Source organism: Chelativorans sp. YIM 93263, assembly GCF_028767125.1.
Classification (GTDB): domain Bacteria; phylum Pseudomonadota; class Alphaproteobacteria; order Rhizobiales; family Rhizobiaceae; genus Chelativorans.
The window spans coordinates 732988-846355 of record NZ_JAKCWP010000001.1 but is presented as its reverse complement, the minus strand read 5'-3'; the positions used below and the strand labels follow the sequence as shown (position 1 = coordinate 846355).

The 113368-nt window shown below is 61.7% G+C and carries 108 protein-coding genes, 2 tRNA genes, 1 other RNA gene and 1 pseudogene (2 of these 112 running past the window's edge); 60 read left to right on the top strand and 52 right to left on the bottom strand.

The features are described from left to right. The 7 genes in view from LY631_RS04135 to LY631_RS04105 are tightly spaced (at most 29 nt apart) and all read right to left on the bottom strand, a layout consistent with a single transcriptional unit that may run on beyond the window. Window positions 1–27, bottom strand: partial view of a phosphoenolpyruvate hydrolase family protein gene (locus tag LY631_RS04135; protein ID WP_274423833.1) — the 5' end (the start) only. It extends 816 nt beyond the left edge of the window; the window shows 27 of its 843 coding nt (coding positions 1–27); it begins with the start codon at window positions 25–27; the stop codon falls past the left edge of the window. A gap of 11 nt (window positions 28–38) precedes the next feature. Beyond that, window positions 39–1244, bottom strand: coding sequence for a Tm-1-like ATP-binding domain-containing protein (locus tag LY631_RS04130; protein WP_274423832.1), 1206 nt, complete (start codon window positions 1242–1244; stop codon window positions 39–41). Window positions 1245–1261: 17 nt separating this feature from the next. Further along, window positions 1262–1978, bottom strand: coding sequence for an ABC transporter ATP-binding protein (locus LY631_RS04125; protein ID WP_274423831.1), 717 nt, complete (start codon window positions 1976–1978; stop codon window positions 1262–1264). Beyond that, window positions 1968–2738 carry an ABC transporter ATP-binding protein gene (locus tag LY631_RS04120; protein ID WP_274423830.1) on the bottom strand — a complete coding sequence of 257 codons (771 nt, stop codon included), beginning with the start codon at window positions 2736–2738 and terminating at the stop codon, window positions 1968–1970. Before LY631_RS04120 ends, LY631_RS04125 begins: the two co-directional genes overlap by 11 nt. Further along, window positions 2735–4006 carry an ABC transporter substrate-binding protein gene (locus LY631_RS04115; protein WP_274423829.1) on the bottom strand — a complete coding sequence of 424 codons (1272 nt, stop codon included), beginning with the start codon at window positions 4004–4006 and terminating at the stop codon, window positions 2735–2737. The genes LY631_RS04120 and LY631_RS04115 overlap by 4 nt, the downstream gene beginning before the upstream one ends. Window positions 4007–4035: 29 nt before the next feature. Beyond that, window positions 4036–5067 carry a branched-chain amino acid ABC transporter permease gene (locus tag LY631_RS04110; protein WP_274423828.1) on the bottom strand — a complete coding sequence of 344 codons (1032 nt, stop codon included), beginning with the start codon at window positions 5065–5067 and terminating at the stop codon, window positions 4036–4038. Then, window positions 5064–5948 (bottom strand): branched-chain amino acid ABC transporter permease, encoded by an 885-nt coding sequence (locus tag LY631_RS04105; protein ID WP_274423827.1) that lies wholly within the window; start codon window positions 5946–5948, stop codon window positions 5064–5066. The genes LY631_RS04110 and LY631_RS04105 overlap by 4 nt, the downstream gene beginning before the upstream one ends. Window positions 5949–6133: 185 nt before the next feature. On the opposite strand from LY631_RS04105, the gene LY631_RS04100 reads away from it, so the two are divergent. Beyond that, window positions 6134–6832 (top strand): phosphoenolpyruvate hydrolase family protein, encoded by a 699-nt coding sequence (locus LY631_RS04100; protein ID WP_274423826.1) that lies wholly within the window; start codon window positions 6134–6136, stop codon window positions 6830–6832. Here LY631_RS04100 and LY631_RS04095 read toward each other — a convergent pair. After that, complete coding sequence (locus LY631_RS04095) at window positions 6817–8658, bottom strand: phosphoenolpyruvate hydrolase family protein (RefSeq protein WP_274423825.1); 1842 nt, start codon at window positions 8656–8658, stop codon at window positions 6817–6819. The genes LY631_RS04100 and LY631_RS04095 overlap by 16 nt on opposite strands. A gap of 415 nt (window positions 8659–9073) precedes the next feature. Between LY631_RS04095 and LY631_RS20430 the strand changes: the two are divergent. The 3 genes and pseudogenes from LY631_RS20430 to LY631_RS04085 form a co-directional block, all read left to right on the top strand. Beyond that, window positions 9074–9451, top strand: a pseudogene (locus tag LY631_RS20430) (integrase); the annotation flags it as partial. A gap of 17 nt (window positions 9452–9468) precedes the next feature. After that, a complete protein-coding gene (locus LY631_RS04090; protein WP_274423824.1) occupies window positions 9469–9642 on the top strand; it encodes a hypothetical protein in 174 nt (57 codons plus the stop codon). A 587-nt stretch (window positions 9643–10229) separates the two neighbouring features. Further along, a complete protein-coding gene (locus LY631_RS04085) occupies window positions 10230–10574 on the top strand; it encodes a hypothetical protein (protein WP_274423823.1) in 345 nt (114 codons plus the stop codon). 384 nt (window positions 10575–10958) lie between these two features. On the opposite strand, the gene LY631_RS04080 is transcribed toward LY631_RS04085, so the two are convergent. Further along, entirely contained in the window at window positions 10959–12971 is a 2013-nt protein-coding gene (locus LY631_RS04080) for a DUF6538 domain-containing protein (RefSeq protein ID WP_274423822.1), read from the bottom strand. Window positions 12972–13068: 97 nt separating this feature from the next. Further along, window positions 13069–13158, bottom strand: a tRNA-Ser gene (locus LY631_RS04075). A 160-nt stretch (window positions 13159–13318) separates the two neighbouring features. On the opposite strand from LY631_RS04075, the gene LY631_RS04070 reads away from it, so the two are divergent. Then, window positions 13319–13645: a hypothetical protein gene (locus tag LY631_RS04070; protein ID WP_274423821.1), complete on the top strand. Its 327-nt coding sequence runs from the start codon at window positions 13319–13321 to the stop codon at window positions 13643–13645. A 14-nt stretch (window positions 13646–13659) separates the two neighbouring features. Beyond that, complete coding sequence (gene msrA, locus LY631_RS04065) at window positions 13660–14316, top strand: peptide-methionine (S)-S-oxide reductase MsrA (protein ID WP_274423820.1); 657 nt, start codon at window positions 13660–13662, stop codon at window positions 14314–14316. Between the two features lie 10 nt (window positions 14317–14326). Here the strand turns inward: msrA and LY631_RS04060 are convergent, their stop codons facing one another. Next, window positions 14327–15415, bottom strand: coding sequence for an NAD(P)/FAD-dependent oxidoreductase (locus LY631_RS04060; protein ID WP_274423819.1), 1089 nt, complete (start codon window positions 15413–15415; stop codon window positions 14327–14329). Window positions 15416–15486: 71 nt separating this feature from the next. Here LY631_RS04060 and LY631_RS04055 point away from each other — a divergent pair, with 71 nt between their 5' ends. Together LY631_RS04055 and LY631_RS04050 are read left to right on the top strand one after the other, a co-directional pair. Next, on the top strand, window positions 15487–17085 hold the full coding sequence (locus tag LY631_RS04055; protein WP_274423818.1) for a peptide chain release factor 3: 1599 nt from the start codon (window positions 15487–15489) through the stop codon (window positions 17083–17085). Window positions 17086–17561: 476 nt separating this feature from the next. Then, window positions 17562–19481 (top strand): glucose/sorbosone family PQQ-dependent dehydrogenase, encoded by a 1920-nt coding sequence (locus LY631_RS04050; RefSeq protein ID WP_274423817.1) that lies wholly within the window; start codon window positions 17562–17564, stop codon window positions 19479–19481. A gap of 171 nt (window positions 19482–19652) precedes the next feature. Here LY631_RS04050 and LY631_RS04045 read toward each other — a convergent pair whose 3' ends face one another. Then, window positions 19653–20072 (bottom strand): HIT family protein, encoded by a 420-nt coding sequence (locus tag LY631_RS04045; protein ID WP_274423816.1) that lies wholly within the window; start codon window positions 20070–20072, stop codon window positions 19653–19655. 113 nt (window positions 20073–20185) lie between these two features. Between LY631_RS04045 and ffs the strand changes: the two genes are divergently transcribed. From ffs to LY631_RS04015, 6 genes are all read left to right on the top strand, one after another. Next, an RNA gene (gene ffs / locus LY631_RS04040) (signal recognition particle sRNA small type) lies at window positions 20186–20283 on the top strand. Window positions 20284–20388: 105 nt separating this feature from the next. Next, window positions 20389–22200, top strand: coding sequence for a DNA polymerase III subunit gamma/tau (locus LY631_RS04035; protein WP_274423815.1), 1812 nt, complete (start codon window positions 20389–20391; stop codon window positions 22198–22200). A gap of 18 nt (window positions 22201–22218) precedes the next feature. Beyond that, on the top strand, window positions 22219–22542 hold the full coding sequence (locus tag LY631_RS04030; protein ID WP_274423814.1) for a YbaB/EbfC family nucleoid-associated protein: 324 nt from the start codon (window positions 22219–22221) through the stop codon (window positions 22540–22542). Window positions 22543–22927: 385 nt separating this feature from the next. After that, window positions 22928–23533, top strand: coding sequence for a recombination mediator RecR (gene recR / locus LY631_RS04025; protein ID WP_274423813.1), 606 nt, complete (start codon window positions 22928–22930; stop codon window positions 23531–23533). A gap of 19 nt (window positions 23534–23552) precedes the next feature. Beyond that, the gene (locus LY631_RS04020) at window positions 23553–24791 is read left to right on the top strand and encodes a lytic murein transglycosylase (RefSeq protein WP_445082828.1); all 1239 of its coding nucleotides are present in this window, start codon (window positions 23553–23555) and stop codon (window positions 24789–24791) included. Between the two features lie 72 nt (window positions 24792–24863). Continuing rightward, window positions 24864–25412 carry a Kazal-type serine protease inhibitor family protein gene (locus LY631_RS04015; protein WP_274423812.1) on the top strand — a complete coding sequence of 183 codons (549 nt, stop codon included), beginning with the start codon at window positions 24864–24866 and terminating at the stop codon, window positions 25410–25412. A gap of 221 nt (window positions 25413–25633) precedes the next feature. Here LY631_RS04015 and LY631_RS04010 read toward each other — a convergent pair whose 3' ends face one another. Then, on the bottom strand, window positions 25634–26155 hold the full coding sequence (locus LY631_RS04010) for an A24 family peptidase (RefSeq protein WP_274423811.1): 522 nt from the start codon (window positions 26153–26155) through the stop codon (window positions 25634–25636). 153 nt (window positions 26156–26308) lie between these two features. After that, on the bottom strand, window positions 26309–26488 hold the full coding sequence (locus tag LY631_RS04005) for a Flp family type IVb pilin (RefSeq protein ID WP_274423810.1): 180 nt from the start codon (window positions 26486–26488) through the stop codon (window positions 26309–26311). Window positions 26489–26950: 462 nt separating this feature from the next. Between LY631_RS04005 and LY631_RS04000 the strand changes: the two genes are divergently transcribed. The 12 genes from LY631_RS04000 (at window position 26951) to LY631_RS03945 (ending at window position 38966) form a co-directional block, all read left to right on the top strand. Further along, a complete protein-coding gene (locus LY631_RS04000) occupies window positions 26951–27382 on the top strand; it encodes a pilus assembly protein N-terminal domain-containing protein (RefSeq protein ID WP_274423809.1) in 432 nt (143 codons plus the stop codon). 131 nt (window positions 27383–27513) lie between these two features. Continuing rightward, the gene (locus LY631_RS03995) at window positions 27514–28047 is read left to right on the top strand and encodes a TadE/TadG family type IV pilus assembly protein (RefSeq protein ID WP_274423808.1); all 534 of its coding nucleotides are present in this window, start codon (window positions 27514–27516) and stop codon (window positions 28045–28047) included. A gap of 10 nt (window positions 28048–28057) precedes the next feature. Continuing rightward, window positions 28058–28669 (top strand): TadE/TadG family type IV pilus assembly protein, encoded by a 612-nt coding sequence (locus tag LY631_RS03990; RefSeq protein ID WP_274423807.1) that lies wholly within the window; start codon window positions 28058–28060, stop codon window positions 28667–28669. Between the two features lie 74 nt (window positions 28670–28743). Beyond that, the gene (locus LY631_RS03985; protein WP_274423806.1) at window positions 28744–29964 is read left to right on the top strand and encodes a phosphopentomutase; all 1221 of its coding nucleotides are present in this window, start codon (window positions 28744–28746) and stop codon (window positions 29962–29964) included. Between the two features lies 1 nt (window position 29965). After that, window positions 29966–30859, top strand: a complete 894-nt coding sequence (gene mutM, locus LY631_RS03980) for a bifunctional DNA-formamidopyrimidine glycosylase/DNA-(apurinic or apyrimidinic site) lyase (RefSeq protein ID WP_274423805.1) — start codon at window positions 29966–29968, stop codon at window positions 30857–30859. Window positions 30860–30895: 36 nt separating this feature from the next. Further along, window positions 30896–31669 (top strand): enoyl-CoA hydratase, encoded by a 774-nt coding sequence (locus tag LY631_RS03975; RefSeq protein WP_274423804.1) that lies wholly within the window; start codon window positions 30896–30898, stop codon window positions 31667–31669. Between the two features lie 156 nt (window positions 31670–31825). Further along, window positions 31826–32092 carry a 30S ribosomal protein S20 gene (rpsT, locus tag LY631_RS03970; RefSeq protein ID WP_274423803.1) on the top strand — a complete coding sequence of 89 codons (267 nt, stop codon included), beginning with the start codon at window positions 31826–31828 and terminating at the stop codon, window positions 32090–32092. 761 nt (window positions 32093–32853) lie between these two features. Then, on the top strand, window positions 32854–34380 hold the full coding sequence (dnaA, locus tag LY631_RS03965) for a chromosomal replication initiator protein DnaA (protein WP_274423802.1): 1527 nt from the start codon (window positions 32854–32856) through the stop codon (window positions 34378–34380). 224 nt (window positions 34381–34604) lie between these two features. Further along, a complete protein-coding gene (gene dnaN, locus LY631_RS03960; RefSeq protein ID WP_274423801.1) occupies window positions 34605–35723 on the top strand; it encodes a DNA polymerase III subunit beta in 1119 nt (372 codons plus the stop codon). Then, the gene (recF, locus tag LY631_RS03955) at window positions 35720–36901 is read left to right on the top strand and encodes a DNA replication/repair protein RecF (protein ID WP_445082827.1); all 1182 of its coding nucleotides are present in this window, start codon (window positions 35720–35722) and stop codon (window positions 36899–36901) included. Before dnaN ends, recF begins: the two co-directional genes overlap by 4 nt. Before the next feature lie 35 nt (window positions 36902–36936). Then, entirely contained in the window at window positions 36937–37749 is an 813-nt protein-coding gene (locus LY631_RS03950) for a molybdopterin-synthase adenylyltransferase MoeB (RefSeq protein WP_274423894.1), read from the top strand. Window positions 37750–37811: 62 nt separating this feature from the next. Then, complete coding sequence (locus tag LY631_RS03945; protein ID WP_274423800.1) at window positions 37812–38966, top strand: Mrp/NBP35 family ATP-binding protein; 1155 nt, start codon at window positions 37812–37814, stop codon at window positions 38964–38966. Window positions 38967–38970: 4 nt separating this feature from the next. Here LY631_RS03945 and LY631_RS03940 read toward each other — a convergent pair whose 3' ends face one another. Next, a complete protein-coding gene (locus LY631_RS03940) occupies window positions 38971–39444 on the bottom strand; it encodes an SRPBCC family protein (RefSeq protein ID WP_274423799.1) in 474 nt (157 codons plus the stop codon). A gap of 122 nt (window positions 39445–39566) precedes the next feature. Here LY631_RS03940 and LY631_RS03935 point away from each other — a divergent pair, with 122 nt between their 5' ends. After that, window positions 39567–41369 (top strand): IlvD/Edd family dehydratase, encoded by a 1803-nt coding sequence (locus LY631_RS03935; RefSeq protein WP_274423798.1) that lies wholly within the window; start codon window positions 39567–39569, stop codon window positions 41367–41369. Between the two features lie 4 nt (window positions 41370–41373). On the opposite strand, the gene pdxR is transcribed toward LY631_RS03935, so the two are convergent. Beyond that, window positions 41374–42867, bottom strand: coding sequence for a MocR-like pyridoxine biosynthesis transcription factor PdxR (pdxR, locus tag LY631_RS03930; RefSeq protein ID WP_274423797.1), 1494 nt, complete (start codon window positions 42865–42867; stop codon window positions 41374–41376). Window positions 42868–43032: 165 nt separating this feature from the next. On the opposite strand from pdxR, the gene pgi reads away from it, so the two are divergent. Beyond that, complete coding sequence (gene pgi, locus LY631_RS03925; RefSeq protein ID WP_274423796.1) at window positions 43033–44670, top strand: glucose-6-phosphate isomerase; 1638 nt, start codon at window positions 43033–43035, stop codon at window positions 44668–44670. A gap of 39 nt (window positions 44671–44709) precedes the next feature. Here pgi and LY631_RS03920 read toward each other — a convergent pair whose 3' ends face one another. Then, window positions 44710–46767 (bottom strand): long-chain-fatty-acid--CoA ligase, encoded by a 2058-nt coding sequence (locus LY631_RS03920; RefSeq protein ID WP_445082826.1) that lies wholly within the window; start codon window positions 46765–46767, stop codon window positions 44710–44712. Between the two features lie 78 nt (window positions 46768–46845). Beyond that, window positions 46846–47397 carry a DUF924 family protein gene (locus tag LY631_RS03915; protein ID WP_274423794.1) on the bottom strand — a complete coding sequence of 184 codons (552 nt, stop codon included), beginning with the start codon at window positions 47395–47397 and terminating at the stop codon, window positions 46846–46848. Window positions 47398–47629: 232 nt separating this feature from the next. Between LY631_RS03915 and LY631_RS03910 the strand changes: the two genes are divergently transcribed. The 5 genes from LY631_RS03910 to LY631_RS03890 all read left to right on the top strand — a co-directional run bounded on the left by LY631_RS03910 (window position 47630) and on the right by LY631_RS03890 (window position 52912). Next, window positions 47630–49225 (top strand): ABC transporter substrate-binding protein, encoded by a 1596-nt coding sequence (locus LY631_RS03910; protein ID WP_274423793.1) that lies wholly within the window; start codon window positions 47630–47632, stop codon window positions 49223–49225. Window positions 49226–49288: 63 nt separating this feature from the next. Beyond that, the gene (locus LY631_RS03905) at window positions 49289–50293 is read left to right on the top strand and encodes an ABC transporter permease subunit (RefSeq protein ID WP_274423792.1); all 1005 of its coding nucleotides are present in this window, start codon (window positions 49289–49291) and stop codon (window positions 50291–50293) included. A gap of 84 nt (window positions 50294–50377) precedes the next feature. Next, window positions 50378–51232, top strand: coding sequence for an ABC transporter permease subunit (locus tag LY631_RS03900; protein WP_274423893.1), 855 nt, complete (start codon window positions 50378–50380; stop codon window positions 51230–51232). A 1-nt stretch (window position 51233) separates the two neighbouring features. Next, on the top strand, window positions 51234–52085 hold the full coding sequence (locus LY631_RS03895) for an ABC transporter ATP-binding protein (RefSeq protein WP_274423791.1): 852 nt from the start codon (window positions 51234–51236) through the stop codon (window positions 52083–52085). Further along, on the top strand, window positions 52085–52912 hold the full coding sequence (locus tag LY631_RS03890; protein ID WP_274423790.1) for a dipeptide ABC transporter ATP-binding protein: 828 nt from the start codon (window positions 52085–52087) through the stop codon (window positions 52910–52912). The genes LY631_RS03895 and LY631_RS03890 overlap by 1 nt, the downstream gene beginning before the upstream one ends. Before the next feature lie 20 nt (window positions 52913–52932). Here the strand turns inward: LY631_RS03890 and LY631_RS03885 are convergent, their stop codons facing one another. From LY631_RS03885 to LY631_RS03865, 5 genes are all read right to left on the bottom strand, one after another. Continuing rightward, window positions 52933–53838, bottom strand: a complete 906-nt coding sequence (locus LY631_RS03885) for an alpha/beta hydrolase (protein WP_274423789.1) — start codon at window positions 53836–53838, stop codon at window positions 52933–52935. A 114-nt stretch (window positions 53839–53952) separates the two neighbouring features. Next, the gene (locus LY631_RS03880; protein ID WP_274423788.1) at window positions 53953–54876 is read right to left on the bottom strand and encodes a DMT family transporter; all 924 of its coding nucleotides are present in this window, start codon (window positions 54874–54876) and stop codon (window positions 53953–53955) included. Window positions 54877–54981: 105 nt separating this feature from the next. Beyond that, entirely contained in the window at window positions 54982–55782 is an 801-nt protein-coding gene (locus LY631_RS03875) for an FAD binding domain-containing protein (protein ID WP_274423787.1), read from the bottom strand. Between the two features lie 88 nt (window positions 55783–55870). Next, a complete protein-coding gene (locus LY631_RS03870; RefSeq protein ID WP_274423786.1) occupies window positions 55871–58219 on the bottom strand; it encodes a xanthine dehydrogenase family protein molybdopterin-binding subunit in 2349 nt (782 codons plus the stop codon). A 123-nt stretch (window positions 58220–58342) separates the two neighbouring features. Beyond that, window positions 58343–58831 carry a (2Fe-2S)-binding protein gene (locus tag LY631_RS03865; RefSeq protein WP_274423785.1) on the bottom strand — a complete coding sequence of 163 codons (489 nt, stop codon included), beginning with the start codon at window positions 58829–58831 and terminating at the stop codon, window positions 58343–58345. A 213-nt stretch (window positions 58832–59044) separates the two neighbouring features. On the opposite strand from LY631_RS03865, the gene LY631_RS03860 reads away from it, so the two are divergent. The 3 genes from LY631_RS03860 (at window position 59045) to LY631_RS03850 (ending at window position 60838) form a co-directional block, all read left to right on the top strand. Further along, window positions 59045–59120, top strand: a tRNA-Thr gene (locus LY631_RS03860). Window positions 59121–59254: 134 nt separating this feature from the next. Then, the gene (locus tag LY631_RS03855) at window positions 59255–60058 is read left to right on the top strand and encodes an aldo/keto reductase (protein ID WP_274423784.1); all 804 of its coding nucleotides are present in this window, start codon (window positions 59255–59257) and stop codon (window positions 60056–60058) included. Window positions 60059–60133: 75 nt separating this feature from the next. Beyond that, window positions 60134–60838 carry an HAD family hydrolase gene (locus tag LY631_RS03850; protein WP_445082825.1) on the top strand — a complete coding sequence of 235 codons (705 nt, stop codon included), beginning with the start codon at window positions 60134–60136 and terminating at the stop codon, window positions 60836–60838. 17 nt (window positions 60839–60855) lie between these two features. Here LY631_RS03850 and LY631_RS03845 read toward each other — a convergent pair whose 3' ends face one another. Next, window positions 60856–61857, bottom strand: a complete 1002-nt coding sequence (locus LY631_RS03845) for a 2-hydroxyacid dehydrogenase (protein WP_274423782.1) — start codon at window positions 61855–61857, stop codon at window positions 60856–60858. A gap of 201 nt (window positions 61858–62058) precedes the next feature. On the opposite strand from LY631_RS03845, the gene LY631_RS03840 reads away from it, so the two are divergent. Continuing rightward, window positions 62059–62622, top strand: a complete 564-nt coding sequence (locus LY631_RS03840; RefSeq protein WP_274423781.1) for an SH3 domain-containing protein — start codon at window positions 62059–62061, stop codon at window positions 62620–62622. An 18-nt stretch (window positions 62623–62640) separates the two neighbouring features. Here the strand turns inward: LY631_RS03840 and LY631_RS03835 are convergent, their stop codons facing one another. The 5 genes from LY631_RS03835 to LY631_RS03815 all read right to left on the bottom strand — a co-directional run bounded on the left by LY631_RS03835 (window position 62641) and on the right by LY631_RS03815 (window position 68782). Next, window positions 62641–63390 (bottom strand): SDR family NAD(P)-dependent oxidoreductase, encoded by a 750-nt coding sequence (locus LY631_RS03835; protein ID WP_274423780.1) that lies wholly within the window; start codon window positions 63388–63390, stop codon window positions 62641–62643. Window positions 63391–63464: 74 nt separating this feature from the next. After that, a complete protein-coding gene (locus LY631_RS03830) occupies window positions 63465–65591 on the bottom strand; it encodes a transglycosylase domain-containing protein (RefSeq protein ID WP_274423779.1) in 2127 nt (708 codons plus the stop codon). Window positions 65592–65696: 105 nt separating this feature from the next. Then, a complete protein-coding gene (locus LY631_RS03825) occupies window positions 65697–66314 on the bottom strand; it encodes a ribonuclease D (protein ID WP_274423778.1) in 618 nt (205 codons plus the stop codon). After that, complete coding sequence (locus LY631_RS03820) at window positions 66311–67705, bottom strand: dipeptidase (protein ID WP_274423777.1); 1395 nt, start codon at window positions 67703–67705, stop codon at window positions 66311–66313. Before LY631_RS03820 ends, LY631_RS03825 begins: the two co-directional genes overlap by 4 nt. Before the next feature lie 81 nt (window positions 67706–67786). Next, window positions 67787–68782 (bottom strand): BMP family lipoprotein, encoded by a 996-nt coding sequence (locus LY631_RS03815; protein ID WP_274423776.1) that lies wholly within the window; start codon window positions 68780–68782, stop codon window positions 67787–67789. A 253-nt stretch (window positions 68783–69035) separates the two neighbouring features. Here LY631_RS03815 and dut point away from each other — a divergent pair, with 253 nt between their 5' ends. From dut to LY631_RS03785, 6 genes are all read left to right on the top strand, one after another. Next, window positions 69036–69503 (top strand): dUTP diphosphatase, encoded by a 468-nt coding sequence (gene dut, locus LY631_RS03810; protein WP_274423775.1) that lies wholly within the window; start codon window positions 69036–69038, stop codon window positions 69501–69503. An 84-nt stretch (window positions 69504–69587) separates the two neighbouring features. Next, a complete protein-coding gene (locus tag LY631_RS03805) occupies window positions 69588–70415 on the top strand; it encodes an isocitrate lyase/PEP mutase family protein (protein ID WP_274423774.1) in 828 nt (275 codons plus the stop codon). 145 nt (window positions 70416–70560) lie between these two features. Then, on the top strand, window positions 70561–71517 hold the full coding sequence (locus LY631_RS03800; protein WP_274423773.1) for a TAXI family TRAP transporter solute-binding subunit: 957 nt from the start codon (window positions 70561–70563) through the stop codon (window positions 71515–71517). Between the two features lie 154 nt (window positions 71518–71671). Then, window positions 71672–73792, top strand: coding sequence for a TRAP transporter permease (locus LY631_RS03795; protein WP_274423892.1), 2121 nt, complete (start codon window positions 71672–71674; stop codon window positions 73790–73792). Continuing rightward, on the top strand, window positions 73789–74148 hold the full coding sequence (locus LY631_RS03790) for a DUF1850 domain-containing protein (RefSeq protein ID WP_274423772.1): 360 nt from the start codon (window positions 73789–73791) through the stop codon (window positions 74146–74148). Before LY631_RS03795 ends, LY631_RS03790 begins: the two co-directional genes overlap by 4 nt. 591 nt (window positions 74149–74739) lie before the next feature. Further along, window positions 74740–75246, top strand: a complete 507-nt coding sequence (locus LY631_RS03785) for a YciE/YciF ferroxidase family protein (RefSeq protein WP_274423771.1) — start codon at window positions 74740–74742, stop codon at window positions 75244–75246. A gap of 90 nt (window positions 75247–75336) precedes the next feature. Here LY631_RS03785 and LY631_RS03780 read toward each other — a convergent pair whose 3' ends face one another. Further along, window positions 75337–76017 carry an ArsR/SmtB family transcription factor gene (locus LY631_RS03780; RefSeq protein WP_274423770.1) on the bottom strand — a complete coding sequence of 227 codons (681 nt, stop codon included), beginning with the start codon at window positions 76015–76017 and terminating at the stop codon, window positions 75337–75339. Between the two features lie 65 nt (window positions 76018–76082). Here LY631_RS03780 and LY631_RS03775 point away from each other — a divergent pair, with 65 nt between their 5' ends. The 3 genes from LY631_RS03775 (at window position 76083) to LY631_RS03765 (ending at window position 77113) form a co-directional block, all read left to right on the top strand. Continuing rightward, the gene (locus LY631_RS03775; protein WP_274423769.1) at window positions 76083–76298 is read left to right on the top strand and encodes a DUF1127 domain-containing protein; all 216 of its coding nucleotides are present in this window, start codon (window positions 76083–76085) and stop codon (window positions 76296–76298) included. Window positions 76299–76370: 72 nt separating this feature from the next. Beyond that, window positions 76371–76703 (top strand): NIPSNAP family protein, encoded by a 333-nt coding sequence (locus LY631_RS03770; protein ID WP_274423768.1) that lies wholly within the window; start codon window positions 76371–76373, stop codon window positions 76701–76703. Next, window positions 76700–77113 (top strand): antibiotic biosynthesis monooxygenase family protein, encoded by a 414-nt coding sequence (locus tag LY631_RS03765; RefSeq protein WP_274423767.1) that lies wholly within the window; start codon window positions 76700–76702, stop codon window positions 77111–77113. The genes LY631_RS03770 and LY631_RS03765 overlap by 4 nt, the downstream gene beginning before the upstream one ends. Here LY631_RS03765 and mbfA read toward each other — a convergent pair. The 5 genes from mbfA to LY631_RS03740 form a co-directional block, all read right to left on the bottom strand. Beyond that, on the bottom strand, window positions 77053–78036 hold the full coding sequence (gene mbfA, locus LY631_RS03760) for an iron exporter MbfA (protein WP_274423766.1): 984 nt from the start codon (window positions 78034–78036) through the stop codon (window positions 77053–77055). The two genes, LY631_RS03765 and mbfA, sit on opposite strands and share 61 nt — an antisense overlap. Window positions 78037–78108: 72 nt before the next feature. Further along, window positions 78109–79242, bottom strand: a complete 1134-nt coding sequence (locus LY631_RS03755; RefSeq protein WP_274423765.1) for an ABC transporter permease — start codon at window positions 79240–79242, stop codon at window positions 78109–78111. Next, window positions 79239–80156 carry an ABC transporter ATP-binding protein gene (locus tag LY631_RS03750; protein WP_274423764.1) on the bottom strand — a complete coding sequence of 306 codons (918 nt, stop codon included), beginning with the start codon at window positions 80154–80156 and terminating at the stop codon, window positions 79239–79241. Before LY631_RS03750 ends, LY631_RS03755 begins: the two co-directional genes overlap by 4 nt. A gap of 57 nt (window positions 80157–80213) precedes the next feature. Next, window positions 80214–81185 (bottom strand): HlyD family secretion protein, encoded by a 972-nt coding sequence (locus LY631_RS03745; protein WP_274423763.1) that lies wholly within the window; start codon window positions 81183–81185, stop codon window positions 80214–80216. Beyond that, window positions 81182–81850, bottom strand: a complete 669-nt coding sequence (locus LY631_RS03740) for a CerR family C-terminal domain-containing protein (protein ID WP_274423762.1) — start codon at window positions 81848–81850, stop codon at window positions 81182–81184. Before LY631_RS03740 ends, LY631_RS03745 begins: the two co-directional genes overlap by 4 nt. A 126-nt stretch (window positions 81851–81976) precedes the next feature. Between LY631_RS03740 and LY631_RS03735 the strand changes: the two genes are divergently transcribed. The 4 genes from LY631_RS03735 to lepA all read left to right on the top strand — a co-directional run bounded on the left by LY631_RS03735 (window position 81977) and on the right by lepA (window position 87213). Continuing rightward, entirely contained in the window at window positions 81977–82804 is an 828-nt protein-coding gene (locus tag LY631_RS03735; RefSeq protein ID WP_274423761.1) for a lipo-like protein, read from the top strand. A 138-nt stretch (window positions 82805–82942) separates the two neighbouring features. Continuing rightward, window positions 82943–84307 (top strand): cytochrome ubiquinol oxidase subunit I, encoded by a 1365-nt coding sequence (locus LY631_RS03730; protein WP_274423760.1) that lies wholly within the window; start codon window positions 82943–82945, stop codon window positions 84305–84307. A gap of 36 nt (window positions 84308–84343) precedes the next feature. After that, window positions 84344–85348: a cytochrome d ubiquinol oxidase subunit II gene (locus LY631_RS03725; RefSeq protein ID WP_274423759.1), complete on the top strand. Its 1005-nt coding sequence runs from the start codon at window positions 84344–84346 to the stop codon at window positions 85346–85348. A gap of 56 nt (window positions 85349–85404) precedes the next feature. Further along, complete coding sequence (gene lepA / locus LY631_RS03720; protein WP_274423891.1) at window positions 85405–87213, top strand: translation elongation factor 4; 1809 nt, start codon at window positions 85405–85407, stop codon at window positions 87211–87213. Window positions 87214–87344: 131 nt separating this feature from the next. Here lepA and LY631_RS03715 read toward each other — a convergent pair whose 3' ends face one another. From LY631_RS03715 to LY631_RS03705, 3 genes are all read right to left on the bottom strand, one after another. Continuing rightward, a complete protein-coding gene (locus tag LY631_RS03715) occupies window positions 87345–88661 on the bottom strand; it encodes an oligosaccharide flippase family protein (RefSeq protein ID WP_274423758.1) in 1317 nt (438 codons plus the stop codon). Continuing rightward, window positions 88645–89868 carry a GNAT family N-acetyltransferase gene (locus LY631_RS03710; protein ID WP_274423757.1) on the bottom strand — a complete coding sequence of 408 codons (1224 nt, stop codon included), beginning with the start codon at window positions 89866–89868 and terminating at the stop codon, window positions 88645–88647. The genes LY631_RS03715 and LY631_RS03710 overlap by 17 nt, the downstream gene beginning before the upstream one ends. Window positions 89869–90973: 1105 nt before the next feature. Next, window positions 90974–91534 carry a transglutaminase-like cysteine peptidase gene (locus LY631_RS03705; protein ID WP_274423756.1) on the bottom strand — a complete coding sequence of 187 codons (561 nt, stop codon included), beginning with the start codon at window positions 91532–91534 and terminating at the stop codon, window positions 90974–90976. Window positions 91535–91783: 249 nt separating this feature from the next. Here LY631_RS03705 and LY631_RS03700 point away from each other — a divergent pair, with 249 nt between their 5' ends. The 6 genes from LY631_RS03700 to LY631_RS03675 are packed head-to-tail and all read left to right on the top strand — an operon-like array spanning window position 91784 to window position 94531. Beyond that, window positions 91784–92182 (top strand): ArsR/SmtB family transcription factor, encoded by a 399-nt coding sequence (locus LY631_RS03700; protein WP_274423755.1) that lies wholly within the window; start codon window positions 91784–91786, stop codon window positions 92180–92182. Then, window positions 92179–92643 carry an SRPBCC family protein gene (locus LY631_RS03695; RefSeq protein ID WP_274423754.1) on the top strand — a complete coding sequence of 155 codons (465 nt, stop codon included), beginning with the start codon at window positions 92179–92181 and terminating at the stop codon, window positions 92641–92643. The genes LY631_RS03700 and LY631_RS03695 overlap by 4 nt, the downstream gene beginning before the upstream one ends. A gap of 17 nt (window positions 92644–92660) precedes the next feature. Then, window positions 92661–93206, top strand: coding sequence for an SRPBCC family protein (locus LY631_RS03690; protein ID WP_274423753.1), 546 nt, complete (start codon window positions 92661–92663; stop codon window positions 93204–93206). Window positions 93207–93219: 13 nt separating this feature from the next. Beyond that, a complete protein-coding gene (locus tag LY631_RS03685) occupies window positions 93220–93750 on the top strand; it encodes an SRPBCC family protein (protein ID WP_274423752.1) in 531 nt (176 codons plus the stop codon). A 14-nt stretch (window positions 93751–93764) separates the two neighbouring features. Further along, window positions 93765–94154 (top strand): VOC family protein, encoded by a 390-nt coding sequence (locus LY631_RS03680; RefSeq protein WP_274423751.1) that lies wholly within the window; start codon window positions 93765–93767, stop codon window positions 94152–94154. Window positions 94155–94165: 11 nt separating this feature from the next. Further along, window positions 94166–94531, top strand: a complete 366-nt coding sequence (locus LY631_RS03675; RefSeq protein WP_274423750.1) for a VOC family protein — start codon at window positions 94166–94168, stop codon at window positions 94529–94531. 265 nt (window positions 94532–94796) lie between these two features. On the opposite strand, the gene rpsU is transcribed toward LY631_RS03675, so the two are convergent. From rpsU to cysG, 6 genes are all read right to left on the bottom strand, one after another. Continuing rightward, entirely contained in the window at window positions 94797–95024 is a 228-nt protein-coding gene (gene rpsU, locus LY631_RS03670) for a 30S ribosomal protein S21 (RefSeq protein WP_274423749.1), read from the bottom strand. 192 nt (window positions 95025–95216) lie between these two features. Continuing rightward, the gene (locus LY631_RS03665; RefSeq protein ID WP_274423748.1) at window positions 95217–95759 is read right to left on the bottom strand and encodes a DUF934 domain-containing protein; all 543 of its coding nucleotides are present in this window, start codon (window positions 95757–95759) and stop codon (window positions 95217–95219) included. Between the two features lie 9 nt (window positions 95760–95768). Further along, a complete protein-coding gene (locus LY631_RS03660) occupies window positions 95769–96518 on the bottom strand; it encodes a phosphoadenylyl-sulfate reductase (RefSeq protein WP_274423747.1) in 750 nt (249 codons plus the stop codon). Next, entirely contained in the window at window positions 96493–98163 is a 1671-nt protein-coding gene (locus tag LY631_RS03655) for a nitrite/sulfite reductase (RefSeq protein WP_274423746.1), read from the bottom strand. The genes LY631_RS03660 and LY631_RS03655 overlap by 26 nt, the downstream gene beginning before the upstream one ends. Before the next feature lie 18 nt (window positions 98164–98181). Further along, the gene (locus tag LY631_RS03650) at window positions 98182–98490 is read right to left on the bottom strand and encodes a DUF2849 domain-containing protein (RefSeq protein ID WP_274423745.1); all 309 of its coding nucleotides are present in this window, start codon (window positions 98488–98490) and stop codon (window positions 98182–98184) included. 4 nt (window positions 98491–98494) lie between these two features. Then, window positions 98495–99934: a siroheme synthase CysG gene (gene cysG / locus LY631_RS03645; protein ID WP_274423744.1), complete on the bottom strand. Its 1440-nt coding sequence runs from the start codon at window positions 99932–99934 to the stop codon at window positions 98495–98497. A gap of 217 nt (window positions 99935–100151) precedes the next feature. On the opposite strand from cysG, the gene LY631_RS03640 reads away from it, so the two are divergent. Next, a complete protein-coding gene (locus LY631_RS03640; protein ID WP_274423743.1) occupies window positions 100152–100601 on the top strand; it encodes a host attachment family protein in 450 nt (149 codons plus the stop codon). Window positions 100602–100632: 31 nt separating this feature from the next. On the opposite strand, the gene irrA is transcribed toward LY631_RS03640, so the two are convergent. After that, entirely contained in the window at window positions 100633–101058 is a 426-nt protein-coding gene (gene irrA / locus LY631_RS03635; protein ID WP_274423742.1) for an iron response transcriptional regulator IrrA, read from the bottom strand. A 237-nt stretch (window positions 101059–101295) separates the two neighbouring features. Here irrA and fabA point away from each other — a divergent pair, with 237 nt between their 5' ends. Genes fabA through fabI form a run of 3 tightly spaced genes read left to right on the top strand, consistent with a single transcriptional unit; the run spans window position 101296 to window position 103930 of the window. Then, window positions 101296–101811 (top strand): 3-hydroxyacyl-[acyl-carrier-protein] dehydratase FabA, encoded by a 516-nt coding sequence (fabA, locus tag LY631_RS03630; RefSeq protein WP_274423741.1) that lies wholly within the window; start codon window positions 101296–101298, stop codon window positions 101809–101811. A gap of 60 nt (window positions 101812–101871) precedes the next feature. Next, a complete protein-coding gene (fabB, locus tag LY631_RS03625; protein ID WP_274423740.1) occupies window positions 101872–103092 on the top strand; it encodes a beta-ketoacyl-ACP synthase I in 1221 nt (406 codons plus the stop codon). Between the two features lie 7 nt (window positions 103093–103099). Then, window positions 103100–103930, top strand: a complete 831-nt coding sequence (gene fabI, locus LY631_RS03620; protein ID WP_274423739.1) for an enoyl-ACP reductase FabI — start codon at window positions 103100–103102, stop codon at window positions 103928–103930. A 38-nt stretch (window positions 103931–103968) separates the two neighbouring features. Here fabI and LY631_RS03615 read toward each other — a convergent pair whose 3' ends face one another. From LY631_RS03615 to infB, 7 genes are all read right to left on the bottom strand, one after another. Continuing rightward, entirely contained in the window at window positions 103969–104982 is a 1014-nt protein-coding gene (locus LY631_RS03615; protein WP_274423738.1) for a class I SAM-dependent methyltransferase, read from the bottom strand. A gap of 77 nt (window positions 104983–105059) precedes the next feature. Beyond that, the gene (gene pnp / locus LY631_RS03610; RefSeq protein ID WP_274423737.1) at window positions 105060–107198 is read right to left on the bottom strand and encodes a polyribonucleotide nucleotidyltransferase; all 2139 of its coding nucleotides are present in this window, start codon (window positions 107196–107198) and stop codon (window positions 105060–105062) included. Window positions 107199–107451: 253 nt separating this feature from the next. Continuing rightward, a complete protein-coding gene (gene rpsO / locus LY631_RS03605; RefSeq protein ID WP_274423736.1) occupies window positions 107452–107721 on the bottom strand; it encodes a 30S ribosomal protein S15 in 270 nt (89 codons plus the stop codon). Between the two features lie 142 nt (window positions 107722–107863). Continuing rightward, the gene (locus LY631_RS03600; RefSeq protein WP_274423735.1) at window positions 107864–109594 is read right to left on the bottom strand and encodes a sensor histidine kinase; all 1731 of its coding nucleotides are present in this window, start codon (window positions 109592–109594) and stop codon (window positions 107864–107866) included. Window positions 109595–109685: 91 nt separating this feature from the next. Next, the gene (gene truB / locus LY631_RS03595) at window positions 109686–110624 is read right to left on the bottom strand and encodes a tRNA pseudouridine(55) synthase TruB (RefSeq protein WP_274423734.1); all 939 of its coding nucleotides are present in this window, start codon (window positions 110622–110624) and stop codon (window positions 109686–109688) included. 32 nt (window positions 110625–110656) lie between these two features. Next, window positions 110657–111064, bottom strand: coding sequence for a 30S ribosome-binding factor RbfA (gene rbfA / locus LY631_RS03590; protein WP_274423733.1), 408 nt, complete (start codon window positions 111062–111064; stop codon window positions 110657–110659). 412 nt (window positions 111065–111476) lie between these two features. Further along, on the bottom strand, window positions 111477–113368 hold the 3' portion of the coding sequence (gene infB / locus LY631_RS03585) for a translation initiation factor IF-2 (RefSeq protein ID WP_274423732.1). 670 nt of this gene lie beyond the right edge of the window; only the last 1892 of its 2562 coding nucleotides appear in the window; its start codon lies off the right edge, out of view — the gene reads right to left on this strand; the stop codon is at window positions 111477–111479.

The window sequence follows — 113368 nt, the reverse complement described above, 5'->3', positions numbered from 1 at the left end:
GACTGCTTCGCGTGACGGTCTGGACATGAAAGGACACCTCAAACTGCTATGTTTTTTAATTCGACGACGAGCGCCGCCGCGAACTCCGGATCGTTGATGTTGTGCGGCAGGCGGATGACTTTGCGTTGCGGCGTAACATGCACCGTGCTTTCGATCGCTTCGAAAAGCGTCGACCGGGCTTCGGGATCATCGAAGGGTTGCCCCGTGGCGTCGAGTGCGGAGACGCCGCGTTCCGGCAGCAGGAAACATACCGGGCCATTGCAGGCATTGAGTTTCTCGCCGATCCACTGTCCCATGCGGGCGTTTTCTTCCGCCGTGGTGCGCATCAGCGTCACCTGCGGATTGTGCTCGTAGAAGAGCCGGTCGGCATAGCGCCTCGGGATCGTCTCCGGCGCCCCGAAATTGACCATGTCCAGCGCCCCGCAGGAACCGACATAGGGAATGCCGGTGCGAGCAATGGCGCCGAGCCTGTCGTCGGTTGCGGGAAAGACGCCGCCCATCATCAGATCGCAGATTTCCGTCGTCGTCACATCGATAACGCCTGTGACCAGACCCGAGTCGACCAGTTTCTCCATCGACTGACCGCCCGTACCGGTGGCATGGAAGACGAGGCAGTCGAATTCGTTCTCGAGCGCCTCCGTCACCATCTCGACGCACCGCGTCGTCACCCCGAACATGGTCAGGCCGACCGCCGGCTTGTCGTCGACGGGAGACGAGATGGGGGCGGCAGCCATGCCGGCCATCGCACGGGCCGCATTGGCAAGCACCACACGGGAGATCCGGTTGAGGCCAGCAACATCAGTGACCGAATACATCATGCAGATGTCGCTCGGCCCGACATAGGGCGCGACATTGCCCGAAGCGACAGTCGAAACCATCAGTTTCGGCACGCCGACCGGGAGCGCGCGCATGGCCGGCGTTATCAGTGCCGTGCCGCCCGAACCGCCAAGGCCGATGAGCCCGGCAAGGTCCTCACGCCGCGCAATAAAGATCCTGAAGGCCTCGGCCATCGCTGCGATCGCCCGTCCCCGGTCATCACCGAAAACAGCCTGCGGCCCGTCGGGATGGTGAGTGGCTACCTCGCTGGCTGCAAAACCCGCGCCATAGTGGCTATCGGTACGGGTGGAAAGGTCCACGGTCACGGCCTCCATGCCAGTTCCAGCAATCGTCTCAAGCACATAGGCAATCTCGTCGCCTTTGGTGTCGAACGTGCCCGCAATATAGACCCTTTTTCTGTCGGCCATTTCCTCCTCCTCCCGCTTTAATGCGCGTGGCTGCTGACGCCGAGATAGCGGCGCTGCAGGTCCTCGTCGCGCGACAGCGCGCTCGCTGTCGTCTCGAGCGCGACCGTCCCGTTCATCATCACCAGCAACCGCTCGGCCACCGCTGTGGCAACGGCGAAGTTCTGCTCCACAAGCACCAGTCCAACGCCTTCCGACCGAATCGCCTTGAGGATTTCCGTGACCTGATTGACGACGACCGGCGCCAGCCCCTCCGTGGGCTCATCCATGATCAGGAGCGAGGGGTTGAGAAGCAGCGCCCGCGCAATCGCCAGCATTTGCTGCTCGCCTCCGGAAAGCGCACCGCCGCCATTGCTGCGGCGCTCCGCCAGCCGCGGAAAGATTTCGTAGATGCGCTCGATGGTCCAGCGCCCGCGGGTGCGCGCCGTCAAAAGCAGGTGCTCCTCTACCGACAGGGAGGGAAAGACCCGGCGGCCCTGCGGAACGTATCCGAGCCCGGTACGGGCGATCTGATAAGGTCGCAGACCTGTGACCGCACGCCCACGCACCTGGATGGAACCGCTGCGGGCCGGCACGAGCCCCATGACGGCCTTGCACAGAGTCGTTTTGCCCATGCCGTTGCGGCCGACAATGGCGACCGGCTCGGTCCCGGCCTCGAGCGACACCCCGTGAAGCACGTGGCTTGCGCCGTAAAAGACGTGCAGGTCGTCGACCGCGAGTAGCGTTTCAGTTGACATTCTTGCCCATGTAGATGTCGTGGACCGTCTGATTGGCGGAAATCTCCTCCGGCGTTCCGGCAGCCAGCATGCGTCCATTGTGCATAACCGTGACGCGATCGGCCGCCTGGAGCGCGATGTCGAGATCGTGTTCGATGATGACGAGCGTGATCGTTTTCGGCAATGTCTCCAGCATGCCGAGCAGCTGTCGACGCTCGCTGAGTGAAAGTCCCGCCGCAGGCTCGTCCAAAAGCAGAACCCGCGGGTTGCCGGCCAGTGCCATTCCCAGTTCGAGCTGGCGCTGCTCGCCGTGACTGAGTTCGCCTGCCGGGCTGTCGAGCTTCGCCATCAGCGATATGCGCTCGGCGAGCGCTTCCGTTTTTGCATTCTCCTGCTCGTTTCGCGCTGCTGCGAGAACCGAGAAGCGCCGTCCTCGCACGCCGCGCTCGGCGAGAAACAGATTCTCCCGTACACTGAGCCCGTCGAACACCAGCGATTTCTGATAGGTCCGGCGCAAACCCTTCAGCACGCGGCGCTGCGGCGGCAGGCTTGTGATGTCTTCGCCGAAGAGCGCAATGCGTCCCGCACTCGGGGTGATGTCCCCGGATATCATGTTGAACAGTGTCGTCTTGCCGGCGCCGTTGGCGCCGAGCACCGCGTGCCGCTCCCCGGGAGGGATGGCGATCGAGATATCGCTCACCGCCACCAGCGCCCCGAAGCGGCAAACCACGCCCTCGATGTCGAGGGCGTGGGCCGTGTCTATTTGTTCTGCCGGTGTCACGACGGGCAGGACGGGTTGTCGCGCGAAGGAAGACCGAGTTCCATGTAGGCATCCTCGCCGAGTCCCAGGAACTGATCCACGCTTTCGACGCGCATCAGCGGCTCCGTGGTGAGATCGCCCTCCTCGTCCTCGACAATCTCGTTGATGTAGATCGCGGCCGTGGCCTGGCGGTTCTCGTTGATCGTGACCGTTCCCGTCGGGGATTCGAGCTCCAGCGTGTCAAGCGCCTCACGCAAGTCCGCGTGATCGTTAGAGAGATCGCCGCCGACTTTTTGGAGTGCCGTCAGCGCGGCCTTGGTGCTGGTGTAATAATTGTACGCAAAGACTGAAGGCGACGGCAGGCCCTCCTCGCCGAAATGATCGCGATAAGCCTCCACGAATGTTGTCCAAGCTTCGCTGTCGTCATTATCGGAAATGGGGCCCGATGCGAGGACGCCCGGCAGGAGCTGGCGGGCCTGACCGCGGGCGGCAAGGACCGTCTGATCCACTGCGTTCGTGCCGCCGACAATGGGCAGATCGCCGCCCATCTGGGCGTACTGCGTCAGGAAATTGACGGCGTCGGAGCCACCCAGGACGACATACATGCCGTCGACATCGCCGCCGGCCTGCGGCAGTTGGGCAATCACGGAAGAATAGTCGTTATTGCCGACCGGTACGAAGAACTTGTCGCTGACCGTGCCGCCCGCCTCGCAGTAGGTCGCCATGAAGCCGAAGATCTGGGCGTATGGGAAGGAATAGTCTTCCGAGACGATGACGATATTGTCCCAACCGCGCTCTTCGACAAGATATTCACCCAGAGGTGCGGTCCACTGCGCGCCGTCCGTATTGAAGCGGTAGAAGTTTTCGGCCGGGTCGACGAGCGTGGTTTCCACGGCGGCCGATCCACCGTTGAGGAAGGTCGTGCCGGTTTGCTCCTTGGCATATTGCGCAAGCCGGATGCCTTCCGATCCGGAGAGCGGGCCAACCAGTATGTCGACATCGTCTTGCTCGATAAGACGGCGGGCGGACTCCAAAGCGACGTCCGGCGTGCCGTCCGACGATGCGCTGGTGAACTCGATCTCCTTGCCGTCGATTTCCCAGCCGAACTCCTCGAAAGCGAGTTCCATGCCGCGCAGTCCATCCGCGCCTGGCTCGGCAAAAGCGCCTTCCAGCGTGGCCAGTCCTCCGAAATGGATGACATCGTCCTGGGCATAAAGCGCTGTCGAACTCATCAGCGCGGATGCCAGGACGGCAACTCCTGTAAACTGTCTTATCGATCGATGTTTCATTCTGCTTTCCTCCTCTTGTGAAATTTTCACTACGTTTCCTGCCGGCTTTGCATCGGAGATGAGGAGCCAGCATTCCTCCCACGGCGGCGGTTCAGGCGTGCGACCTTTTCTTCAAGCCAAATGCGCCCACGCCTGAGCAGCCCCGTTATGCCATCCGGCGAAAACAGGACTACCGCCAGAAAGACGAGCCCGATCAGCGTGTTGAATCGCTCCCGCGCGATGAAGTTGATGGCGAAGTTATCCACCACCGTGAAGACGAGCGCGCCCACATAGGCGCCGATTGGGTGCAGAAACCCGCCCAGAACAGCCGCCATCAGCACGTCGATCACCGGATTGATGCCGACCGAGGCCGGGGAAATCGAGCCGTTCAGCCAAAGGTTGAGGATGCCGCCCAGGCCGGCGAGCAGGCCGGCAATAGCGAAGGCGACGACTCGCACCCGTGCGACATCGTAGCCGAGCGAACGGAGGCGCCGCGGGTTGTCCCTCACGCCCTGAAGGGCCAGGCCGAAGGGGGTACGGGTGATATGACGTACAGCCCCATAGCAGGCGGCAGCGATGGCCAGGCTGAGATAGTAGAAGGGCAAGGCGCGCGAGAAGTCGACTCCGGCGACGACCGGCGGCTGCACATTGCTGAAGCCCGTGTAGCCGTTGAAAATCGCGTAATTCTGCAAAGTGAGGAAATAAAACGCCATGGCGATGGCGAGGGTGATCATCAAGGTGTAGATGCCGAGCGTGCGCACGGCGAGAAGGCCGATCAGAAGACCGGCCAGGGTCGCCAGAGCCAACGCGATCAACAGCGCGAGCGGCCACGGCAGAAGCAGCCCGACGCCGGCAACCGGCGCGGTGAAATAGGCGACGGCGTAACCTGCAACCCCGGCCACCGTCATCTGTGCCAGGGACAGCATCCCGCCATAGGCCACGAGAAAGACGAGGCTGAGCGCGATGGTTCCGAAGCCCAGCGTCCGTCCGCCGATCTGAACCAGCCAGAAATTGTTCACCAGGAGGGGATAGGCAATCAGCCCCATCCCCGCCGCGCACCATAGAAGCGTTCGCCGGGTCATACCGCCCTCCCCATCAGCCCCTGGGGGCGGAAGGCCAGGACCGCCACCATGATCGCGAAGGTGTAGACGACGCCGTAGGTCGGCGTGTAGGCAAGGCCATAGGTCTCGGCCATAGCAACGAGAAGCGCGCCTACCGCCGCACCGGGGATCGATCCCATGCCCCCGACGATGACGACGATCAGCGAGGAGAGAAGATAGCGCGCATCCTCACCCGGTGAGAGCGACAGCACCGAGCCGCCGACGACTCCGGCCATTCCGGCCAGCCCCGCACCGATGGCGAAAACGCCGACGAAGATCACCGGGACGTTCTTGCCCAACGCCTCGAGCATGTCGCGGTCGTCGACGCCGGCCCGGATCAGCATACCGATCCGCGTGCGGTTGAGGACGACCCACAAGCCGACACCGACAATAACGGCCAGTCCGATCAGGAGAAGGCGAGCCGCCGAGTAGCCGCCGGCCAGCGGGATGGAAACGAAGGAGGAGAAATATGACGGCAGGTCGACCTGATAGGTGGAACCGCCCCAGTATGCCAGCATCTGATCCGCCGCGACGATCGAAATGCCGATAGAAGCAAGCGCCTGGCGCAGATCCTGACCCTGCATCCAGCCGAAGATCGCGATCTGCAACGCCGCACCCGCAAGGGCCATGACCGCGCCCGCGACCAGCAGCGCCACGAGCCAGTTGCCGGTCGCGGCGCCGACCTCGTAACCGATATAGCCCCCCAGCAGGTAGATGGAGCCATGCGCCATATTGATGATGCGCATGAGACCGAAGATCAGCGTGAAGCCACTGGCCACGATGAAATAGAGCGAAGCGAGCGTCAGCCCGTTGAGCGTCACTACTGCGAAAAGGCGCCAATTGATGTCGAGCAGCGTTTCCATCAAAAACGCGCTGCCGTTCCGGCCGCAAACAGGCCCGCATGCGTCTGTGCGGACATAAGCTTTCCTCCCTGGTTCCGCTTTCTCCATTGCAAGCGGCGTGCCAGTTTCCGAACGTGCGATTCTCGGGCTTCACAGAGGAGCGCAGATGAATAATACTGAGTAATATTCGGGAGGAATGCTCAATTTTGCTCAATAATACTCATATGCGCTCCGGCGTGATCCGTTCGCAATCGGACGCGGGGAACGAGGGGGTGGATTTTACGATCCTTTGCCCCCATTTCCGCGGGCTGGAGCCGGAGCTTGCCGATCTGGCGGCGTTGCTTCCCGTTCGCGGAATCAATGCGGAGCTGATCACGCAGGCGCCGGCATCGGCCTCCGATGGAGCGCCCTGCTATGGCGGCGTACTGGCCGTGGATCCCTTCGTGACGGGCGCCCCGCTCTTCCGTGCCGTGAAGCGGCGTGGCTTTACGGGTCTCGTCAACATGCCGACGATCGCTTTTGCCGAAAGCGAGTTTCGGCGCGCGCTACAAGCAGGCGGCATGGATTATGCGCATGAGATAGAATTTTTAGCCGAAGCGCGCGCCCATGGACTCGACGCGATCGCACTCGTGTTTTCCGTGCATCAGGCGATGCAGGCGGCCGAGGCGGGCATTGAGCGGGTCATGGTCCATCCCGGCCTGATCGGTCGTGATCCAGCCGCGCGCCGTCAGTTGTGCGATGGGGTTGCGGCGGTCATCCGCAAATTGAAGGCGCAGACCCCCGCGCTGACCGTCCTGCTTTACCGGCATGCCGCGCTTAAGCCGCTGCTTGACGAGGCCTCCGCTTGCGCCGATGGTGAAGTTGTGTGGGATGTCGCACCGATTGGCGATCAGTCCAGCGCGTAGTCCTTCATCTTGTTGTACAGCGTCTTGCGCGAAATTCCGAGCCATCGCGCCGTATCCCCCCGGCGAAAGCGGTTGCGCCGGAGCCCGTCGAGAATCCATTCACGCTCGTTGGCAATCGTTCGGGCACCTTCCGGCAAATCCGTGCCCACCGGGCGCGAAGGATATTCCACCGGCTGCTCAAGCCGTGGTAGATCCCGACGAGTAATGCGTTCGCCTTCGCAGAGGATTGCCGCGCGTTCGAGGACGTTGCGCAATTCTCGCACATTGCCCGGCCACGCATATCCCATCAGCGCGCGGAGGGCATCGCCGTCGATATTCCGCACATCCGGCCGGATCCGGCGTATCGATGTTTCGAGAAAATGCTGGACCAGAAGCGGGAGGTCTTCCATGCGCGCCGAGAGAGGCGGAACCTCGATCTCGATCCTGTTGAGGCGATAATACAGGTCCGCGCGGAACGTGCCCTCCTCCACCATCGCCTTGAGGTCGCGATTTGTGGCGCAGACAATGCGCGCATCGGTGTGTCGCGCAGCACTGCTGCCGAGCCGGTGAAAGCTGCCCGTCTCCAGAACGCGCAACAGTTTCGCCTGCAACTGCGGCTCCAGATCGCCGATTTCGTCGAGAAACAGGGTGCCCCCCTGCGCTTCCTCGAAGCGCCCCGCCCGGCTCTGGTGTGCGCCGGTAAAGGCGCCCTTCTCGTAACCGAAAAGCTCGCTTTCCAGGAGGTCGCGCGGGATGGCAGCGCAATTGACGGGTACGAGGGGACCGTTGCGCCGCGGACCGGTGTCGTGCAATGCCTGCGCAACCAATTCCTTTCCGGTGCCGTTTGCGCCGAGCACTAGAACGGTCAGATCGACGTCGGCAAAGCGTTCGATGCGGTGGACAACGTCCGTTAGCGCGGCCGAGCGGCCGATCAGGCCGAAGCGGCGCCCGTCTCCGAGCATCTTGTCCTGCAGTGTCTCTATCTTGGCGTTCAGGTCGGAAATCGACTTGTAAGCCGAGGCCGCATCCGACACCGCCGCTTCCAGCGGCAGGCGGTCGATCGTCGAACCGCCGATATATCCGTCGGCCCGCGCGATTTTACAGACATGCGCAGCGTCCTCGGCGCTTTCTATCGGGCCGCCTTCGACCACGCACAGCACGTCCTTTCGCCGCGAACGCAGGCGTTCGAAAAGCGCATAAGCCTCCTCGCCGGCTTCATCAAGGCCGATCAGGCTCGGCAAATTGCTCCAGCCGCCGGCGTTCCAGCCGAAATTGTAGCAAAACACATCCGTGCCGGCGTCCACCATGGCAGTGGCGTGATCGCGTTCGCGGCCATAGGCGACCGTCGCAAGGCCGCGCTTTCGCGCCTTTTCGACCAGCTCGATCTCGCGCGCATAGCCGAGACCATGCACCGCCAGAGCGTCGCGCAAACGGCGGTCGAGATGGATCGAGGAGGGAAAGTTCGTAACGCCGGCGAAGCCGGCTTCGGCAATCGTGTCGAGGAGGCGATCCAGATCGAGTTGCGGATCGAAGACCGAAGCGCCGAAGATGACGGGCACCTTCACCCGATCGAGAATCTCGGCGCGGGCAAAGGCCAGGACAAATCGATTGGCATCGTGGATCGCGAGATGGCATGCGATCGAGGCCGCCCCCATGACGCGGATCCGACCGGCATTCAGGGCCAGCAGAAAATCCGCACCGCCGTTTTCCGCCGCCCGCGCAATCATGCCGGCACCAATGGCGGCGCCGATCAGGAACCGCTGGTCATGAGCGCCCTTCTTCTGTGCGTGGGAAAGGGCACGGAATGCATCCGCCGAAACGCTTTGTCGCTGCAGCTCTTTTGTCATCACTCTCTAGACGCTGAGGGGTGTTCAGATTCACAGTCAAATAGAAGAATAGCTAAAGTTTGGTTCTGGCGCGACAGCGTTGGACCATTTCAGGCGACGCACCGATTGACACCGGCCGTCATGTAGAAGTGACGCAAGCCGAGTAATAGAGCGGGCCCCTTTCCGGCAAGCTTGGACCGCTTGTGACAAGTAGTAGCACGCAGATTCTAGCCTGCGCCCGCTCGTAACGGGTGCACACGTCAGCTGTGGAGATGCTGAGAAGCGTCGGGATGTTCGTTTCGGGTCACACACAGTGCCGGGCGGCAGCTTGCTGCTACCTCGCCCCGATAGCGGACTGGACTGCTTTCGGCCCCTGAGCGGTAGCGCTGGCGATGGTGTTTCTCCATCGGCCAGTCAAGGCCGAGGAGAGACTCACATGGACCATTCTCATTACGATGACGCGAGGCATGAGCGCGCCGCTTGGAATGCCGGCAAGAAGGTAGGAACCAAGCGTACGTTTACACAACAACAGATTTGGGCCGTTCGCTTCTTCCTTGATCGCGAGCGACGCATTCGTGATCGTGCTCTGTTCGATCTTGCAAGCGACAGCCAGCTGCGAGGCTGCGAGTTGGTCAAGATCAGGATTCGCGATCTCGTTGCAGGGCCGGAAATAAGGACCCGCGCGATTGTCGTTCAGCAAAAGACAGGTCGTCCAGTCCAGTTCGAGATAACCAGTGACGTGAGAGCCAGCCTTTTGGCTTGGCTCGAAAGACGCGGGGGCACAGTCGACGATTATGCGTTCCCCAGCCGTATTCGGGGGCACTCGAACTCATGGAAGCAAACCGCAAGTCTCTTGAAGCGCTTGCCAAGGCCCTGCTTGTCTCCGACACGCTGGAAGGCGACGAACTCGATGCCCTCATCGCGACGATCAAACCGCGCCTGGTTCTTCCTGACGAAGAGCCGGCGCATGAACACTTCGGACAGGACAATGTGTTCCGCAATTAATGCCTCCTTCGATTCCAACAGTGGCCGGATTCAAATGCACGAGAGCATCGTCACGGCGGCGGTTGTGGCTGCGGACGCGACGACGAGGGCCCGTAGTTTTCCCGCCGGAGCCGGACACCGCTGGTCGGGAGGAACGATCAAGGCATCGGCGGCACCCCACCGACTCTATCAAGCCGGGATGCCTTGGGGGCACTTCGGATCAAATCCCCGGCACGCTGACACAATTTGCGGCCGTGCGATTCAGACCCCGATACAGCCGATTCTAAGTTCGTGCGTTTCGATTCAGAACTGTGGGAGAGCGATTCAAAGCACGAGATCACCGTAACCATGACAGACGCGGCCAGCAGTAGCCGGAGAACATTGCAGTGCTGGCGTGCTCCGGGGGGCGAGCAAAAACTGAAATGGCCTGCATGCAAGTCATCCCGACTTGCGGATAAATCGAAATGATTTGCGCTGTTCCGATTCAAAACCCCTGGAAACCGATTCAGTGCTCTGGAAAAACGATTCCGTTAACCCGTTTGCCGTTACATTTGCAAACGGCGTTTGCGTGGCAAGCGGACAGGCGGAGACAAGGAAGGGAGACGGCCATGGCACAGTCTCGGAGCGAGAGGCTGGCTCGGCAACGGGAGCGGCAGCGGGCTTTGCGCGCGGCCACGAGGGCGCGGCGCAGGCCGACGCGCGACGACATCGCCCGGGCGCTGCTGCACTTCGCCATCCCCGAAAACGTCCGGCATGGCCGCGAGGAGGAACTCGGACGTCTTCTGGACCGGATCGCCGCCAGTCTTCAGGAACAGGGTTTCGACGGGAAAGAGTCGGAAACCGTGCTCGAGGACCTCGTCGACAAGTACCGCTCGGGGTGGAGCTTTCAGCGCAAGCGGTATCTTCTCGAGGACAGCGACACCGGCAAGAGTGACGACGACGCCGGAGCCTGACATGTCCCGGTTCCCGAGGCCGAAACCGATTCGATTTCGAACCTGTTGCCATGGTTTCAAGTTTCCTGGTGGCGATTTCCTGACAAACGCCGTTTGCCTTGCCCTGTGTTCTCCCCCCATTACTTGGCCAAACGGCGTTTGCAAATGAATCGCGGATACAGAGGGCATCGATTCAATAATGCCGCAGTCGCGATACCCGGCCATAGGTCGGACTAAAGTCTCTGCAACTGCGCCCGCCTGGCCCGGTAATGCCCATGCGGATTGAAAAGATGTGCCGGAGGTCTGAACGCCAAGGAGATGATTTCCGAGGCGGCACTTGAGCAATCCGGTCGCACCGAGCCACTGGACCAACTGGATGCGTTCGAGCGGGAGGCGGCTACGCGGTTACCGTCTGCGCCTGCTCCCATGGATCCGTTTCGCCCTATCCAGCTTGTCGAAGTCGAGGCCCCGGAACATGGAGTAGTCGACATTAGGCATCAGCGGGGCGTGGGCCATTTGCGTGGCTTGGACCTCACCGATCGCGCGGGAGCCGTACAAGTCGTGTTCTTCCTCAAGCGCATGACCCGCCTGCAGCCGGCGGTCGCGGCTGTCAATCTTGTTGTCGCGCATATGGTCGATGTTGCCGCCGCGCAGGGAATGGAACACTTCCCGGCGTTTTTCCGTCACGCCGGCCCGCTCGAACAAACGCGCCATATAGGAACTCGCGCTCTTGGCCGGATCGGCCAGACCCATGAGCCCGGCAAACACAAACCGGTCGCCAAGACCCGCCGCCCATTCGGTAAAGCCGATCTCGCGCAGGAAATCATGCAGCACGAAGTATGTCATCGAGGCTTCGGTCTTGACCGGGACGCGCTTCCAGGCCCCGTCGACATGGATGATGCCGGAGGTTCGGGCAACCCACACGCCCGGAAACTTCTGGCGGAAATCGTTGCCCGTCAAATGGACGAGGAGCCCGAGCCTGCGCCCGGTAAGATGGCCGAGCAGCGGCAGCATTGCTTCGTCGAGAAGACCTCGGTCGACACCGGCGCTGAAGATGCGGCTGATCTGGTTCGATCCCAGCGGCTCGGCCGACTGCTGCCGGGCGGCAGTCGTAGGATAGTTGATGCGTGCGCCGCGGAACGGATCGTCATATTCGTAATCGGTCATGCAGTGGCGCACCATCGCCTTGATCGTGCCGACAAAGCCGTCGCGCACGGTCTTGAAGGCCAGCGGGCGCAGATGCAGGTCCTTGTTCATCGCCACGATCTGACGCGCTGACATGTGCTCGGGCCGATCCGACTGGCGTGCCGGCCAGTAGCGGAGAAACTCGACGAAGGCCTGCAGGTCGGCACTGGTATAGGTGTCGACGGGATGGTCCCCGATGAACTCGATGAAGAGGTCGCGGCGCATGCGCGCGGTCTTGATGTCACGGTGATTTTCGCCGTGCTTGGCTGCCCAGTTCGCCAGATGCTGCTCGGAGACGACGCTGAAGGGCGGCTTGGCGGAAGGCTTGCGTTCCACCTTACGCCGGTCGAGCTTATAGGCTGGGACAAATTTGTCGCTCCCGGTATTCGCATTATCAGAGGGTTTCCGTCTGGCTTCGGCCGGCTCTCGCCTTGCCGGTTCGGTCTTTGGAGGGGGCGTAGTTACAGCGCCGGGGTCGGAGCTGTCAGGAGCGGACTCCGGCGCGGTCGGCTCGGCAGCCTCGGCATTCTCGCGTTTCAGCGATTGCCTCACGCCTGCCGAACCGGAATCCTGGTCCGGCGCAAGCTTTGCGACATACTGCGCCTTCAACATGTCTGCGTTGTCGACGATGACGGGATTACCGGCGGCTCCCTTGTCGATCTCGCGGGCGATGCCGACCAGGCCGCGCATGGCCTCGAAACCGGATTCCTGATGCGGCGGGGTCGGTGGCGGTTCGGACGACACGATGATTTTCATCGCCTTCAGGTAGCCGCGCACTTCGGCGATGGCCTCGCCTGGTGTCTCACCATCGAACTCGGGACCGGTCGGCGCGCCGTCCTTACCTTCACCCGTCTCGTGCTCGTCGTCCCTTCCGTCCGGTTCCTGCATGTCCCGTCTCTGTCTCAGCTGTGCGAAGGCGAAGCGGGCATGGGCTGCCATGAGTTCGGCCTGAACCCGTGCCTCCCGTGCCGTCAGCGCGCCGAGGCTGATGCGAATGACCCGGTTCCGCCCGTCTCCGGCAATATCAGGCGGCATTCTGATCTGGAAGAGGTAAACGGACCCTGAGCGTACGAGATAGCGTCCGGGCGACGCGGTCTTCTGCCTGCCGCCATTCCGTGACCGTGATCCCTTGCCGCCGATTGCAGGAGAAGGCTGATGCCCTTTGCCGGGCGATTCATTGAACGATACTTCGGGCGCTACATCGAGCGATACTTCCAGCCGTGATTCCATCATCGTGAACCTTGTCTTGCCAGGCTCCGGCGGAAAATCATCAGCAGAATTAGTTGTTTGGATCTAGATTGGCGGAGAGTCGATTCGCCTCCGAATCAGATGGCGGAGAGAGAGGGATTCGAACCCTCGATACGGTTTCCCGTATACACGCGTTCCAGGCGTGCGCCTTCAACCACTCGGCCACCTCTCCGCGCGCCGGACCGCATTGCGAACCGGCCAACGCTGTGTTGGGGGGTCATCTAGTCGATATCTTTGCCGATGTGAAGACGCCTTTCGTTTTTCATTGTGCAATCCCGGCGATAGGGTGTTTGTCTATTGAACGTCGGGCCCCTATCTCAGGGTCATCAGCCATGAGCGGTGAGAATATGCGTTTCGTGTTTCGTCTGTTCGCCATATGCCTGCTGTTGCTCGCCGTGACACTGGCGGTGTTCGACGCCACGCGGGTGATCGCGGCCGGGGAGTGGGTATTCACGCCCGTGGGTGAAACCTGGAACGAATACGGGCCCGAGGTCAGTACGTTTGTTCAAAGCCTCGCCGAAAACGAGGAGATCAGGTGGTTGTGGGACATGGCCGTTGAGGCCGTCCTGTCCCTGCCCGGCTGGCTGGTCTTTGCCGTGCTGGCGATCGCGTTTTACGCGCTGGGGCGGCGGCGCACCGATACGTCGCGCTTTGCGTGAGAAGGAGAATACGCATGTTTTTTGGATCCGAAAAGAAGCTCAAGCTTCCCTCGCCGGAGGAGGCCCTGCCGGGCCGCACGGAGGCCATACCCACGGCGACGCATCACTTCGTCAACGGCCATCCTCTCAAGGGGCCATATCCCGAAGGCACCGAGCAGGTGCTGTTCGGCATGGGATGTTTCTGGGGTGCCGAGCGCCTGTTCTGGGAAACGGAAGGCGTGTGGGTGACGGCGGCGGGCTATGCCGGCGGGCACACGCCGAACCCGACCTACCGTGAGACCACGACCGGCCTGACCGGCCATACGGAGGTCGTGCTCGTTGTTTACGACCCTCAGGTCGTCTCCTTCGAGGCGCTGCTGAAGCTTTTTTGGGAAAGCCACGACCCCACCCAGGGCATGCGCCAGGGGAATGATGTGGGAACCACTTACCGCTCGGCGATCTACACGACCACGGATGCTCAGCTGGACGAGGCACGCGCCTCGCGCGATGCATATGACGAGGCGCTGAGGACGGCCGGACGTAAGTCTGTAACGACCGAGATTGCGCCCGCCCCGCCCCTCTACTTCGCGGAGGAGGAGCACCAGCAATATCTTGCGAAAAATCCGGCCGGCTACTGCGGTCTCGAAGGCACCGGCATCACCTGCCCCATGCCGGGGGCAGGCGCGGTATGAGCGGCGGCGCTTACCGCCGCTGCCGCGCGGTAAACCGGGAGAGGCGGTAAGGCTCGAGAAGCGCCTCGCGCTGGCCGTCGAGGATCTCTCCGGCAAGAAATCGCCCAACGGCCGGCGCAAGCGTGATGCCGGAGTGCATGACCGCGAGATAAAGCCCCGGCTGGCTATCGACACTTCCCACGATGGGTACGCCGTCCTCGGGCGTCGGTCGATATCCCACACTGTAGAAGCCGAATGCGAGATCGTCGGCATCGCGCAGCATGCACCGCATCCGCTCGAACACCTCGCGGGCGGCAGAGGCCGGGTCGGCCTTGGGATCGGTTCCGCCGAAACCAGCCCCGACGACGAGGCGCCGCTGCGCCGTCTGGCGCATGTGCAGGTCCGGGGCGAGCACCAGCCCATTGAGAACGCGGCGATAAGGCTGCGAATGGACGAGCAGACCGGGCGGCGTTTCCATCGGAACGTGGACACCCACACTTGCGGCAAGCTGCGGCGTTGCCGCGCCCGCCGCAAGCACAAGTGCATCGGGCGAGAAGGTGCCGCCGTTCGTGATGACCTCCGGCGCGCGGCCGTCGCGGTCCAGCAGGGTAATGACCCTGGTGTCGGGCACGATGCGAGCGCCCAGCCGCGCGGCATCCGCCAGAAGAGCCCGGGCAGCCGGCTCGGGATCGGCCATTCCTTCTCCCGCGGCATGGGCAGCCAGCGCGGGCGGGTTCAAAAGGCCGGGTTCGATGCGGGCGGCCTCGATCCGGTCGACAAGGCGAACATCATAACCCCAGGATGCGTGATTGCCCGCATAGGCGCGGAGTTCATCTTCGGTCATGTCCCAGCAAAGCCCGCCGGGCCAGGAGACAGACAGGTCCGGAACGGCCGCCGACAACCGCTTCCATTCCTCCATCGAGCGGGTGCGCAGGCGGAAATAGGGTTCGGGATTCCCCCGGCTGGCGTTGATCCAGGCAAAAGAACTGGGCGTGGCCTTGCCGCCGCCGGCCCCGGCGTCGAGGATGGTGACCCGCGCCCCCGAGGCGGCAAGGTGCCAGCCGATGGAGGCGCCCACGATCCCCGCGCCGATGACAAGAACATCGTTGGCATTGTTCATCAGTTGATTTCCCTTCGACTCGGAGCCACTTGCTTGATACAAGCCCGGCAAATCAAAGGAAAACCTAAGAAATGGCCGAAAAACTAGCCGACGCGGTGGCGCGGCGACGCACATTCGCGATCATCTCTCACCCGGATGCGGGTAAAACCACCCTGACGGAGAAGCTGCTGCTTTTCGGCGGCGCGATCCAGCTTGCCGGCGAGGTCAAGGCGAAGAAGGATCGTGTGCAGACGCGCTCCGACTGGATGAAGATCGAGCGCGAGCGCGGGATTTCGGTCGTCACCTCCGTGATGACCTTCGAATATGGCAACCATGTTTATAATCTGCTCGACACGCCGGGCCACGAGGATTTCGCCGACGATACTTACCGCACGCTGACGGCAGTGGATGCCGCCGTCATGGTGATCGACGCGGCCAAGGGCATCGAGCCGCGCACGCTGAAACTCTTCGAGGTGTGCCGCCTGCGCGATATCCCGATCGTCACCTTCGTCAACAAGCTGGACAGGGAAAGCCGCGATCCTTTCGAGATTCTCGACGAGATCGAGGAGAAGCTGGCGCTCGACACCGCGCCGGTCACCTGGCCCATCGGGCGGGGCAAGAGCTTTTCCGGCACCTATCACCTGGCCGACAACACGATCCGCCATTCGGACGAGGACGTAAAGCCAATCCCGGTGAATGGTCCTGAATCCGATTCAGTTTCGGGGCTCCTGCCGGAATATGATCGGGACGCTTTCGTCGAGGAAATGCTGCTGGCCAGGGAAGCGTGCCGGCCTTTCGACGTGACTTCATTTCGCGAAGGCCATCTGACGCCGGTTTATTTCGGGTCCGCACTGCGTAATTTCGGGGTGCGCGATCTGATCGAGGCGCTGGGCGATTTTGGCCCGCAGCCGCGCGCGCAGGAAGCCGATTCGCGCAAGGTCGAGGCGACGGAGGAAAAGATGACCTCCTTTGTTTTCAAGATCCAGGCCAATATGGACCCCAACCACCGGGACCGCATCGCCTTTGCGCGCGTGTGCTCGGGCAAGCTGCTGCGCGGCATGAAGGCCAAGCTCGTGCGTACCGGAAAGCCAATCAGCCTCTCCGCACCGCAGTTCTTCTTCGCCAAGAGCCGCATCACCGCCGATGAGGCCTATGCCGGCGATGTCGTGGGCATTCCCAATCACGGCACGCTGAGGATCGGAGACACGTTGACGGAAGGCGAGGATCTGGTCTTCCGGGGCGTGCCGAATTTCGCGCCGGAGATCCTGCGCCGCGTACGGCTTGGCGACGCGATGAAGGCGAAAAAGCTCAGGGAAGCTCTTCAGCAAATGGCCGAAGAAGGCGTTGTGCAGCTCTTCACACCCGAGGACGGTTCGCCCGCCATCATCGGCGTTGTCGGCGCCCTGCAGATCGATGTGCTGCGCGAGCGGCTGAAGAACGAGTACTCCCTGCCGGTGGACTTCGAGACGGCGCGCTTCACGATCTGCCGCTGGATTTCCGCCGACGACGGAACGGAGCTCGAACGCTTCATCAATACGCATCGCGGGGATGTCGCGCGTGATCTGGACGACGATCCCGTCTTCCTCGCCCCGCACGAATTTGGCCTCAAGTACGAAGCTGACCGGTGGCCGGCAATCAGCTTCACGTCAGTGAAGGATTACCAGGTGCGCGACAAGGCGAAGGCGGCGTAGCCCAGCGCTGGCTACAAAAATCGAGTCGCGAAGGGGAGGGCGCATCGCTAATCGCCATTCCCGAAAGACGATTAAACTCCCGTCCCTGGAAAGAACCCTGACCGCAAGCGCGGCGAGCTTCCTGATCTTGGGGTGTCCTTCTGCTGTGCCGGACAGGTCTCTCACAATGCCATAGCAATTGTCTGCCTTCGATCACCATCGGAGGCCGGTCATCCTTCCGCAAGCGCCATGAACGGCTCGAATAAGCCCGGTATGAGGAAGTTTGCAAAGGGCGGCTACGGCTACGGTCTGAGGATCGGCATGAACCTGGGCCGAAATGCAACTTTTCTGCCGGCGTACCGTTAGGCGGATCGAGCGCTATTCACGGCACCCGCTAAGCCCTGGCGCACGTTGTGCGGCAGGGGGAGGCATTCAGGGCCGTTCCCAAGAATCGGCCAAGACCTGTGTGCAGGAAGCGAAACCGAAGGACCAGTTTCATGACCATAGCGACGATCAGACAGGGCACCCGCTTGCAAACGTACATGACCACCCGCCTGTTAGCGGGCTGCGCCCTTGCCACTGCGGTTGTGGCCCCCGCCGGAATGAGTTTCGCTCAAGTCACGCCCGTCGAGATCGAAGCGGGCGAGAACAACCTGTTTGCCGGTCGGGTTCTCACGACCGGGCTGGATAACCCATGGGCAATGCGCTGGGGCCCCGATGACCAGATTTGGGTAACGGAGCGGACCGGCGGTGAAGTGGTCCGCGTCGATCCGATCACCGGCGTCCAGCAATCTGTGCTGACGGTGGACGACGTCTACACGGGGCCACAGCATGAAGGCCTGCTCGGGCTGGCCCTGCATCCGGAGTTGGGCCAGGGTACGGGCAACGACTATGTCTATATCGGCTATACGATCAACAACGGCACGGGGGACGAACCCGATCCGTCGGCCCGGATCGTGCGCTATACCTGGGATGACCAAACCCTGCAGCTCGGCGAGCCGATGATCCTGATCGATGGACTGCCGGCATGGAACGACCACAATGCCGGCCGCGTCGTATTCGGGCCCGACGACAAGATATATTATTCCATTGGCGAACAAGGCGCCAATTTCGGTCGCAATCTGCGCAGGCCAAACCTTGCCCAGGAGCTGCCGACCGAGGAAGAAGTCGCCAACGAGGATTGGCGCACCTATTCGGGCAAGATTCTGCGTCTCAACCTCGATGGATCGATTCCCGAAGACAATCCCGAGATCGAGGGCGTTCAGAGTCATATCTACAGCTATGGCCACCGCAATCCGCAGGGTATCGACTTCGGGCCCGACGGTACGCTTTACCAAACCGAGCACGGCCCTGCGAGCGGTGACGAGCTCAACATCATCGAAGCCGGCGGCAATTATGGCTGGCCCAGAGTCTCGGGCTATATCGACGACCAGGCCTATAGCTACATCAACTGGAGCGAGGCTCCCGAAGACGTTGATCCGAATACCGATCCGCTTCCCGATTCCGTGCCTCAGTTCGAGGAAAGCGAGTTCGAAGGAGAGATGGTGGAGCCGCTCGCGGCCTACTGGGTTGTCGAGGACGATTATCCGATCGGTGAAATCTGCGGCTACATCTGCGATCCTACCATCGCGCCATCTTCCGTTCTCTACTACGAAGCAGGTGAAGACGGTATCGAGGAGTGGGACAACACCGTTCTAATCCCAACACTCAAGCACGGTACGCTCTATGTTCAGCACCTGACCGAGGACGGTCAGGAAGCGGATGGGCTGCCGGAAGCCTGGTTCAGCACGCAGAATCGCTATCGCGACGTGCTCGTTTCTCCCGATGGGCAGACTGTGTTCATCGCCACCGACGCATTCGGATCGGCGGCGCAGAAGTTTGGCGAGGGGCTCAGCACGTCTGTGCTGCACAATCCCGGCGCAATCCTGATGTTCACCTATGGTGAAGAAGGCGGGTCGCTCGGCGTGGTGTCGGAGAATGACTTCGAGGCTTCCCGGGAAGCCTCGGGCGAGGGCAATGTCCAGGAATGGGAAGATCCCAACACAGGCAACGCTCCAGAAAGCGGCGACGCAGCCGAAGACGCAAGTGCCGACGAGGAAGCTGCCAGCGGTGCGGTGACCGAAGACTCCGACGTCCAGGCGGTGTCCAATCGGGGCCTGACCCAGTTCAGCGCCACCTGCGCCAGCTGTCATGGCGCCGATGGTCGGAGTGATGCCGCTGCTGTGCTTGCCGGCAATGAGAGACTTGCCGACGCCGAATTCGTAGCGAACACGATCATCCATGGCTTCGGCTATATGCCGGCCTTCGGCAACCAGCTCAGTGACCAGGAGATCGCCGAGATTGGGACCTATATCCGCAACGCCTGGGGCAATGATTTCGGTCTACTGACCGAAAGCACGGTTACCGACGCGCGCTGAGCCAAGCCGGCACCAGCGCGCTTTGCCGACCGCCCATTGCAGGAGGCGGGTCCTGGGGACCCGCCTTTTTCTTGCCGCCGCCCCCCTGGCCACGGCGAAAGGGCGTCCTGAACATGTCGGCCGAGTGCCCACCCGCGTGCCGCATTTCATTGTGGAATGCGACGGTAGCAGCTACAGCCGCTGCCGGACCTTCTCGGCAAGTTGGTGCAGATCCTCCCGGCGGTAGGCTTCGCGTGCCCCGTTCCCCCAAACAGGGCCGGGCCAACCGGGATCGCCCTCGTTCCGCGCTACAACATGCACGTGGAGCTGGCGCACGATGTTGCCGAGCGCGGCGCAATTGATCTTCGTGCAGTCGGTCAGTTCCTTAAGCGCTTTCGAAACCAGGTTGGTCTCGAAGCTCAGCATAGCCTGATCCAGCGGCGTGAGCTCGTGGAGTTCTTCAACGCCCGGCCGCTGCGGTATGAGAAGGAGCCAGGGCCAGCGCCGCTCGTCGCGAATGCGTAATTCGCAAAGGCCGAGCCACGCGACTGGAAGGCTTTCGCTTTCCAGTCGTTGGTCAAGTTCGAATCCTCCCTTACTGCCCGGCAGCATTGCGTCTCCTCTCAACCCGGAAGAAGGCTAGTGCGCGGCGATTGATGCCGCAAGTGTTTCCTTCTGTTCACGGGGCCTTGCATTCGGCGCCAAGATTGACGATATGGAGCGTGGGAGGTTGGTGGTGGACGCGCCACTCGCCAACCGGGTCAGGTCCGGAAGGAAGCAGCCCCAACGAGCTTCGGCACGGGTCACCGTGCCAGCCTCCCACCTCTTTCCCCTGCTGCCCCATTGACGCGGCCCTGCTTTCGAAGGGAAACTCGGCGCGGGGCAGGAAGGCACGCCTCGGGACCATCCACCACGGGAGCGCTGACGGATGAACGACGCCGGGCATACGGCACAGGAAAAAGCCGGCGCGTACCGGGTTCTGGCACGCAAGTACCGTCCACGCGATTTCTCCGCCCTCATCGGCCAGGAGCCGATGGTGCGCACGCTGACGAATGCGTTCTCCTCCGGGCGCATCGCCCAGGCCTGGATGTTGACCGGTGTGCGTGGGGTCGGCAAGACGACGACGGCGCGGATTCTGGCGCGCGCGCTCAATTACAAGACCGAAACGACCGACCAACCGACAATTGACCTCGGCACCCCGGGTGAGCACTGCGAAGCGATCATGGAGGGGCGCCACGTCGACGTAATCGAGATGGACGCGGCCTCCCATACGGGCATCGACGACATTCGCGACATCATCGAGCAGGTGCGCTACGCGCCCGTCTCGGCGCGCTACAAGGTCTACATCATCGACGAGGTCCATATGCTCTCCAACCAGGCCTTCAACGGCCTGTTGAAGACGCTTGAAGAGCCCCCGCCGCATGTGAAGTTCATCTTCGCCACCACCGAGATCCGCAAGGTTCCGATCACGATTCTTTCGCGCTGCCAGCGTTTTGATCTGCGGCGTATCGATGCCTCGCTGGTCAAGGATGACCTTGCGCGCATCGCCGGGCTTGAAGGCGTGGAAGCCGAAGATGAGGCGCTGGCCATGATCGCCCGCGCTGCCGAGGGCTCCATGCGCGATGCCCAGTCGATCTTCGATCAGGCGATCGCCCATTCTTCCGGCAAGGTGACCGCCGAGACCGTGCGCGACATGCTGGGTCTTGTCGATCGCGCTCGCGTCATAGACCTTTTCGAACATCTGATGAAGGGCGATGTGGCCGCGGCGCTTGCCGAATTCCGAGCCCAATACGACACCGGCGCCGATCCGGCCACGGTGCTGGGCGATCTCGCCGAATTCAACCATCTGGTCACGCGCCTGCGATTCGTGCCGGAGGCCGCGGATGACGCCTCGCTCTCCCAGGAAGAGCGAACGCGTGGGCAGGAATTTTCCAAAACCCTCTCGGTGCGCGTTCTTTCGCGCACCTGGCAGATGCTCTTGAAGGGCATGCAGGAGGTGCAGGGCGCAAGCCGGCCTGTGGCAGCAGGCGAGATGGTGCTGATCCGCATCGCCCACGCAGCAAATCTCCCAACGCCCGACGAAGCGCTGAAGGCGGTGGAGAACTTGTCCGGCGATGCGCCCGGCGCGCAGCCCGCCCTGCAGGGAAATGCGCCGGCCGCGGCGGGCAATGGCGGTGCACAAGCGGTCGCTTCCGCGCAGGTGCCGGCGGGCGGCGGCGGTCAGACAATGCGCCTCGTTCAGCCCTCCGCGAACGGGCAGGTAGCGCCCTCTCCTGCTCCGCAGCAGACGCAAGAAGCCGCGCCGGACGCCGTTCCGCTGAAGTCCCTCGCCGATATTGCCGCGCTTGCCGACGCCAACCGGGACATGGCTTTCAAGGTGCAGTTCAAGCGCTGCGTGCGCCTTGTGCATATCGAGCCCGGGCGGCTCACTGTCAATTTGACCGAGGACGCGCCGAAGACGCTGCTGGGCGATCTGACGGCCCGGCTTGAGAAATGGACGGGCCGGCGTTGGCTCGTGTCCTTTTCCCGCGAGGAAGGCAGCCGGACGCTGGCCGAGGACGAAAACAGCCGGCGCGAAGCGGTTCTGGCCGATGCGCGGGCCGACCCGGCTGTTGCCGCGATCCTGCAACAATTTCCCGGCGCACGGATTGTTGATGTGCGTATTCCCGGTGCCGCGGACGAAGCGGACGCGACGGCGCCAGCACCGGCGCCGGAAGAAGATGACGACGACGATATCTAAGCGCGATTGGAGACGAAAATGCGCGACCTTATGGGCATGATGGGCAAGGCGAAGGAAATGCAGGCCAAGATGGAGGCCATGCAGGAAGAAATCGCCTCGATGGAGGCGGAAGGCCAGTCCGGCGGCGGCGCCGTCAAGGTTATGCTTTCCGGCAAGTTCGAGATGAAGAAGCTCGACATCGATCCCTCCCTTTTCAAGGAGGACGATGTGGAAATCCTCGAAGACCTGATCCTCGCCGCGCACAACGACGCGAAGGTGAAGCTCGAAGCGGAAATGCAGAAAAAGACGCAGGAGATGACGGCCGGTCTGCCGATCCCGCCTGGGATGAAACTGCCATTTTGAGGCTTAACGGTATGCTTCGCTCCATCTCCACGGCGGGCAGAAATACACCCGGCTGACGCATAGAATGTCTCGGCCGGCAGGGTCGATTGGCTTTTCATAACCTTGACACCAGCCCTGGCTGCCTCGGGAGATACAGCGATTGAGGAGCAGGCGCGCAATGTCTTTCCCGGGTGTGCCGGATGAGTCGCAAAGTGACGATGCTCGAAAGCAGCTTTGGAATAGCGCGCGACATGATGGGCGGGGCGGCGGCCAGTTTCTCCGGCTCATAGGAATGCGGCCGGAAAGATCAGTCATGGAACAGTACCGTTAGGTTTGTGGCCCCTATAGTTGAGAACGGCGATATCGCTGCTACCCAATTCTTCTGTTCCCGGTTAAGTCATATCCTATGTCCAAAAGCACCGCCGGCCCCGAAATCGAACGTCTGATACAGCTATTGGCAAAGATGCCGGGGCTGGGGCCGCGCTCGGCCCGGCGTGCGGCATTGCACCTGATCAAGTCGAAGGAACAGCTTTTCGCGCCGCTCGCCGCGGCGATGAACGAGGCGCTGGAGAAGGTGCGCGTGTGCTCGCGCTGCGGGAATGTGGACACCAGCGACCCCTGCACGATCTGCACCGATCCGCGCCGCGACGCCGGGGTGCTGATCGTGGTCGAGGAGGTTGCCGATCTGTGGGCGCTGGAGCGCGCGGCGGCCATGAATGTGCGCTATCACGTGCTGGGCGGAACGCTCTCGCCGCTGGACGGAATCGGCCCGGACGATCTGAATATCAAGGAGCTGGTGAGCCGCGTGGCCGAAGGCGGCATATCGGAAATCATCCTGGCCGTGAATGCCACTGTCGAGGGCCAGACCACCTCGCACTACATCACGGACCAGCTTGCGGGGCTTGACGTGAAGATCACGCGCCTTGCACATGGTGTTCCGGTCGGCGGCGAACTCGACTACCTTGATGAAGGCACGCTGACGGCGGCGCTGAAATCGCGCTCGGCTTTTTGAGGCAACAGGAGGGCAGCAGGTGAAGCAAGGGACGATACGAATTGCCTGCCTTTTCCTCGCCTTTGCTCTCCTTTCATCCGTCCGCCTCGCGGCAGCGCAGGAATTACAGGGCCAGTTCGACAACTGGCTCCGGCAGGACCTCTGGCCGGCGGCGCAGGCGCGGGGTGTTTCGGCCCAAACCTTCAACGCCTCGTTCAACGGCGTCTCGCCCAATCTGAAACTGCCCGATCTCGTTTTACCCGGCGAGAGTGCACCCCGATCTTCGGCCCAGCACCAGGCCGAGTTCCGCGCGCCGGCCGCATACTTCACCCATATCGGCGGCGTGGCCTCGGGCGGGAGAAGCCGGGCAGCGCAACATGCCGGCGTGCTGAATGCGATCGAGCAACGCTTCGGCGTTCCGCGCGGGATCGTGCTCGCCATCTGGGGGCGCGAGTCGGGCTTCGGCCGCGCGGATATCCCGCACAATGCGTTCGAAGTGCTGGGCACCAAGGCGTTCCTGGCCACGCGCAAGGACATGTTCCGCGAGGAAGTGCTGGCCGCGCTCGAGATGGTCCAAAAGCGCGGCATCAAGCCCGCCGCGATGCGCTCCTCCTGGGCGGGTGCCATGGGGCAGCCGCAATTTATGCCCTCATCCTACATGCAATACGCCGTGGATTTCGATGGCAATGGCCGCGCCGACATCTGGAGTTCTGTGCCGGACAGCCTCGCCTCCATTGCGAATTATCTGGCCCGGCATGGCTGGGTGCGCGGGCGCGACTGGGGCTTCGAGGTTACCGTGCCGCCCTCCGTTTCCTGTACGCTGGAGGGGCCGGACCAGGGCCGACCCATCCGCGAATGGGCGGCGATGGGCGTTCAGCGCGTTGGCGGCAAGGCTTTCCCGCAGAACGAATTACAGGGCGCGGGCTATCTCATGATGCCGGCCGGGCGCCTAGGGCCGGCCTTCATCGTCACGCCGAATTTCTACCGGCTGAAGGACTACAACGAGAGCGACCTTTACGCGCTCTTCGTCGGCCACGCCGGCGACCGCATCATGTATGGCGATTTCTCCTTTTCCGCCGCTTGGCAGCCGGTCGACAAGTTCAGCCGGGCAGAGATAGCCACAATGCAAAGCGCGCTGGAAAACAAGGGCCATGATGTCGGCGGCGCGGATGGGCTTGTCGGTTTCAAGTCCCGGCGCTCCATTGGACGGTGGCAGGAAAGCGCGGGCAGATCGGCGACCTGTTTCCCGGATAGGAATGTGGTCAATGATCTTCTATAAATTGTAAGTTGTATTTTTGGAACCACGCGGCCAGTCGACGGTTCGGGGCCGATTGCAATGGAGGTTTTGAGAATGTTTCGCGCGCAACTCGCCAGTTTTGGCGCTGTTCTTCTCGCCGGTCTGTTTCTTTCAAGCTGCGTTGTCGCCGTTGAAGAGGGCCCTATACGACCGTTCCCGCCCGGCGGCCCCGGCCCGCAGGCCTGCACCATGGAATACGATCCTGTTTGTGCCGAGCGCAGGGGCGACCGCCGCACCTTCGGCAATGCGTGCACCGCGCGATCGGAAGGCTATCGCCCGGTCCATTCCGGCCAATGCCAGCGGCAATCGCAAAGGCCGCCGCAGGCCTGCACGCGGGAATACCGGCCCGTTTGCGCCGTTCGCGGCAATGATCGTCGGACCTTCCCGAATGCATGCGAAGCGGAATCGCGCAACTACCGAGTCGCTCGACGCGGTGAATGCGGCCCATCCTCCGGTCGCCCTCCCTCCAGCGAGCCGCCTCAGGTCTGCACGCAGCAATACGCGCCGGTTTGTGCACGCCGCGGGAACCGCACGCGCACCTTCGGCAATGCCTGTGAGGCGCAGGCCGCCGAGTACCGCATCGTCCGCCGTGGCGAATGCTGAGGAAGAGGCACCGGTCGCGCTGACAAACCCCTCCTCCCCCCTCGGGAGGAGGAGCCCTTGCCTGCAACACGCCATGGGAAGCGGCAGATAGACACCAGGCAGTGATGGTAAATTACCAAGCGAGTCCAGCCGCGAAGAAGTGGAGAGCCGGCGGGGAACGGAGGCGATCTGACAGGCTCAGGTGCGATCCGAGAGGGACAAAGGCTGTGGGTTTCTTGCAGCTATCCGGCGGCCAAATGCATCATCGCCCACTGCGCAAGCGGTGTCTGGCCGAAGGTGAATAAGCCGCCGATGCCGAGCGCAACGCCGTAAGGGATGCCGGCTTTTTCGTCGGCGAAATGGCGCAGGAGGAGGTTGTTACCCGCCAGCATGGAGAGGCTGGAATTGCGGAAGATCAAGAGCGCGATGGTCAGCGCGCCGCCCACGAGCGCCGAAATCATCAGATAATTCAACAGCCCCATGCTGAAGCCGAACCAGACGGTCGTCGCCGCCATCAGTTTGGCATCACCCCCGCCCATGCCGCCGATCGCGAACAGTGCGAAGGTAATGGCCAGCACGACCATCCCGGCAGCGAGATGCATGCCGATGTCCGGCCATACCATGCCCGTCAGCGGCGCAAGCACCGCAAAAGCCAGCACCAGAAGCACGGAAACGCGGTTCGCGATGGTCATGGAGATCATGTCCGACACCGCCGCAAAGACCATGCAGAAGGGAAAGATGAGGAGTATCGCCGCTTCAAGCATCGTGCACCCGCAGAAAACGATCGAGCCTAAACATATGGCGACAACTGGCGGTGAAGGTGCTCCTTCATGGGATTGACTGATAGCCGCCTTCCGTCGACCGTCGAAGGAAAAAGGCCGCCTGCTGGCAGGCGGCTCTCCAAAGTCATGCGACTGTTACTCAGTAGGTTGGTCGCCGATAGTGGCACCAAGGTCTCCGAAGAGGGTACCTAGGTTGGTGCCGAGCGTACCAGCACCGACGATAATTGCAACGGCAATGAGTGTGGCAATCAGACCATACTCGATGGCGGTGGCGCCGGACTCATCCTTCAGAAAACGTGCGAACAGTTTGGACATTTGAGAACTCCTATTTAACTCCAGGGTTTGCAGCACTTCCGCCAACGTTTCTTGTGTGTTGATCGGATGCGGGGAAATTATGCCGGGGCTCTTTCAGCCTGCTTAACAAACAGTATTAACAAGTCGTATATCGGGATTTGCCGGAAGTAAAGTTAACGAAGTACAATATGAATCAAATGCAGATCGATAAAATTTTAAATATACTGATTGTCGGCGAACATCTTTTCTATTGCTCATTGGCGCTACGTGTTATCGCCCGTTCTGCCGGCATGGGTGTTGGGTGGAAGCGAAGGCTTGTCCGGGATGGTATCAGTGATGTTTTGCCCGGCTCCAGGGCATGACCTTGGGTGTCCATGCCTGAGCTTGAGAGCGCGATCAGCACCCCGAATTAAAGCCAGCCATTTTAACCGTTGCTTCACCATCCTGGTGCATCATCTCGGCGAGAGATTATGGGGGCATGTCGTGAGGGGCACGATCACTTTCTGGCGCAGAACGGCCGCGGCCGCGCTTGTTGCCGCCGGGCTTTTAGCCATCTCGGCGGCGCAGGCCGCTGAGGGCATCAATGTGATCATGAACCAGGCGAAGGTCATCAAGCTCGCCCGACCGGCGGATACGGTCGTCATCGGCAACCAGGAGATCGCCGACGCCACGGTTCAGGACCCTTCCACTTTGATCCTGACGGGCCGAGGCTTCGGCGTGACCAATCTGCTGGTCCTCGATGAAGACGGCCAGCCGATCGTCGATGAGCAGATCGCGGTATCGCGCCAGCAGGCCGACTCGGTGCGCGTCTATCGCCGGGCCGACGTGCAGACGCTTTCGTGCACGCCCTATTGCGAGGGGGCGTTCCGCACCCCGGCTGAAATGCTGTCCGACCAGCAGGTTTCCACGCCTTGAGCATTGAGCAGGCCGCAGACCTGATCGAGGCTGAACACCGGTGCACGAAAATTTTAATCAAATGAAGAACGATCGGGAAACGGTTCGGCACTATGCTTCCCGCGCCACGCGATAGGTGGGTGGGGGATGAAATGGACAAGAACAGGCGACTGACGTTTTATAATCTGATCAGGCGCTTTCTGCGGGAGAGAAGAGGCGCAAGCGCCGTCGAGTTCGCTATTCTGGCGTTTCCCTTTCTTCTGCTTCTATTCGCCATTCTGGAGCTTTGCATCGTCTTCGCCGCCCAGCAGCTCATGGCGAACGCTACCGACGATCTCGCCCGGCAATTTCGTACCGGCCAGATTAAGCCGGACGATATCAACGAGACGGAATTTCGCACCATGGTGTGCAGCCGCCTGGGAATGCTGTTTCCCGGCGATTGCCCGGAGCTCGTAATCGATCTTCAGAGCAAAGACACCTTCGCCGAGGCCGCAGCCATCTTCAATCAGGAGGGCATCCCGGCCTCGCCTCAGTTCGACCCCGGCGAGGCACTCTCCAAGAATGTCCTGCGCGTCTACTACCGCTGGCCGGTGCTCACCGACATCATGCGCGAACGCATCTCCAACCTTGGCGACGGCAAGACTCTGCTCTTCACCACGCATACCTGGCAGAACGAGCCGTATTGAGGGACCTGGGATGGGCGACGAACCGAATAAGAACAAGGTCGGGCGGAAAAAGCTCTGGCGGCGTTTTCTCTCGGACAATCGTGGCGCGGCAGCACTTGAATTCGCCTTTGTCGTGCCGTTTCTTCTGCTCATTTATCTTCTGGCGATGGAGTTTTCCCTTGCCATTGAGGTGAACAAGAAGGTCAGCCGCGTCGCCAGCCAGATCGCCGATCTCGTCACACAGCAACCCTCGATCTCGACAGGCGATCTGCAATCGATCATGCGGATCGGCGAGTCCTCGCTGCAGCCCTTCCGCGGAGACCCGACAATGACGGTGACCGCCATCGAGGTCACCAAAGATAGCACGCCGCAGGCGCGGGTCGTCTGGTCGCGCATGTGGGACGGCAATCTCATGCAGCAGGCCGTGACTCCCGGCAGCAGAGCGGAGATACCAGACGCGCTGATGGTACCGGGTGCCTTCCTCATCCGCTCAGAAACGAACCTGCAGTACAAGCCGGTGATCGCTCCGGAAGGCGGCAGCGGCATTCTGGGCATCTCCGACAACATGTTCCCCATCGACATGAGCGAACTCTATTACATGCAGCCGCGCATGACGCACTGGATCGAGTGCAAGGATTGTTAGTACACGCCACTCCCTGAAGACGATTGCCAAGCCGGGCGCGCACTTCTATGTCTGGGCCGGCAGGAGCAAGAAGCATGGCGCGGGCATTCTTATTCGTTCTCGATTCCTTCGGCATCGGTCATGCGCCGGATGCGGAGCGTTTCGGTGACGCAGGCGCCAACACGCTGGGCCATATTGAAGCTGTATGCGCCGCAGGAAAGGCGGACCGCGAAGGGCTACGGCAAGGGCCGCTGCACTTGCCAAACATGCGCGCATTGGGGCTCGATGCGGCCGCCGCGCTCGCAGCCGGACGCGAGTTGGACTCTGATGCGATTTCCGGCTTTTTCGGCGCGGCGAACGAGCGTTCCAGCGGCAAGGACACGCCGTCGGGCCATTGGGAGATTGCCGGCGTTCCGGTGCCTTTCGAGTGGGGGTATTTTCCAATTACGGTGCCGACCTTCCCCGACGCGCTCGTAGAGAACCTGATCGCCGAGGCGGCGCTTCCCGGCATTCTGGGCAATTGCCATGCCTCCGGGACGGAGATCATCGCGCGGTTCGGCGAAGAGCACATCCGCACCGGAAAGCCCATCTGCTACACCTCGGCGGATTCGGTTTTCCAGATTGCCGCCCACGAGACGCATTTCGGCCTCGACCGGCTCTATGCGCTTTGCGAGACGGTGCGTCGGTTGGTGGATGAGTACAAGATCGGCCGCGTGATCGCCCGGCCTTTCGTCGGCGAGGATGCGCAAAGCTTCGAGCGCACGGCCTGCCGGCGGGACTACGCCGTGCCTCCCCCCGAACCGACCCTTCTCGACCGGGTCGAGGCCGCGGGCGGACGCGTCATCGGCATGGGAAAGATCGGCGATATTTTCGCGCACACGGGCGTGAGCGAGGTGCGCAAGGCGGCCGGCAACATGGCGCTTTTCGACACGACGCTCGCTGCGATGGGCGATGCGCGCGACGGTGACCTGATCTTCGCCAATTTCGTCGATTTTGACACGCTCCATGGCCACCGGCGGGACGTTGCCGGTTATGCCGCGGCACTCGAAGCCTTCGACCGCCGTCTTCCCGAAGCGCTGGAGCGGCTTCGGCCGGGCGATCTCTTGGTCCTGACGGCCGACCACGGATGCGATCCGACCTGGCACGGCACGGATCACACGCGTGAGCGCGTCCCGATCCTGAGCACGGGTCCCGGTCTTCCCACTGGTTCTGTCGGCCTGAGGAGTACCTTCGCGGACATCGGCGAGACGGTGGCCGCGCATCTCGGCCTCGAGCGCGGCCGCCACGGCCAGTCCTTTCTGCCGGTTGCCGCTTAACATGCCTGAGCTGCCCGAGGTCGAAACTGTCCGCCGCGGCCTTGCACCGGTCATGGAGGGTGCGCGCATACTGGAGGTGGAGCAGCGCCGGCCGGATCTTCGCTTCCCCTTTCCAACCGGCTTTTCCGATCAGCTGCGCGGGCGCGCCGTGGAAGGGCTGGGGCGTCGCGCGAAATATCTGCTCATTTATCTTGAAAACGGCGCCGTCCTCATGTGCCATCTGGGTATGTCCGGTTCCTTTCGCATCGAGGACGGCGCGGATACCTCCCGGCCCGGCACATTCCTCCACGAGCGCTCAAATGCAGAGAAGCACGATCACGTGGTCTTTCAGCTAGAGGGGTGGGACGGAAAGCCGGCGCGCGTCGTCTACAACGATCCGCGCCGCTTCGGCTTCATGCTCCTGGCTGAAGCCGATCAGTTGAACACGCACCCGCTGCTGGCCGGACTGGGGCTCGAGCCGACAGGCAACGAACTCGACGGTGCTGCCCTCGCCGATCGGCTCGCGGGCAAGCGAACGGCCCTGAAGGCAGCCTTGATGGACCAGCGCGTGATCGCAGGTCTCGGCAACATCTATGTTTGCGAGGCGCTGTGGCGGGCCGGCCTTTCGCCCCGCCGCATGGCAGCCACGCTCGCCACGCGCAACGGAGGTGCCACGAGCCGTAGCGAGCGGCTTGCGACGGCCATCCGCGGCGTCATCGGCGAAGCCATCGCCGCCGGAGGGTCTTCGCTGCGTGATCACAGGCAGACAGACGGCTCGCTGGGCTATTTTCAACACAGCTTCAGTGTTTACGATCGGGCGGGCGAGTCATGCCGCAAGGAAGGGTGCTCGGGCACGGTCCGGCGGATCGTCCAGGGCGGGCGCTCCACCTTCTATTGCCCGGCATGCCAACGTTAGAAACAAAGAACCTCACGTGACGGAAGGATGACGAGCATGGCCTACGAGACAATTCTGATGGAAACGCGCGGTCGGGTCGGTCTGATTACGCTCAACCGGCCGAAGGCAATGAACGCGCTCAATTCGCAGATGATGAAGGAGGTCGTGGGCGCCGCAGAAGCGTTCGACGTCAGCGCCAAAATCGGTGCGATCGTCATCACGGGATCGGAAAAGGCTTTCGCCGCCGGCGCGGATGTCAAGGAAATGCAGTCCAAGACCTATATCGAGGCTTATTCGGAGAACCTCTTTGCCGAGTGGGACCGGCTGACCGGGGTGCGCAAACCGATAATTGCGGCCGTTGCCGGTTATGCGCTGGGTGGCGGCTGCGAACTCGCCATGATGTGCGATTTCATCCTGGCGGCCGATACGGCAAAGTTCGGCCAGCCGGAAATCACGATTGGCGTCATGCCCGGAATGGGCGGCTCTCAGCGGCTCACCCATCTCGTCGGAAAGTCCAAGGCCATGGAAATGTGCCTGACGGGGCGTACCATGGATGCCGAAGAGGCTGAGCGCGCCGGACTTGTCTCGCGCGTGGTTCCGGCGGGCGAGCTCATTGAGGACGCCTTGAGAACGGCGGATAAGATCGCGGAGTTCTCGACGCCGTCGGTCATGATGACCAAGGAAGCCGTCAATCGCGCCTACGAGACGACGCTGGACGAAGGCCTGCGGTTCGAGCGGCGGGTCTTCCAATCCCTGTTCGCACTCGAAGATCAGAAGGAGGGCATGGCGGCGTTCTCGGAGAAGCGGGAGCCGCAGTTCCGTAATCGCTGAGACGCGCGGCGCAGGAAAGCGTTGACGCGCCCGGCCCGCTGGATTATAAGCCGCGCGACCGAGGTGGCCTGGCGGCTGCCCTTTTATTGTGTGCCCGAGAGCGCGTTCATAAATCAGCGCTTGTGGCGATGACAGGTTGATAACGAGAGAGGACACATGGCCAACACCACTTCGGCCAAGAAGGCGGTGCGCAAGATTGCCCGCCGCACCGCGGTAAACAAGAACCGCCGCTCGCGCGTCCGCACATTCGTGCGCAAGGTCGAGGAGGCGATTGCCGCCGGCGACAAGACGGCGGCGGAAAGTGCCCTCAAGGCCGCGCAGCCGGAAATGATGCGCGCTGCGACTAAAGGTGCCGTGCACAAGAATACCGCATCCAGGAAGGTCTCACGGCTTTCCCGGCGCGTCAAAGCGCTCAACGGCTGATTCTCCATACAATCTAAAGCAATGCCGGCTCGTCGAGGCCGGCATTTTCCTTTGCTGGACAAGGGTTTGGTGGAGCACGGGTGAGGTATGTCCGAATGACTGGCGAATTTTATTTGCCGGCATTCGGTTTTACGCGCCTAGGAAAACGGTCATATTTCTAGCCAATTCACATCATGTGATTGCGAATTCCTCTTTATAGTCAATGCTTTACGGCAGCTTATCCACAGTCACAAATGCGGGCCCGGTGGCCTTTGCCCGTCCGAAAATGTCAAGCTTTTTTTTTCGTTTTTTTGTCGGACGAGGCATATTCCCCAAAAGCATTTGGAATCCAAGCAGCTTATCCGGTTTTAACCGCCATCCGGTCCGCTGCGGAGCTTCTCCTCCGGCAAAAAAGCCCCTTCTGGCGCTTGCTCTCTGCATCAAGTTTTCGGTAATGTTTCGTCTTGCAGAGGGCGAAAACAAGGTCTGCAAACTAGCCACAGAGGGTAGCTTTTGCAGCGCGGCATTAGTCGCGCGTGGGGGATGTTTTTGCCTAGCATACAGGCGTGGGTCGGCGTTCGGCATGATACTAAGACAATGGCCGGACCGGCCGGCATGACATGCCGGGCTTGAACCGGGGGTGAAGACTTGAATTTTTGAATGGAGGTGCGCGCGCACGGTGTCTGTGCGGGAGAGTTAGACACGCTGCAAGGTCAAAAAAGAATGCCTCTCTTCGGGGCAATCATTGAAATTTATTCAAAAAATTAAACAGGGAAACGAGGATGCAAAGCGGCGTCGAGAGGCAAGCTGAGGGGGCCACGGCTTTAAAGAGCCCCGCAACTCAGAAGGAAGGGGACGAAAGCTCAGGCAGGTCCAGCGAGGTATTCGACCGTGTCCGGGCGCAATTGAAGGCCCGTCTTGGCACCGAGGTTTATTCCAGCTGGTTTGGCCGGATGAAGCTGACGGAACATTCCAAAGGCGTTGTGCGCGTTTCCGTTCCGACCGCCTTTCTGCGTGCATGGATCAACGGTCATTATCTCGATCTCATCACCGATTTGTGGAAGGCGGAGGATTCGTCCGTCCTGAAGGTAGAGATCATCGTACGCACGGCGACGCGCGGACAGACGCACAGGGCCGAGGCAAAACCGGCAACGAAGCGCAAGACGTCCGTCCCACCGCAGCCGTCGGCGACAGCTGGAACCGCCGCACGGTTTACCGGCTCGGCGGCGCCCCGCAGCGACCAGAGCGGACGGCCAAGCATTTTCGGATCCCCGCTCGACAGCCGCTACACCTTCGAATCCTTTATCGAGGGCCCGTCCAACCGCGTTGCCTGTGCGGCGGCGCGCACAGTCGCAGAATCCTCATCGAGCGCAATCCGCTTTAACCCGCTTTTTCTGCATGCCTCCGTGGGGCTTGGCAAAACCCATCTGCTGCAGGCGATCGCGGCGGCTTCCCTAAAACAGCGCCCGCAGTCGCGGGTCGTATATCTGACCGCGGAATATTTCATGTGGCGTTTCGCCGCCGCCATCCGCGACAACAACGCGCTGACGCTCAAGGAGCAGCTGCGCGACATCGACCTGCTCATCATCGACGATATGCAGTTTCTCCAGGGCAAGTCGATCCAGAACGAGTTCTGCCATCTTCTGAACATGCTGCTCGATAGCGCGCGCCAGGTGGTGGTCGCCGCTGACCGGCCGGCGTCCGAGCTCGAGTCACTGGAGCCTCGGGTGAAATCGCGCCTGAATGGTGGTGTGTCGCTCGAGATCGGCGCGCCCGATTTCGATCTGAGACTCGCAATGCTACAGCAGCGTCTGGCCTCCACCCGTGCCGAAGATCCTTCGCTCGATATCTCGCAAGAGGTTCTCGAGCACGTGGCGCGTGCTGTGACTGGCAGCGGCCGCGAACTTGAAGGAGCGTTCAATCAGCTCGTCTTCCGCCATTCGTTCGAGCCACAGATCACGCTGGAGCGCATCGACGAGATTCTCGGCCCCGTCTGCCGGTCCGGTGAGCCGCGGCGCGTGCGCATCGAGGACATTCAGCGCGTCGTCGCACGTCACTATAATGTTTCCAAGACGGAGCTTCTTTCCAACCGGCGCACGCGCACGATCGTCAAACCGCGGCAAGTCGCCATGTATCTCGCAAAGGTGATGACGCCGCGCTCGCTCCCCGAAATCGGCCGGCGATTCGGCGGTCGCGATCACACCACCGTCCTTCATGCCGTGCGCAAGATCGAGGGGTTGTCGGGCGGTGACGGCCAGCTTGCTCACGAAATCGAACTTCTCAAGCGGCTCATCAGCGAACAGGCCTGATACCGCCGGTGCGCGCTGGGCGATATCTCCGGCGCGCCCAAACATGCCATTGCGAAGATCCGTTCAAGGCGTTATCCACCAATATGTCTTGAACGGTATCGGCAGACTTGCCTTTCGGCGAGTTTTGCTGTCAGCTTAGCTGACATTCTGGGCCGGCATCGCTGCAAGACGGGCATATTTCCATGCCGTGTCCGGCTTTTCATTCCAGGCGAGATTGACCGACCATGCGCGTAGTTCTCGAACGCTCCAATCTTCTAAAGTCCCTCAGTCACGTTCACCGGGTCGTGGAACGGCGTAGCACCATTCCGATCCTGTCCAACGTGCTGCTTTCGGTGGATGGCAACAGCCTCGAGATGAAGGCGACCGACCTCGATCTGGAGGTGACGGAAGCCGTCGCCGGTACGGTTGAGCAAGCCGGTGCGACGACCGTGCCGGCCCATCTATTCTACGATATCGTGCGCAAGCTGCCGGACGGCGCGGAGGTCATGCTGAAGCTGGACGAAAACGGCCAATCGCTCTCTGTCGTCTCCGGCCGCTCCAACTTCCGTCTGCAGTGCCTGCCGCAGGCCGATTTCCCTTCGCTGACCGCGGGCGATTTCTCGCACACCTTCCGGCTCGATTCCCAGTCGCTCAACGGCTTGGTCGAGAAGACCCAGTTCGCCATCTCGACGGAGGAAACGCGTTATTATCTGAACGGCATTTACCTCCACACGATGGAGGTGGACGGCGCACTGATGCTGCGCGCGGTGGCGACCGACGGCCACCGGCTTGCGCGGGCGGAAATCGAGGCTCCGGCCGGCGCGGAAGAGATGCCCGGCATCATCATTCCGCGAAAGACCGTGGGCGAGCTTCAGAAGCTGGTGGACGATCCGGACATCGCCGTGACGATCGAGCTTTCGGATACCAAGATCCGCTTCACCATCGGTAGTGTCGTGCTGACCTCAAAGCTCATCGACGGGACCTTCCCGGATTATCAGCGTGTAATTCCGACGGGTAACGACAAGGAGCTCATCGTCGACCGGCAGAGCTTTTCCGCAGCGGTCGACCGTGTATCGACCGTTTCGTCCGATCGTGGCCGGGCGGTGAAGCTCGCAATCGCCGACGGGCAAGTGACCTTTACCGTCAACAATCCTGATTCCGGCAGCGCAACGGAGGAGATTTCGGCCGGTTATGAAGCTGAGGCGGTCGAAATCGGCTTCAACGCGCGCTATCTGCTCGATGTGGCCGGGCAGCTTTCGGGCAATGAAGCCAAATTCCTGCTGGCCGACGCCGGCTCGCCGACGCTCATACAGGACACGTCCGACGAGCGAACGCTGTACGTCCTGATGCCGATGCGCGTGTGACACCGGGTGCGACAGCCGAAGATCGGATTGGAGAAACTGGACGGCCGGAGCAGGTCAGCCTCACCAGGCTGGCGCTGACCGATTTCCGCAACTATGCCGCGCTCTCGCTCGACCTGCAGCCCGGCGCCGTGGTGCTGACGGGCGAGAACGGGGCGGGCAAGACCAATCTTCTGGAAGCGGTATCCTTTCTTTCACCCGGACGCGGCCTTCGCCGTGCCACGCTGAGCGAGGTTGCACGGCTGGGCAGCGATGGCGGCTTCGCCGTGCACGCCCAAATCGATGGACCGATCGGGACCTGCCGGATCGGGACCGGCACGTTGGGCACGGCGGACGCGCCCGAGTCCACCCGCCGCGTGCGCATCAACGGGGAGGCTGCCCGAAGCGCGGATGCCATGTTGGAATGGCTGCGTGTGATCTGGGTGACGCCGGCTATGGATTCGCTCTTCACCGGGCCGGCTGCCGACCGCAGGCGTTTCCTGGACCGTCTTGTCCTGGCGATCGACCCGGCGCATGGGCGCCGCGCGCTGGACTATGAAAAAGCCATGCGTGCGCGCAACAGGCTTTTCGCGGACGAAGTACACGACGACGCCTGGTTCGACGGGATCGAGATGCAGATGGCGGAAACGGGCGTGGCCATGGCGGCCGCGCGAGCCGAGATGGTGCGCCTTTTATGCGCGATGATCGACCGGCTTCCCGCCGAAACACCCTTTCCCAAGGCTCGCCTTGCGCTTGACGGCGCGATCGATGCGGCGGTCACGGCCATGCCGGCCCTCGAGGCGGAGGAGGATTTCCGCGCACGCCTGAAAAGCGAGCGCCCGCGGGACCGGGCTGCCGGGCGCGCGCTCGACGGGCCGCACCGCACCGAGCTTCTGGTCCGCCACGCGCCGAAGGACATGCCGGCCGAAAACTGCTCCACCGGCGAGCAGAAAGCTTTGCTGCTCGGGCTCGTGCTCGCCCATGCGCGGCTGACAAGTGCGCTCTCCGGCATGGCGCCGGTCCTGCTTCTCGATGAGATTTCCGCGCATTTCGACGCCGACCGCCGCGCGGCACTCTTCGACATTCTGGAGGATCTGAACTGCCAAGCCTTCATGACCGGAACCGAGCGGACGCTTTTTTCGAGCCTGGAGGGCAAGGCCCAGTTCCTGTCAGCTTTGTCAGGCACTGTCAGCCAGCAATGACTGACAAGCGCGTCGTCAGTCTCTATGCTCGGCCCATGACGGAACAGCCACAGATCGTTCTTTCCGCTGAAGAATTGGAGCGCTACGCACGGCACATCGTGCTGCCGGAGATCGGCGGCGCCGGCCAGCAGAAGCTGAAGCGCGCCCGCGTCCTGGTGCTGGGCGCCGGCGGGCTGGGTGCGCCCGTATTGCAATACCTGGCGGCCGCCGGCGTTGGCACGCTCGGCGTCGTCGATGACGACACGGTTGCGTTGACCAATCTGCAGCGCCAGATCATCCATGACACAGATGCCGTTGGCACGGCCAAGGCTGAAAGCGCGAAGGCGGCGATCGCCCGGCTCAACCCGCATGTGCGCGTGGAGACCCACCTGCTGCGGCTGGATGCGGAGAATGCCAAGGCGCTGGTGGGCGGCTATGACGTGGTAGTGGACGGCTCCGACAATTTCGGCACGCGCTACGCGTTGGCCGATTCCTGCGCCGAGGCCCGCGTGCCGCTGGTGACGGCGGCGGTCGGCCGGTTCGACGGTTCACTCACCGTCTTGAAACCGTTCGAGATGAACGCCGAGGGCAAAGCCTTGCCGTCCTACCGGGATCTTTTCCCGAGCCAACCGCCGGAGGGGCTCGTGCCCTCATGTGCGGAGGCCGGTATCGTTGGCGCGCTGACAGGCGTCATGGGCACGCTGCAGGCCATGGAAGTCATCAAGCTCATCACCGGGATCGGCACACCGCTGGTCGGCCGGCTTCTGCTATACGATGCGCTGTCGGCCCGCTTCGAGACCATGCGCTACGGGCCGAAAGAGCGAAACGAAATAGGGTCGGATGACGCCCGTCGTGGTGATAAGCCGTAGACGCGCTTGGTATTTGCGCAATACATGACTATGTGGCAGGCGTAAGCCAACAAGAGTTAGCCATGCCAGTCACCCGCGAAGCCGTAATCGAGAAGCTGAAGACCGTCAGGGATCCCGATCTCGAGGGAGATATTGTCTCGCTCGGCCTTGTCTCCGAAATCTTCATTGCCGACGAGAAGGTGTTTTTTTCCCTGACGGTGCCCGCCGAGCGGGCCGGGGAACTGGAGCCCTTGCGCGCGGAGGCGGAGAACGCGGCTCAGTCGGTGCCCGGTGTCAAGGCGGCGATGGTGGCGCTGACCGCGGAAAAACAGGGCGGCGGCATGGGTGCCGCGCCCGAGCCGCGTCCGCAACCGCCGAAACCGGCGCAGCCGCAGGGGCGCCCCGCCGGACCCCAAGGCCAGCAATCGGGCAAGGCCGGCATTCCAGGCGTCGAAGCCATCATTGCCGTTGCGAGCGGCAAGGGTGGCGTCGGCAAATCGACGACGGCAGTGAATCTTGCTCTCGGCCTTTCCGCGCTCGGGCTGAAAGTCGGCATTCTGGATGCCGATATCTACGGCCCCTCCATGCCGCGGCTGCTCGGCCTCACCGGCAAGCCCGAAATGCTCGATTCCAAAACCTTGAAGCCCATGGAAGCGCACGGGCTTCAGGTCATGTCGATCGGCTTTCTCGTTGAAGAGGAAACGCCGATGATCTGGCGCGGGCCGATGGTGATGACCGCGTTGCGTCAGCTCATGCGCGATGTGAAATGGGGTCCGCTCGACGTGATGGTGGTCGACATGCCGCCCGGAACGGGTGACGCTCAGCTCACCATGGCCCAGCAGGTGCCGCTCGCGGGGGCGGTAATCGTCTCGACACCGCAGGATCTGGCATTGATCGACGCTCGCAAGGGGCTCAACATGTTCAACCGGGTGGACGTGCCCGTCCTCGGCATCGTCGAGAACATGAGTTACTTCCTCGCCCCCGATACCGGCAGGCGCTATGAGATTTTCGGTCATGGCGGCGCCAAGGCCGAAGCCGACCGGCTGGGCGTGCCTTTCCTGGGCGAGGTGCCGCTGACCATGGACGTGCGCGAGACCTCGGACGCCGGCACGCCGGTCGTCGTCTCAAACCCGGATGGCGCACAGGCCCAGACCTATCGCGAGATAGCCGGGAAGGTGTATGAACGGCTGAAGGCCGAAGCCGAGACGCAATCGGCTCCGTCAGTCGTGTTCGAGTAAACGCTCAGGCCGTCTGTACTTCTTCCCCCGTCCCGCTCACCCGGGCATTGAAGTTGGAAAAGAATTCACCGGCGAGCTTCTTCGACGTGGACTGGATCAAACGGCCGCCGAGCTGGGCCATCTTGCCGCCCACGTCCGCCTTTGCCTCATAGCTGAGGATCGTGGTGTCCGGGCCGTCCGCTTTCAGCGAGACGTCCGCGCCGCCCTTTGCGAATCCTGCGACGCCCCCTTTGCCCTCGCCTGAAATCGTATAGGAATGGGGCGGGTTCAGATTGGTCAGTTCCACCTGGCCGTTGAACTTGGCCTTGATAGGGCCGATCTTGAGTGAGACCGTGGCGGCAAATTCGGTGTCGGATTTCTTTTCCAGTTCCTGGCAGCCGGGTATGCAATCCTTTAGCACATCCGGATCGTTCAGTGCCTGCCACACCGTCTCGACCGGCGCTTCGATTCGCTCTTCGCCTTCGATAACCATCGCCATGGCGTATCCCTCCGTGGAATTCAGTCTTTGGGTATCGCAGTCGCCAACCGTTGTCCATCCAGCCTTGTCGTGGCCCCGCCGATGCAATATCCATCGGCACACCATCGGAAGGTTTTCACAGCATGACTCAAAGCAGCCAGAAAAAACGCCTCCGTTCGCAAGAGTGGTTCAACAACCCCGACGATCCGGCGATGACCGCGCTCTATCTCGAGCGCTATCTCAACTACGGCTTGACGCGCGAGGAATTGCAATCCGGCAAGCCGATCATCGCAATCGCGCAGACCGGCTCGGACCTCTCGCCCTGTAACCGGCATCATGTCGAGCTTGCCAAAAGGCTGCGCGCGGGAATTGAGGCTTCCGGCGGTATACCGTTCGAGGTTCCCTGCCATCCGATCCAAGAGACGGGCAAGCGGCCTACGGCATCGCTGGACCGGAACCTGACCTATCTCAGCCTTGTCGAAGCGCTCTACGGCTACCCGTTCGATGGTGTCGTACTCACTATCGGCTGCGACAAGACCACACCGGCACTGCTGATGGCCGCGGCGACAGTCGACATTCCCGCCATCGCCTTTTCGGTCGGCCCGATGCTCAATGGCTGGTACGGCGGTCGGCGTGTCGGATCCGGCACGATCATCTGGGAAGCGCGTGAACGGCTCGCCACAGGCGAGATCACCTACGAGCAGTTCATGGAACTTGCCTCCGCATCGGCGCCGTCCGTCGGCTTCTGCAACACGATGGGCACGGCCTCGACCATGAATTCTCTGGCCGAAGCGCTGGGCATGCAGCTTCCCGGATCCGCGGCCATTCCTGCGCCCCACCGCGAGCGCGGCCAGATGGCCTATCGTACCGGATGCCGCATTGTGGAGATGGTTCACGAGGATCTCAAACCCTCCGATGTCATGACGCGCGAAGCGTTCGAGAACGCAATCGTCGTCAATTCCGCCCTTGGAGGCTCCACCAACGCCCCCATTCACCTCAACGCCATCGCGCGGCATCTCGGTGTGCCGCTCGACAATGATGACTGGCAGCAGCTCGGTCACCACATCCCGCTCCTCGTCAATATGCAGCCGGCCGGCGAATATCTCGGCGAGGACTTTCATCGTGCCGGCGGCGTGCCTGTCGTGGTGGCGGAGCTGATGAAGGCGAATCTCCTGCCGCATCCGGAAGCGGCAACAGTGAATGGCCGTACGTTCGAGGAGAACTGCCGGACCGCTTCCAATATCGATACGACGGTCATCCGTCCCGTCTCCGATCCGCTGATGGAAAATGCCGGTTTCATCAATCTCAAGGGCAATCTCTTCGACAGCGCCATCATGAAAACGAGCGTGATCTCGGACGAGTTCCGCAGGCGTTATCTGTCCGATCCGCAGAATCCGGAGGCGTTCGAAGGCAGGGCGGTCGTCTTCGACGGGCCGGAGGATTTTCACGAGCGCATCGACGACCCGGCGCTTGCAATCGACGTGAATTGCATTCTGGTCATGCGGGGCGCGGGCCCGGTCGGCTATCCGGGAGCGGCGGAGGTGGTGAACATGCGCGCGCCGGACTATCTCATCACACAAGGCATACACGGCCTGCCCTGCATCGGCGACGGCCGCCAATCCGGCACCTCGGCCTCTCCATCCATTCTTAACGCCTCTCCGGAAGCCGCGGTTGGCGGCGGTCTTGCACTCCTCAGGACCGGGGACCGCATCCGCATCGATTTGCGAAAGGGCAGCGCGAACGTTCTTCTTGACGAGGAGGAACTGGAGGCACGCCGGTCAGAATTGGCCGAAGCGGGCGGCTACGCCTATCCGGACCACCAGACGCCTTGGCAGGAAATCCAGCGCTCGATGGTTGACCAACTCGCAAACGGAATGGTCCTGAAACCGGCCACCCGATATCAGAAAATTGCCAGCAACAAGGGCACGCCGCGGCATAATCACTGAGGCGCTATGCCGCCTTTGAACGCCGGGAGAGCGCCGAGGCCAGTTCGCGCACGCCTGGTTCGATCTGCTGGGGCCCGATGGAAGAAATGCCGAGTCGCATATAACGTGACGGCGGCTCAATCCCGTCGAAGAATCGCGCTCCTGGCTCGATAATCACGCCCCGTGCCCTGGCCGCGCGCGCAAGCGCGGTCGTGTCCGTGCCCGCCGGTCCTTTGAGCCAGATGGATGTGCCGCCTGGCACGTTCGCAGCCTCCCAGTCGGGCAGATATCTGCTGACCGTCTCCAGAAGCGTCCTGCGACGTTCCTCGAACGCGGCGGAGATACGCCTGACCAGCGCATCATGATGGCCGAGCGAAAGGAACAGCGCCACGGCGCGCTGGTTGTTCGCCGGAGGATGGCGGAGCATGAAACGCCGCAGCGCGCGCACTTCCGAGACGAGTTCGGCCGGGGCGACCATGTAGCCGAGCCGCAAGCCGGGGGCGAGCGTCTTCGACATGGAGCCGAGATAGATGACCCGCCCCGTGTAATCGAGCCCCTTCAGCGCCTCCTGCGGCGTCTCATCGACCAATTGACTGTCATAATCGTCCTCGATGATGATCCAGTCGTTTTCTTCCGCCTTCGCCAAGAGCGCTTCCCGGCGCTTACGGCTGAGCGAGATCATGGTCGGGCAATGGTGGCTCGGGGTTGTGAAGACGAAATCCGCCTCCGGGGGGATGGCGTCGACATCCATGCCGTTTTCGTCCACCGGAACGGGCAGGATCTCGGCTCCGGCGAGCTGAAAGATCGAGCGCGCATCGGGGTAACCCGGGTTTTCCATGGCCACTTTCGCGCCGCGCTTCATCAGGAGCCTGGAAAGCATGTAGAGAGCATTCTGAGCGCCGAGCGTGATGATGATTTCGTCCGGATTGGCAAAAATACCCCGCCGGGGCAGGAGCCGTGCCTGGATCTGCTCGATCAGAAGCGGGTCGTCACGATCGACCATATCCGCCGCCCAGTTTCGGATTTCCAAAACGGCGAGCGCCATGCGGTTGCACTCGCGCCACTCGGCGGTGGGAAAGAGTGTCGGGTCAAACTGGCCATAGACGAACGGATAGGCCGCCTCCATCCAGTTTTCATGTTTCAGCGGCTCGGGCATGTCGCTTGCCGCCGTCTGCCGCCGCGCCTTCCAGTCGATTTGTGCTGCCGGGCGGGAATTCTTGTGCGCTGGCTTCGGCGGACTGGCGAGGATCTCCGGGTTGACGAAGTGCCCCCGCCGCTCACGCGCGACCAGAAATCCCTGATCAACCAATTGCTGAAAGGCAAGCACCACCGTGCCGCGCGCCACGCCCAGCTTCTCCGCCAAGATACGGCAGGAGGGGAGCGGCATCGAGGGCGCGATCTGCCGATCGAGAATCGCCGCCACGATTGCCTGGCGAATTTGCGCCTGCAATGTCTGGCCCGAATCAGGTGATATCTTGAACAGACCTGCCCAAAGGGCTGTATCGTTCCTGGTCGACATGAAAATAGACCTCCAGCGCGGAGAACCTATCCATATGACCTTCGCGCCGCAACCCTGGACCAAGAAATTGCACCAAAGCGCGGCTTTCGCGGCGCTTCACATTCGCCTAGCCCAAGTCCATAACAGTCTTTAAATTCCCGCTTGCCACCCAAGGAGAAGCAGGACATGAGCGCATATGAAAAAGCGCTGGACGCATTGCGCCAGCATCGCCGGGACAATGAGGATTTCGATCTGCGGAAGGCCTTTTCGGCCGACCCCGAGCGCTTCTCCCGTTTTTCCGTCACGTTTGACGACTTGCTTTTCGACTTTTCCAAGTGCGCGGTGAACGAGGAGACGCTGCGTCTGCTCGCGAGCCTGGCGGAAGCGGGCGGTGTCGCCGAGCGGCGGGAGGCCATGTTTGCCGGCGAGCACATTAATACCACGGAGGACCGGGCGGTGCTCCACACGGTGCTGCGCAACGCCCCCGGCAGTTCCGTCATCCTGGATGGCAAGGACGTGGCGGCGGATGTGGAAGCCGTGCTCGCCAGCATGGGCGCGTTTGCCGATGGCGTGCGCTCGGGAGGGCTCAAGAGCGCTACCGGGAAGACCTTCACCGATGTGGTGAATATCGGTATTGGAGGCTCCGATCTCGGCCCCGCCATGGCGACGCTCGCGCTTGCCCCTTATCATGACGGCCCGCGCCTTCACTACGTCTCCAACGTTGACGGGGCGCATATCGCCGACACGCTGAAGGCCCTTGATCCGGAAACCACGCTCTTCATCGTGGCCTCGAAGACCTTCACGACGGTCGAAACCATGACCAACGCCGAGACGGCGCGGCGCTGGATGGCCGGCGCGCTGGGGGCGGAAGCGGTGGGCGATCATTTCGCTGCCGTCTCCACCGCGCTCGATAAGGTGGCGGCCTTCGGCATCGATCAGGCGCGTGTCTTCGGTTTCTGGGACTGGGTTGGCGGGCGCTATTCGCTGTGGTCAGCCATCGGACTGCCGATCATGATCGCCATCGGCCCGGAAAACTTCCGCCGCTTTCTTGCCGGGGCGGAAGCCATGGACCGGCATTTCCGCGAAGCACCCGCCGACGAGAACATGCCGATGCTGCTCGGCCTCATCGGCTTCTGGCACCGCGTCGTCTGCGGCTATCCCGCGCGTGCCGTCATTCCCTATGACCAGCGGCTCGCCCGCCTACCGGCCTATCTCCAGCAGCTCGACATGGAATCGAACGGCAAGCGCGTCACGCTGGACGGAGCACCGGTTTCCACGCCAACGGGACCGCTTGTCTGGGGCGAGCCCGGCACGAACGGGCAGCATGCGTTTTTCCAGCTTCTGCATCAGGGCACCGACGTCATCCCGGTCGAGTTCATCCTGGCCGCGAACGGGCACGAGCCGGACCTGAAGCATCATCACGATTTACTGGTCGCTAACTGTTTGGCTCAGTCGGAAGCCTTGATGAAGGGCCGTACGCAGGAAGAAGCAAAGGCGCTGCTCCTCGCCAAGGGTGCGAGCGAAGCCGAAATCGAAAAGCTCGCGCCGCACCGCGTCTTCCCGGGAAACCGGCCCTCGCTCACAATTCTCTATGGCACGCTCGATCCCTTCGCACTCGGCCGGCTGATCGCGCTTTACGAGCATCGCGTATTCGTGGAGGCGGCACTCTTCGGGATCAACGCTTTCGACCAATGGGGCGTGGAGCTCGGCAAGGAACTGGCCACGGAGCTTCTGCCCATCGTGGAGGGCAAAAAAGACGCCGGCAGCCGGGATTCCTCCACGGCAGGGCTGGTCGCGCGTGTCGACGCATTGAGGCGCTCGTAATCGGAGGATTTGCCCCCTCCTCAAGAGGGGGCTTAAACCCTACCTCAATTCGCGCCTCAGGATTTTGCCCACGTTTGATTTAGGCAGTTCACTGCGGAATTCCACGTGCTTCGGCCGCTTATATCCGGTCAGTTCCTTGTGGCAGTAGTCGAGAATATCCTGTTCCGTCAGCGCTGCGTCTTTCTTGACGATGAAGAGCTTCGGGACTTCGCCGGAATGCTCGTCCGGTACACCCACGGCCGCCGCTTCCAGAACCCCGGGATGGTGCGCGACGACATCTTCGATCTCGTTCGGATAGACGTTGAAGCCGGAGACGAGGATCATGTCCTTCTTGCGGTCGACGATCTTCACGTGCCCGGTTTCGTCCATAACGCCTATGTCGCCGGTCATGAAAAAGCCGTCCTGCATAATGGCCTTCGCCGTCTCTTCCGGCTGGTTCCAGTAGCCGGCCATGACCTGCGGTCCGCGAATGCAAAGCTCGCCCACTTCGCCGAGCTTCACATCGCGCCCTTTCTCATCACGAATCGCCACCTCGGTGGATGGCAGTGGCAGGCCGATCGACCCGGTGAACTCATCGCTGTCGAGGCGGTTGACGGTGGCCACGGGCGAGGTTTCCGACAAACCGTATCCCTCGTGAATGGTGTGGCCGGTCAGCTTCTTCCACCGCTCGGCGACGGAGCGCTGCACGGCCATGCCGCCGCCCAGCGTGAAATCGAGCTTTTTGAAATCGAGCTTATGGAACTCTTCGTTGTTGAGCAGGGCCTTGAAGAGCGTGTTGAGGCCGACGAAAACGTTGAAGGGGTATTTGCCAAGCTCCTTCACCAGTGCCGGGATATCACGCGGATTTGTGATGAGGATATTCTGCGCCCCGAGTTTGACGCCGGTCAATGCGTTCACGGTCATGGCGTAGATGTGGTAGAGCGGCAGCACGCAGATGTAGATCGAGCGCTCCGGCTCCGGCCTGTCGAGATAGGAGGACTTCAGCCAGATCTCGTTCTGCACCACATTGGCGAGCACATTGCGATGAAGCAGCATGGCTCCCTTGGCCACTCCGGTCGTTCCGCCCGTATATTGCAAGAAGGCGAGATCGTCGGGCCCGATGTCGACCGGCGAGAGCTGGGCGGAAGCGCCCTCGCGCAGCGCCTGGTTGAAGGGCACATGGCCCGGCAGAGACCAGGCAGGAACCATCCGCTTCAGATGCCGCACGACCAGATTTACCACATGGCCTTTCAGCCCCAGCATGTCGCCCATGGTGGCGACAATCACATGCTTGACATCGGTCTTCCCGATTGCGACCTGTAAAGTCTTGGCGAAATTTTCGAGGATGACGATCGCTTCCGCGCCCGAATCCTTCAGCTGATGCTCCAGCTCGCGCGCCGTGTAGAGCGGATTGGCGTTCACGACCACATAGCCCGCGCGCAGGATCGCCATCATGGTGACCGGATACTGCAGCACATTGGGCATCATGACGGCCACGCGCGCGCCCTTCTCCAGCCCGAGCGCCTGAAGATAGGCGGCGAAATCCCGCGAGGTCTTCTCCAGCTCGCCATAGGTGATCGTTTTGTCCATGCAGGTGAAAGCCGGCCGCGCCGCGTAGTCGCGGCAGGCCTCGCTCAAAAGGTCGGCCACGGAGTTGTGCTTCAGTGGCCCGATGTCAGCGGGAATTCCCGCCGGATAGCTTTTCAGCCACGGCTTCTTGGGTGTGGCGGAACGGCGCCCGGTGGTTGTCGTCTTGGCGGATGACGCTGCGGGCTTCTTCGCTTTCGTCGCGGCGGTCTTCTTGGCAGCGGTTTTCGTGCCGGGCTTGCTGGTTGTCTTCTTCGGGGTGCTTTTCGAGGCCGCCGCAGGTTTGGTTTCTGTTTTTCGGCTGCTCGAGGTCTTGGACTGGCTTTCGGTTTTCGCCGTTCTGGGCTTGGAACGCGCCGGCGTGGACTGGGCAGCTTTCGTCGTGCTCTTGTCGGTGGCCTTGGCAGCGGCGCTTTTGCCACCCTTCGCCTTGCTTGATTTCGCCGTCTCGGACTTAACCTCGGCGTTCTCGCTCTTGCTTTCGCGTTTGGCCAATTTTCCCTCCCTGCAAATGGAAAAAGGGTTCCGCATCCCCCGAACAATCGCTCCGTGCGGCACCCTTATTCGCGAGTTCTCAGATTACGGTGTGTACGGCCTGCCCGGCAAGGGTCATTGGCCGAATCCCTTGTGCTCTTCAAGAAATGCCGACTCCTCCGGCGTGCTTTTGCGTCCGAGCGCCCGATTGCGATGGGGAAACCGCCCGAAATTCTGAACAATGTCACGGTGCTCTTCGGCATAACGGAGCGCTTCCTCGTCACCGAGCGACTTGAACAGCATGACCGCGCGCTCCTGGTCGGCGTAGACTTCGGAGTGCTCGAAAGGCATGTAGAAAAAGAAACGCTGCCGCGGCTCCACCGCTTCGTCCAGTTTTTTGCTCACCGCCTCGCGTGCGATGCGCGCGGCAAGATCGTCCGTGGCGAAAGCTTTCGCGGAGCCGCGGAACATGTTGCGCGGGAATTGGTCGAACAGAATGATTGCCGCCAATGCGGCGCGCGGATCATCGTCTACCTCTTTCGGCGCATTGGTGCTGAGTTCTTCGTAGAGATCGCTGAACCGGCGGCGTATCGTTTCGTCGAGTTCGCCGTCGCCTCCGAACCAGCCTTCGGGCCCGGTCTCATCAAACCAGAAGGACAGTATCTCTTCGACCCACGCGCTGGACATAAATACCTCCTCGTTTATTCCCGCCACGTTATACGATGATTTCGCCCATGCCATTCCCCATCAAATGTGGGGAGAAGTGCCTGCACCGGCAGGGGACATTTCGACGCAATCGTCGCGGCGAAATTTTCTTGCGTCAACTTCTTCGAAAGAGTTTTCTCACCGAAAGAACTCTGATTATATGGATGTTCCAAGAGCCGGTGGGAACGGCTCATATAAGATCAGGGAGATCCCTATGAAAATGAAACTGACATTTGCGGCTGCGTTGATGGCTGCTACGGCCATGAGCAGTGCCGCCGCCGCGAAAACGCTCGTCTATTGTTCGGAAGGCAGCCCAGAGGGCTTCGACCCCGCGCTTTATACTGCCGGCACGACGTTCGATGCGTCATCCAAGGCGGTCTACAACCGGCTCGTCCAGTTCGAACCCGGCACGACCAACACGGTGCCCGGCCTTGCCGAAAGCTGGGAAGTTTCCGACGACGGGCTGGAGATCACCTTCCATCTGCGCGAGGGCGTGCAGTTCCACTCGACGAATTTCTTCACGCCGACGCGGGAATTCAACGCCGATGACGTGCTGTTCTCGTTCAATCGTCAGCTTCAGGAAGATGCCCCTTTCCACGATTACGTCAGCGGCGCGAGCTGGGAGTACTTCAATGCCATGTCGATGCCGGACCTGATCGAGTCCATCGAAAAGGTCGACGACATGACTGTGAAGTTTACGCTGACGCGGCCGGAGGCGCCCTTCATCGCCAATCTGGCGATGGACTTCGCCTCTATCATGTCGAAAGAGTATGCTGACCAGCTCGCCGAAGCCGGCAATGAGGGCAACCTGAATCAGCAGCCCATCGGAACCGGTCCATTCCAGTTCGTCGCCTATCAGCCGGACGCGGTCATTCGCTATCAGGCTCATGAGAATTACTGGAACGGTCGCCAGCCGATCGACGACCTGGTGTTCTCCATCACCACGGAAGCTTCCGTGCGGCAGCAGAAGCTGCTTGCCGGCGAATGCCACATCATGCCTTATCCGAATCCAGCCGATGTCGAGAGCCTCGAAGAGAACTCCGATATCACTCTTATGCAACAGGAAGGCCTGAACGTCGGTTACCTGGCCTACAACACGCAGCAGGAGCCTTTCGACCAAAAGGAAGTCCGTAAGGCGCTGAACATGGCCATCAACAAGGAAGCCATCATCGAGGCAGTCTTCCAGGGCAGCGGCCAGATCGCCAAGAATCCGATTCCGCCGACCATGTGGTCCTATAATGACGCTGTCGAGGACGATCCCTATGATCCCGATGCGGCGCGCGAAATGCTGGAAGAGGCCGGCGTGACGGACCTGTCCATGAGGGTCTGGGCGATGCCGGTGCAGCGTCCATACAACCCGAACGCCCGCCGCATGGCCGAACTCATCCAGGAGGACTTCTCCAATGTCGGTGTCGATGTCGAGATCGTCTCCTATGAGTGGGGCGAATATCTCGAACGCTCCAAGGAAGAGGATCGCGATGGCGCGGTGCTTCTCGGCTGGACGGGCGACAATGGCGACCCGGACAACTTCCTCGCCGTGCTGCTCGGTTGCGATGCCGTAGGCGGCGCAAACCGCGCCCAGTGGTGCAACGAGGAGTTCAACGATCTCGTTCAGGAAGCCAAGACGCTGCAGTCCCAGGAAGAACGGGCTGAACTCTATGAGCAGGCTCAGGTGATCTTCAAGGAAGAAGCCCCCTGGGCAACCATTGCTCATTCGACAGTCTTCATGCCCATGCGCAACGAGGTTGAGGGCTATAAGATGGATCCGCTCGGCGGGCACGCATTCGAAGGCGTCGATCTGGCCGAGTAGTCCGAGTCAAACTAGGATTGGGAACCGGCGGCGGCGCGATCCGTCGCCGGTCATTGTTGTTTCATGCTCCGGTTCCTTTTGTTCCGGCTGGCGTTGCTGATTCCAACGTTCGTTGGAGTTTCCATCGTCGCCTTTGCCTTTATTCGCCTGCTGCCTGGCGATCCCATCATGATGCTCGCCGGCGAGCGGGGTATTTCGGCAGAACGTTATGCCGAGCTGCAGGCAGCTTACGGCTTCGACAGGCCGATCATCGTGCAGTATCTAGATTATCTCTGGGGATTGCTGCACGGGGACCTGGGAACGTCCGTCGTCACCCGGCGGCCCGTTCTGGACGAATTCTTCACGCTCTTCCCGGCAACGCTTGAGCTGTCGCTCTGCGCGATCACGCTGGCCGTCTTCCTCGGCGTGCCTCTCGGCGTCATTGCTGCGGTCAAGCGCGGCTCGTGGGTTGACCAGTCCATCATGGGCACGGCGCTCGTCGGTTACTCAATGCCGATCTTCTGGTGGGGTCTTCTCCTGATCATCCTGTTTTCCGGCATCCTGGGCTGGACGCCCGTCTCGGGCCGCATATCGCTGCTCTACTTCTTTCCGCCCGTCACCGGCTTCATGCTGATCGACAGCCTGCTGTCGGGCCAGGATGGCGCCTTCAGATCGGCCCTCTCGCATCTCGTGCTGCCCTCTATCGTTCTGGCCACCATCCCGCTTGCGGTGATTGCGCGGCAGACCCGCTCGGCAATGCTGGAAGTACTGGGAGAGGACTATGTGCGCACCGCCCGCTCGAAAGGCCTGCCTCCAGCCCGAGTAATCGGGCTTCATGCGCTTCGTAACGCGCTCATCCCAGTCATCACGACCATCGGCTTGCAGATCGGTGTGCTGATGGCCGGCGCAATTCTGACGGAAACTATCTTCTCCTGGCCGGGCATCGGCAAATGGATGGTCGATAGTGTCTTCAAGCGCGACTATGCGGTGGTGCAGGGAGGCCTGCTTCTGATCGCCGGCATCATCATGCTCGTCAATCTGATCGTAGATGTCCTCTACGGTCTGGTGAACCCGAGAATCAGGCACTGACTCATGGCCCAGACGAATCCGAAACAAGCTGATGCTGCCATAGGCTTGGAAGGCGGCCCCGCGGTCGCTGCCACGCGCCGCGCCATGCTGGCGGAGTTCTGGCATTACTTCAGGCAGAACCGTGGTGCAGTTATCGGTCTCTTCATCTTCACGACGATTGTCATCATCGCCATTCTGGCGCCCGTGCTCGCGCCCCACAGCCCCAGCATGCAGAACCGCGGAGCCCTTCTCGTTCCGCCTGTCTGGGAGGCGGGCGGAACCTGGCAATACGTACTTGGCACGGACGCCATCGGCCGGGATATCCTCTCCAGGCTGCTTTACGGTGCGCGGTTCTCGTTGTTCATCGGCCTCGTCGTGGTGACGCTGTCGGTGACGGTCGGGGTGACCATCGGCGTGTTCGCCGGGTATTTCCGCGGCGTGATCGACGTCGCCGTCATGCGGCTGATGGATGTCATCCTCGCATTCCCGTCGTTGCTGCTGGCGCTCGTGCTGGTGGCGATCCTGGGGCCGGGGCTGATGAACGCGATGATAGCCATTGCATTGGTGCTCCAACCGCATTTCGTGCGTCTGACACGCGCCGCCGTCATGTCTGAGAAGGGGCGGGACTATGTCACGGCTGCGAGGGTCGCCGGCGCCGGGCGCTTTCGGCTGATGTTCAAGACCATCCTGCCGAATTGCACGGCGCCGCTGATCGTGCAGGCCACGCTTTCTTTTTCCACCGCCATTCTCGATGCTGCGGCACTTGGCTTCCTGGGCATGGGCGCGCAGCCGCCAACGCCGGAATGGGGCACGATGCTGGCCGAGGCGCGTGAATTCATCCTGCGCGCCTGGTGGGTGGTCACTTTCCCGGGATTGGCCATATTGATCACTGTGCTCGCCATCAATCTGGTGGGTGACGGCCTGCGCGATGCGCTGGATCCGAAATTGAAGAGGTCCTGAAGTGGCTCTGCTCGAAATCGAAAACCTTACTGTCGAGTTCGACACGTCCGGCGGCACATTGCGTGCGGTCGACGGCGTCTCGCTTTCCGTTGAAGCAGGCGAGGTGCTGGCAATTGTAGGCGAGTCCGGATCGGGCAAGTCGGTTTCCATGCTGGCCGTCATGGGCCTCCTGCCCTGGACGGCGACCGTGAAGGCCGACCGCATGACCTTTCAGGGGCGCGACATCCTCAACCTTTCGCCCTCAGACCGTCGCAGGATTGTCGGCAAGGACATATCGATGATCTTTCAGGAGCCGGTCGCCAGCCTCAATCCATGTTTTACGGTGGGCTTCCAGATCGAGGAGACGCTCAAGACGCACACCGACCTGGACCGCAAGGCGCGCCGCCAGCGCGCTGTCGAGCTTTTCCATTCGGTCGGCCTGCCCGATCCGGAGCGGCGGCTCGGCTCATTCCCACACCAGATGTCCGGCGGCCAGTGTCAGCGCGTGATGATCGCAATAGCGCTCGCCTGCGGCCCCAAGCTCCTGATCGCCGACGAGCCGACAACAGCGCTCGATGTCACGATCCAGAAACAGATTCTCGACCTGCTTCTGGACCTGCAAGCGAAGACCGGCATGGGCCTGATCCTGATCACGCATGACATGGCGGTCGTGGCTGAAACGGCCGACCGTGTCATCGTGCAATATATGGGGCGGCAGATGGAGGAGGCGGATGTGCTCACTCTGTTCGAATCGCCGAAGCACGCCTATACGAAGGCGCTTCTGTCCGCACTCCCCGAGAACGCCACGGGCGACCGGCTGCCGACAGTGGCCGATTTCGACCTCGAGAACACGCCTTCTACGGGAGGGGCCTGATGAGCGAGACCGTTCTGGAAACGAGAGATATCGTCCGCGACTATCACATCGGCGGCGGGCTGTTCGGAAAGACTCAGACCATTCACGCGGTGAAAGGCGTGAGCCTGACACTGGAAAAGGGCAAGACCCTCGCTATCGTCGGCGAGTCGGGCTGCGGAAAATCGACGCTCGCGCGCATGATCACCATGATCGATGCACCGACTGCGGGCGAGCTTCTTATCGACGGCGAGAAAGTTGATATCGCGAAGAAGGGGCTAACGTCCGCGCTGCGCCGCAAGGTGCAGATCGTGTTCCAGAATCCCTATGGCTCGCTCAATCCGCGACAGAAGATCGGCGACGTCTTGATGGAGCCGCTCATCATCAATTCGGATGTTCCCGCGGCGGAGCGGCGCGACCGCGCCATGCAGATGCTGACCAAGGTCGGGCTCGCGCCGGAGCATTTCAATCGCTATCCGCACATGTTCTCCGGCGGTCAGCGCCAGCGCATCGCGATCGCTCGGGCGCTCATGCTGAACCCGCGCCTTCTGGTGCTCGATGAGCCGGTCTCCGCGCTCGATCTTTCGGTGCAAGCGCAGGTTTTGAATCTGCTTGCCGATCTGCAGGAGGAGTTCGGTCTCACCTACGTTTTCATCAGCCACGATCTGTCAGTGGTGCGCTATATCGCGGACGAGGTGATGGTGATGTATTTCGGCGAGGCGGTGGAATACGGCACGCGCGATCAGGTCTTCGCGGACCCGAAGCACGACTACACCAAGACACTTTTCGCCGCCACGCCGCGTGCCGATGTCGAGAGCATCCGCAAAAGGCTCGCCAAGCGGGCAGCGTAAAGGGTCGTGCGCTTTACGGCCTAAAGCGGGCTTGTTCCGCCCTGCGTCGCACCGCCCACGGCAGTCTCGGCTGACTGCTGGCTCGATTCCAGCCCGAACAGGAAGCCGGCGATCGTCTCGCGTGCGCCGTGGCGGATCATGTCGACGTGATTTGCCTCGGGAAAGACGTGCAGCTTGGAGAACCCCTCGCTGAGCGTGGCGAGCACCTCGGCGAAAGCGGGAGGCGTGATCGCGTCCCGCTGGCCGGCCAGCAGCAGGATCGGCACGTCGATGTTGCCGATCCGCGAACGCGTATCGAAACGGCTGCGCACGAGCCACACGGGAACGGAAGCCGCCTGCTGGTGCACAGCGGCCGGGAAAGACGTAAAGGGCGCCTCCAGAATGAGTGCGCGGGGTCGGGCATGCGTCGCCACGTAACTGGCCACCCCGGTTCCCATGGAATAGCCATAGAGAATGGTGCCGTCCGGCGTCAGACCTTCCCTGAAGATTTTGGTTAGCAATGCTGATGCATCGCGGTAGAACATGCTTTCGCTCGGCCACCCCGGATTGCCGCCATAGCCGCGATATCCGGCGAGCGTCAGCCCGTAGCCTTGTTCCGCCAAATCGAACAGATGCGCCGGTTTGCGAATGAGATCGCCAAGGCGCCCGGGAAAATAGACAATAACCGGCTTTCCCGGGGCCGGCGGATGATACCAGGAGCGCAGCTTCAAACCGTCATGTGTGACCAGATCGATGGGTGCAAGCTCGACACTGCTCTCGATCTCCAGAAGGTCCAGGACAAGCCGCTCACGGAAGAGGATAAATTCCGGCACCGTCTGCGTCGCGACCAAGCCGCCCAGAAGGACAAACATGGTGGCGGCGGCGATAAAGTTGCGCAAGCGCACAGAGGGACGGCGGCGACCGTGCCCGCGAATGATATCTTCCATTGTTTAAGAGCCCATGAGCGGCAGCAGCCGCTACCCTTTTGGACCCTTATATCGTAACGGATCATTTCAGTATATATCATTACTTGATCACATTTCATGACAGTTGCCCCTTATTCACAGGCACCGTCGGAACGATTTCGACCGCGCTGACTCTTGTCTCTGTCGGGTTTCGCGCAGGACGATGTAGATGCCGCTTGCGATGATCACGGCAGCGCCCGCATAGGTCCAAGCGTCGGGAAGCTCACCCCAGACCAACCATCCGATAACGCTCGCCCAGAGAAGCGCGGTGTAGTCGAACGGCGCAACGATGGCGGCGGGCGCAAGACGAAACGAATGACCAATCAATGTCATGCCAAGCGTGCCGAATATGGCCATGCCCACGAGATGGGGAATGTGAGACAACGCCAAGCCGCTCCATTGAAAAGGCACAATCATACCGCTGAAAAGCAGCGGAAAGAGCACGACATAGAACATCATCGTCCAGACATTCTCGTCTCGCTTCACCCATCGCGCACTGATCATGAACAGCGCGTAGAACATCGCCGTCGCGACCACGAACAGCGAAGCGGGCTGGAATGCCGCCGCGCCCGGCCGGACGATGATGAGGACGCCGAGAAAGCCCGCAGAGACTGCCGCCCAGCGCCGCCATCCGACGCTTTCGCCCAGGAGCGGGACGGATAATGCGGTGATGAAGATCGGAGCGGCGAAGACGAGCGACGTCGCTTCGGCAAGGGGCAGGATCTTGAGCCCGCTGAAAAACGCAAAGCCCGCCACAACCATGAGAAGCCCGCGCATCGCGTGAACTGCCATATGTGACGAACGGAGCGAAGCGCGACCACCGAGCGACAGTGCGATGACCGTGATCATCGGCAAGGCGAACAGGTTGCGCAGAAAGATTATCTGTAGCGGCCCATAATGGGCGGTCAGCCATTTCGCCAAAGCATCGTTCAGCACAAGGCAAAAGACGCCGAAACAAATGGTCGCGATCGCCTGGCCGTTCGCCGGAACTCCGTCCGTTCTTTTCGAAACAGCGCTCATGCCAAGCCTCAGCACCCTCAAACAGGCATCAGCCTAGTACCGTGACGCCGTTGCATGAAAGGGGCCGCTCGGGCCCCTTTCCACCAGTTCCAGAAGGATGCGGACCTATTCGTTTGCCGCTTGCACAGCGCGCTTGGCCATGACCGCTACCAGATTGGCGCGGTATTCGGCCGAGGCATGAATGTCCGACATCAAAGTGTCCGCCGCGACAGTGATGCCCTCGACGGCGGACGGCTCGAAGGATTTTGCGAGCGCATCCTCGATCTCGCCCGCGCGGAAGACCCCGTCTTCGCCGGCACCGGTTACCGCAACGCGAACCCCGTCTGCGCGCTTGGCCACGAAAACACCGGTCAGCGCGTAGCGCGAGGCCGGGTTGGGGAATTTGGCGTAGCCGGCCTTTTCGGGCGCCGTGAAGGAAACGGCCGTAACGATCTCGTCCTCATCCAGCACCGTTTCGAACAGGCCGGCGAAGAAATCGTCAGCCGGGATTTCGCGCTTGTTCGTGTGAACGGTCGCGCCGAGTGCCAGGATACCCGCCGGATAGTCGGCAGCCGGGTCGTTGTTGGCGATCGAGCCGCCGAGGGTGCCCATGTGGCGCACATGCGGATCACCGATATGGGCGGCCAGATGACAGAGCGCCGGGCAAACGGCGGCGAGAGCCTGGTTCTCCGCCACCTCGGCATGGGTCGCGCCGGCGCCGATGCGCACGTCCTTACCATTCACCTCGATGCCTTTGATCTCGTCGATGTGGCGCAGGTCGATGAGATCGCTCGGCGCGGCAAGACGCTGCTTCATGGTCGGGATCAGCGTTTGCCCACCGGCGACGAGTTTGGCGTCCTCGGCTTCGCCTAGCACTTTCACGGCGTCGGAAACGGAAGAAGCGCGGTGGTATGTGGTCTGGTACATTGATGTCTCCTCTTAGAGGGCAAGTAGCGAGCAGTGCATTAGTCGCAGCGCTTTTCCCGCAGACTTCCTACTCGCTACTCTCTGTTTGCTATTCGCTCTTCTGCATCGCCGACCACACCGCTTGTGGTGTCGCCGGCATGTTCAAATTGTTGTTCCCGATCGCATCGGTGATGGCATTTATCACCGCCGGCGGAGAGCCGATGGCACCGGCCTCGCCGCAACCTTTAAGCCCGAGCGGATTGCTCGGGCAGGGAGTGTTCGTCGTCGAAACCTGGAAGGACGGCAAATCCTCTGCCCGCGGCATCGTGTAATCCATGTAGGACGCGGTGACGAGCTGGCCGGAGGTCGGATCATACCGGCAGCCTTCCATGAGCGCCTGGCCGATGCCCTGCGCCAAGCCGCCATGCACCTGCCCCTCCACGATCAGGGGGTTGATGATGTTGCCGAAATCGTCTGCCGCGACGAACTGGACGATATCGGTCACGCCGGTCTCCGGATCGACCTCGACTTCGCAGATGTAGCAGCCGGCCGGGAAGGTAAAATTGGTCGGATCGTAGAAGGAGGTTTCCTTCAGCCCCGGCTCCATGCCTTCCGGCAAATTGTGGGCGGTATAAGCGGCAAGCGCGACCTGGAACCACGGCACCGTCTTGTCGGTGCCGGCGACCTTCGCCTCGCCGTTCTCGATCACGATGTCGCCCTCGTCGGCCTCCATCAGGTGGGCGGCGATCTTCTTGGCCTTGGCTTCAACCTTGTCGAGCGCCTTGACCATGGCGGACATGCCAACCGCGCCGGAGCGGGAACCATAGGTGCCCATGCCCATCTGGACCTTGTCCGTGTCGCCATGAACGATGGACACGGAATCGATGGGCACGCCGAAGCGCTCGGCCACCACCTGCGCGAATGTCGTCTCGTGTCCCTGGCCGTGGCTGTGCGAGCCGGTCAGGACCTCGATCGTGCCGGCTGCGTTCACCCGTACTTCGCCCGACTCCCACAAGCCGACACCGGCGCCGAGCGAGCCGACGGCCTGGGACGGCGCAATGCCGCAGGCCTCGATATAGCAGCTCATGCCGGTGCCGCGCAGCTTGCCGCGTTTCTTTGCCTCCTCGCGGCGGGCCGGGAAGCCGGCATAGTCCGCCTCGCGCATGGCCGCCTCCAGCGAAGCCTCGTAGTCGCCCGTATCGTAGTTCATGATGACGGGGGTCTGGTATGGGAACTCGCGGATGAAGTTCTTGCGCCTGAGCTCCGCTGGCGAAACCCCGAGCTCGCGTGCCGCCGTTTCCATCGTGCGCTCGAGCACGTAGGTCGCCTCGGGCCGCCCTGCTCCGCGATAGGCGTCCACCGGCGCTGTGTTGGTGTAGACCGCCCGCACATTACAGTGGATCTGCGGGATCACATACTGGCCGGACAGCAGCGTCGCGTAGAGATAGGTCGGCACGGAGGAAGAGAAGAGCGACATGTAGCCGCCGAAATTGGCGATCGTATCCACCTTCAGCCCGACAATGCGATTATCGGCATCGAAGCCGAGCGAGACCTCACTGACATGATCGCGCCCATGCGCGTCACACAGGAAGCTCTCGGTGCGGTCGGCCGCCCACTTCACCGGTACATTGGTCCGCTTCGAGGCCCAGAGGCAGACCACCTCCTCCGGATAGATGAAAATCTTGGAGCCAAAGCCGCCGCCCACATCCGGCGCGATCACGCGCAGCTTGTTCTCCGGTGCCACGTTATAAAACGCGCTCATGACCAGGCGGGCCACATGCGGGTTCTGGCTGGTGGTCCAGAGCGTGAAGTGGTCTTCCGCGCGGTCGTAATGGCCAAGCGCCGCGCGCGGCTCGATGGCATTGGGGATCAGCCGGTTGTTGACGATCCTCATCCGCGTGACATGGGCTGCGCCATCCAGCGCCTTGTCGGTGGCGTCAGCCTCGCCGATCTCCCAATCGTAGATGAGATTGTTCGCCGCTTCCGGGTGAAGCTGCGGCGCGCCCGGCTCCAGAGCTTTCACGGCATCGGTGACCGCCGGCATCTCCTCGTAATCGACCTCCACAGCCTCTGCCGCATCCCGTGCCTGCGCGCGCGTTTCGGCAACGACGATCGCCACGGCATCGCCCACATAGCGCACCCTGTCGACAGCCAGAGGCGACCATGCACCCATGTTCATCGGGCTGCCGTCCTTGGAGTGGATCATCCAGCCACAAATGAGGTTGCCGATGCCGTCATCCTTGAGTTGCTTGCCCGTCAGCACATCGATGACGCCGGGCATCGCCTTTGCCGCGTCGATCTTGATACCGTTGACGGCCGCGTGCGCATGCGGGCTGCGAACGAATGCCGCATGTTTCATTCCTGGCACCACCATGTCGTCGACATAGCGTCCAGCACCGGTGATGAACCTCTTGTCCTCTTTGCGCGCAAGCCGCGCGCCAATGCCTTCAACGCCCATGAATTCCTCCCGATATGCGGGCAACGAGCAATATGGCAGCAAGGTACGAGATCAGCCCGCTCGTTCGTCGCTGTGCCTCACCACCGTACTTCCTTACTACCCTGCCCTAGTTGCCTACTCCCTTTAAGCGGCCCTCGCCGCCTTTCCGCTCATCGTCTCGGATGCCGCCAAGACGGCTTTGACGATGTTATGGTATCCGGTGCAGCGGCAGATATTGCCTTCCAGCTCGGCGCGAACGGTCTTCTCGTCAAGGCCTTCCGGATGGCGGTTGATCATATCGACCGCAGCCATGATCATGCCGGGGGTGCAGAAGCCGCACTGGAGCCCGTGGTGCTCCTTGAAGGCCGCCTGGACCGGATGCAGCTCGCCATCTCCGGCCAGCCCCTCGATGGTCTGCACTTCACTGCCGGAGGCCTGGGCCGCCAGCATGGTGCAGGACTTCACCGCCTTGCCGTCGAGATGCACGACACAGGCTCCGCATTGCGACGTGTCGCAGCCGACATGCGTGCCGGTCAGTTCCAGATTTTCCCGCAGGAAATGGACCAGCAAGGTTCGATCATCCGCCGTCCCCGAGACGTTCCGGCCGTTTACAACCATTGAAATCTCTGCCATGGGGGCCCTCCTCATTCGCGTATTGTCATGGTCCGTCCGTCGCTTGATGCGCGACGGGGTGTGCGCACAGATTAACCCAGCATGCGCCAGAGTCCATCATCCGTTTGGCGAGGCCGAATTTCAATGGACGAGAATGCGCAAGATCACTTGATCTTCGCGCGCGATGCGAGTATCAGGCGAACCGATCAGGGCGCCGGAATTTTCCGGCTGCTGGCCGCTTTAGCTCAGTTGGTAGAGCATCGCATTCGTAATGCGGAGGTCGTCAGTTCGAGTCTGACAAGCGGCACCATTCTTCAACCCTCAGCATAGTTCCATACGGACCCGGCGTCCTTTCCGGGCCGGACGATGGCCATTGCGTCGGCGGGAACATCGCACTGCAGTCATGGTTGGAAGGCAAGTTCCCTGCGGCAGGAGGCAACTTCCATGGATTTGACATCCCGCATTCGGTTGCACACCGGCAGTGAAATGCCCGTTCTCGGATTGGGCACGTGGCAGCTCACCGACAATACGGCGGACGTCATCGCTACTGCCCTGGATCTCGGGTACCCGATGATCGATACCTCCGGCGATTACGGCACCCAGCCGGGGATCGGCGACGGCCTGCGCAAGAAGAGCGCCCAGCGCTCGGATTTTTACCTCGCCACCAAGGTTGAGGAGACGGAGAACGCCTATGAGGCGACGAAAAAGAATCTTGGCGAGCTCGGCTTGGATCATGCGGACCTCATGCTGATTCACCGCCCGCCGAGCACCGGTGCCGGCGAGGAGCTCTGGCGCGGGCTGATCCGGGCGCGCGAGGAAGGCCTTACGCGGGACATCGGCGTCAGCAATTATTCAGCCGAGTTGATCGACCGGTTGATCGAAGCCACCGGAGAGGTCCCCGCCCTAAACCAGGTCGAATGGAGCCCGTTCGGCCACAGCATGGAGCTCAAGCGCCATCACGACGACAAGGGAATCATCATCCAGGCCTACAGCCCGCTGACCCGCACCCGCAGGCTGGGCGATGAGACGCTGGCGGAGATCGGCCGGGCACACGAAAAATCGCCCGCGCAGGTGCTCATCCGTTGGAACTTGCAACGCGGCACCGTGCCAATTCCGAAAGCCAATCAGCGCCAGCACCTGGAAGAAAATATCCAGGTATTCGATTTCACCCTCAGTGAAGACGACATGGCCGCGCTCGATCAATTGAACGAGCATTATTCCTCACTCGGCCGCTTGCCCTATCTCTGACCGGCGAAACACTGCGAAAGCATAGACTTCACCGCTTTCAGCCGCTATGCGAGCGCGGCAAAGAGGGTGAATGTGATGCCGCTTACTACCATCGGTTTCGATGCCGACGACACGCTTTGGGAGAATGAGCACTTCTTCCGCCTGACGGAGGAGCGTTTTACCGAGATCCTGTCCGATCACGCCGAGCAGCGGGATATCAGCGCCCGGCTGCTCGAAGCCGAAAAGCGCAACCTCCAGCTCTACGGCTTCGGCATCAAGGGCTTTATCCTTTCCATGATCGAGACAGCCATCGACGTGACGGGGGGCAAGGTCTCAACACACGCCATCGCCCGTATCATGGAGATCGGGCGCGAGATGCTGCAGCATCCGATCGAGACGCTGCCCCACGTATCCGAGACGCTGAAGCGCCTCGCACCGGAGTACCGGCTTGTACTCATCACCAAGGGGGATCTGTTCGACCAGGAGCGAAAGCTGGCTCAATCCGGCCTCGGCGATTTTTTCGATGCCGTGGAAATCGTGAGCGACAAGACCGTGGAGACCTACCGGCGGGTATTTACACAACATGGCAAGGGACCGGAGAGCGCCATGATGGTCGGCAATTCGATGAAATCGGACGTGCTGCCGGCGCTCAGTGCCGGTTGCTGGGGTGTTTTCGTGCCACACGAGCTCACATGGACCCTTGAGCACGCACAGCACCCCTCAGAGGCGCCACGCTTCCGCGAGATCGCAAATCTTGGTGAGCTGGAAGGTGTGCTGGCAGAGATTCGGCGTGCTATGTGAACATCACGGCAACCACCTCAGGTGTTGCGCGGCAGCACCCGGTCCGGCGGACGATGACCGTCGTAGAAGGTGCGGATGTTGATGATGACCTTCTCGCCCATGTCGATGCGCCCCTCGATGGTGGCCGAGCCCATATGGGGCAGGATCACCACCTTGCCTTCTCCGGCCAGCCGCACCAGGCGCTTGTTCACCGCCGGCGCGTGCTCGAACACGTCGAGTCCAGCGCCGGCGAGCTTTCCGGTCTCTATCATCTCGACCAGCGCGTCCTCGTCGACAATATCGCCACGCGCAGTGTTCACTATATAGGCCGAGGGCTGCATCAAGGCCAACCGTCGCGCTGACAGGAGATGGAAGGTGGCGGGCGTGGACGGACAGTTCACCGAAATGATGTCCATGCGGGCAAGCATCTGGTCCAGGCTATCCCAATAGGTCGCCTCCAGCTCGTCCTCAACCATCGGCGCCACGCGCCGGCGGTTGTGGTAATGGATGGAGAGACCGAACGCCTTGGCACGGCGTGCGACAGCCGCACCGATGCGGCCCATACCGATGATGCCGAGCCGCTTGCCCCAGATGCGCCGCCCCAGCATCCACGTGGGGGACCAGCCGGCCCATTTGCCGCCCTGGCGAAGGATTTCGGCTCCCTCCGTCAATCGGCGCGGCACTGCCAACATCAGTGCCATCGTCATGTCGGCCGTGTCTTCATTGAGCACGTTGGGCGTGTTGGTGGTGGTGATCCCCCGCTTGGCCGCCGCCGCCACGTCGATGTGGTCCACACCGTTGCCGAAACTCGCAATCAGCCGCAGTTGCGGCCCGGCCTCGGCAATCAACTCGGCATCGATGCGGTCGGTGATCGTCGGAACGAGAACGTCCGCCTGCTTCACCGCGGCAACGAGATCGGCGCGGCTCATCGGCCGGTCTTCGACATTCAGCCGGGTATCGAATAGCTCGCACATGCGCGTCTCGACCTGATCGGGCAGCTTGCGCGAGAGAATTACAAGTGGCTTTTTACGACCGGTCATGACGCCCCGATATCTTCCAGCGTTGAGCCCCTATTAACCCAAATCCGTCACACTCGAAAGCGGAGCCATCCTGCTTCCAAATCCGCGAGAGGGATACCAAGCAGGCGCGGCGAAGACAAAGAAAAAGACATCGGCATGCGCCGCAAGAGTTCACATACCGTGATCCGACACCATAAACACCATTTTTTCCGGGGAGGATGAATGTCGCCGTCCGCGTTTTTCCGTGTGATCCTGTCTCTTGTGTTGCTGGCTGCCATATTCTCCCTGCCGGCGCGACCGGCTCTGGCACAAGAGAGCGCAGCCGCGAGCAACGATTTGCAGCGCGGCCCGAGCGGGTTGCCGCTGCCGCGTTTCGTCAGCCTCAAATCCAGCCGGGTCAACATGCGCGTCGGCCCCGGAACGAAATACGCCGTCAAGTGGATGTATGTGCGCTCGGGGCTGCCGCTCGAAATCATCCAGGAGTATGACAACTGGCGCCGGGTGCGAGACGCGGAGGGCGAAGAGGGATGGATTCACCACACGCTGCTTTCGGGCCGCCGCACAGGCGTCGTCGCGCCCTGGTTCGATGCAGATTCGACATCCCTGCCCCTGCTGCGCTCAGCCAGTGAGGGGGCCCGCGTTGTCGCCCAGGTCGATCCCGGCGCAATCGGCGAAGTTACCCAATGCGACGGTCAGTGGTGCCGCATGCGCTTCGGCGAAACGACGGGCTGGATCGTGCAATCCTCGATCTGGGGTGTTTATCCTGGCGAAACGGTCGAGGACTGAGCTGCAGCAACTCTTATATTAAACGTGTTGCCCGCCATTGATGTGGATTTCGCCTCCCGACACGTAAGACGCCTGCCCCGAACAGAGAAAGAAGATCGTGTCGGCAACTTCCGCCGTCTGGCCAAGACGGCGAAGCGGGATCGATTCCACGAGCTTGTCCGTACCCGGCGAAAGGATTGAAGTCTCGATCTCGCCCGGCGCAATAGCGTTGACACGAATTCCGTGCGGGCCGAAGTCGGCCGCCATCTCGCGCGTCAATGCCGCCAGTGCTGCTTTCGAGGTCGCATAAGCCGTTCCGGCGAATGGGTGAACGCGGCTGCCGACGATGGAGGTCACATTGACGATGGAGCCCGTCGCGGTGCCAAGCTCCTTGAACAGACCGCGCGCAAGCATGATGGGCGCGAAGAAATTGACCTGGAAGACATCACGCCAGACATGCATCGGCGTGTCGATGGAATTCATGCGGCTGCCGTCGTCGAGCTTCGGCGAAATCGCGGCATTGTTGACGAGCGCATCGAGCCGTCCGCCATTCGCGGTGAGGCGGTGGCGGATCTCGCCGATGGCAATGCCCACCCCTTCCTGGTCGGAGAGATCGAGCTGGATGTGATCCTCCGGGCCGGCCGGCCACGGACAATCCTCCGCGAAGGGGTGCCGTGAACAGGTGATGACCCGCCAGTTTTCCCGTGAAAAGCGCTTGACCGTCGCGTGGCCAATGCCACGGCTCGCCCCCGTCAGCACAAGGGTTTTTCTTTCGTCGACTTCGCTCACAGCGCGTCCTCCGTCCAGTCACGCCTATTTAGTAGCTGTAGACCGGGAATGCGAGAGGCTTATCTCGGGCGCGCTCAATTGCCCAGAATGATGTCGAGAATGGAAAGGCCGCCCTCACGGCGGTCACCACCCACTGCGGTCGGTGGAACCGGCCTTCGGTTGGCAGCTTGAGTAACTCCCCTCGTTGTGCTGCCAGCAACGGCACGCGGCGGCCGCTCCGGACCGAGGGGATTCCAGTTGCCCGGCAGGGCGGCAACCGGAACGCCCTCGTGCGCCGCCGCCATGAATTCCCGCCAGGCCGCGGCGGGAACACTGCCGCCGGTCGCCTTCGTTACCGAACCGTCGTCGTTGCCCACCCACACACCGGTGACGAGATTGGCCGTGTAACCGACGAACCAGGCGTCGCGAGAGCGCTGCGTGGTGCCTGTTTTTCCGGCCGCAGGCCGTTCGAAAGCAGCCGCGCGGCCCGAGCCCAGCTCTAAGGTCTCGGCCATCATCGCGTTCATCATGCCGACGATCTCCGGACTTGCCACCCGAGGGAGCTGCTGTTGCTGGAAGGTATAAAGCGGATCGCCCGCAGCCGTCGTGACACGGCCGATGACATGGACCTCCGGTCTATATCCGCCATTTGCAAACGGTACATACGCAGCCGTCAGCTCCAGCGGTGTGACCTCGGACGTACCCAGGGCAATCGAGGCGTTCGCCTTGAGCGTGGAATCGATCCCCATCCGGTGCGCGACTTCCACCACGCGTTTCGGGCCGACTTCCATGACGAGCTGCGCCGCGACCGAATTGAGGGAGCGCGCCAGCGCCTCCGAGAGCGTCACCTGGCCGTGATACTTGTCCCTGTAATTGCCCGGCGACCAGTTTCCGATCCGCACCGGAGCATCGTTGCGCACGCTCAGTGGCGTGCGACCCTGCTCGAGCGCAGCCATGTAGAGAAACGGCTTGAAGGCCGAGCCCGGCTGGCGGCGTGCCTCGGTGGCGCGGTCGAACTGACTGCTTGCATAGTCGTAACCGCCGACCAGCGCGCGGATGGCGCCCGCGCGGTCGATCGAGACCAGCGCACCCTGCGACACCTGCAGATCCTGGCCTTTTTCGTCAATCACATGGCGGATTGTTTTCTCCGCCTGCTTCTGCAGGTCGAGATCGATCGTGGTGTGTACGATCACGTCCTTTTCGATGTTGCCGACCAGGTCGGGCAACTCCTCCATCACCAGGTCGGCGACATAGTGTTCGGCGCCGGTCCAGAAGGACGGCGCGCGTGTGGCCGGCGCGCTCATTGCCGCGGTCAGCTCGCTGTCGCCGATCATCCCTTCCTCGCGCATGGCGGTCAGTACAAGCTGCGCGCGCTCTTCCGCCGCATTCGGGTCCCGGGCCGGGGAAAGGCGGGAGGGTGCCTTGAGAAGGCCCGCGAGGAGCGCGGCTTCGGCCAGATTAACGTCGCGGGCGGACTTATTGAAGTACCGTCGTGCGGCCGCTTCCACACCATAGGCACCGGAGCCGAAATAGACGCGGTTGAGATACATCTCCAGGATCTGGTCCTTGGTGTATTTCTGCTCCAGCCAGAAGGCCAACAACAGCTCCTGCACCTTGCGCTCGATCGTGCGTTCGGAGCTCAGAAACAGGTTTTTCGCCAGTTGCTGGGTGATCGTGGAGCCGCCCTGGGCGAGCCTTCCCTGCATGGCGTTTTCGACCACGGCTCGCGCCAAACCCAGCGGGTCCATGCCCCAATGGTCATAGAAGCGCCGATCCTCGATGGCGATGACGGCCTGCGGGACGTAAGATGACACCTCGTGGAGCCCGACTGCCTCGCCGCCCGTCATGCCGCGATTGGCGAGAAGGCGGCCGTCGGCGGACAGGATCTTCACGTTAGGCGGGCGGTCGGGAATGGCCCAGGTGGTGGCGCTGGGCATCTGCGCGCCGTAATAGGCGGCGATCCCCACCCCGGCGATTCCGGCCCACAGGGCAAGCACCAGTGACCAGTACACCAGCCCCCGAAAGAGGCGGCTCAGCCCGCTCCTTCGTGCCCGGCTCGCCCGGCGCTTGCGCGGCTTTCCCCGGCTCTTGCTGGCTTTGCCGCGCCCGGACGGCGGCAAGATTCGGTCGGATTTGCTAACGGACAGCGAGCCTTTGCTCCGGCGGGATGCCGGCGCATCGAAAGTCGGCTCTATCCGCCTTTTTCGTTTGGCCCTGGCCATGTTCCCCAATCCATCCCCGCGCCCGGCTGAAAGCAGGACCGTGCAGACCGCACGCTAATCGGCACGGTTTAAGGGGCCGTTAAGGGCGTTTGACCCTAAGGTCAATCAACTGTGAGCGAAGATATCCTCCGACTCCCAGCCCATGAGGTCGAGCCTGGCGCGAGTCGGCAGGAACTCGAAACAGGCCTCGGCCTCGCGCATGCGCTCCTCGCGCCGCAGCCGCTCGCGCAGCACGTCACGGATCCTATGCAGATAAAGCACGTCGGAGGCGGCGTATTCGAGCTGCTCCGGCGAAAGCTGATCCGCCGCCCAGTCGGAAGACTGCTGGGCCTTGGAAATGCCGACGCCCAAAAGCTCGTTGCATAGATCCTTGAGCCCATGCCGGTCCGTGTAGGTGCGCGTCAGGCGCGAGGCGATCTTGGTGCAGAAGAGCGGCTCCGCCATGATGCCGAATGCTTGATAAAGCACGGCAATGTCGAAGCGGGCGTAGTGAAACAGCTTCGTGATCCCTCGATTGGCCAGAAGCGCGGTCAGGTTCGGCGCCTCCTTCTGCCCGCGCGCGATCTGCACCACATCCGCCGTTCCATCGCCCGGGGAAAGCTGCACCACGCAAAGCCGGTCGCGGTGGGGCTTTAGACCCAGCGTCTCCGTGTCCACGGCGACCGCTTCGACGTCGTAATGGGCAAGATCGGGCAGGTCGTATTGGTGAAACCGGATCGTCATGCCGCCTGCTCCGTTGTTGCCAGGGCGTCCAGGATACGCGCCCAGGAACGCTGCCCCTTCGTAAAGGAGCTGAGCTCGTATTTCTCGTTCGGGGAATGGATCCGGTCATCCGGCAGGCCGAAGCCCACCAGCAGGGAGTCCATACCGAGCGTGCGCTGGAAATCGCCCACGATGGGAATCGAGCCGCCCATGGCAATGCTGACGGCCGGCTTCTGCCATTCTTCCGAAAGCGCGGCCTGAGCCTTCGTGACCATCGGCGAATCGTAAGAGAGCTGGATCGCCGGCGAGCCGCCATGGGGGGAGAATGTGACTTCGCAGTCGGCCGGAACGCGCTCGCGAACGAACGCGCGCAGCGCCTCACGGATTTTCTCCGGATCCTGTTTGTGCACCAGCCGGCAGGAGACCTTGGCGGAGGCTTCCGCCGCGATCACCGTCTTGAACCCCTCGCCCGTATAACCGCCGTGAATCCCGTTGAACTCCACCGTCGGGCGTGCCCAGACGAGTTCCAGCACCGAGCGGTCCTTCTCGCCCGAGGGTTCGGACAGGCCGATGGGGCCTAGCATGTCCTTGGCCGACTGGCCGAGCCCCTCCCAGATTTTCAGAACGTCATCGGGCGTCTCCTCGACACCGTCGTAGAAGCCGGGAATGGTGACGCGCCCGTTCTCGTCATGCATCTCGCCCAAGGCTTTTGCGAGGATGCGGATCGGGTTGGCCGCCACGCCGCCGAAAAAGCCGGAGTGGAGGTCGCGATCGGCAGCCCTGACCGTGATCTCCTCGCCAACCAGCCCGCGCAGTCCCACACAGATAGCCGGGGTTTCGCGGTCCCACATGGTCGTGTCGCAAACCAGGGCGAAATCCGCTTTCAGTTCCTCCGCATTGGCTTCCATGAAGGGCTTGAGTGAGGGAGAGCCCGACTCTTCCTCGCCCTCGAAGAGAATGCTGACGCGGCAGGGCAGCTTGCCATGCACCGCCTTGTACGCGCGGCAGGCCTCGACGAAGGTCATGAGCTGACCTTTGTCGTCCGATGCGCCACGGGCGGTGATCACCTTGCGTCCGGGCTCGACTTCCTTCACCGCCGGCGCGAAGGGATCGTCCTCCCAGAGACCCAGCGGATCGACGGGCTGTACGTCGTAGTGCCCATAGAAGAGGACATGCGGTCCCTCGCCCTCATGATGCGCCACGACCATCGGGTGCCCGGCAGTCTCGCGAACGTCAGCCGTAAAGCCGATCGAGCGCAGATCCTCCACCAGCCACTCGGCCGTTTTGCGGCATTCGGCGGCATACGCCGGATCGGTGGAAATGGACTTGAGCTCGAGCAGCTTGAAAAGCCTTTCCAGGCTCTGGTCGACCGACCGGTCGAGATGATCGAGCACGGGCGCTATGTCGGGCATGGACCGCAGGCTCCTTGTTCTTACTTTATCTAACGAAAAAGGGCCGCGCACGGCCCCTTTCCGGTTCATACACTGCCGATATCAGTATGGGCAGTTGTTGTCATCGAGATAATTGTGGACCTCGATTTCGCCGGCGATAATCTTGGCCTTGGCATCTTCCGCGGCCTCCCGCATTTCGTCGGTGATCAGGCCCTCATTGTGCTCGTCGACGGTGTATCCGACCGCGTCTTCGGCCAGGCCGACATTCTGAACGCCGTAGGTGAACTCATCGTTCATGGCGTCCTCGAACGCATCGTATACGGCCACGTCCACGCGTTTGATCATCGAGGTAAGCACGTTGCCCGGATGCAGGTAATCCTGATTTGAATCGACGCCGATGCCCAGCTTGCCTGCGTCCGCAACCGCCTGAAGAACACCCACGCCCGTTCCGCCGGCGGCGTGATAGATCACGTCGGCGCCCTGGTCCATCTGGGCGCGCGCAATCTCGCCGCCCTTGGTCGGATCGTTCCAAGCGTCCGGCGTATCGCCGGTATAATTGCGGATGACGGAGGCATCCGGATCCGTCTCCGTCACGCCCTGAACATAGCCGCACTCGAACTTGCCGATAAGCGGCACCTGCATGCCGCCGACGAAACCAACCGTGCCGGTTTCGGAGGCCATCGCCGCGAGAAGACCGACGAGGTAAGAACCCTCCTGCTCCTTGAAGGTGACCGAGCGCACATTGGGCTGATCCACCTTGTCGTCGATGATGGCGAAATCGACGTCCGGATATTCGGGAGCAATCTTGTCGAGGAATTCCACCCAGGTGAAACCAGCCATCACGACGGGGTTGTAGCCTCGCTCGGCGAAGCGGCGCAGGGCCTGCTCGCGCTGGGCGTCGTTGGATATCTCGAACTCGACATATTCGATGCCGGTGTCTTCCTTGAACCGCTCGGCGCCCGTATAGGCCATCTCATTGAAAGATTTGTCGAACTTGCCACCCAAGTCGTAAAGGAGAGCAGGAGAGAAGTCCTCCTGAGCCATGGCCGTCGTGCTCATTGCAGTTGCGGCCAGCAGGCCGAGAACAATACGCGTCATATGATCCACACCCTGTCGGTTGCCTTTAGAAACGGGCCGCGCAGCGCGACCCCTGCAGGATTTCTACCTGCTTACTTGGCAGTCTGACATGGCACGCAGGAAAATTCACGTGGAAATTTCGTGTGCAAATGCCATGCGTTCGCTGATCCGGGAGCAAGGGTAAGCCCCGGCCCCGCACGGAAATGCGTTGATAAACCAGGCGGCGGGGAGCGCCCGAGTTGACGCTTTCCGCCCGTCGCGCCAGATAGATGGTATGATGGAATCATCCGCTTCTCCAACGCTCGGCATTGTGCGGCTGCCGCATGCGGCGGGCCTGCCGCAGCCAGAGTACGCCTCTGCGGGCGCGGCAGGGATGGACCTGCGCGCTGCGGTTCCGGAGGACCGGCAGATCATTCTCTTGCCGGGCAAGCGGGTGCTGGTCCCCACCGGCTTCATTCTCGAGATCCCGATGGGCTACGAAGGGCAGGTTCGTCCGCGCTCGGGGCTCGCACTGCGCCACGGACTCACCTGCCTCAACACGCCCGGTACGATCGACAGCGACTATCGCGGTGAGGTGCAGGTTCTGCTCATCAATCTCGGCGAGGAGGACTTCGCGATCACGCGCGGCATGCGGATCGCCCAGATGGTCATCGCACCGGTCACGACCGTCTCTCTCGAAGAGCGGGAGCTCGCGGACACGCAGCGTGGCTCGAACGGATTCGGTTCGACCGGCACGGGCTGAACAATTCCTCCAGATTTTGAGCATCTTGACATTACGGTGGTTAGCGCTGCCTCATGATCTTTGTTCATCAGAAGGACGGGCTCCATGTCAGACATCGGTTCGATCTTTAGCGCGCTGCACGACGCGAAAGCTCCCTTCATACTTCCCAACCCGTGGGATATCGGGACGGCCAAGCTGCTGGCCGGATTAGGGTTCGAGGCATTGGCGACCACCAGCGCCGGCTATGCCCTGTCGCGCGGGCTGCCTGACGGCGCCGTCGATTTCGAGACCATGATGGATCATTGCCGTGAGATCGTCGGCGCCACACCGCTTCCGGTCTCGGCCGATCTGGAAAACGGCAAGGGCGACAGCCCCGACAGCGCCGCCGAGACCATTTTCGCCGCCGAGGCCGCCGGACTGGCCGGCTGTTCCATCGAGGACTACAGCGCCGACCCGGATAATCCAATCTACGAATTCCCGCTGGCGGTCGAACGCATCACGGCGGCGGCGGAAGCCGCCCGGTCGCTCCCGCGCGATTTCGTGCTGACGGCACGGGCGGAAAATTTCCTGCACGCCCGGCCTGACCTCGATGACACGATCGCCCGCCTGCAGGCTTTCGAAAAGGCCGGGGCCGACGTGCTTTATGCACCGGGACTCACGAATATCGAGCAGGTCCGCACCGTCTGCCAGGCGGTTGGTAAGCCGGTCAATGTGCTGGCTGATGCGGGCTTTTCGTTATCCGCATTGGCTGAAGCCGGCGCAAAGCGCATCTCGCTCGGCTCGAAGCTCTCCAATTTCGCCTTCGGCGCGGTGGAACGCGCGGCGCAAGAGATGCTCGACAAGGGAACTTTCGAATTCACTGGAGACGCTATTCCATCCTCTCGAATGCTGGAATTTTTCGCTACGGCGAATCAACGCACGATCTCCCCTTAAAGTCGTATTCAAAACGGTTTCGCCGAATGGCGGTTGACGCTATGTTGTCGCCGGCCGAAGCGGCCACGGTCCGCGACCGGCCAAGAATGCGTGTCCGCCTGCTCGTGCCGGAACACGGCGGAAAAGAACAAGTGTGGAGGAGTTCATGATCGGCATGAAAGCAAAACTTCTGGCTGCCGGGGCAGTGGCGCTCGGGCTTAGTTTCAACCCGGCTGCCGCCAAGGCGCAGGAATTCATCAACATCCTGACCGGGGGGACTTCAGGCGTCTATTATCCGCTCGGCGTCGCTCTCTCGAAGATCTATGGCGACACGATCGAAAACGCGCGCACCCAGGTCCAGTCGACCAAAGCGTCGGTGGAAAACGTCAATCTTCTGCAGCAGGGCCGCGGAGAGATCGCGTTTGCCCTGGGCGACACCGTCAAGGCAGCCTGGGAGGGCGACGAGGAAGCAGGCTTCTCGGAGCAACTCGGAAAGTTGCGCGGTATAGCCGCGATCTATCCGAACTATGTCCAGGTCGTCGCGTCGCAGGAGTCAGGCATCGAAACGTTCGAGGATCTGGCGGGCAAGAGCCTTTCGGTCGGGGCACCTGCCTCGGGCACCGAGCTCAATGCGCGGCGCATCTTCGATGCGATGGGCATGAGCTATGACGACCTGTCGCGAGCCGAGTATCTGCCATTCGATGAGTCCGTCGAACTGATCAAGAATCGCCAGCTCGACGCCACGCTTCAGTCGGCGGGCCTCGGCGTCGCTTCGATCAAGGATCTGGCGCTGTCGGTTCCCATCACGATGGTGGCCGTCCCGGAAAGCGTCGCCGAGACGCTCGGTGCACCCTTCATCGCCGCCGACATTCCGGCGGGCACCTATGACGGGCAGGACGAGGACATCCCGACCTTGGCCATCACCAATATCCTCGTTACCCATGAGGAAGTTTCGGACGAGATGGCCTATGAAATGACCAAGCAGCTCTTCGAGAATCTGGACGAAATGGTCGCCGCCCATTCCGCGGCGAACGACATCTCGCTCGAGAACGCGCCCAACGGCGTGCCCGTGCCGCTTCATCCCGGCGCCGAACGATATTACAAAGAGCAGGGCCTGCTCTAACTGCAAAACGAGCGCCCGCATCTTCGATGAGGATGGGGCGGAATAATCGATCGCGGCGGGCGACCCTACGCCGGTTGCCCCCGCGCATTTTATGGTCCCACCATAAACAACCAGGGGAACGCGGGATCATTACATGACAAACACAAATGCCGACATGACAGCAGAACTGCCGGCAGCGGGAGTGCAGGATCCTTCCCAGAGCCAATTTCGCCAGACCCCGGAGGGGCGGCTGCTCATGTGGATCGCGGTCATCTTTTCTCTTTATCAGATCACGACGGCCGCTCATCTGGTGTCATTGCCCAGCCAAATCGTCCGGGCCTTTCACGTCGGCTTTCTGATGCTTCTCGTGTTTCCGCTGATCGCCTCCGCCCGCGATGCCGGACGGCTGATGAAGATCGTGGCCTGGGGGATGGCGCTGGCAGGACTTTCGGTCGCCATATACCAGTTCGTCGAGTATAAACCGCTCATCCTGCGCGCGGGCATGCCGCTACAGCGGGATATCGTCTTCGGCGTGGTGGCGCTTGCAACCGTTTTTGCCGCCGCCTACGCGCTCATGGGCCCGGCGCTGCCGATCATTTCCGGCACCTTTCTTGCCTACTGCCTCTTCGGCCAGTATCTGCCGGCTCCGCTTACCCATCGGGGTTACGATTTTTCGCAGGTCATCGACCACATGGCCTTTGGGACGGAGGGGATCTACGGCATCCCCACCTATGTCTCGGCCACCTATATCTTCCTTTTCATCCTGTTCGGCTCGTTTCTGGAGCGGGCAGGCATGATCAGGCTGTTCACCGATGTGTCACTCGGCCTTGTCGGCCATGCGCGCGGCGGTGCGGCCAAGGTCTCGGTAATCTCTTCAGGCCTGATGGGAACGATCTCCGGCTCCGGTGTCGCGAATGTCGTCACCACCGGCCAGTTCACGATTCCGCTGATGAAACGCTTCGGCTATCGCGCCGCTTTCGCCGGCGGTGTGGAATCCACCTCCTCCATGGGCGGGCAGCTCATGCCGCCGGTGATGGGAGCCGTCGCCTTCATCATGGCCGAAACGCTGGGCGTCCCCTATTACGAGGTGGTCAAGGCGGCCATCATTCCCGCGCTCCTTTATTTCGGCTCGGCATTCTGGATGGTCCATCTGGAAGCCGGTAAGTACGGGCTTCACGGCTTGCCCTGGGACGAGTTGCCGTCGCCAGCGCGGGCTCTGCGCAAAGGCTGGTATCTCGTGCTGCCGCTTGCCGTGCTCGTCTATCTGCTCTTTACCGGCTACACGCCGCTCTTCGCGGGAACGATCGGCCTGTCGCTGACAGTGCTTCTGATCCTCGGCGGGTCGGTCGCGCTCGGCCTGCCGAACCAGGTTCTGCGGGTGATCTTCTGGGTCGGTCTCGGGCTGATCGCCGCCAGCTTCTTCCAGTACGGCATCAACGTCATCGTGGTCACGGTGCTGCTGCTCATTCTGATCAATGTCTTTGTGGAGGGGGGCCGGAAGACGCTCGATCTCTGCCGCGAATCGCTTGCCGAGGGGGCCAAGACGGCGTTGCCGGTCGGCGTGGCCTGCGCCACGGTGGGCATCATCATCGGGACCATGACGCTGACAGGTGCGGCGAACACCTTCGGCCAGTATATCGTCTCGGTCGGCGAGACCAGCCTGTTCCTGTCGCTGGTGCTCACCATGATCACCTGCATCATTCTCGGCATGGGCATTCCGACGATCCCGAACTACATCATCACCTCCGCCATCGCCGGGCCGGCGCTGCTTGCACTGGGTGTGCCGCTCATCGTCAGCCACATGTTCGTCTTCTACTTCGGCATTCTGGCCGACCTCACGCCGCCTGTCGCACTTGCCTGTTTTGCGGCCGGGCCGATCGCCAAGGAACATGGGCTGAAGATCTCCATGGAGGCCATCAAGGTCGCTGCCGCAGGCTTCATCATTCCCTTCATGGCGGTCTATACGCCCGCACTCATGCTGCAGGACGGCGGGCCGCTGGCCGAAGCCGTGGGCTATCCTGCCGCCGTGGCCTATATCGTCTTCAAGGCCAGTCTGGCGATCGCGCTTTGGGGCGCGGCCGTCATCGGCTATTTGCGCCATTCGCTGGCCGTGTGGGAGCGTTTGCTGGCCGCCGCTGCGGCCTTCACGCTCATTGCCGCTCTGCCGATTACCGATGAAATCGGCCTCGCGCTCGCCGCACTGTTTCTCGTCGCCAATTTCTTCCTGAAACGCGGACAACAGGCCGCCAAACCAGAACGCGGGAGATCAGGCGACACCGGCAGGCCAGCGGAATGAGTCTTTGCATACTTTCTGCCGGCGAGGCGGCCACGCTTGTTGCGACGCTCTTCACCCTTTCCTGGACCCATTCGGTAGAAAAGGTGGAATGGCAGGAGACCTGGCGGGTCACGCAGGAAGGTCTGCAGATTATCGAAGCCCGCGTGAAAGGCTCCGGAGCGGGCATGGAGCCGCCTCCGGATGCACGCTTTGAAGACGGCTGGTGGGTGTACGTGCCACCCCTCGAACCCCGGCCGGAACTGCATCTGGCCGCCTCCGGCGCGACTGGTAGCAGCTGGCAGCTGTGCGCGAACGGCGAATGCAGTGAGCTCGGTTCCGAAGCAGGCAAACCGGTTGTCCTGAAGCCCTGTCCTTAGCTTCAGCGTTAGGTTTTACCGCCGCGCCCGGTATGGGAGAGATGTCCGGCAGCAGGGGACGCGCGTCAGGGCGCTGATCATCCTGAATGTCAGTTCGCAACTGTCATGTTGACGGCGTTCAGATCAGCTCTAAATCCTACGCCCGTGCGGAGGAATTGTCGCTGTTTCGGCGCGCGCAGGCGGGTCCCGGTCCGCGCATATAATGGCGCTCGGGATGATAGCGCGGCGTAAAGAACGCGCGGACGGCATCAATATAGCCCAAGAACACCTTTACCAACCCCATCGTCTTGTACCCGGATTTTTTTACCAGTCCCTCCGAGTTCAAAATACTCGAAAGGCATGAATACTGTGTGAATAGAAGCCACGGCTTCGTGGCGGAAAACGGGCTCGTTCGCGGCACGGACGTGGCCCAAATCCAGTATTTCCGTGCCGTTGCAAAAAAGCCACACGGGAACACCCCCAACGCGCATGCTTACCTAGCCCCTGCATGGAACAGAGCACCCCTCGGCGGGGTTAGGAATCAAGGCCGGGACACGGGTAGAGCAGTCCCAGCCTGCCAAACCGTTACAAGCAAAACAAGAGGACAAAACCATGGGTTTGTTTTCCAGCGAAATTAAGACGATGGACGATCTGTTCGTTCATACGCTGCGCGACATCTACTATGCCGAAAACCAGATCACCAAGGCCCTGCCGAAGATGATCGAGAAGGCGACCAATCCCCAGCTCAAGCAGGGATTCGAGCAGCATCTTCAACAGACCGAGGGCCATATCCGGAACCTGGACGAGGTCTTCAAGATGATGGACAAGGAGGCCAAGGGCGTGGACTGCCCGGCCATAGACGGCATCATCAAGGAAGCCAACGAGGTTGCCGGTGAAGTCGACGACAAAGATGTTCTCGACGCCGCTCTGATCGCCGCCGCCCAGGCGGTAGAGCATTATGAGATCACGCGCTACGGCACGCTGATCACCTGGGCGCAACAGATGAACCGGAAAGATTGCGCCGAAGTTCTGAAGCGCAATCTCGCCGAGGAGAAGGCGACGGACGAGAAGCTGACCCAGATGGCTGAAAGCCGCGTTAACGTCAAGGCTATGCAGTAGCCGGCGTAAACTGCATGAGCATTCTTCCGCCCGGAGCGAGATCGCCGGGCGGAGGGTTTGTACCAAGGAGATAACTATTGTCCCTTGGCATTAATCCCGCAGGAAAAGCTCAAACTCCCGCCGTCCCATTGGCGTGAAACGGATGGTGCGGCTGCCCTTCTCGCGCCGCACCCATCCCTTTGCCTGGATACGATCGAGCAATGCCGCGCCGAGGCTGCCGGCCAAATGTGCCCTGCGCGCGCTCCAGTCGAGGCAGGTTCTGCAAACCGGCCGCCGTTTGCGCTTCATCCCATTCACATCGATTCCCGAATTTTGGAAGAAGGAAGTCCCCGCCTCGCTCAACCGGGGCAGACCATCCTCCAGCCGGATCAGCCCTCGCTCGATGAAACTGTCCAGCATTGCGACGCCCATCTCGCCCGCAAGATGGTCGTAGCACACGCGCGCCTCGCGCATGGCCTGGTCGCGCGGGCCGGGCAGGACGCGCGTCGGACCGAGCTTGGCTGCGACACCCATGATGTTTTCCAGCATCGCCCCCACGTGGTGATCGGCCAAAGTGTAATAGCGGTGCCGGCCCTGCCGCACCACATCAACGAGCCCGGCTTCGGAGAGCTTGGCCAGGTGGGAGCTTGCCGTAGGCAGGCCTACCCCTGCTTCCAGCGCCAGCTCGCTGGCCGTGAGCGCCGTGCCGCCCATGAGCGCCGCCAGCATGTTGGCGCGGGCCGGGTCGCCCACCAGGCTGCCGATCTGCGCAAGGTCCGTTCCTGCTTTCATACTTCGACCATAACCAAACTATATCTGCAAGACAACTGCTATGACCGCTCCTGAAGGAGCGAGACATGCAGAACACCGTTGCCACGCGGCGGGAGCGCCTTGCAGTCCGGAGCAAAGCCCTGTGCCGCCTGGCTGCCGACGCCCTCACATCCCTGCTGAGCGTTGCGGAGCGGCGGCGTCAGCGCCTGCACCTCTCCGAGCTTGACGACCATCTCCTGGCCGACGTCGGCCTTACACCTGAGGAGGTTCGCCGCGAATGCGCGAAACCATTCTGGTGTTAGCCGCTCCGCCCATTTTGCCATCTCGGGGTGGCTGACATTTCGACACAAAACGAACCATGAAAGGACCTGATAATGCCGATCACCTGTTTCATTCGCTATGAGATCGACCCGTTCAAGCGGGAAGCATTCGAGCAGTACGCCCGCAACTGGGGTGAGGCGATTCCGCGCGCGGGCGCGGATCTCATCGGCTATTTCGCACCGCATGAAGGTTCCGCCACCACGGCCTACGGCGTCTATAACATCGATGATCTTGCGGCTTACGAGGCTTATCGCGCGCGTCTTGCGACCGACCCGCTCGGCCGGGAGAATTATGAGTTCGCGCGGCGCGAGCGATTCATCCTCAAGGAGGACCGCCTCTTCGTCAAGCTGGCCTCCGCACCCCATGGTGAAAGGAGCATCCGATGATCGCGGTGATCTTTGAGGTGGAACCGGCAGCCGGAAAACGCGACGCCTATCTTGGGGTAGCGGCCGAGCTTCGCCCACTGCTCGACGGAATCGACGGCTTTATTTCCATCGAGCGCTTCCAGAGCCTCAGCCATCCCGACCGCGTGTTGTCGCTGTCCTTCTGGCGCGATGAAGAAGCAGTGAAAACCTGGCGCAACATGGAAGAGCACCGGGCCGCGCAGTCAGCGGGGCGCAGCGGCATCTTCGAGAATTACCGGCTGCGCATCGCACATGTCATGCGCGACTACGGCATGCGTGAGCGCGCGCAGGCGCCCGAGGACTCACGTTGCGTGCATGATCGTTCTCGCCCTCACGCATTGCCGATCAGCATGCCCGTTGCGAAGACAAGCGCGCCGCCGAGCACCACTTGAAAAGTCGCGCGGCTCCAGGGGGTCTCCATATAGCGGTTCTGGATGAAGGCGATCGCCCACAGTTCGATGAAGACCACGATAATGGCGATGGTAGTCGCCGTCCAGAAATCGGGAATGAGATACGGCAGCGCATGGCCGAGTCCGCCTATCGTCGTCATGATCCCGGTCGCCAGGCCGCGCTTGATCGGCGAGCCGCGTCCGGAGATCACGCCGTCGTCGGAGGCCACCTCGGTGAAGCCCATGGAGATACCGGCGCCCAGCGAGGCGGCAAGGCCGACGAGAAAGGTCTGCCAGGTATCGCCGGTCGCAAACGCCGCGGCGAAGATGGGCGCGAGCGTCGAGACAGAGCCATCCATCAGCCCGGCCAATCCCGGCTGCACATAGGTGAGGATGAACTGGCGCCGCTCGGTCCTGTCCTCTTCCTCGCGGGCTTCCGTGCCGAGGTGCTTTTCCGACAGGTGCTCGGCGAGGCTCTCATGCTGCTGCTCGGCCGCCGCCAGATCGCCGAGCAGCTTGCGCGTCGCCGCGTCCTGCGTACGCTTGGCCGCTTCGACGTAGAAGCGGTGGGCCTGCTCTTCCATGAGGGAGGCCTGCGCGCGCACATTTTCGATCCCCAGCGGCCGCACGAGCCAGTCCGGCTTGCGCTGATAATAGCCGCGCACGTGCTCGCGCCGGATCAGCGGAATGCGTTCGCCAAAGCGCTGACGATGCAGGTCGATCAGCGCGGCGCGGTGCCGGTCCTCTTCCCCGGCCATCTCCTCGAACATCGCCGCGGAATGCGGATACTCCTCGGCCAGACCGTCCGCATAGGCGCGGTAGATACGCGCGTCATCCTCCTCGGAGGAAATGGCCAGCGCCAGAATCTCCTGCTCCGAAAGCGACGAAAAGGAACGGCGGGTGAAACTCAGGAGGCGATTGAACATGACGCACGGAGTCCAGTTAGTTTAGAACTATTCTAAACTATGACGGCGCTTGTGAGGCGTCAAGGCGAGAGCTCAATCCAGCGTCCTGCGGAAGCGCATCAGCGCGATCGCCGCATAGGCAAGAATGAAGAGGGCGAGCACGGACGTTTCGAGAGCGACCGCAGAAAGCTCCGCCCCCTTCAGCATCACGGCCCGGATGACGCGCAGAAAGTGGGTGAGCGGGAAGATTTCTCCGATCCACTGTGCCCATACCGGCATCCCCCGGAACGGGAACATGAAGCCGGACAGCAGGATCGAAGGCAGGAAAAAGAAGAAGGTCAATTGCAGCGCCTGCATCTGCGTGCGGGCGACGGTGGAGATCGTATAGCCCAAGAGCACCAGCGCCATGACGAAGATGAAGACTGCCGAAAGCAACAACGTGACGCTCCCCACGAAGGGAATCCCGAAGAGCAGGCGCGAGGCGGCGAGCACCACGGCGACCTGGACGGCGCCGACAACGAAATAAGGCAGGATCTTGCCAAGCATGATTTCAAGAGGGCTGGCCGGCATGGCGAGCAGGTTTTCCATCGTGCCGCGCTCGCGCTCGCGGGTCAGCGCAATCGAGGTCATCATCACCATCGTCATCTGCAGGATGACACCGAGCAGGCCGGGAACGATATTGTATTGCGAGACGCCGTCGGGGTTGTAGCGGCGATGCACGATGACATCGAGACCCTCGTCCGCATCCGCCTGGCTCGCGGGAACGCCGCGCTCGCGCTTGAGCGCCCGGCTTGCCACCGTGCCGAGAGTCGATATCGCGCCGCTCGCCGCGGAAGGATCGGTTGCGTCCGCCTCGATGAGGATTTGCGCACGTTCCCCACGATCCACCTTGCGGGCGAAATCCGAAGGGATCGTGACGATGAAGAGCACCTCACCGCTTTCGATCAGCGCCTCGGCCTCCGCCGCGCTCCCGACCACATGGTTGAAGCGGTAATAGTCGGTCATCTCCAGCGCCGAGACCATGGCGCGCGTGTAGCGGTCCTGGCTCGTGGCGACGAGGGCGGCCGGTAGTTCTTTTGGGTCGCTGTTGATCGCATAGCCGAACAGCACAAGCTGCATGAGGGGCACGCCCAGCATCATGCCGAAGGTGATGCGGTCGCGCCGCATCTGGATGAATTCCTTCGTGAGCAGCGCACGCAGCCGCACGGGGGAGAAGAAGCGTTTCATGCCATATTGTCCGTCGACTGGGCCATGAACTGGATGAACACGTCCTCAAGGCTCGTTTCGCCGCGGGTGACCGTCATGCCGGGGCGGGTCTCAATTTCCGCAAGGGCCTTGCGCAAAGCGTTCTCGTCAGAGCCGACCACATGGAGCGTGGCCCCAAAGGGAGCGACCTGATCGACGCCGGGGAGCGCGGCGATTTCGCCCGCCATGCGCTCCAACCCCGGACCTTCGACAAAGAAGGTCGTCAGCCCGGCATCGCGCACCACCTCCGAAACCGTGCCGCCGGCCAGCATCTTTCCATAGGAGATGTAGCTGATACGGTGACAGCGCTCCGCCTCGTCCATGTAGTGGGTGGAGACCAGAACGGTCAGACCATCGGCCGCCAGCCGGTGAATCTCGTCCCAGAAATCGCGCCGTGCCTTGGGATCAACACCCGCCGTAGGTTCATCCAGCAGAAGTAGCTTCGGATGGTGCATGATGCAGGCGGCGAGTGCCAGCCGCTGCTTCCATCCGCCCGACAGGGTTCCGGCAAGCTGATTGCGGCGACTGGTCAGGCCGAGATCCTCCAACGTGCGGTCGACATGCTCGCGCGCCGGTCTCAAATCGTAGAGACGGGCAACGAAATCGAGGTTTTCGGCAATCGTCAGGTCTTCGTAGAAGGAGAATCGCTGGGTCATGTACCCGACTTCGCGCTTGATCTTGAGCGGCTCCTTCCGCAGATCGAAACCCAAGACCCGCCCTTCGCCCTCGTCCGGCGTCAGAAGGCCGCACATCATGCGGATCGTGGTCGTTTTGCCCGAGCCGTTGGGGCCGAGGAAACCGACGATCTCGCCGGCCTCGACCTTCATCGAAACATTATCGACAACAGTCTTGTCGCCGAAGCGCTTCACGAGGCCCTGAACGTCGATTGCGTGCATCGATCTCTCCAAGAGAGGGAACAGCGAGTTGGCGGAAGTCAGATGCACCGCACAGACTTATCCGCTACTCCCTGTTCGCTCTTCGACAATTGCCACGTCCACAATCTGCCCCGGCTGCAGCCGCCGTTCGGCCGCCTCGCCGACAGGCTCCGCCTCGATGAGGAAAACCAGCTTCTGCCGCATTTCCAGCGAGTAGATCACCGGGGGCGTGAACTCCGGGTCGGGCGAGACATAGGAGACGCGTGCACGGAGCCCATCGGGGCACCCATCGCAGCGCACATCGAGCAATGTTCCCACTTTCACTTCCGAGAAATCGGGCTCCGGCAAGTAAAGCTTCAGCTTCACCGCTCCGTCGGGCAGCATCGAGACAATCGGCGCCGAGGGACCGGCCAGATCACCCGGATTGCGGATGATATCGTCTATGCGCCCCTTGGCGGGCGCCTCGATGACGCGCTCCGACAGCCGCCACTTCGCTTGTTCGAGGGCGGCCTTGGCCTGTTCGCGCCGATCTTCCGCGGCCTTGATCTCCTGCGGACGCGCGGGAAGCCGTGAGACCGCCAGATTGGCCTTGGCCTCGCCGATGCGCGCTTCAGCCATGTCGACGTCCGTCTGGGCCTGGTCCAGCTGTGCCTGGGTGGCGGTGCCCCGGTCGAAAAGGTTCTGCGTGCGAGATAACACACGTTGCGCCTCTGATTGCTGCGCCTCGGCCGAGGACAGTGCAGCTTCGAGAACCGCTATCTCCTCCTTCCGCTTGCCCTGCTTGAGATTGGCAAGCTGCGCTTCGGCCTCGGCAAGGGTAGCCTGGGCCTGCGCGACCGCGATCTCGACCTCCTTCTGCTCGAGCCTGGCAATTGTGTCGCCCGCCTCGACCCGGTCTCCACGCCGCACATTCACCGCCTGCACCTGCCCCGCCTCAATGGGAGCGAGCAATACATACTCTCCCTCGACATAGCCGACCGCCAGCGGCTGCGGCACAGCGCATGCGGAAAAGAGAAGCCCGATGAACGGCATAGCGCAAAGCATGCTCATGAGGTCCGCCTCCGCGAATCGAGTATCGCCTTCAGGTTGCTGGATGCAATGTATACAACCTTCGACGACTCGCGTGCGCCGATTGTTTTCCAGCCCATTCGGCGCATCACAGGCTCACGGGCAATCCTGAAGTAGACGACCTGCCCGATCATTGTGAAAACGGTGATCTTCGTGTTTTCGCTTTCGGCGGGCTCGCCCGTTGCCGCCGCCCAAAGGGCACAGAGGCGCATATGCACCGGTTCGAAAACTCCGGTGTAAATCGTGTCCAGCGCGCCGGTGGGATGTGTGAGCTCGCGCAGCACGAATTGCACGATCTCGCCTGCCTCGGGCCTCGCGACGATGAAGCTCACCATCGCGTCGAGCGTTTGCGCGAGCTGCGCTCTCGCTTCTTCGGGACCAACGTCTTCGCGCGGTGCGGCAATTTCGCCGAATGCGCCTTCAGCCACCAGCGAGATCATGTCCACGATGTATTCGGCGCAGGCGGCGTGCAGCCCGTCCTTGCCACCGAAATGATAGGCGATCGATCCGATGTTCGCCCCGGCTTCGGACGCCAGTGCGCGGGTCGAGGTCGCTTCGAACCCGTGGCTGCCGAAGAGCCTCAGACCTGCATGAATCAAGGCCTCACGGGTGCGTTCAGCGCCTGACAGGCGCCGCGGCTTGTCCATTCTGTTCTGCCTGTTCTCGCTCATGCTCTTGTTTAATCAATCGATTGATTAAAGTCAATCCCCCTTGCGTCGTTCTGTTCGGCACGGTTCAATGGCTCACTTTGGACGAGGGATTCAGCGGAGCAAATGAGCGAGCAGACCGACACTCTTCTGGATCGCCTGGGGCGTTTTTTGGCACGGCGTCTCCAGGCGGAATCATCCGGATACCGGCCCTATACGCCGTCCGACCCCGAAACGCTTCATCGTACCTTGCAGCCGGGCGATATCCTTCTTGTCGAGGGCAATCAGCACGTTTCCGCCGTGGTCAAGTACCTGACCCAGTCGACATGGAGCCATGCCGCGATCTTCATCGGCGACGCCCTGCCCCAGCCCGCGGACGGAAGCGAGCGCCCGCGCCTCGTGGAGGTGAACCTTGGCGAGGGCTGCGTGGCGGTACCGCTCTCGAAATACAAGACTTACAACACCCGCATCTGCCGACCGAGCGGGCTGACGCCGGATGACCGCGACGCCATCATTACCTTTATGGTGGAGCGCCTCGGCCTGAAATACGACATGCGAAACATCTTCGATCTCCTGCGCTATTTCCTGCCGCGCCCGCCGGTGCCGGTGCGCTATCGGCGGCAGATGCTGGCCTTTGGGTCTGGCGATCCGACCCGGGCAATCTGTTCGTCGCTGATTGCGCAGGCATTCCAATCGGTGCGCTATCCCATTTTGCCGCGGGTACGGCCCGCCCCCGGCCAGGCCTTCGCCGAGTCCACCTATTCACGCAGGGAAATCCTGCAAACTCGACACCACTCGCTCTATACACCGCGCGATTTCGACCTTTCGCCGTATTTCCAGGTAATCAAGCCAACGCTCGCCTTCGGCTTCGACTACAAGGTCCTGCAGTGGGACCCGAAGAAAACTGACGGGGAAGACGGCGAAGAGACAATTCAGGCGAAGACGGGGACCTAGCTTTACCGCCCTTTCGTGCGCCGCGACTGGAACCAAAGCCCCGACAAGGCGGCGGCTTGCCGCAGCGACCGGGCGCCGCTTTGACCGCGACCTCCGCGAGGACTACCTTGACACCTGTCTGATGCCGGGGGAATCCATATGGACCCACTTCTGCTGTCGCGCATTCAATTCGGGACGAACATTTCGTTCCATATCCTCTTTCCATCGATCACGATCTCGCTTGGCTGGATTCTCCTCTTCTTCCGCCTGCGCTATAGCCGCACGGGCGACTATGCCTGGATGAACGCCTATTTCACCTGGGTGAAGGTGTTTGCGCTTTCCTTCGCGCTCGGCGTCGTCTCGGGCGTAACAATGAGTTTTCAGTTCGGCACCAACTGGCCGGGCTACATGGAGACGGTCGGCAACATTGCCGGGCCGCTGCTCGCGTATGAGGTGCTGACGGCCTTCTTCCTGGAAGCCGTGTTCCTCGGTATCATGCTTTTCGGCTTCCGCCGCGTCTCGCGCCGTGTCCACACGCTCGCCACGGTGCTCGTCGCCGCCGGCACCACGCTTTCGGCCTTCTGGATTCTGGCGCTGAATTCCTGGATGCAGACGCCGGCGGGCTTTGAAATGCGCGACGGGGTGGCCCACGCCACGAGCTGGCTGGAGGTGATCTTCAATCCCTCCTTCCCCTATCGGCTCACCCATATGCTGCTTGCATCGGGGCTGACCGCGGCCTTCCTGGTCTCCGGGCTCTCCGCGCTTCGCTATCTCATGGGCGACCGCTCAGCGTCCATGTGGAAGACACTTCGCACCGGTGTCGCGCTTGGCGCCATCCTCATCCCCATCCAGATCGTCGTCGGCGATCAGCATGGCCTCAACACGCTGGAACATCAGCCGGCCAAGATAGCCGCCATGGAGGCCAATTGGGAAACGGGCGGCAACAGGCCGCTCGTCCTGTTCGCCTGGCCGGACGAGGAGGCCCGCGAGAACCTCTATGAAGTCTACGTGCCGGACCTCGCCTCCATTATCCTGCGCCACACCCCTTCGGGCGTGGTGCCGGGTCTCAATCAGTTTGAGGGCGAGCATCCGCCGGTCGCGCCGGTCTTCTTCGCCTTCCGCGTAATGGTGGGCACCGGCGTCCTTATGCTTCTTGTCTCCTGGACGGCCGCGTGGTTCGTCTTCCGCCGCCGCCGCCTTCCCACGCCGCTCGCCTATGTCATGGTGCCCATGGCATTTTCCGGCTGGGTGGCGGTGCTCGCCGGCTGGTACACGACCGAGATCGGACGCCAGCCCTGGCTCGTCCATGGTGTCATGCGGACCGAGGATGCGGTGGGGCCGTTGGCTGGCGGGGAGGTGGCGTTCACGCTGGCCGGTTATCTCGCCCTCTATGCCGTGCTTCTGGTGGTCTATCTCGGCGTGCTCGTCTACCTTGCGCTGAAGGCCGCGCGGGAGGGCGACGATCAGCCGGATCCTGTTGTCCAGGACCGGCCGCTCGATCAACCGATGCAGGCGGGGAAGTAAAGCCGTGGATTCATTCTTGACCATTGGAGCGCGCCTATGAACCTCGACTGGCCGACCCTCCTGCCCCTCGTCTTCGCCGGCATCATGGGCCTTGCGATCCTGCTCTACGTCACTCTCGACGGGTTCGATCTCGGCATCGGAATCCTTTTCCCCGCCGCGAGTGACGACGAAAAGGACATGATGATCGCCTCGATCGGTCCTTTCTGGGACGCGAACGAGACATGGCTCGTGCTGGCCGTCGGGGTGCTCCTCGTCGCTTTCCCGCTCGCCCACGGGACGATTCTGACGGCGCTTTACATCCCCGTCTTCCTCCTGCTCTTCGGCCTCATTATGCGCGGCGTGGCCTTCGAGTTCCGCGCCAAGGTGCCGATCCACCGCAAGCATCGGTGGAACGTCATCTTCTTCACGGGCTCCGCCCTCGCCTCGCTGGCACAGGGCTATATGCTCGGCATATACGTGCTCGGGCTGGAGCAGGGACCACCCGCCATACTCTTCGCTCTCCTGGTGGCGATCTGTTTGGCGGCGGCCTATGCCGCCATGGGCTCGGCCTGGCTCATCTACAAGACCGAAGGCGCATTGCAGGGAAAGGCCGTGCGCTGGCTGCGCTATGCACTCGTCTTCACCGCCGCGGGGCTGGCCGCCGTATCGCTTGCCACCCCGCTCGCCAGCCCGCGCATCTTCGACAAGTGGTTCTCCTGGCCGCAGATCGCGACCCTGGCGCCACTGCCGCTCGCCTCGCTGGCGCTGTTTCTGTGGCTTTGGCGCATGACCTTCCGCCTGCCCGCGCCGGAGGATGCGAACTCGCTGAAACCCTTCGTGGCGCTGGCGCTCGTCTTCATGCTCGGCTTCGTCGGCCTTGCCTATTCCTTCTATCCCTATGTCGTGCCCGACCAGCTGACCATCTGGCAAGCCGCCGCCGCGACGAGCAGTCTTGCGGTCGTACTTGCCGGTACGGTGATCGTCCTGCCGATCATCCTCGGCTACACGCTCTACGCCTATCGGGTCTTCGGCGGGAAGGCGACGCATCTGAGCTATGATTGAGCCTCCGCCCGCCATCCTAGCTTGCCGATGCCGGGCGGCGCTGCTACATGCCGCTCATGACTGAGACACCCATTTCACGTATCCGCAATTTCTCCATCGTCGCGCATATCGACCACGGCAAGTCGACGCTTGCCGACCGGCTGATCCAGATGACCGGCTCTCTGGCAGACCGCGAGATGAAGGAGCAGATCCTCGACGCGATGGACATCGAGCGCGAGCGCGGCATCACCATCAAGGCCAACACCGTTCGCCTGGAATATGACGCGCGCGACGGCCAGCATTACGTTCTGAACCTCATCGACACGCCCGGCCATGTCGACTTCGCCTATGAGGTCTCGCGCTCGCTGGCTGCCTGCGAAGGCTCGCTGCTCGTCGTCGACGCCTCGCAAGGCGTCGAGGCGCAGACGCTCGCCAACGTCTATCAGGCGCTCGACAACGACCACGAGATCGTGCCGGTCCTCAACAAGGTGGATTTGCCGGCTGCCGAGCCCGACCGCATCAAGCAGCAGATCGAGGACGTCATCGGGCTGGACGCTTCCGATGCGCTGGAAATCTCCGCCAAGACCGGCCAGGGCGTGGAGGAGGTGCTGGAAGCGCTCGTCACCCGCCTGCCCGCGCCGAAGGAAGGCGATCCCGAGGCGCCGCTGAAGGCGCTGCTCGTCGACAGCTGGTACGACGCCTATCTCGGCGTCATCGTGCTGGTGCGCATCATCAACGGCCGGATGAAAAAGGGCCAGACCATCCGCATGATGGGCACGAACGCAAAATACCCGGTCGACCGCGTCGGCGTGATTACGCCCAAGATGGTCATGGTCGAGTCGCTAGGCCCCGGCGAGATCGGCTTCATCACCGCCTCGATCAAGGATGTGGCCGACACGCGCGTGGGCGACACGATCACCGAGGACAAGCGTCCCACCGAAAACATGCTGCCCGGCTTCAAGCCGGCCCAGCCTGTCGTCTTCTGCGGGCTTTTCCCGGTCGATGCGGCCGACTTCGAGGATCTGCGCGCCGCCATGGGCAAGCTGCGCCTCAACGACGCCTCCTTCTCCTACGAAATGGAGACCTCCGCCGCGCTCGGCTTCGGCTTCCGCTGCGGCTTCCTGGGCCTGCTCCACCTCGAAATCGTGCAGGAACGGCTCACCCGCGAGTTCGACCTCGATCTCATCGCCACCGCGCCGTCGGTCGTCTACCGCATGAACCTCATCGACGGCGAGACGATCGAGCTGCACAATCCCGCCGACATGCCGGACGTGATGAAGATCACCTCCATCGAGGAGCCGTGGATTCGCGCCACCATCCTCACGCCGGACGATCATCTCGGCGCGATCCTGAAACTCTGCCAGGAGCGGCGCGGCATCCAGAAGGATCTCTCCTATGCCGGCACGCGCGCTATGCTGGTCTACGACCTGCCGCTCAACGAGGTGGTTTTCGATTTCTACGACAAGCTGAAATCCATCAGCAGAGGCTATGCCAGCTTCGATTACCAAATCACCGACTACGAGGCGGGCGATCTGGTCAAGATGCAGATTCTCGTCAATGACGAGCCGGTCGACGCGCTCTCCATGCTCGTCCACCGCTCCCAGGCGGATCGGCGCGGCCGCACCATGTGCGAGAAGCTGAAAGAGCTCATCCCGCAGCACATGTTCAAGATTCCGATCCAGGCTGCCATCGGCGGCCGCGTCATCGCCCGCGAGACCATCTCGGCCCTGCGCAAGGACGTCACGGCCAAATGCTACGGCGGCGACGTCACCCGCAAGCGCAAGCTTCTGGAGAAGCAGAAGGAAGGCAAGAAGAAGATGCGCCAGTTCGGGAAGGTGGAAATCCCGCAGGAGGCGTTTATTCAGGCGTTGAAGATGGGGGACTGAAGGCGGCGCTCATGCTCCTTCGAACGTCTTCGTTGAAGGACTCGATACGGGTATCTGCATCCTTTTCAGGGTACCTCTGGGCGGACTGGATCGAAGACATCGCTACTCTGATCTCCCGCTATCCAGAGATCTCAGGATTTTGCGGCACCGAACGAGGGAATGGCGACCGAAACGATTCGCAAGCCATCAAGCCGATACACGGTAAACGCGACGAGCATGGATCGCGTGGCCATGGCGATGGCGGTACCCACGGCTGCACCCATTATGCCGAGCCACGGTATCAGCAATGCGGAAATTGAAAGGTTCACGCCCACAGTCGCTGCGAGTATCCAGGCTGCTTGTTTCTGCCGACCGCTGACGATGAGCATTTCATCGGCCTGCCCCGCCAGCGCACGCGCGATCATCCCGGCCCCGAGCACGATCATCACACCGTATCCGTCCTCAAATGCCTGGCCAAATGCCGCGAGCAGCAGAGGCCCGGCGAGCAGGGTTGCCCCCACCGCTAGAGCCGTTAGCCAGAACATCAATCGGCTGGTTTCCAGAAGTGAGCTTTGCAGGCGGCTTCGGTCACGCGCAGCAAGATCGAGCGCGAAGCGTCGTCCAGCCACCAGGTACATCGCAAAGTAGACGAAATTCGCGAGCGCCAGGACCCGCGCTGCCGCGAAATACACTCCAACGGCTTCCGACGGCAGCATCAGGCTGATCAGCAGAACATCGGCATAGATAACCAGGTCGTCGAGTCCTGAAACGATCGATAGCGGCAGCGACGCGCGGATCCACAGACTCGCCTCCGCGCGAGTGGGCGCAGCATTCGGCCGATATGGCGCAAGCCGGCGCCGGAGGACGAGCGCCAATCCCAAGGTGATGACGCCCATGGAGCCGACAACGACAGCGCCAACCACTGGCAGGGTCAATTCGACCCCCAGAGCGGAAAGCAGCAGGGCTGTGCTGCCGATAAGGATTGGACGGATGATATAAATCGGTATCGTCGTGAGACGGTACCAGCCAAACCCACGCGCTATCCCCTCAAGATAATATTCCATCGCGAGGAAAGGGAGACCCATCGCAACCAGAAAGACAATCAGGCCGAGGTCTCCGGGAAGCAACGTTGAGGCCGAAAGCCCCACGATCGAAAGCCCGACAGAGCCGAGCGCGACAGCGATGAAACCGACCCGGAAGAACGCGCCGACGGCTTGCCGTCTCCCGCGTGCCAGATAGCGAGGAACGAAGCGAACGCTGGCTTGCGCAAGGCCGAGCGCACCGAAGCTGCCGACGGCTAGAAGCCAGGTCCACAACGTGACGAAGCCGCCATATCCGTCGATTGGCATGAGCCGCGCCAACAGCACCTGGAGGCCAAACAGCAATCCGGCGCTGGCAACTCGTATGGCGAACGCCAATGCTGCGTCGGGCAGGCCGCCCGACCGGCCGGCTTCAGATAAAGAGGACAAGGGCGCTCAGCCTCTGGCCCACAAACACCACTCGGCGCCACGCTTCCGGAATACGGGTATAGAGGCGCTTTGCTAACGGACGCAGGCCGTTGAGCCAGACCGACGCAAAAAGCTGCCCGCGCCACGACATGGGAATGGTATGCGCCGACAATGCCACGGTGCGGTTGGTCCAGGACTGCTTGTAATCCGCCACGTTCCCGAGCAGGTCGTATGCGGCTATCCCGTTGTCGATCAGCCAGCAGACGGTCATGTCCATCTGGACCTTGCCAGGCGAGTGTGACCGCAGGTCCCAGTCAAAGCCACCGATATAAGCATAGTAGTGCCGGTTGAGGATGAAGCCGAGTTCCACCGCCACTGCGCGCCCGCCACAAGAAAGCACGGAGAGGCACGCGCCGGTACAAGTCGATGCATCTCCATCGAGCTGTGCCAGAAAGGCTTCGTACCCATCGAGGGCGAATCCGGCGCTGTATCGGCCCGTCTCCATAAGCCATCGCCGCTTCATGGCCATGCATGTCGACAGGCGCTCTGCATAGCCGGCATCGCTCGGCCAAAGAACCTCGAACGTCAATTCACCATGTCGCGCAAGGTGGTTGCGCCGCCGGTTGCGGTTGCGCTTCTGGAGTTTACGAAGGCTTTTCGTGTACGCCTCCGACGATTCGAAGCGCGATAGGTCGAGAATCGCGGCTTCGTTGAAGTCGGCGTCGGCTCGATGCCGCGTAGCGAGCGCCTGACCCAGCTGCGAACTTCTCGGCACCGCCTTGAGAACTGCGACATCACAGCGACCGGCGTCTGCAAGTCCCTTCATGAGGATGTTGCTTGCCGCGCAGCAGTCATCGGCAGGATCGCAAAGCATGTTCGTGTACTGGCTATGTGGATCGCCCAACGTTTCGAGCATCTGCACGCCAAGCGGCCCGCTGGTGCGCATGAGTGGCCATATGGCCACCAGCTTGTCGCCACGCCACGCGGTGCGGATATGCGGCTCGATTCGGCCATCGGAGGCAAATTCGGCAACCCAGCTTCGGCACCAGGACAGCGTCTGGAAGAACGTCAGTTCGTCATTGCACCGCGCCTCGAGATCACGCCAGGCATCAGCTGCCGCATCGATCGCGGCGAGACTATCTAATACGCGCATCTGGAGTTCGCGTTCGGCAATGGCCAGTGCCGACATGTCGGCCTCCCCTTTGTTCCACGCAAGAATAGCAGCCATTCCTCAATAAGAGGTTTCCTGAAGATCCGCTGTTGATGTGGATGCGGTGGCGGACGGAAGACCGAAGCAGCCTTGAGTTAGTGAGCCGTGGGGGAGCCTGGGTCTGCGTCCGCCTTGCCATCGAACCCGAACCGTCGCCGGGGCCGCAATACAGGCCGGCGGGGATAAAGATTGCTGCTCGGCGATTCTTCTGAACCGCTAAACCATTGTTTTTGTTCACACTCGGAATTTTTCTCGAACTTTTTCCGCCAATTTTATCCCCGCGCTCCCGCCCGCTCATATCATGCTCGGTATCGCCCTCGCGGGAACCGGGTCCGGACCGGGGATCAGGGAGGGCGGCGGCAGCCTCCCCCTGCAGGGATCCGGTACCTGGAGGCATGTGAGGGCCCGCAACAGGCCGGCGGCGCCGGGGTGCTGGGTGACAGACAGCATCGCCGGAAAAACCGGGCACCGGGTGAGAGACGGTGCCGGGCAGCCGCGGAGAAGCCGCTAGGGCTTCTTCTTCGGCCCGGCCAAGACCACCCCCTAATTGGGTGCAGCCGGGAAGGAGAGAGAAGCCCGAGTGACCGGCCAACCGCGGGACAGCGGCCGGACGGGCGGCCCGAGGGTCGCACGATTATTACTAGACGAGCGATGCTTTGGCCGCCCGTCTTCCCATACCGCTCTTGCCGACCAGAGAACGGGTTCTTTGACAAGCCCCGGCGGACCACCGCGCGGGAACGAATAGGCATGCCTTCACCGCATCCTGAGGCGCAGAGTGCAGCGGAGCCACCAAGGGCGAGGCGAAAGCCGGGCGTCGCGACGATGACCCGCGCGCCTCGGCAGGACCTCGCCGGGGAGATCCGAGTGCCGCGAGCGGCGAGGCCAGCGAGGACGGCGGAGGGTGAGCACCCCTCCGGGCGCGTGCCAGCACCGCCTTGGTAGAATGCTCATGTTTTGAGGTTCGATGCGGGACGTCGGGCGCGGATGAGACAGGCCTATCTGCCTTCCGCGTTCGCATTCGGAAGGCGCCCTCTCCTCGAGGAGGAGGGATGCCGTGATCACCGCACAAGGAAAGCGGCGCCGGGAGGCGCCGCTTGAGTGTTCCGGATGGCGGGAAGTCTTGTTAGTTGACCGAGCCGACGAGCAGGTTGTTCTCGTCGCGCAGGCTGACCCACCGGCCGGTGTGGTTGCTCGCCTGGCGCTTGAGGAACATGTAGCCCGTGTGGCTCCACAGCTTTGCCTCGTCGTTCAGATTATCGAGAATGTAGTCGCCATTGTCCGTGCGTACGGTGAGCACCGCATGGCCCTCGCCATCGGGCTTGCGCACCACGGTGATCAAGAGATTGGAGAACGAAATGCCTGCGGCCTGAAGCTGTCGGCGCTTCTCCAGCACATAGTCCTCGCAGTCGCCGACGCCGTCGATCGGGTAAGCCCAGACTTCCTCCTTGCCGTAAACCGCGTAGTCCTCCATCGGCTTGACCGCCTTGTTCACCGCGAGATTGATCTTGTGGATCTTGTCCCACATAGCGCTGGACGCCTGCAACGGCCCGCGGTCGCGCGGGCGTACATTGCAATCATCCGGCGAAGCCTGGCAGAACTGGAAGTGGCCGATCGGCTGAGAGGTCAGCCCGCCAGTGGCCATGAGGCCTGATGCGGAGCTGCTTCCCGCGCCGATCAAAGCCATGCAGAATCCGATTGTGGCGATAACGCTCGCCCGCCCAACAGCCATGAGCTGCACCCATATATTTTTCTGTTCTTTTCTTGTTTAACGGAACGTTAAGGAAAACCGGGGCCGCAAGTCAATTCCAAACCCGCTTCCGCGACAACTACACACACTTTAGTCGGGGACAAGCAGTGGAAACATGGCCGAGAACGCCCGGAGTTGCGGCGTTACGAAGGCGTTTACCATAGTTTTCGAAAGAAATTAAACCGCATGGTTGACTATTCGCCGCCAAGCGATATTATCAACCACATGGTTGAACATTCACCCGCTATTCTCGATTCTGTCTTTCGCGCCCTCTCGGATTCCACCCGCCGGGCCATGCTGCGCCAGCTGGCCGATGGCGAGCGCAGCATCGGGGCGCTGGCCGAGCCATTCGACATGTCGTTCGCCGGCGCGTCCAAGCACGTGAAGGTGCTGGAGCAGGCCGGCCTTGTGCGCCGGCGGGTCGCGGGCCGCATCCATTACTGCCAGTTGGAGGCCGCCCGGCTCGCCGAGGCCGAGGCCTGGCTGCGCTACTACGAGCGCTTCTGGAGCACGCGGCTGGATACGCTCGACGCGCTTCTCAGGGCCGAGGACGAAGAAAAAGCCAAAACGGAGAAGGGCAAATGACGGGAAAGACGATTACCGCCCGCGTTACGCATCGTTTCACCGCTTCGCCGGAGCGGGTGTTCGACGCTTGGCTCGATCCGGAAAAGATAAGGGTTTGGATGCGTATGGCCCTTCAGGATTTCGGCCTTCCGGGCGATATCCGCCGCGTGGAAGTCGACCCGCGCGTGGGCGGCGGCTTCACCTTCTCCGATATGCGTTCTGGGGGTGAGGCGGTGCATTGGGGCACATATCGGGAAATCGACCGCCCCCGAAAACTCGTGTTCACCTGGTTCACCTCGGCGAAGGACGAGAAGGAGAATAGCTCGGTCGTGACCCTGACCATCACGCCGGATGGTGAGGGCTGTCACGCGAGCATTTCTCACGAAATCGATGCCGCGCTGGCCGACTACCTCGAGCCGACGAAGAAAGGCTGGAGCACGATGCTGGCGCAGTCGGACCTCCTGCTGTCGCAGGAGCAGTGATCATTCAGGAGCATGACATGCCGATGGAACCCGCAACTCTGCACGGCACACGGACGGCGCCCGATACCGTACGCATCGAAAAGGTCCTGCCGGGTCCGGCCGAGCGGCTTTGGGAGTACCTGACGCAATCGGATAAGCGCCGGCAATGGCTTGCCGCGGGCGAGATGGAGCTTTTCGCCGGCGGGAAGGTGGAGCATCTCTTCCGCCATCACGAGCTTTCCTCCGAGGTCACGCCTGAGCGCTACAAGCATTTTGAGACCAGCCCGGCTATGCCGGGTGAGGTCACCGAATACGATCCGCCGCGCGTGCTCGCCTATCGCTGGCCGGGGGACAACGGCGCGAGCGAGGTGACCTTTGAGCTTTATCCCGAAGGCAGGGATGTCCGCCTTGTGCTGACGCATCGGCGCCTTGCGGACACTGAGGCGATGGTCAGCGTGGCCAGCGGCTGGGACGCGCATCTCGGCATTCTGGACGACCGCCTCAGCGGACGCGAGCCACGCGGCTTCTGGTCCACGCATGATGGGTTCGAGGGTGCGTACCGCCAACGCTTCTCAGCGCAATAATAGGAGATTTCCCATGACGGATAAGGGCCTCTTGATCGAGGAGAAGGCAGTGCGCTTCGAACGCCTTTTGCCTGGTCCCGTAGAGCGCGTATGGGAACACCTGACCCGGTCCGAATACCTGCCCTTGTGGTTCGGCGGAAGCGGGATGACATACGAGATCGAGGGGCGGGAAGGCGGTGCCGTGAATCTCGGCAACGGCCATATCCGCGGCATCGTCACGCGATGGAGACCGCCGCACCTGCTTTCCTACACCTGGAACCTTGCTGACGGGCCGGGGCTGGACTCGGCCTATCCCGAATCCTTCCTCACATTCGAGTTGAAGCCGCAGGGGGATGAGGTCCTTCTCATCCTCACGCACAGACCGATCGGCGACCCGTTCCAGCCCCATACGCTCATGGGCTGGCACACATTCCTCGACCTGCTCGGTGCCCTGCTGCGCGGCGAGGAACTGGAGCCGTCCGACACGGCCATGCAGCGCAACGCCGGCATCTATGGTGTCGAGCAGCCGATGCACCCGCCCTATCCGGAAAATGTCGCCGACTGAAAGGAAGAGTTCGCATGTTATCCATAAAGCTCACCAGCGTTCTGGTGGACGACCAGGCCAAGGCCGAGAAGTTCTATACCGAAGTACTTGGCTTCGTGAAGAAAGAGGATTTCCCCGCTGGCGGCGCGCGATGGCTGACCGTCGTCTCGCCCTCGGCCCCGGATGGCCCGGAAATCGTTCTGGAGCCTATCGGATATCCTTTTGCCCGGGACTACCAGAAAGCACTGTTCGAATCGGAGATCGCCTTCACCGCCTTCGCTTGCGACGACATCCAGGCCGAATACGAGCGCATGAAAGCGCTCGGCGTGAAGTTCCGGGGTGAACCGCGCAGAATGCAAGACAACATGCCGCTGATGGCCACGTTTGAAGACACCTGCGGCAACCTCATCATGATGTACCAATAGGAGCGCTAGGCATGAAACCAAACTTCGAAGGCGGGCGGAACATCGCGATGAAAGTGCCGCCCCATCAATATGACGAGACCGTCCGCTTTTATCGGGACATTCTCGGTTTCGAGCAGATCAAGGAATTGCTGCCCGCCATTGGCTTCCGTTTCGGGGCAAACCAGCTGTGGATCGACAAGGCGCCGGGCATGAGCCAGGCGGAACTGTGGCTAGAGGTGGTCACGGAAGATACCAAATCGGCCGCTGAGTATCTGGAGACTGCCGGCATAGTACGCCGTGACGAGATTGAGGATCTGGGACCGAATTTCGATGGCTATTGGATCTCCAGCCCCGCGTCCATCATCCACCTCGTGGATGGCAAATCCGGTTCCTGGTGACCGGAGTGGAATTACCTGACGCTCGCATAAAGCGGCAACCGGCAGGATGAAGCATCGTTTAGCGCGTCGAAAGGGACGCATCCCACTTTAAAACAGAAAAAACCGGCTGGCGCCCGCCGTCAGCCGGTTTTTGCGTGTTCTGTCGAGGCAACAGCGCCCGCGCGGGGTGTGAGGAGCACTACCGGTCTGGCCGACATCAGCGCGCCGGGTATACCCGCTCGGGCGAAATCAGGTTGCAGTGGCGACGAACGAAATTCTATAAAGTTCAGGCTGCGCGCTTCTTCTTCGGCAGAAGACCTTCGCGCTGGGCCTGCTTGCGGGCAAGCTTACGGGCGCGGCGAATGGACTCTGCATGCTGCCGTGCGCGCTTCTCGGAGGGCTTTTCGTAAGCGCGGCGGGACTTCATTTCGCGGAAGACGCCCTCGCGCTGCATTTTCTTTTTCAGGACCTTGAGGGCCTGATCGACATTGTTGTCACGAACGATTACCTGCAATGTTCTTCCTTCTTTCGTTGGCGTTTCCGATGGCCGAGCCCGGCCCGGCGCAGCTAAAGGCGCGTCACCGGCTCGGAAGCCGCTAGAACTTGAGCGACTCGGGGAAGGCGCGAATTATACGCATTCTTCGCGCCAATTGCACCCCTTGCGCCAAATATAATGCAAAACTGTAATTCTTGGAGGGTCTTCGGCTCAGGAAAGGGCAGAATCCGACAGACGCCGCCAGGAAAAGCGGCCGCGTGCAGCCGGGCGCGTGGCTGGCTGGTAGTAAAGCGGAATGCCGCCATTGTCACCCGCTTCCAGGCGCGCACGTGTCAGTTCGTGCGTAACCTCCAGTGTCGAGAAGCCGCAGCGCAGCATATGCGCGACCTGATCGAAAAGCACATCGCCCGTGGCGCGCAACTCACCCCGATAGCCGTAGCGGGAACGCAAAAGCTGTGCCTTGGAATAGCTGCGCCCGTCATTATAGGCCGGGAAAGCAAGAGCGATAAGCGGCAATCGATCAAGGTACGGCACGAGCCGATCGATCGTCTCGCCCGGCAGCACCTCGACACCGATGCGCCCGCCCGCCTTCTCGCGCGTGGCGGGATCGAGAGCGAGAAAGATCTCCAGCGGGAGAATCAGCTTCTCACCGATTTCCAGCGCTTCCGATTCGTCGGTGCGCCGCCACTCGTTTTCCCGAAAGCCATCCTCGGCCCAGAGCGGCGGCTTGAATTGGTGCTCATTTGCGCTCATTGCTCGTCCTCAAGCAGCGGATGTCAGGGATTCGAGGCCCGGCAGGTGAATGCCGCATTCGGTCTTGGCGGAGCCCGCCCAGCGGCCGCTACGCTCATCTTCGCCAGATTGCACGGGCTCGGTGCAGGGAAAGCAGCCGATGGAGAAGTAGCCGAAGGCCACCAGAGGATTCTGCCTGAGATCATGGCTCTGCATATAGGCCGCCTGATCGGCGGTGGTCCAGCGGGCAAGCGGATTGATGCGGATGCGTGGGCCGACCGCCTCGAAGACGGGCATCTGCGCCCGCGTCTCAGACTGGTAGCGCTTGCGTCCCGTGAACCACGCCGCGTAGGGTTCGACCGCGCGGGCCATCGGCTCTACCTTGCGGATTTCGCAGCACAGATCCGTATTGGACTTGTGCAGGTCGTCATTCGGATCCTTCGCCGCCAGGTTCTCCTGCCGGGGATGAATGATCCGCAGGTTTTTTAGGGCGAGATCGTCGGCCAACTGATTGCGATAGTCGAGCGTCTCACCAAAATGCTGACCCGTGTCGAGAAACAGCACCGGCAACTCGCTGTCCAGGCGCGAGACCATGTGCAGCAGCGCGGCCGAATCCGCCCCGAAGGACGAAACGGCGGCAATCCCCCCCGCGTCCTGAAAGCGCCCGACGGCAATCGCGATGATCGCTTCCGGCTCCAGGTGCCCGAAGCGGGCATCCAGGGAGCGGGCGAGCTCCTGCGCTTCGACCTCGGCGTCACGCAGCTTTGGCTTCGCCACCATAAAGCGCCTCCTTGAAAGGTGTAACCCCGAGCCGCCGATAGGCAGCGAGGAAGGTTTCGGACTTGTCCTGGCGATGGGCGAGATACGTGTCGACGATGGTTTCCACGGCGCCAACAATTTCATCTTCGCCGAAGCCGCGGCCGACAATCTCACCGATCGACGTATTTTCGTCGCCGGAGCCGCCCAGGGTCACCTGGTAGAATTCGACACCTTTCTTCTCGAGGCCCAGAATGCCGATATGGCCGACATGGTGGTGGCCGCAGGCATTGATGCAGCCGGAGATCTTGATCTTCAGATCACCGATATCGTTTTGCCTTGCCTGTTCGGCAAAGCGGGTGGAAATCTGCTGCGCGACGGGAATCGACCGGGCCGTGGCGAGCGCGCAGTAATCCATGCCGGGGCAGGAAATGATGTCGGTCACCAGGCCGGCATTGGCGGTGGCCAGGCCGATTTCCACCAGCCGATCAAAAACGGCTTTGAGATCAGCGCGCGCGACATGGGGCAGGACAAGGTTCTGCTCGTGGCTGACGCGTATCTCATCGAAGCCGTAGCGTTCGGCCAAATCAGCCACGGCATCCATCTGATCGGCAGAAATGTCGCCCGGCACCTCACCGATACCTTTCAGCGATATCGTAACGGATGCGTAGTTCGGATCTTTATGAGTATGAAGATTACGTCGCAGCCAATCCGCAAAACCGCTGTCGCGCGCCGCCGCTTCCGCAACGGCTGCGTCGCCCTCCGGGCGTGCCGGCAGCGCCGGCGGCTCGAAGTAGGCATCGATTGCGCGGATATCCGCCTCGGGAAGCTTCAGTTCGCTTTCCTTCAGTGCCGCGAATTCCTTCTCGATCTGTGCCGTCAATTCTTCGGTGCCGGTTTCGTGAACCAGTATCTTGATGCGCGCCTTGAACTTGTTGTCCCGGCGGCCGTGGAGATTGTACACTCGCAGAATAGCGGTCGTGTATGACAGAAGATCTTCCTCGGGCAGGAACTCGCGGACCTTCTTTGCCACCATCGGCGTGCGGCCAAGCCCGCCCCCGACATAAACGGCGAAGCCGAGGCGGCCGGCGGCATTTTTCTTCAGATGTAGGCCGATATCGTGCACCTGCACGGCTGCGCGGTCGCGCTCGGCCCCGGTCACCGCGATCTTGAACTTGCGCGGCAGATAGGAAAACTCCGGGTGGAGAGAGGACCATTGCCGCAGAATCTCGGCGTAGGGACGGGGATCGGCCACTTCGTCGGCAGCGGCCCCGGCAAAATGATCGGCGGTCACGTTGCGGATGCAGTTTCCGCTCGTCTGGATGCAGTGCATCTCGACGGAAGCGAGCTTATTCAGGATTTCCGGAATGTCCTTCAAAGCCGGCCAGTGAAATTGCAGGTTCTGCCGAGTGGTGAAGTGGCCGTATCCCTTGTCGTAGTCGCGGGCGACATGAGCCAGCATGCGCATCTGCCTGGGCGCCAGCGTGCCATAGGGAATGGCGATCCTGAGCATATAGGCGTGAAGCTGGAGGTAAACGCCGTTCATCAGCCGGAGCGGTTTGAACTGCTCTTCCGTCAACCCGCCGGAGAGCCGCCGCTCCACCTGATCGCGGAACTGGTCAACGCGGGCTTTCACAAAAGCATGGTCGAATTCGTCGTAGCGGTACATGATCTTCCCTGACGTTTTTCAGACCGGCGCAATGGCGGTTTTGCGCGCCTGTTTGCCGAGTTGGTGGTGAATGGTGGGGCCTGCGGCGCGGATACGCTCTCGGAGGCGGATCGGACGGGCCTTGCCATCAACAAGATCGACGTCAATGAGGTTCACATCGACCACTTCGTCCCGCGCCTGCGCCTCACGTCCGATCTGCTCCAGACGCTCCTGAGCCTCCTTGTCGCGAGCGAGCTCGGCCTGATCGATGCTCTCCACCCAGCGCTCGCCTGAGCCAAGCCATACGGCCTCGCCGTCGCTGAGCCGGTTTGCTGTCAACAGCTTCATTATTTCACTCCCTGATCCGCGCCGGGACAGGCGCTTTCGCATGCGTCACCAGCGGCTCCGAGTGCGAGAAGTCGGACCCGGCGACCGCATCGCCGATAATTGTGAGGACCGGGCCGGTCAGATCGGTGCGGGTAGCCAAGGCAGGCAGATCCTCCAGCGTGCCGTGGAAGAGGCGGCGGTTGCTCAAGCTGGCATTTTCCACCACCGCAACGGCCGTGTCGGGCGAAAGCCCGGCGTTCTGCAGGCGCCCGGCCACCTCCGCCGCGGTCGAGCGGCCCATATAGACCGCCACCGTGGCGCCATCGATGGCAAGCCGCGCCCAATCGGGCAGTGCCTCGCCCTTGAGATCGTGGCCGGTGGTAAACACCAACGACGATGCGACGCCGCGCAGCGTCAAAGGCAATCCGAAATCCGCGGCAGCAGCAAAGGCGGCAGTGATGCCCGGTACGACCTCATAGGGAACACCCGCATCGCGCAGAGCGGCCATTTCCTCGCCAGCACGTCCGAAGACCAGCGGATCGCCGGATTTCAGGCGCACAACGCGCTTGCCCTCACGACCGAGTTTTACCAGCAGCGCATTTATTTCATTCTGGGTCTTCGAATGGCAGCCCTTGCGCTTGCCCGCGGCTATGCGTTCGGCATCGCGGCGCCCCATGGCGACCACCGCCTCCGGCACCAGTGCATCATGGACGATTACATCGGCTTCCATCAGCAGGCGCTGAGCGCGCAAAGTGATGAGATCCTCGGCGCCCGGCCCCGCGCCTACCAGTGCGACATGGCCGAGCTCAAAGCCCCGGCTATCGAGGAGTTCATCGGCAGCTTGCCGCGCAGCAGATGGATCACCAACCGCGACCGCACGGGCGGGATGGCCCGTGAAGAAAGACTTCCAGAAGCGGCGGCGCGCCAAGCCTTTCGGCACACGCTGGTCGACCGCCTCACGATAGGAGGCCGCCATCGTCGCCAGACGGCCAAGAGAAGGCGACAGCATCTGGTCAATGCGCGCGCGGATCATCTGCGCGAGCACCGGCCCCGCCCCTTCCGTGCCGACCGCGACAGCAACGGGCGCGCGGTTCACCAGGGCGGGGGTGTAGAAATCGCAAAGCTCCGGCCGATCGACGGCGTTGGCGGGAATCGAGCGGGCACGCGCATCCTCCACGACCGCGCGGTCGGCCGCCTCCTCGCCTGTGGCCGCAAAGACCAGCGCCGCGTTGTCGAGATGGTGCGGCCGGTAGGCCTCAAGCAACAGGTGAACGCCGTTTGCGGCAGCCCACACGGCTAGCTGTGGCTCCGGCAACTCGGCCACGATGACGAGTTCGGCGCTCGACTGCGCCATAAGCCGCGCCTTGGCGAGCGCCTCTTCACCACCGCCGATGATGACGACGCGCCGCTGGTCCACCCGCATGAAGACGGGGAATGCATTCAGCTTTGCCGATCCTTCAGCCATCGGGCTCATCCTTCCGATTGAGGACCGGATTGTGCCTTCACGCCGCGAACTTCAGAAGAAACGCACTCGCGTCCCTGGTCAGCGCCTGGCAATCGCTTTTGCGTACTTGATCGCCACAACAGAAAAATCATCCTGCGAGTGAGCACGGCGGCGTGGAACGCCGTTTCCCGCCGAGCGTTTGGCGTGCATGGGAATGACAGCGTCCAGGGAGAATATGATGGCTGATATCCGGCTCGAGCACGGCATCTGGGTTCTGGTCGCCGACGGCGAAAAGGCACTGTTTCTGCGCAATGAAGGCGATGCGGAGTATCCGAATCTGGAGGTGGTGCGTGAGATCCTGGACGACAATCCGCCCACCCGCGAGCAGGGTACGGACACGCCGGGCCGCTATTTCGACGGAGGGAACGTGCACAAGAGCGGCTTCGACGAGACGGATTGGCACCGCATCGAGCAGGAGCGCTTTGCCGATGAAATGGCGGGGCGCCTGTACAAGCTCGCCCATCGCGGGGGCTTCGAAAAAATTATCCTGGTTGCGCCGCCGCAAGTGCTGGGCTCGCTACGCAAAACGCTCCACAAGGAGGTGCTCAGCCGTGTTGCCGGAGAAGTGCCGAAAACACTGACGAACCACACCACGTGGGATATCGAGAAGGTTCTGAAGAACGGTTGAGATGCTCGCCGCCGCGTTACCGAGGGCCGGATCAGCTGGTCGCTTTCGGTCGGAGCCGCACGACGATGTCGACATGGGCGATTTCCATGTCTTCCGGCGGGGACGGCAGATTGGCCAACGTCACCGGACCTTCTGGTATATCGACCAGCCGGTTTTCTCCCTCCAGGAAAAAGTGATGGTGGTCGGAGGTGTTGGTATCGAAATAGGTCTTCGAGCCCTCCACCGGCAGAATACGCAGCATGCCGGCCTCGGTGAACTGGTGCAGAGTATTATAAACCGTGGCAAGAGAGACGCGGACGCCCGCCTCCTGAGCCTCCTCGTGCAGCTCCTCGGCGGATATGTGCCGGTCGCCGGTGGCGAAGAGCAACTCGGCCAACGCAATGCGCTGACGGGTCGGGCGCAAACCCGCCTCGCGAACACGATTTTCCAGCGCAAAAGCGTTAAGTTCAGCGGTCAAGAAATTTCCTGTCGCTCAGATTCGTTTCCAGGCCCACGCAAAGGGGGCTCCATCATGTTTCCACATATATTCCGCCAAATACGGCCGATCAATAGCTGTAAGACCCCAACACCTTCTGGCGTGGCAAATCGCCATCGGATATTAGCTTCCACCTGTTTCCTACCGGAAACAAGCTGTGATAGGGAATTCCAGATTACACCAGCCCGGCAACAGGGCGGACAATGAGAACGGGAACAGATGGCGCAGACGAAATCCAGCTACGATTACGAAGATCTCTTGGCTTGTGCCCGCGGCGAGCTATTCGGACCCGGCAATGCGCAACTCCCCGCGCCGCCCATGCTGATGTTCGACCGGATCACCGAAGTGAGCGAAGAAGGCGGAGAGTTCGGCAAGGGCTGCATTCGAGCGGAACTCGACGTGAAGCCCGATCTTTGGTTCTTCGAATGCCACTTCATCGGCAATCCAGTCATGCCCGGCTGTCTCGGTCTCGACGCGATGTGGCAGCTGACCGGGTTCTTTCTCGGTTGGCTCGGCCTGCCCGGCAAGGGCATGGCGCTGTCGACCGGCGAGGTTAAATTCAAGGGTATGGTCACACCCGATGTCAAAAAGGTGGAGTACGGTGTCGACTTCAAGCGCGTTATGCGCGGCCGCCTTGTGTTGGGCATCGCCGATGGCTGGCTAAAAGCCGACGGAGAGCCGATCTACAAGGCAACCGACCTCAGGGTCGGCCTGTCCAAGCAGGAAACTGCATAGGCCGGCCGTGTACCACGAACAGATGCGGGCGACCCGCCTCGAAGCCCCAGGGAGAGCGACATGAGACGCGTCGTAGTTACCGGCCTCGGCATTGTATCATCGATCGGCAATAACGCGGAGGAGGTTACAGCCTCTTTGCGCGACGCCAGGTCCGGCATCACATTTTCGGAGGATTTCGCCGAACACGGCTTCCGCTGCCGGGTATGGGGCGCGCCGACGCTCGATCCGAGCGAACTGGTCGACCGGAGGGCCATGCGCTTCCTATCCAAGGGCGGGGCGTGGAACCACGTCGCCATGGACCAGGCCATCGCCGATGCCGGGCTCGAGCAGGACGACATCACCAACGAGCGTACCGGCATCATCATGGGCTCGGGCGGCCCCTCCACGCGCACGATCGTCGAAGCGGCGGATACAACGCGGGAGAAAGGCAGCCCCAAGCGTATCGGCCCCTTCGCAGTGCCAAAAGCCATGTCTTCGACGGCTTCTGCCACGCTGGCGACCTGGTTCAAGATCCATGGCGTCAACTACACCATCACATCCGCATGCTCCACATCGGCGCACTGTATCGGCAACGCCTACGAGCTGATCCAGTGGGGCAAGCAGGACATGGTCTTCGCCGGCGGACACGAGGATCTCGACTGGACCATGTCGAACCTCTTCGACGCCATGGGTGCGATGTCGTCCAAGTTCAACGACACGCCCGCAACGGCCTCGCGCGCCTATGATGCCAATCGCGACGGCTTCGTCATCGCCGGCGGCGCGGGCGTTCTGGTTCTGGAGGAACTGGAACACGCGAAAGCGCGCGGCGCCAAAATCTATGGCGAGATCGTCGGCTACGGCGCGACATCGGATGGCTTCGATATGGTGGCGCCCTCCGGCGAAGGGGCGATGCGCTGCATGCGCCAGGCGCTCTCCACCGTCGACGGTAAGGTCGATTACGTCAATACGCATGGCACGGCGACGGATGTGGGCGACTCGCGCGAGATCGCCGGTATCCGCGAGGTTTTCGGGGACGACATGCCCCATATCGCCTCGACCAAGTCACTGACGGGCCACTCGTTGGGCGCTGCAGGCGCGCAGGAATCCATCTACGGCCTTCTGATGATGAAGGAAGGCTTCATCGGCGAAAGCGCGCATATCGAGGAGCTCGATCCCGAGTTCGAAGGTGTGCCGATCGTGCGTGAACGCATCGACAACGCCAAGATCGACACCGTGTTGTCGAATTCCTTCGGTTTCGGCGGCACCAATGCGACGCTCGTTTTTCAGCGTTACGCAGACTGAGGACGGAATGGACACTTTGCTGAAGGGCAAGCGCGGCCTGATCATGGGGGTCGCCAACGATCACTCTATCGCATGGGGAATCGCCAAGACGCTTGCCCAACATGGCGCGGAGCTCGCCTTTACCTATCAAGGAGAGGCGTTCGGACGCCGCGTCAAGCCCCTCGCCGCGGAAGCCGGATCGAAGCTCCTGCTTCCCTGTGATGTGGAGGATAGCGGCTCCATCGAGCACGTTTTCGATACGCTGAAGGAAGAGTGGGGTTCCCTCGATTTCCTGGTCCATGCCATCGGCTATTCCGACCGCAACCAGCTCAAGGGGCTCTACGCCGATACCACGCGGGAAAACTTCATCCGCACGATGGTGATCTCCTGCTACTCCTTCACGGAAGTCTCCCGCCATGCGGCGGCGATGATGGAGAACGGCGGTGGGCTTCTGACGCTCACCTATGCCGGATCGATGCGGGTAATGCCGAACTACAATGTGATGGGCGTGGCGAAAGCGGGGCTGGAGGCGAGTGTGCGGTATTTGGCCAATGATTTCGGCCCGCGCGGCATCCGCGTCAACGCCATTTCCGCCGGCCCGGTGCGTACGCTGGCAGGTGCCGGTATCTCCGATGCCCGGCATATGTTCACCTATCAGAGCCGCAACTCGCCGCTGCGCCGCACGGTCTCCATCGACGAAATCGGCGGTTCGGCCCTTTACCTGCTATCGGACCTGTCGTCGGGTGTGACCGGTGAGATTCATTACGTGGATTCGGGCTATAATACGGTCTCAATGCCAACGCTGAAGGAGTTGAAACACTCCGGAGAGGCAGCGGAAGAAGCCGAACAGGAGCAATAGCGGCGCTCTCACAGCGTTTGTTTCGCTCGAGCCTGAAACTATTTGACCGCCCAAAGAACCTTGAAAGAGGAATCGCGGCAGATTTCGCCTTGGCGGGTAAAGTTTGCCTTCACGACCGTCTCGTATGGCAAAGCGCGGTTTGCGACCAGAAAGAGCCGCCCGCGTGGTTTCACAGCCTTGGATGCGGCCAGAATCATTGCCTGCCCCAGGTCGGGCTCCGCGGCGCGTCCGCGGTGAAAGGGCGGATTCATGACTATGACGTCGTAGCGTTGTTCCACGGGCTCGCTCAAAAGATCCTGCCAGAAGAAGTGGCAGGGCGTTTCAGAGGCATGCGCGGCAAGATTACCGCGCGCAGCATCGAGCGACCGGTTGTGCGCCTCGTACAGATCGAGCATCTGCAAGGAGAAACGTTTGGCCAGCCGCAGGGACAGATATCCCCAACCCGCCCCAAAATCTGCAACGCTGCCTGAAATATCGTCCGGCAGGCTATCGGCCAGCAAGCGCGACCCCGGATCGACCCCGCCCTCCGAAAAGCCGCCAATGGCTGTCTCATAGCCTTCCCCTGTCCTGATCGGATGCGCGAGGAGTGCCTGAAGCGGAACCGCATCCGGTGTATTCGGGCGACGCGCCCAGAACACCACGCCATGATGCTTCGACAACTGGTTCTCCAGCGGCAGAAGCTTCGCCACCCGCTTGGCCAGGCTTGCGGCACCGTCTTTCTTCGCACCGGCCGCAGCAAGAAGACCACCCGGTTTCAGGCAGGCGAGAGATTGGGCGAGTTGCAGCTCGTTCTCGCGCCGGTGGCGGCCGAGGAGCACAAAGGCTGCATCGAAATTCTCGCCCTCGAGAGTCGGCGTGACCTTGTACCCGGCCCTTTCCAGGCTCAGGTAGTCCGGCCGCAAGCCCTGCACCGCCACAATCTCGGACCTGAAGTCCGGAGGAAGGCGCAAACCGGCGCCCGCACCGAACACAACAAGACGCTCTCCTGCACGCGGTGCATCCAGGAGTCCATGGTGAAACGGGAAGAAAAGGGTGGCGAGGGAATTGGACATAAACGAGCTAGATCATGGTGACAACAAAATGGGCGCGGCATGAGCCGCGCCCGTTTTATAATGCATGTGCGAAGAAATCAGCTATCAGCCGCTTCGGCCTGCTCTTTCTTGATCTCCTCGCCGGTCTCCTGATCGACGACCTTCATGGACAGCCGTACCTTACCGCGCTCGTCAAAGCCCATCAGCTTGACGAAGACCTTGTCGCCTTCCTTGACGACATCGGTGGTTTTCTGCACGCGCTCCGGTGCGAGCTGAGAAATATGCACCAGACCGTCCTTCGGACCGAAGAAGTTCACAAAGGCGCCGAAGTCGGCGGTCTTAACGACCGTGCCCTCGTAGATCTCTCCGACTTCCGGCTCCGCCGTCAGGGAGTGAATCCACTTCTTCGCCGCCTCGATCTCCTTTGCGTTGGACGAGGCGATCTTCACCGTGCCGTCGTCCTCGATGTTGATCTTAGCGCCGGTCTTCTCGACGATCTCGCGGATGACCTTACCGCCGGTGCCGATCACGTCGCGGATCTTGTCGGTCGGGATCTGCATCACTTCGATGCGTGGCGCGAATTCGCCGATCTCACCGCGGCTCTCCGACAGAGCGTTCGCCATCTCATCAAGAATATGCATGCGGCCACCCTTGGCCTGGTCGAGAGCGACCTGCATGATTTCCTCGGTGATGCCGGTGATCTTGATGTCCATCTGAAGCGAGGTAATGCCGTCGTCCGTTCCGGCAACCTTGAAGTCCATGTCGCCCAGATGATCCTCATCGCCCAGAATGTCGGAAAGAACGGCGAAACGATCGTCTTCCTTGATCAACCCCATGGCGATGCCGGCAACGGGCTTGCTGATTGGAACACCTGCGTCCATCAAAGCCAACGACGTGCCGCATACGGTCGCCATGGAGGAGGAGCCGTTGGACTCGGTGATTTCCGAGACGACACGGATCGTGTAAGGGAACTGATCCGGACCGGGCAGCAGCGGATGAATGGCCCGCCATGCCAGCTTGCCATGGCCGATTTCGCGGCGGCCGGGTGCACCCACGCGTCCGGTCTCGCCCACGGAATAGGGCGGGAAATTGTAGTGAAGAAGGAAGCTTTCCTTGTAGGTGCCGGTCAAGGCGTCGACAAACTGCTCGTCCTCGCCTGTTCCCAGCGTCGCAACCACCATGGCCTGCGTCTCGCCGCGGGTGAAGACGGCCGATCCGTGCGTGCGCGGGAAAACGCCGACTTCCGCGTTGATGGGCCGGACGGTCTTCAGATCACGGCCATCGATGCGGGTGCCGGTATCAAGGATGTTCCAGCGGACGATCTTGGCCTGCAGCGCCTTGAAAACGGTCGCGACCTGTTCCGGCGCCCACGCGTGCTCCTCGGCATCTTCGGGAAGGAAAGTCTCCTTTACCTTGGCCTTAACGGCATCGACCGCGGCGTAGCGCTCCTGCTTGTCGGTGATTTTATAGGCCTCGCGCAGATCGTTCTCGACGACCTTCAGCATTTCGCCTTCGAGTTCGGAGAGATCCTCCGGAAGGAACTCACGCGGCTCCTTGGCAGCCACTTCCGCCAGCTTGACAATAGCGTCGATAACCGGCTGGAAATGCTTGTGGCCATGCATGACCGCGCCGAGCATCACATCTTCGGAAAGCTGCTGCGCCTCCGACTCGACCATCAGAACAGCGTCGCTCGTGCCGGCCACCACGAGGTCAAGTTGCGACTCGTCCATCTCGTCAATGTGCGGATTGATAACATAATCGCCGCCGATATAGCCAACCCGCGCCGCACCGATGGGGCCCATGAAAGGCACGCCGGAAAGTGTGAGCGCGGCCGAGGTCGCAACCATGGCGACGATGTCCGGGTCATTCTCAAGGTCGTGCTGCAATACGGTCAGGATGATCTGCGTATCGTTCTTGTATCCATCGACAAACAGCGGGCGGATGGGCCGGTCGATAAGACGGGAAGTGAGCGTTTCCTTTTCGCTCGGGCGACCTTCCCGTTTAAAAAAGCCGCCGGGGATCTTGCCCGCGGCGAAGGTCTTTTCCTGGTAGTTCACGGTGAGCGGGAAGAAATCGAGACCCGGCTTCGGCTCCTTCGCCGAAACGACCGTGGCCAGAACCACCGTCTCTCCGTAGGTGGCGACTACGGCACCGTCTGCCTGGCGGGCGATCTTGCCCGTTTCCAGGGTGAGCGGACGTCCCGCCCACTCAATTTCCACTTTATGTTCGTTAAACATGTCTTGTCCTTAGCTATCGAAGGCCGTCCGCAATCTCTCGGCGCACGCATTCCTTCGTCTTCCATTCGGGACGAGCCACGGGCAAGACAACAGGAGGCTCGTATATGCCGCTCGGCAGCTTCAAGAATCCTGCAATCCTGCCCCATGACCTGTCCGTCGACTTCTCCCGGATCTCCAGGAGGTTTCGCAAGGCCGCTTGGCGGCCGGCCCTTCACCGGAGGCGGATCCCCGCCGGGGATCCGCCAACCGATAATTAGCGGCGCAGGCCAAGCCTTTCAATCAGCGATCTGTAGCGCTCGTTATCCTTCTTCTTGACGTAATCAAGGAGTCGGCGGCGCTGCGAGACGAGCTGAAGCAGACCACGGCGGGAATGATTATCCTTTTTGTGGTCCTTGAAATGCTCGGTCAGGTTCTTGATGCGCTCCGTCAGGATCGCGACCTGGACTTCCGGCGAACCGGTATCGTCCTTGGCGGTCGCGAATTCAGTCATGATTTCCTGCTTGCGCTCGGCAGTTATCGACATCGCATACCCTTTCTAAATCGAGGAAAAGTCGCCCGTAGCCAGGATGTCGTCCAGCAAGGGCCATCCATCATGCGTCAACACGCAATGATGGAGCGCATATAGTGTATAACACGCAGGTTTGCCAGCGAAAATCGCGCGCCCGCTACACCGATGGGGCGTTCCGACCATCGTTCGGCAATACCCGATGCGCCGGAATGCGAAAAATACATTCGAGCCCATCGCTATGAAACTTTCGGGAAATCTGCGCCTCCAGCGTGCCGCCTATCATTCTTTCGATAATTTTCGTCCCGAAGCCGCTTTCCCCGGGGCGGTGCCGGAGAGCCGGCAGATACTCACGCCACACGATGACCAGCATCTTTTCCTCTATGCGCCAGGTAATGGCCAGCCGCCCATTCCTGGCAGCGAAGGCGCCATATTTAGCCGCGTTGGTGGCCAATTCATGAATGGCCAGCCCGACCGTCTGAGCGGCCTGGCTGTCGAGCCGAAATGACGGCCCCGAAAGCTCAAGGCGTGTCGGGTCGTCCGGCTTGAATGGTTCGATCTGCACGAGAAGAAGCTCTCGCAGTTCCACACCCGTCGCACCGCCGGCGATCAGAAGGTCGGTCGAGCGCGCAAGGCCATAGAGCCGCTTCTGAAAGGAATCGAGGAACGCCGGGACGGATTGCGTCGTGCGCGCCGTCTGCTTGGCCATGGAAGCAACCACGGTGAGCTGGTTCTTGGCGCGATGCGCAACTTCCCGCATGAGGAGCCGGATCTCGTTTTCCGCTGCTTTGCGGTCGAGGGCCGCTTCCGCCAGCGCGGCGGAAACCGTTGTAGCCTCAGCCACGGGATAGGAGGTCGCGTCCACTGTCTCCCCCGCCCCAAGGCGATGGGCATCCTGGGCTAGGTGGCGCACGGGCTTGGCGATTTGGCGGCCGAGATACCAGGCGGCGAGTGTGCCTATGGCGATTACGACCAGACTTCCGCCGAAGAGAAACCGCAATGACCGCCGTGTTGGCTCCTCGACAACAGCCGCCGGCGCCCAGACCACCACACGCCAGCCGCTGAACTGCGATTCATCGACAATAGCGATATAGGATTCCTCATTCATCTGATCGGTCAGACGCGCCGTCTGGCGCGAGGAGCCGTTTGTTACGTCGAGAAAGAACGGCTTGCCCGTGTCTGTTGACAGAAATGAAGAAGCGATTACGATTCCATTCTGGTCGACCAACGTGGCGTTCCATCCCCCGCGCAACATCGACTGGGACAGTGTGTCTGCCATCGAGGCCGCATCGCGCGTCATGATCAGGACGCGCGGCGGTTCATCCTCCGGCCAGAGGGGCATAGCGACATTGAAGACCCATTGCTGCGATGTTTGACCAAAGAAAACGCCGGAAATAGTGGCGGTGCGCGATTCCAGCGCCTGCCGAGATGACCTGGGGTCCGACGTGCGGCCTAGCGGTGTGCCATAAGGAACGCGCGTATTCATAAGTTGATTGAGGTTCTCATCCAGCAGAATGAGATATGAACCTGTTTCGGCCAGCGCCGTTCTGGCCCGGCTGTAAAACTCCTCGATGTTTCCGGACGTCAGGGATGGCGTGGTGGAGAGGACACGGAGTGCGGTCGTCATGCCAGTCAACTCACGCTCTACCGCCTCGGATATCGAGTCCGCCATTGCCTCCGCGAGCGTCTGCACAACTTCCCGTTGAGCGGCGTCATTTCGGTGGAGCAGGACAGCAGCGATTGCAATGGCCGGGATGACCGTCACCGCGATAAGTAGAAAGAGATAAAAGCCAATGGGCTTCGGGCTGGCAAGACTGGTTCGCAGCCTTCGCCCAAAGCTGAGTTTGGTCTCGGGGGCGCTCACGCCTGGATTGTTCCCGTCTGTCGTCATCGTGCCAGCCCAACCGCAGTGTCTTGTCAATGCGGGACTCCGGCATTCGTTGCAATACCAGCCAGTTACACCAGCTTTTCCCGATCTACCGTCAGATGCTGAAAACGCGTTTTGGCTTGAACATGCCGGCTTCAACCATGCCTATCGCGACCAGCCGCCCGCGCGCGCTGGCCCATGCTTCCGGTGCCTCGACTGGGGCGTCACGCCCGCGAACGATGACCGAATTGCCGAGCCGCAGGCGCGCGGCCGCATCGTCGCTGAGCCCTATTTCGGGTACGCCATCAAGTGCTGCGGCCGTATCGAGCAAATAAGGATCAAGCGCGGCGAAACGCGCGTCCTGGTCTTCCGCCTCGGATGCGGCGTCATCCAATTCCTTCAGCGGAACGAGCTGTGCGGTTTCAAACGGGTACACCTCGGTGCGGCGTAGTTCGGCCACGTGTCCGTAACAACCAAGATCACGGCCCATGTCGCGGGCAATGCTGCGTACATAGGTCCCCTTGCCGCACTCCACTTCGAAGACGGCATTGCCCGGCTCGGGAACGGAGACGAGATCAAGCCGGCCTATCTCGACTTCACGCGCCGGGATCTCAATTGCCTCGCCTTCCCGCGCCAGATCGTAGGCACGCTCACCGCCGATCTTGATGGCGGAGAACTGCGGCGGTTTTTGCATGACCAGCCCGGTATAGCGCGGCAATAGCGCGCGAATATCCGCCTCAGTGGGACGCTTCTCCGAGCTTTCCACCACCGGCCCTTCCAGGTCGTCGGTGGTACGCTCCTCCCCCCAGGCGACCGTGAAACGGTAAACCTTGGCGCCCTCCATTACATAGGGAACTGTCTTCGTCGCTTCGCCGAGGGCAATCGGCAGCATGCCTGAGGCAAGCGGGTCGAGAGTGCCCGCATGTCCCGCCTTTTGCGCGCCGAACAGCCACTTTGCCTTGGAAACGGCTTCCGTCGAACCCATGCCAGCCGGTTTGTCCAGCACAAGCCAGCCCGAAACCGGCCGGCCCTTTTTCTTCCCGCGACGCGCCATCGAGTTCCTTTCTTTTTCTTCTTTTGCGCCGATCAGCTTTCTTCGTCGCGATCGCGTTCGATATCGCGGGCGACCTCGGGGGACTTCAGAATCCGGTCGATCTTCTGGAAATTTTCATAGCTCGTGTCGAGGCGAAAACGAAACTCGGGCATATATTTCAACTGCCTGAGTGCCCCGGTTGCCCGTCCACGGATGAACCGTGCGTTGCGATTAAGCGCGGCAACCACTTCATCCTTGTCGCCGGCGCCAAGCGGGGAGACAAAGGCGGTGGCAATCTTGAGATCAGGGGACATGCTCACTTCCGAAACGGAGATTACCGCATCTTCCACTACCGGGTCGCGCACCTCGCCACGCTGCAGGATCTCCGCCAATGCATGCCGCGCCTGCTCGCCGACGCGAAGCTGGCGCTGGGAGGGGGCTTTGTTTGTCATGGCTGCCATACCCGTCGATTAGACACAAGTAAGGCTCCAATCGCTGTTGCCAGCATGACCGAAGCCCGCGCACTTCTTAAAAACATAGGAAATACCGGCTCCTTAGTAGCAGGACTGACAAAGCGAACGTTGCACCAAGAAAGATGGTCGCCACGGGATAGCCGAAACGGCATCCTTCCTGCACCGAGGAAAGCCCATATGTCGCTCTGCCCAAAACACTTCAATACTCAACAAGCCGATTACCGCGAGGCTAAAAACCGCTACGAACGAGACGGCGAGGCCGACAGACAGCAGACCTCCGCAAACGCGACACCTAGCGAGAAAAACCCGTAGAATGCGCCCGACAGCGCGTACGCACCCTGTTTCATCGCGCCCGTTCCGAGCAACCCAAGCGACCGCACGGCCGCTTGGGTTTAGCCCATTATAATGTCCGCGTTACGTGCTCGACGCGGAAGGCCTCGATGACGTCGCCGGCACGGATGTCTTCGTAGTTCTCGAAGGCCATTCCGCATTCCTGACCGGCGGGCACTTCGCCCACTTCATCCTTGAAGCGCTTCAGCGTCTTCAGCTTGCCCTCGTGGATTACGACATTGTCGCGCAGTAGGCGCACGCCGGCACCACGCTCGACCTTGCCTTCCGTTACGCGGCAGCCGGCTACCCTGCCGACCTTGGTGATGTTGAAGACCTCAAGGATCTCGGCGTATCCGGTGAAGGTCTCGCGGCGTTCGGGCGACAACAGACCGGACATGGCCGCTTTGATATCGTCCACCAGGTCGTAGATGATGTTGTAGTAGCGAATTTCGACGCCAGACTTCTCGGCTGCGTCGCGCGCCTGCTTGTTGGCGCGGACGTTGAAGCCGATGATCGCAGCCTCCGAGGTCTCGGCAAGCGAAATGTCGCTCTCGGTGATGGCACCAGCGCCGGAATGCACGATGCGCGCGCGCACTTCCTCCGTGCCCAGCTTCTCGAGCGCAATAGTGATGGCCTCAATCGAACCCTGGACGTCGCCTTTGATGATCAGCGGGAATTCCTTCAAGCCGCTGGTCTGCAATTGCGACATCATCTGTTCCAGCGAGCCGCGCTGCCCGGCCTGACGCGCCACCGCCCGCTCGCGCGCCTTGCGCTGACGGTATTCGGAGATTTCGCGCGCCTGCGCCTCGTTCGCCACCACGGCGAAGCGATCGCCCGCCTGAGGCGTGCCCTGGAGCCCCAACACCTCAACCGGCGTCGAAGGCGGCGCGTCCTGGACCTGCTCGCTCCGTTCGTTGATGAGTGCGCGAACACGGCCCCACTCGTTGCCGGCAACAATGATATCGCCCGGCTTGAGTGTACCCGCCTGCACAAGAACCGTGGCGACGGAGCCGCGGCCGCGATCTAGCTTGGCCTCGATGACGACGCCTTCGGCCGTGCGTTCCGGATTTGCCTTGAGTTCCAGCAACTCCGACTGCAGCACGATTGCCTCGAGCAGCTTGTCCAGATTGGTCTGCTGGATCGCAGAGACCTCGACATCGAGCACGTCGCCGCCCATGGATTCGACGAATACCTCGTGCTGCAGGAGTTCCGTGCGTACCTTCTGCGGGTCGGCCTCGGGGCGATCGATCTTGTTGATGGCGACGATGATCGGCACACCCGCCGCTTTGGCGTGATTGATGGACTCGATCGTCTGCGGCATCACGCTGTCATCAGCAGCAACGACCAGGATGGCGATGTCGGTCGCCTCGGCTCCGCGGGCACGCATGGCCGTGAAGGCCGCGTGGCCGGGAGTGTCGATGAAGGTGATCGTTTGCCCGTTCTGCTCCACCTGATAGGCGCCGATGTGCTGGGTGATGCCACCGGCCTCACCCGAAACCACATTCGCCTTACGGATTGCATCGAGCAGCGAAGTCTTGCCGTGGTCGACATGGCCCATGATGGTGACAACCGGCGGGCGCGGGCGCAAGCTCTCGGGCTTGTCCTCGATATCGAACAGGCCTTCCTCCACGTCCGATTCAGCTACCCGCTTGACCGTGTGGCCGAATTCGACGGCGACGAGCTCGGCCATATCTGCGTCGATCACGTCGCCGGGCTTCATCATCTGACCCTGCTTCATGAAATACTTCACGACATCCACGGCCCGCTCCGACATGCGGTTGGCAAGCTCCTGAATGGTGATCGTCTCCGGCACCACGACCTCACGCGAAATCTTCTCGCGCGGTTCCTGGTTCTGCGCGCGCTTGAACTTCTCCTGGCGGCGGCGCATCGAAGACAGCGAGCGGCCGCGGGTCTCGTCGCCCGAAAGCGCAGAGTTGAGTGTCAGCTTGCCACGACGCCGCT

Bases quoted from the DNA above. Each gene is read 5' to 3' on its own strand.
- LY631_RS03785 (WP_274423771.1), top strand. From the start codon at position 74,740: ATGGGTTTGTTTTCCAGCGAAATTAAGACGATGGACGATCTGTTCGTT.
- LY631_RS03680 (WP_274423751.1), top strand. From the start codon at position 93,765: ATGTTATCCATAAAGCTCACCAGCGTTCTGGTGGACGACCAGGCCAAG.
- fabB (WP_274423740.1), top strand. From the start codon at position 101,872: ATGAGACGCGTCGTAGTTACCGGCCTCGGCATTGTATCATCGATCGGC.
- LY631_RS03790 (WP_274423772.1), top strand. From the start codon at position 73,789: ATGAGTCTTTGCATACTTTCTGCCGGCGAGGCGGCCACGCTTGTTGCG.
- LY631_RS03740 (WP_274423762.1), bottom strand. From the start codon at position 81,850: ATGGACAAGCCGCGGCGCCTGTCAGGCGCTGAACGCACCCGTGAGGCC.
- LY631_RS03660 (WP_274423747.1), bottom strand. From the start codon at position 96,518: ATGGTGGCGAAGCCAAAGCTGCGTGACGCCGAGGTCGAAGCGCAGGAG.
- LY631_RS03990 (WP_274423807.1), top strand. From the start codon at position 28,058: ATGGGCGACGAACCGAATAAGAACAAGGTCGGGCGGAAAAAGCTCTGG.
- LY631_RS04070 (WP_274423821.1), top strand. From the start codon at position 13,319: ATGAGCGGTGAGAATATGCGTTTCGTGTTTCGTCTGTTCGCCATATGC.
- LY631_RS03765 (WP_274423767.1), top strand. From the start codon at position 76,700: ATGATCGCGGTGATCTTTGAGGTGGAACCGGCAGCCGGAAAACGCGAC.
- LY631_RS04095 (WP_274423825.1), bottom strand. From the start codon at position 8,658: ATGACAAAAGAGCTGCAGCGACAAAGCGTTTCGGCGGATGCATTCCGT.
- LY631_RS03905 (WP_274423792.1), top strand. From the start codon at position 49,289: ATGCTCCGGTTCCTTTTGTTCCGGCTGGCGTTGCTGATTCCAACGTTC.
- LY631_RS03840 (WP_274423781.1), top strand. From the start codon at position 62,059: ATGTCGCCGTCCGCGTTTTTCCGTGTGATCCTGTCTCTTGTGTTGCTG.
- LY631_RS03770 (WP_274423768.1), top strand. From the start codon at position 76,371: ATGCCGATCACCTGTTTCATTCGCTATGAGATCGACCCGTTCAAGCGG.
- LY631_RS03805 (WP_274423774.1), top strand. From the start codon at position 69,588: ATGTCAGACATCGGTTCGATCTTTAGCGCGCTGCACGACGCGAAAGCT.
- fabA (WP_274423741.1), top strand. From the start codon at position 101,296: ATGGCGCAGACGAAATCCAGCTACGATTACGAAGATCTCTTGGCTTGT.
- LY631_RS03705 (WP_274423756.1), bottom strand. From the start codon at position 91,534: ATGGCTTTGATCGGCGCGGGAAGCAGCTCCGCATCAGGCCTCATGGCC.
- LY631_RS04050 (WP_274423817.1), top strand. From the start codon at position 17,562: ATGACCATAGCGACGATCAGACAGGGCACCCGCTTGCAAACGTACATG.
- LY631_RS04010 (WP_274423811.1), bottom strand. From the start codon at position 26,155: ATGCTTGAAGCGGCGATACTCCTCATCTTTCCCTTCTGCATGGTCTTT.
- LY631_RS03730 (WP_274423760.1), top strand. From the start codon at position 82,943: ATGGACCCACTTCTGCTGTCGCGCATTCAATTCGGGACGAACATTTCG.
- LY631_RS03650 (WP_274423745.1), bottom strand. From the start codon at position 98,490: ATGAAGCTGTTGACAGCAAACCGGCTCAGCGACGGCGAGGCCGTATGG.
- LY631_RS04130 (WP_274423832.1), bottom strand. From the start codon at position 1,244: ATGGCCGACAGAAAAAGGGTCTATATTGCGGGCACGTTCGACACCAAA.
- LY631_RS03820 (WP_274423777.1), bottom strand. From the start codon at position 67,705: ATGCCCGACATAGCGCCCGTGCTCGATCATCTCGACCGGTCGGTCGAC.
- LY631_RS03850 (WP_445082825.1), top strand. From the start codon at position 60,134: ATGCCGCTTACTACCATCGGTTTCGATGCCGACGACACGCTTTGGGAG.
- LY631_RS04125 (WP_274423831.1), bottom strand. From the start codon at position 1,978: ATGTCAACTGAAACGCTACTCGCGGTCGACGACCTGCACGTCTTTTAC.
- LY631_RS03795 (WP_274423892.1), top strand. From the start codon at position 71,672: ATGACAGCAGAACTGCCGGCAGCGGGAGTGCAGGATCCTTCCCAGAGC.
- LY631_RS03665 (WP_274423748.1), bottom strand. From the start codon at position 95,759: ATGAGCGCAAATGAGCACCAATTCAAGCCGCCGCTCTGGGCCGAGGAT.
- LY631_RS03800 (WP_274423773.1), top strand. From the start codon at position 70,561: ATGATCGGCATGAAAGCAAAACTTCTGGCTGCCGGGGCAGTGGCGCTC.
- LY631_RS03700 (WP_274423755.1), top strand. From the start codon at position 91,784: ATGGTTGACTATTCGCCGCCAAGCGATATTATCAACCACATGGTTGAA.
- LY631_RS03685 (WP_274423752.1), top strand. From the start codon at position 93,220: ATGACGGATAAGGGCCTCTTGATCGAGGAGAAGGCAGTGCGCTTCGAA.
- fabI (WP_274423739.1), top strand. From the start codon at position 103,100: ATGGACACTTTGCTGAAGGGCAAGCGCGGCCTGATCATGGGGGTCGCC.
- LY631_RS03875 (WP_274423787.1), bottom strand. From the start codon at position 55,782: ATGTACCAGACCACATACCACCGCGCTTCTTCCGTTTCCGACGCCGTG.
- LY631_RS04030 (WP_274423814.1), top strand. From the start codon at position 22,219: ATGCGCGACCTTATGGGCATGATGGGCAAGGCGAAGGAAATGCAGGCC.
- LY631_RS03880 (WP_274423788.1), bottom strand. From the start codon at position 54,876: ATGAGCGCTGTTTCGAAAAGAACGGACGGAGTTCCGGCGAACGGCCAG.
- LY631_RS03825 (WP_274423778.1), bottom strand. From the start codon at position 66,314: ATGACGATCCGGTTTCACCAATACGACCTGCCCGATCTTGCCCATTAC.
- LY631_RS03910 (WP_274423793.1), top strand. From the start codon at position 47,630: ATGAAAATGAAACTGACATTTGCGGCTGCGTTGATGGCTGCTACGGCC.
- pgi (WP_274423796.1), top strand. From the start codon at position 43,033: ATGAGCGCATATGAAAAAGCGCTGGACGCATTGCGCCAGCATCGCCGG.
- LY631_RS04085 (WP_274423823.1), top strand. From the start codon at position 10,230: ATGGCACAGTCTCGGAGCGAGAGGCTGGCTCGGCAACGGGAGCGGCAG.
- LY631_RS03725 (WP_274423759.1), top strand. From the start codon at position 84,344: ATGAACCTCGACTGGCCGACCCTCCTGCCCCTCGTCTTCGCCGGCATC.
- LY631_RS03690 (WP_274423753.1), top strand. From the start codon at position 92,661: ATGCCGATGGAACCCGCAACTCTGCACGGCACACGGACGGCGCCCGAT.
- LY631_RS04055 (WP_274423818.1), top strand. From the start codon at position 15,487: ATGGCCGAAAAACTAGCCGACGCGGTGGCGCGGCGACGCACATTCGCG.
- LY631_RS03915 (WP_274423794.1), bottom strand. From the start codon at position 47,397: ATGTCCAGCGCGTGGGTCGAAGAGATACTGTCCTTCTGGTTTGATGAG.
- LY631_RS03845 (WP_274423782.1), bottom strand. From the start codon at position 61,857: ATGACCGGTCGTAAAAAGCCACTTGTAATTCTCTCGCGCAAGCTGCCC.
- LY631_RS03935 (WP_274423798.1), top strand. From the start codon at position 39,567: ATGACTCAAAGCAGCCAGAAAAAACGCCTCCGTTCGCAAGAGTGGTTC.
- LY631_RS04105 (WP_274423827.1), bottom strand. From the start codon at position 5,948: ATGGAAACGCTGCTCGACATCAATTGGCGCCTTTTCGCAGTAGTGACG.
- LY631_RS03995 (WP_274423808.1), top strand. From the start codon at position 27,514: ATGGACAAGAACAGGCGACTGACGTTTTATAATCTGATCAGGCGCTTT.
- rpsO (WP_274423736.1), bottom strand. From the start codon at position 107,721: ATGTCGATAACTGCCGAGCGCAAGCAGGAAATCATGACTGAATTCGCG.
- LY631_RS03950 (WP_274423894.1), top strand. From the start codon at position 36,937: ATGACGGAACAGCCACAGATCGTTCTTTCCGCTGAAGAATTGGAGCGC.
- LY631_RS03855 (WP_274423784.1), top strand. From the start codon at position 59,255: ATGGATTTGACATCCCGCATTCGGTTGCACACCGGCAGTGAAATGCCC.
- lepA (WP_274423891.1), top strand. From the start codon at position 85,405: ATGACTGAGACACCCATTTCACGTATCCGCAATTTCTCCATCGTCGCG.
- rbfA (WP_274423733.1), bottom strand. From the start codon at position 111,064: ATGGCAGCCATGACAAACAAAGCCCCCTCCCAGCGCCAGCTTCGCGTC.
- rpsT (WP_274423803.1), top strand. From the start codon at position 31,826: ATGGCCAACACCACTTCGGCCAAGAAGGCGGTGCGCAAGATTGCCCGC.
- LY631_RS03745 (WP_274423763.1), bottom strand. From the start codon at position 81,185: ATGAGCATGCTTTGCGCTATGCCGTTCATCGGGCTTCTCTTTTCCGCA.
- LY631_RS03695 (WP_274423754.1), top strand. From the start codon at position 92,179: ATGACGGGAAAGACGATTACCGCCCGCGTTACGCATCGTTTCACCGCT.
- cysG (WP_274423744.1), bottom strand. From the start codon at position 99,934: ATGGCTGAAGGATCGGCAAAGCTGAATGCATTCCCCGTCTTCATGCGG.
- LY631_RS03885 (WP_274423789.1), bottom strand. From the start codon at position 53,838: ATGGAAGATATCATTCGCGGGCACGGTCGCCGCCGTCCCTCTGTGCGC.
- LY631_RS03865 (WP_274423785.1), bottom strand. From the start codon at position 58,831: ATGGCAGAGATTTCAATGGTTGTAAACGGCCGGAACGTCTCGGGGACG.
- LY631_RS04110 (WP_274423828.1), bottom strand. From the start codon at position 5,067: ATGACCCGGCGAACGCTTCTATGGTGCGCGGCGGGGATGGGGCTGATT.
- dut (WP_274423775.1), top strand. From the start codon at position 69,036: ATGATGGAATCATCCGCTTCTCCAACGCTCGGCATTGTGCGGCTGCCG.
- LY631_RS04005 (WP_274423810.1), bottom strand. From the start codon at position 26,488: ATGTCCAAACTGTTCGCACGTTTTCTGAAGGATGAGTCCGGCGCCACC.
- LY631_RS04035 (WP_274423815.1), top strand. From the start codon at position 20,389: ATGAACGACGCCGGGCATACGGCACAGGAAAAAGCCGGCGCGTACCGG.
- LY631_RS03870 (WP_274423786.1), bottom strand. From the start codon at position 58,219: ATGGGCGTTGAAGGCATTGGCGCGCGGCTTGCGCGCAAAGAGGACAAG.
- LY631_RS04060 (WP_274423819.1), bottom strand. From the start codon at position 15,415: ATGAACAATGCCAACGATGTTCTTGTCATCGGCGCGGGGATCGTGGGC.
- LY631_RS04115 (WP_274423829.1), bottom strand. From the start codon at position 4,006: ATGAAACATCGATCGATAAGACAGTTTACAGGAGTTGCCGTCCTGGCA.
- LY631_RS03655 (WP_274423746.1), bottom strand. From the start codon at position 98,163: ATGTACCGCTACGACGAATTCGACCATGCTTTTGTGAAAGCCCGCGTT.
- LY631_RS04090 (WP_274423824.1), top strand. From the start codon at position 9,469: ATGGAAGCAAACCGCAAGTCTCTTGAAGCGCTTGCCAAGGCCCTGCTT.
- LY631_RS03920 (WP_445082826.1), bottom strand. From the start codon at position 46,767: ATGCGGAACCCTTTTTCCATTTGCAGGGAGGGAAAATTGGCCAAACGC.
- LY631_RS04015 (WP_274423812.1), top strand. From the start codon at position 24,864: ATGTTTCGCGCGCAACTCGCCAGTTTTGGCGCTGTTCTTCTCGCCGGT.
- LY631_RS03710 (WP_274423757.1), bottom strand. From the start codon at position 89,868: ATGGCTGCTATTCTTGCGTGGAACAAAGGGGAGGCCGACATGTCGGCA.
- LY631_RS03830 (WP_274423779.1), bottom strand. From the start codon at position 65,591: ATGGCCAGGGCCAAACGAAAAAGGCGGATAGAGCCGACTTTCGATGCG.
- LY631_RS03775 (WP_274423769.1), top strand. From the start codon at position 76,083: ATGCAGAACACCGTTGCCACGCGGCGGGAGCGCCTTGCAGTCCGGAGC.
- LY631_RS03900 (WP_274423893.1), top strand. From the start codon at position 50,378: ATGCTGGCGGAGTTCTGGCATTACTTCAGGCAGAACCGTGGTGCAGTT.
- LY631_RS04080 (WP_274423822.1), bottom strand. From the start codon at position 12,971: ATGATGGAATCACGGCTGGAAGTATCGCTCGATGTAGCGCCCGAAGTA.
- truB (WP_274423734.1), bottom strand. From the start codon at position 110,624: ATGGCGCGTCGCGGGAAGAAAAAGGGCCGGCCGGTTTCGGGCTGGCTT.
- LY631_RS03615 (WP_274423738.1), bottom strand. From the start codon at position 104,982: ATGTCCAATTCCCTCGCCACCCTTTTCTTCCCGTTTCACCATGGACTC.
- pnp (WP_274423737.1), bottom strand. From the start codon at position 107,198: ATGTTTAACGAACATAAAGTGGAAATTGAGTGGGCGGGACGTCCGCTC.
- LY631_RS03750 (WP_274423764.1), bottom strand. From the start codon at position 80,156: ATGCACGCAATCGACGTTCAGGGCCTCGTGAAGCGCTTCGGCGACAAG.
- LY631_RS03735 (WP_274423761.1), top strand. From the start codon at position 81,977: ATGAGCGAGCAGACCGACACTCTTCTGGATCGCCTGGGGCGTTTTTTG.
- LY631_RS04045 (WP_274423816.1), bottom strand. From the start codon at position 20,072: ATGCTGCCGGGCAGTAAGGGAGGATTCGAACTTGACCAACGACTGGAA.
- LY631_RS03985 (WP_274423806.1), top strand. From the start codon at position 28,744: ATGGCGCGGGCATTCTTATTCGTTCTCGATTCCTTCGGCATCGGTCAT.
- LY631_RS03940 (WP_274423799.1), bottom strand. From the start codon at position 39,444: ATGGCGATGGTTATCGAAGGCGAAGAGCGAATCGAAGCGCCGGTCGAG.
- LY631_RS03975 (WP_274423804.1), top strand. From the start codon at position 30,896: ATGGCCTACGAGACAATTCTGATGGAAACGCGCGGTCGGGTCGGTCTG.
- LY631_RS03890 (WP_274423790.1), top strand. From the start codon at position 52,085: ATGAGCGAGACCGTTCTGGAAACGAGAGATATCGTCCGCGACTATCAC.
- recR (WP_274423813.1), top strand. From the start codon at position 22,928: ATGTCCAAAAGCACCGCCGGCCCCGAAATCGAACGTCTGATACAGCTA.
- LY631_RS03755 (WP_274423765.1), bottom strand. From the start codon at position 79,242: ATGAAACGCTTCTTCTCCCCCGTGCGGCTGCGTGCGCTGCTCACGAAG.
- pdxR (WP_274423797.1), bottom strand. From the start codon at position 42,867: ATGTCGACCAGGAACGATACAGCCCTTTGGGCAGGTCTGTTCAAGATA.
- dnaA (WP_274423802.1), top strand. From the start codon at position 32,854: ATGCAAAGCGGCGTCGAGAGGCAAGCTGAGGGGGCCACGGCTTTAAAG.
- msrA (WP_274423820.1), top strand. From the start codon at position 13,660: ATGTTTTTTGGATCCGAAAAGAAGCTCAAGCTTCCCTCGCCGGAGGAG.
- LY631_RS03600 (WP_274423735.1), bottom strand. From the start codon at position 109,594: ATGACGACAGACGGGAACAATCCAGGCGTGAGCGCCCCCGAGACCAAA.
- dnaN (WP_274423801.1), top strand. From the start codon at position 34,605: ATGCGCGTAGTTCTCGAACGCTCCAATCTTCTAAAGTCCCTCAGTCAC.
- LY631_RS03780 (WP_274423770.1), bottom strand. From the start codon at position 76,017: ATGAAAGCAGGAACGGACCTTGCGCAGATCGGCAGCCTGGTGGGCGAC.
- LY631_RS03815 (WP_274423776.1), bottom strand. From the start codon at position 68,782: ATGACGCGTATTGTTCTCGGCCTGCTGGCCGCAACTGCAATGAGCACG.
- mutM (WP_274423805.1), top strand. From the start codon at position 29,966: ATGCCTGAGCTGCCCGAGGTCGAAACTGTCCGCCGCGGCCTTGCACCG.
- LY631_RS03945 (WP_274423800.1), top strand. From the start codon at position 37,812: ATGCCAGTCACCCGCGAAGCCGTAATCGAGAAGCTGAAGACCGTCAGG.
- LY631_RS03675 (WP_274423750.1), top strand. From the start codon at position 94,166: ATGAAACCAAACTTCGAAGGCGGGCGGAACATCGCGATGAAAGTGCCG.
- mbfA (WP_274423766.1), bottom strand. From the start codon at position 78,036: ATGTTCAATCGCCTCCTGAGTTTCACCCGCCGTTCCTTTTCGTCGCTT.
- LY631_RS03640 (WP_274423743.1), top strand. From the start codon at position 100,152: ATGGCTGATATCCGGCTCGAGCACGGCATCTGGGTTCTGGTCGCCGAC.